The 112343-nt window shown below is 72.1% G+C and carries 102 protein-coding genes, 3 tRNA genes, 3 pseudogenes and 1 riboswitch (2 of these 109 only partly in view); of the genes and pseudogenes, 60 read left to right on the top strand and 48 right to left on the bottom strand.

Annotation, left to right across the window (positions count from 1 at the left end; genetic code table 11):
- The 4 genes from ACIBCA_RS16460 to ACIBCA_RS16445 form a co-directional block, all read left to right on the top strand.
- On the top strand, window positions 1-40 hold the end of the coding sequence (locus ACIBCA_RS16460) for an alpha-ketoacid dehydrogenase subunit beta (protein WP_396283555.1). Its footprint begins 935 nt before the window's first position; the window shows 40 of its 975 coding nt (coding positions 936-975); the start codon falls outside the window, past its left edge; its stop codon occupies window positions 38-40.
- Between the two features lie 15 nt (window positions 41-55).
- Complete coding sequence (locus tag ACIBCA_RS16455) at window positions 56-1489, top strand: dihydrolipoamide acetyltransferase family protein (protein WP_396283553.1); 1434 nt, start codon at window positions 56-58, stop codon at window positions 1487-1489.
- Between the two features lie 223 nt (window positions 1490-1712).
- A complete protein-coding gene (locus ACIBCA_RS16450; protein WP_396283552.1) occupies window positions 1713-2945 on the top strand; it encodes a M64 family metallopeptidase in 1233 nt (410 codons plus the stop codon).
- A 97-nt stretch (window positions 2946-3042) separates the two neighbouring features.
- Window positions 3043-4347, top strand: a complete 1305-nt coding sequence (locus tag ACIBCA_RS16445) for a nitrate/nitrite transporter (protein ID WP_396283551.1) — start codon at window positions 3043-3045, stop codon at window positions 4345-4347.
- A 93-nt stretch (window positions 4348-4440) separates the two neighbouring features.
- Here ACIBCA_RS16445 and ACIBCA_RS16440 read toward each other — a convergent pair whose 3' ends face one another.
- Window positions 4441-5268 carry a Bro-N domain-containing protein gene (locus ACIBCA_RS16440; protein WP_396283550.1) on the bottom strand — a complete coding sequence of 276 codons (828 nt, stop codon included), beginning with the start codon at window positions 5266-5268 and terminating at the stop codon, window positions 4441-4443.
- Window positions 5269-5426: 158 nt separating this feature from the next.
- A complete protein-coding gene (locus tag ACIBCA_RS16435) occupies window positions 5427-6248 on the bottom strand; it encodes a maleylpyruvate isomerase family mycothiol-dependent enzyme (protein WP_396283549.1) in 822 nt (273 codons plus the stop codon).
- A 176-nt stretch (window positions 6249-6424) separates the two neighbouring features.
- On the opposite strand from ACIBCA_RS16435, the gene ACIBCA_RS16430 reads away from it, so the two are divergent.
- The 3 genes from ACIBCA_RS16430 to ACIBCA_RS16420 all read left to right on the top strand — a co-directional run bounded on the left by ACIBCA_RS16430 (window position 6425) and on the right by ACIBCA_RS16420 (window position 9134).
- Window positions 6425-7222 (top strand): carbon-nitrogen family hydrolase, encoded by a 798-nt coding sequence (locus tag ACIBCA_RS16430; protein WP_396283548.1) that lies wholly within the window; start codon window positions 6425-6427, stop codon window positions 7220-7222.
- 163 nt (window positions 7223-7385) lie between these two features.
- Window positions 7386-8330, top strand: a complete 945-nt coding sequence (locus ACIBCA_RS16425) for a GntR family transcriptional regulator (protein WP_396283547.1) — start codon at window positions 7386-7388, stop codon at window positions 8328-8330.
- Between the two features lie 156 nt (window positions 8331-8486).
- The gene (locus tag ACIBCA_RS16420) at window positions 8487-9134 is read left to right on the top strand and encodes a hypothetical protein (protein WP_396283546.1); all 648 of its coding nucleotides are present in this window, start codon (window positions 8487-8489) and stop codon (window positions 9132-9134) included.
- A 48-nt stretch (window positions 9135-9182) separates the two neighbouring features.
- On the opposite strand, the gene ACIBCA_RS16415 is transcribed toward ACIBCA_RS16420, so the two are convergent.
- Window positions 9183-9971, bottom strand: a complete 789-nt coding sequence (locus ACIBCA_RS16415; RefSeq protein WP_396283545.1) for an SLATT domain-containing protein — start codon at window positions 9969-9971, stop codon at window positions 9183-9185.
- 364 nt (window positions 9972-10335) lie between these two features.
- On the opposite strand from ACIBCA_RS16415, the gene purD reads away from it, so the two are divergent.
- From purD to ACIBCA_RS16395, 4 genes are all read left to right on the top strand, one after another.
- Complete coding sequence (gene purD, locus ACIBCA_RS16410) at window positions 10336-11583, top strand: phosphoribosylamine--glycine ligase (RefSeq protein ID WP_396283544.1); 1248 nt, start codon at window positions 10336-10338, stop codon at window positions 11581-11583.
- 541 nt (window positions 11584-12124) lie between these two features.
- Window positions 12125-13681, top strand: a complete 1557-nt coding sequence (locus ACIBCA_RS16405) for a hypothetical protein (protein WP_396283543.1) — start codon at window positions 12125-12127, stop codon at window positions 13679-13681.
- A 259-nt stretch (window positions 13682-13940) separates the two neighbouring features.
- On the top strand, window positions 13941-15515 hold the full coding sequence (locus ACIBCA_RS16400; RefSeq protein WP_396283542.1) for a N,N-dimethylformamidase beta subunit family domain-containing protein: 1575 nt from the start codon (window positions 13941-13943) through the stop codon (window positions 15513-15515).
- Window positions 15516-15569: 54 nt separating this feature from the next.
- Window positions 15570-16469 carry a phosphoribosylaminoimidazolesuccinocarboxamide synthase gene (locus ACIBCA_RS16395; RefSeq protein WP_396283541.1) on the top strand — a complete coding sequence of 300 codons (900 nt, stop codon included), beginning with the start codon at window positions 15570-15572 and terminating at the stop codon, window positions 16467-16469.
- A gap of 25 nt (window positions 16470-16494) precedes the next feature.
- Here the strand turns inward: ACIBCA_RS16395 and ACIBCA_RS16390 are convergent, their stop codons facing one another.
- From ACIBCA_RS16390 to ACIBCA_RS16360, 7 genes are all read right to left on the bottom strand, one after another.
- Entirely contained in the window at window positions 16495-17112 is a 618-nt protein-coding gene (locus tag ACIBCA_RS16390; RefSeq protein ID WP_396283540.1) for a response regulator, read from the bottom strand.
- Window positions 17109-18353: a sensor histidine kinase gene (locus ACIBCA_RS16385; protein WP_396283539.1), complete on the bottom strand. Its 1245-nt coding sequence runs from the start codon at window positions 18351-18353 to the stop codon at window positions 17109-17111. Before ACIBCA_RS16385 ends, ACIBCA_RS16390 begins: the two co-directional genes overlap by 4 nt.
- A gap of 94 nt (window positions 18354-18447) precedes the next feature.
- Complete coding sequence (locus ACIBCA_RS16380) at window positions 18448-19284, bottom strand: ABC transporter permease (protein ID WP_396283538.1); 837 nt, start codon at window positions 19282-19284, stop codon at window positions 18448-18450.
- Window positions 19281-20297, bottom strand: coding sequence for an ABC transporter ATP-binding protein (locus tag ACIBCA_RS16375; RefSeq protein WP_396283537.1), 1017 nt, complete (start codon window positions 20295-20297; stop codon window positions 19281-19283). Before ACIBCA_RS16375 ends, ACIBCA_RS16380 begins: the two co-directional genes overlap by 4 nt.
- Before the next feature lie 161 nt (window positions 20298-20458).
- Window positions 20459-20534, bottom strand: a tRNA-Gly gene (locus ACIBCA_RS16370).
- Window positions 20535-20574: 40 nt separating this feature from the next.
- A tRNA-Gly gene (locus ACIBCA_RS16365) sits at window positions 20575-20647 on the bottom strand.
- Window positions 20648-20792: 145 nt separating this feature from the next.
- A complete protein-coding gene (locus ACIBCA_RS16360) occupies window positions 20793-21110 on the bottom strand; it encodes an Lsr2 family protein (RefSeq protein WP_031067644.1) in 318 nt (105 codons plus the stop codon).
- Between the two features lie 461 nt (window positions 21111-21571).
- On the opposite strand from ACIBCA_RS16360, the gene purS reads away from it, so the two are divergent.
- The 4 genes from purS to ACIBCA_RS16340 all read left to right on the top strand — a co-directional run bounded on the left by purS (window position 21572) and on the right by ACIBCA_RS16340 (window position 25642).
- Window positions 21572-21832, top strand: a complete 261-nt coding sequence (gene purS, locus ACIBCA_RS16355) for a phosphoribosylformylglycinamidine synthase subunit PurS (protein WP_078910955.1) — start codon at window positions 21572-21574, stop codon at window positions 21830-21832.
- Window positions 21829-22509: a phosphoribosylformylglycinamidine synthase subunit PurQ gene (gene purQ, locus ACIBCA_RS16350; RefSeq protein WP_031067640.1), complete on the top strand. Its 681-nt coding sequence runs from the start codon at window positions 21829-21831 to the stop codon at window positions 22507-22509. Before purS ends, purQ begins: the two co-directional genes overlap by 4 nt.
- Window positions 22509-24764, top strand: coding sequence for a phosphoribosylformylglycinamidine synthase subunit PurL (gene purL / locus ACIBCA_RS16345; RefSeq protein ID WP_396283536.1), 2256 nt, complete (start codon window positions 22509-22511; stop codon window positions 24762-24764). Before purQ ends, purL begins: the two co-directional genes overlap by 1 nt.
- Before the next feature lie 65 nt (window positions 24765-24829).
- Window positions 24830-25642, top strand: a complete 813-nt coding sequence (locus ACIBCA_RS16340; protein ID WP_396283535.1) for a sterol carrier family protein — start codon at window positions 24830-24832, stop codon at window positions 25640-25642.
- Between the two features lie 13 nt (window positions 25643-25655).
- On the opposite strand, the gene ACIBCA_RS16335 is transcribed toward ACIBCA_RS16340, so the two are convergent.
- Complete coding sequence (locus tag ACIBCA_RS16335) at window positions 25656-26360, bottom strand: hypothetical protein (RefSeq protein WP_396283534.1); 705 nt, start codon at window positions 26358-26360, stop codon at window positions 25656-25658.
- Between the two features lie 73 nt (window positions 26361-26433).
- Complete coding sequence (locus ACIBCA_RS16330; RefSeq protein ID WP_396283533.1) at window positions 26434-27207, bottom strand: DUF3152 domain-containing protein; 774 nt, start codon at window positions 27205-27207, stop codon at window positions 26434-26436.
- 229 nt (window positions 27208-27436) lie between these two features.
- Here ACIBCA_RS16330 and ACIBCA_RS16325 point away from each other — a divergent pair, with 229 nt between their 5' ends.
- Window positions 27437-27856 (top strand): DUF3151 domain-containing protein, encoded by a 420-nt coding sequence (locus tag ACIBCA_RS16325; protein WP_031067631.1) that lies wholly within the window; start codon window positions 27437-27439, stop codon window positions 27854-27856.
- Window positions 27857-27947: 91 nt separating this feature from the next.
- On the opposite strand, the gene fbaA is transcribed toward ACIBCA_RS16325, so the two are convergent.
- A complete protein-coding gene (gene fbaA, locus ACIBCA_RS16320) occupies window positions 27948-28970 on the bottom strand; it encodes a class II fructose-bisphosphate aldolase (RefSeq protein ID WP_396283532.1) in 1023 nt (340 codons plus the stop codon).
- Window positions 28971-29313: 343 nt separating this feature from the next.
- Here fbaA and ACIBCA_RS16315 point away from each other — a divergent pair, with 343 nt between their 5' ends.
- The gene (locus ACIBCA_RS16315) at window positions 29314-30033 is read left to right on the top strand and encodes a DedA family protein (protein WP_396283531.1); all 720 of its coding nucleotides are present in this window, start codon (window positions 29314-29316) and stop codon (window positions 30031-30033) included.
- 77 nt (window positions 30034-30110) lie between these two features.
- On the opposite strand, the gene pyrE is transcribed toward ACIBCA_RS16315, so the two are convergent.
- The 5 genes and pseudogenes from pyrE to ACIBCA_RS16290 all read right to left on the bottom strand — a co-directional run.
- A complete protein-coding gene (gene pyrE / locus ACIBCA_RS16310) occupies window positions 30111-30647 on the bottom strand; it encodes an orotate phosphoribosyltransferase (RefSeq protein WP_396283530.1) in 537 nt (178 codons plus the stop codon).
- Window positions 30648-30671: 24 nt separating this feature from the next.
- Window positions 30672-31685, bottom strand: a complete 1014-nt coding sequence (locus ACIBCA_RS16305) for a hypothetical protein (RefSeq protein ID WP_396283529.1) — start codon at window positions 31683-31685, stop codon at window positions 30672-30674.
- A gap of 105 nt (window positions 31686-31790) precedes the next feature.
- Complete coding sequence (locus ACIBCA_RS16300) at window positions 31791-33428, bottom strand: polyamine aminopropyltransferase (protein WP_396283528.1); 1638 nt, start codon at window positions 33426-33428, stop codon at window positions 31791-31793.
- 154 nt (window positions 33429-33582) lie between these two features.
- Window positions 33583-34113, bottom strand: coding sequence for a DUF2617 family protein (locus tag ACIBCA_RS16295; RefSeq protein WP_396283527.1), 531 nt, complete (start codon window positions 34111-34113; stop codon window positions 33583-33585).
- 821 nt (window positions 34114-34934) lie between these two features.
- A pseudogene (locus tag ACIBCA_RS16290) lies at window positions 34935-35366 on the bottom strand (aminotransferase class I/II-fold pyridoxal phosphate-dependent enzyme); the annotation flags it as partial.
- A 23-nt stretch (window positions 35367-35389) separates the two neighbouring features.
- Between ACIBCA_RS16290 and ACIBCA_RS16285 the strand changes: the two are divergent.
- The 7 genes from ACIBCA_RS16285 to ACIBCA_RS16255 all read left to right on the top strand — a co-directional run bounded on the left by ACIBCA_RS16285 (window position 35390) and on the right by ACIBCA_RS16255 (window position 44014).
- The gene (locus ACIBCA_RS16285; RefSeq protein ID WP_396283526.1) at window positions 35390-36829 is read left to right on the top strand and encodes a recombinase family protein; all 1440 of its coding nucleotides are present in this window, start codon (window positions 35390-35392) and stop codon (window positions 36827-36829) included.
- Between the two features lie 756 nt (window positions 36830-37585).
- Window positions 37586-37837 carry a hypothetical protein gene (locus ACIBCA_RS16280; protein ID WP_396283525.1) on the top strand — a complete coding sequence of 84 codons (252 nt, stop codon included), beginning with the start codon at window positions 37586-37588 and terminating at the stop codon, window positions 37835-37837.
- Between the two features lie 169 nt (window positions 37838-38006).
- Window positions 38007-39557, top strand: a complete 1551-nt coding sequence (locus tag ACIBCA_RS16275) for a DnaB-like helicase N-terminal domain-containing protein (RefSeq protein WP_396283524.1) — start codon at window positions 38007-38009, stop codon at window positions 39555-39557.
- 254 nt (window positions 39558-39811) lie between these two features.
- Window positions 39812-40624 carry a DUF2637 domain-containing protein gene (locus tag ACIBCA_RS16270; protein ID WP_396283523.1) on the top strand — a complete coding sequence of 271 codons (813 nt, stop codon included), beginning with the start codon at window positions 39812-39814 and terminating at the stop codon, window positions 40622-40624.
- A gap of 391 nt (window positions 40625-41015) precedes the next feature.
- Window positions 41016-41696, top strand: a complete 681-nt coding sequence (mobC, locus tag ACIBCA_RS16265) for a plasmid mobilization relaxosome protein MobC (protein WP_396283522.1) — start codon at window positions 41016-41018, stop codon at window positions 41694-41696.
- Entirely contained in the window at window positions 41693-43444 is a 1752-nt protein-coding gene (locus ACIBCA_RS16260) for a relaxase/mobilization nuclease domain-containing protein (RefSeq protein WP_396283521.1), read from the top strand. Before mobC ends, ACIBCA_RS16260 begins: the two co-directional genes overlap by 4 nt.
- Before the next feature lie 231 nt (window positions 43445-43675).
- A complete protein-coding gene (locus ACIBCA_RS16255) occupies window positions 43676-44014 on the top strand; it encodes a hypothetical protein (protein ID WP_396283520.1) in 339 nt (112 codons plus the stop codon).
- A gap of 59 nt (window positions 44015-44073) precedes the next feature.
- Here ACIBCA_RS16255 and ACIBCA_RS16250 read toward each other — a convergent pair whose 3' ends face one another.
- Window positions 44074-44565: a TrmO family methyltransferase gene (locus ACIBCA_RS16250; protein ID WP_396283519.1), complete on the bottom strand. Its 492-nt coding sequence runs from the start codon at window positions 44563-44565 to the stop codon at window positions 44074-44076.
- 13 nt (window positions 44566-44578) lie between these two features.
- Window positions 44579-45961, bottom strand: a complete 1383-nt coding sequence (locus ACIBCA_RS16245) for a Tat pathway signal protein (RefSeq protein WP_396283518.1) — start codon at window positions 45959-45961, stop codon at window positions 44579-44581.
- A gap of 223 nt (window positions 45962-46184) precedes the next feature.
- On the opposite strand from ACIBCA_RS16245, the gene ACIBCA_RS16240 reads away from it, so the two are divergent.
- From ACIBCA_RS16240 to ACIBCA_RS16225, 4 genes are read left to right on the top strand one after another with little or no spacing between them, the layout of a single operon-like run.
- Window positions 46185-46421, top strand: coding sequence for a hypothetical protein (locus ACIBCA_RS16240; protein ID WP_396283517.1), 237 nt, complete (start codon window positions 46185-46187; stop codon window positions 46419-46421).
- Entirely contained in the window at window positions 46418-46564 is a 147-nt protein-coding gene (locus ACIBCA_RS16235) for a hypothetical protein (RefSeq protein ID WP_396283516.1), read from the top strand. The genes ACIBCA_RS16240 and ACIBCA_RS16235 overlap by 4 nt, the downstream gene beginning before the upstream one ends.
- Window positions 46561-46764, top strand: a complete 204-nt coding sequence (locus ACIBCA_RS16230; protein ID WP_396283515.1) for a hypothetical protein — start codon at window positions 46561-46563, stop codon at window positions 46762-46764. Before ACIBCA_RS16235 ends, ACIBCA_RS16230 begins: the two co-directional genes overlap by 4 nt.
- A gap of 25 nt (window positions 46765-46789) precedes the next feature.
- On the top strand, window positions 46790-47827 hold the full coding sequence (locus ACIBCA_RS16225; RefSeq protein ID WP_396283514.1) for an NAD-dependent epimerase/dehydratase family protein: 1038 nt from the start codon (window positions 46790-46792) through the stop codon (window positions 47825-47827).
- On the opposite strand, the gene ACIBCA_RS16220 is transcribed toward ACIBCA_RS16225, so the two are convergent.
- Window positions 47824-48654, bottom strand: a complete 831-nt coding sequence (locus ACIBCA_RS16220; RefSeq protein ID WP_396283592.1) for a glycosyltransferase family 2 protein — start codon at window positions 48652-48654, stop codon at window positions 47824-47826. The two genes, ACIBCA_RS16225 and ACIBCA_RS16220, sit on opposite strands and share 4 nt — an antisense overlap.
- A 226-nt stretch (window positions 48655-48880) precedes the next feature.
- Between ACIBCA_RS16220 and ACIBCA_RS16215 the strand changes: the two genes are divergently transcribed.
- The 3 genes from ACIBCA_RS16215 to ACIBCA_RS16205 all read left to right on the top strand — a co-directional run bounded on the left by ACIBCA_RS16215 (window position 48881) and on the right by ACIBCA_RS16205 (window position 52146).
- Complete coding sequence (locus ACIBCA_RS16215) at window positions 48881-49477, top strand: hypothetical protein (protein ID WP_396283513.1); 597 nt, start codon at window positions 48881-48883, stop codon at window positions 49475-49477.
- Between the two features lie 10 nt (window positions 49478-49487).
- On the top strand, window positions 49488-50825 hold the full coding sequence (locus tag ACIBCA_RS16210) for a hypothetical protein (RefSeq protein ID WP_396283512.1): 1338 nt from the start codon (window positions 49488-49490) through the stop codon (window positions 50823-50825).
- 352 nt (window positions 50826-51177) lie between these two features.
- Entirely contained in the window at window positions 51178-52146 is a 969-nt protein-coding gene (locus ACIBCA_RS16205) for a hypothetical protein (RefSeq protein ID WP_396283511.1), read from the top strand.
- A gap of 43 nt (window positions 52147-52189) precedes the next feature.
- On the opposite strand, the gene ACIBCA_RS16200 is transcribed toward ACIBCA_RS16205, so the two are convergent.
- From ACIBCA_RS16200 to ACIBCA_RS16175, 6 genes and pseudogenes are all read right to left on the bottom strand, one after another.
- Window positions 52190-53350, bottom strand: a complete 1161-nt coding sequence (locus tag ACIBCA_RS16200) for a pyridoxal phosphate-dependent aminotransferase (protein WP_396283510.1) — start codon at window positions 53348-53350, stop codon at window positions 52190-52192.
- A 134-nt stretch (window positions 53351-53484) separates the two neighbouring features.
- Window positions 53485-54243: pseudogene (locus tag ACIBCA_RS16195) on the bottom strand (aminotransferase class I/II-fold pyridoxal phosphate-dependent enzyme); the annotation flags it as partial.
- A gap of 89 nt (window positions 54244-54332) precedes the next feature.
- Window positions 54333-54863 carry a hypothetical protein gene (locus ACIBCA_RS16190; RefSeq protein ID WP_396283509.1) on the bottom strand — a complete coding sequence of 177 codons (531 nt, stop codon included), beginning with the start codon at window positions 54861-54863 and terminating at the stop codon, window positions 54333-54335.
- A gap of 32 nt (window positions 54864-54895) precedes the next feature.
- Window positions 54896-56650: an alpha/beta hydrolase gene (locus tag ACIBCA_RS16185; protein WP_396283508.1), complete on the bottom strand. Its 1755-nt coding sequence runs from the start codon at window positions 56648-56650 to the stop codon at window positions 54896-54898.
- Window positions 56651-56653: 3 nt separating this feature from the next.
- Window positions 56654-57055: a hypothetical protein gene (locus ACIBCA_RS16180; protein WP_396283507.1), complete on the bottom strand. Its 402-nt coding sequence runs from the start codon at window positions 57053-57055 to the stop codon at window positions 56654-56656.
- A gap of 259 nt (window positions 57056-57314) precedes the next feature.
- Window positions 57315-57881, bottom strand: a complete 567-nt coding sequence (locus ACIBCA_RS16175) for a YbjN domain-containing protein (RefSeq protein ID WP_396283506.1) — start codon at window positions 57879-57881, stop codon at window positions 57315-57317.
- A gap of 413 nt (window positions 57882-58294) precedes the next feature.
- Between ACIBCA_RS16175 and ACIBCA_RS16170 the strand changes: the two genes are divergently transcribed.
- The gene (locus ACIBCA_RS16170; RefSeq protein ID WP_396283505.1) at window positions 58295-58579 is read left to right on the top strand and encodes a helix-turn-helix domain-containing protein; all 285 of its coding nucleotides are present in this window, start codon (window positions 58295-58297) and stop codon (window positions 58577-58579) included.
- 100 nt (window positions 58580-58679) lie between these two features.
- Here the strand turns inward: ACIBCA_RS16170 and clpB are convergent, their stop codons facing one another.
- Both clpB and ACIBCA_RS16160 read right to left on the bottom strand, forming a co-directional pair.
- Window positions 58680-61301, bottom strand: coding sequence for an ATP-dependent chaperone ClpB (gene clpB / locus ACIBCA_RS16165; RefSeq protein WP_396283504.1), 2622 nt, complete (start codon window positions 61299-61301; stop codon window positions 58680-58682).
- Window positions 61302-61373: 72 nt separating this feature from the next.
- Window positions 61374-62303 (bottom strand): LysR family transcriptional regulator, encoded by a 930-nt coding sequence (locus tag ACIBCA_RS16160; protein ID WP_396283503.1) that lies wholly within the window; start codon window positions 62301-62303, stop codon window positions 61374-61376.
- A gap of 70 nt (window positions 62304-62373) precedes the next feature.
- Here ACIBCA_RS16160 and ACIBCA_RS16155 point away from each other — a divergent pair, with 70 nt between their 5' ends.
- The 9 genes from ACIBCA_RS16155 (at window position 62374) to ACIBCA_RS16115 (ending at window position 71870) form a co-directional block, all read left to right on the top strand.
- The gene (locus tag ACIBCA_RS16155) at window positions 62374-63501 is read left to right on the top strand and encodes a TDT family transporter (protein ID WP_396283502.1); all 1128 of its coding nucleotides are present in this window, start codon (window positions 62374-62376) and stop codon (window positions 63499-63501) included.
- Window positions 63502-64178: 677 nt separating this feature from the next.
- Window positions 64179-65198, top strand: coding sequence for a LuxR C-terminal-related transcriptional regulator (locus ACIBCA_RS16150; protein ID WP_396283501.1), 1020 nt, complete (start codon window positions 64179-64181; stop codon window positions 65196-65198).
- On the top strand, window positions 65195-66139 hold the full coding sequence (locus ACIBCA_RS16145) for a LuxR C-terminal-related transcriptional regulator (RefSeq protein WP_396283500.1): 945 nt from the start codon (window positions 65195-65197) through the stop codon (window positions 66137-66139). The genes ACIBCA_RS16150 and ACIBCA_RS16145 overlap by 4 nt, the downstream gene beginning before the upstream one ends.
- Entirely contained in the window at window positions 66132-67103 is a 972-nt protein-coding gene (locus tag ACIBCA_RS16140; protein ID WP_396283499.1) for a LuxR C-terminal-related transcriptional regulator, read from the top strand. Before ACIBCA_RS16145 ends, ACIBCA_RS16140 begins: the two co-directional genes overlap by 8 nt.
- Window positions 67100-68059: a LuxR C-terminal-related transcriptional regulator gene (locus ACIBCA_RS16135; protein WP_396283498.1), complete on the top strand. Its 960-nt coding sequence runs from the start codon at window positions 67100-67102 to the stop codon at window positions 68057-68059. Before ACIBCA_RS16140 ends, ACIBCA_RS16135 begins: the two co-directional genes overlap by 4 nt.
- Window positions 68052-69011 carry a LuxR C-terminal-related transcriptional regulator gene (locus ACIBCA_RS16130; RefSeq protein ID WP_396283497.1) on the top strand — a complete coding sequence of 320 codons (960 nt, stop codon included), beginning with the start codon at window positions 68052-68054 and terminating at the stop codon, window positions 69009-69011. The genes ACIBCA_RS16135 and ACIBCA_RS16130 overlap by 8 nt, the downstream gene beginning before the upstream one ends.
- A complete protein-coding gene (locus tag ACIBCA_RS16125; RefSeq protein ID WP_396283496.1) occupies window positions 69004-69963 on the top strand; it encodes a LuxR C-terminal-related transcriptional regulator in 960 nt (319 codons plus the stop codon). The genes ACIBCA_RS16130 and ACIBCA_RS16125 overlap by 8 nt, the downstream gene beginning before the upstream one ends.
- A complete protein-coding gene (locus ACIBCA_RS16120; RefSeq protein ID WP_396283495.1) occupies window positions 69956-70918 on the top strand; it encodes a LuxR family transcriptional regulator in 963 nt (320 codons plus the stop codon). The genes ACIBCA_RS16125 and ACIBCA_RS16120 overlap by 8 nt, the downstream gene beginning before the upstream one ends.
- The gene (locus tag ACIBCA_RS16115) at window positions 70902-71870 is read left to right on the top strand and encodes a winged helix-turn-helix transcriptional regulator (RefSeq protein ID WP_396283494.1); all 969 of its coding nucleotides are present in this window, start codon (window positions 70902-70904) and stop codon (window positions 71868-71870) included. Before ACIBCA_RS16120 ends, ACIBCA_RS16115 begins: the two co-directional genes overlap by 17 nt.
- Window positions 71871-71876: 6 nt before the next feature.
- Here the strand turns inward: ACIBCA_RS16115 and ACIBCA_RS16110 are convergent, their stop codons facing one another.
- Complete coding sequence (locus ACIBCA_RS16110) at window positions 71877-72485, bottom strand: hypothetical protein (RefSeq protein WP_396283493.1); 609 nt, start codon at window positions 72483-72485, stop codon at window positions 71877-71879.
- 336 nt (window positions 72486-72821) lie between these two features.
- Here ACIBCA_RS16110 and ACIBCA_RS16105 point away from each other — a divergent pair, with 336 nt between their 5' ends.
- Window positions 72822-72980 carry a hypothetical protein gene (locus ACIBCA_RS16105; RefSeq protein WP_396283492.1) on the top strand — a complete coding sequence of 53 codons (159 nt, stop codon included), beginning with the start codon at window positions 72822-72824 and terminating at the stop codon, window positions 72978-72980.
- A 24-nt stretch (window positions 72981-73004) separates the two neighbouring features.
- Here the strand turns inward: ACIBCA_RS16105 and ACIBCA_RS16100 are convergent, their stop codons facing one another.
- The 5 genes from ACIBCA_RS16100 to dnaK all read right to left on the bottom strand — a co-directional run bounded on the left by ACIBCA_RS16100 (window position 73005) and on the right by dnaK (window position 78475).
- Window positions 73005-73994 (bottom strand): helix-turn-helix domain-containing protein, encoded by a 990-nt coding sequence (locus tag ACIBCA_RS16100; RefSeq protein ID WP_396283491.1) that lies wholly within the window; start codon window positions 73992-73994, stop codon window positions 73005-73007.
- Between the two features lie 181 nt (window positions 73995-74175).
- Window positions 74176-74700: a heat shock protein transcriptional repressor HspR gene (locus ACIBCA_RS16095; RefSeq protein WP_396283490.1), complete on the bottom strand. Its 525-nt coding sequence runs from the start codon at window positions 74698-74700 to the stop codon at window positions 74176-74178.
- A 7-nt stretch (window positions 74701-74707) separates the two neighbouring features.
- Window positions 74708-75865 carry a molecular chaperone DnaJ gene (gene dnaJ, locus ACIBCA_RS16090; RefSeq protein ID WP_396283489.1) on the bottom strand — a complete coding sequence of 386 codons (1158 nt, stop codon included), beginning with the start codon at window positions 75863-75865 and terminating at the stop codon, window positions 74708-74710.
- 142 nt (window positions 75866-76007) lie between these two features.
- The gene (gene grpE / locus ACIBCA_RS16085; RefSeq protein WP_396283488.1) at window positions 76008-76634 is read right to left on the bottom strand and encodes a nucleotide exchange factor GrpE; all 627 of its coding nucleotides are present in this window, start codon (window positions 76632-76634) and stop codon (window positions 76008-76010) included.
- Window positions 76631-78475 carry a molecular chaperone DnaK gene (gene dnaK, locus ACIBCA_RS16080; protein WP_396283487.1) on the bottom strand — a complete coding sequence of 615 codons (1845 nt, stop codon included), beginning with the start codon at window positions 78473-78475 and terminating at the stop codon, window positions 76631-76633. Before dnaK ends, grpE begins: the two co-directional genes overlap by 4 nt.
- A 342-nt stretch (window positions 78476-78817) precedes the next feature.
- On the opposite strand from dnaK, the gene ACIBCA_RS16075 reads away from it, so the two are divergent.
- From ACIBCA_RS16075 to ACIBCA_RS16060, 4 genes and pseudogenes are all read left to right on the top strand, one after another.
- Entirely contained in the window at window positions 78818-81040 is a 2223-nt protein-coding gene (locus tag ACIBCA_RS16075; protein WP_396283486.1) for a (Fe-S)-binding protein, read from the top strand.
- 301 nt (window positions 81041-81341) lie between these two features.
- A pseudogene (locus ACIBCA_RS16070) lies at window positions 81342-82415 on the top strand (sugar phosphate nucleotidyltransferase); the annotation flags it as partial.
- Between the two features lie 194 nt (window positions 82416-82609).
- Window positions 82610-83653, top strand: coding sequence for a Yip1 family protein (locus ACIBCA_RS16065; RefSeq protein WP_396283485.1), 1044 nt, complete (start codon window positions 82610-82612; stop codon window positions 83651-83653).
- Between the two features lie 86 nt (window positions 83654-83739).
- Window positions 83740-84630: a metal-dependent hydrolase gene (locus ACIBCA_RS16060; RefSeq protein WP_396283484.1), complete on the top strand. Its 891-nt coding sequence runs from the start codon at window positions 83740-83742 to the stop codon at window positions 84628-84630.
- A 66-nt stretch (window positions 84631-84696) separates the two neighbouring features.
- Here ACIBCA_RS16060 and dcd read toward each other — a convergent pair whose 3' ends face one another.
- The gene (gene dcd / locus ACIBCA_RS16055; RefSeq protein WP_396283483.1) at window positions 84697-85272 is read right to left on the bottom strand and encodes a dCTP deaminase; all 576 of its coding nucleotides are present in this window, start codon (window positions 85270-85272) and stop codon (window positions 84697-84699) included.
- A 71-nt stretch (window positions 85273-85343) separates the two neighbouring features.
- On the bottom strand, window positions 85344-85580 hold the full coding sequence (locus ACIBCA_RS16050; protein WP_396283482.1) for a hypothetical protein: 237 nt from the start codon (window positions 85578-85580) through the stop codon (window positions 85344-85346).
- A 261-nt stretch (window positions 85581-85841) separates the two neighbouring features.
- Between ACIBCA_RS16050 and ACIBCA_RS16045 the strand changes: the two genes are divergently transcribed.
- Window positions 85842-85915: transfer RNA gene (locus ACIBCA_RS16045), tRNA-Gly, on the top strand.
- 91 nt (window positions 85916-86006) lie between these two features.
- Here ACIBCA_RS16045 and ACIBCA_RS16040 read toward each other — a convergent pair.
- Window positions 86007-87254, bottom strand: coding sequence for an MFS transporter (locus ACIBCA_RS16040; protein ID WP_396283481.1), 1248 nt, complete (start codon window positions 87252-87254; stop codon window positions 86007-86009).
- A 104-nt stretch (window positions 87255-87358) separates the two neighbouring features.
- Between ACIBCA_RS16040 and ACIBCA_RS16035 the strand changes: the two genes are divergently transcribed.
- Window positions 87359-88351: an ArsR family transcriptional regulator gene (locus ACIBCA_RS16035; RefSeq protein ID WP_396283480.1), complete on the top strand. Its 993-nt coding sequence runs from the start codon at window positions 87359-87361 to the stop codon at window positions 88349-88351.
- Between the two features lie 127 nt (window positions 88352-88478).
- Here ACIBCA_RS16035 and ACIBCA_RS16030 read toward each other — a convergent pair whose 3' ends face one another.
- Complete coding sequence (locus tag ACIBCA_RS16030; RefSeq protein WP_396283479.1) at window positions 88479-89597, bottom strand: glycosyltransferase; 1119 nt, start codon at window positions 89595-89597, stop codon at window positions 88479-88481.
- Between the two features lie 291 nt (window positions 89598-89888).
- Between ACIBCA_RS16030 and ACIBCA_RS16025 the strand changes: the two genes are divergently transcribed.
- Complete coding sequence (locus ACIBCA_RS16025) at window positions 89889-90434, top strand: hypothetical protein (RefSeq protein ID WP_396283478.1); 546 nt, start codon at window positions 89889-89891, stop codon at window positions 90432-90434.
- A 492-nt stretch (window positions 90435-90926) separates the two neighbouring features.
- Here ACIBCA_RS16025 and ACIBCA_RS16020 read toward each other — a convergent pair whose 3' ends face one another.
- Window positions 90927-91565, bottom strand: a complete 639-nt coding sequence (locus ACIBCA_RS16020; RefSeq protein WP_396283477.1) for a response regulator — start codon at window positions 91563-91565, stop codon at window positions 90927-90929.
- Window positions 91562-92890, bottom strand: coding sequence for a sensor histidine kinase (locus ACIBCA_RS16015; protein WP_396283476.1), 1329 nt, complete (start codon window positions 92888-92890; stop codon window positions 91562-91564). Before ACIBCA_RS16015 ends, ACIBCA_RS16020 begins: the two co-directional genes overlap by 4 nt.
- Before the next feature lie 268 nt (window positions 92891-93158).
- Between ACIBCA_RS16015 and ACIBCA_RS16010 the strand changes: the two genes are divergently transcribed.
- From ACIBCA_RS16010 to ACIBCA_RS15980, 7 genes are all read left to right on the top strand, one after another.
- Complete coding sequence (locus ACIBCA_RS16010; RefSeq protein WP_396283591.1) at window positions 93159-93719, top strand: heme-binding protein; 561 nt, start codon at window positions 93159-93161, stop codon at window positions 93717-93719.
- Window positions 93720-93889: 170 nt separating this feature from the next.
- Window positions 93890-94318, top strand: a complete 429-nt coding sequence (locus ACIBCA_RS16005) for a hypothetical protein (RefSeq protein WP_396283475.1) — start codon at window positions 93890-93892, stop codon at window positions 94316-94318.
- Between the two features lie 83 nt (window positions 94319-94401).
- The gene (locus ACIBCA_RS16000) at window positions 94402-95286 is read left to right on the top strand and encodes an NAD(P)-dependent oxidoreductase (RefSeq protein WP_396283474.1); all 885 of its coding nucleotides are present in this window, start codon (window positions 94402-94404) and stop codon (window positions 95284-95286) included.
- A 171-nt stretch (window positions 95287-95457) separates the two neighbouring features.
- On the top strand, window positions 95458-96042 hold the full coding sequence (locus tag ACIBCA_RS15995; RefSeq protein ID WP_396283473.1) for a flavodoxin family protein: 585 nt from the start codon (window positions 95458-95460) through the stop codon (window positions 96040-96042).
- A gap of 362 nt (window positions 96043-96404) precedes the next feature.
- Window positions 96405-97487, top strand: a complete 1083-nt coding sequence (locus ACIBCA_RS15990; RefSeq protein WP_396283472.1) for an LAETG motif-containing sortase-dependent surface protein — start codon at window positions 96405-96407, stop codon at window positions 97485-97487.
- 123 nt (window positions 97488-97610) lie between these two features.
- Window positions 97611-98831, top strand: a complete 1221-nt coding sequence (locus ACIBCA_RS15985; RefSeq protein ID WP_396283471.1) for a hypothetical protein — start codon at window positions 97611-97613, stop codon at window positions 98829-98831.
- 78 nt (window positions 98832-98909) lie between these two features.
- Complete coding sequence (locus tag ACIBCA_RS15980) at window positions 98910-99683, top strand: MerR family transcriptional regulator (RefSeq protein ID WP_396283470.1); 774 nt, start codon at window positions 98910-98912, stop codon at window positions 99681-99683.
- A gap of 32 nt (window positions 99684-99715) precedes the next feature.
- Here the strand turns inward: ACIBCA_RS15980 and ACIBCA_RS15975 are convergent, their stop codons facing one another.
- Window positions 99716-100768 carry a helix-turn-helix domain-containing protein gene (locus tag ACIBCA_RS15975; protein WP_396283469.1) on the bottom strand — a complete coding sequence of 351 codons (1053 nt, stop codon included), beginning with the start codon at window positions 100766-100768 and terminating at the stop codon, window positions 99716-99718.
- 239 nt (window positions 100769-101007) lie between these two features.
- Between ACIBCA_RS15975 and ACIBCA_RS15970 the strand changes: the two genes are divergently transcribed.
- Together ACIBCA_RS15970 and ACIBCA_RS15965 are read left to right on the top strand one after the other, a co-directional pair.
- Window positions 101008-101685 (top strand): RNA polymerase sigma factor, encoded by a 678-nt coding sequence (locus tag ACIBCA_RS15970; protein ID WP_396283468.1) that lies wholly within the window; start codon window positions 101008-101010, stop codon window positions 101683-101685.
- Window positions 101682-103037, top strand: a complete 1356-nt coding sequence (locus ACIBCA_RS15965) for a hypothetical protein (RefSeq protein WP_396283467.1) — start codon at window positions 101682-101684, stop codon at window positions 103035-103037. Before ACIBCA_RS15970 ends, ACIBCA_RS15965 begins: the two co-directional genes overlap by 4 nt.
- A 55-nt stretch (window positions 103038-103092) precedes the next feature.
- Here ACIBCA_RS15965 and ACIBCA_RS15960 read toward each other — a convergent pair whose 3' ends face one another.
- Both ACIBCA_RS15960 and ACIBCA_RS15955 read right to left on the bottom strand, forming a co-directional pair.
- On the bottom strand, window positions 103093-104592 hold the full coding sequence (locus ACIBCA_RS15960; protein WP_396283590.1) for an aminopeptidase P family protein: 1500 nt from the start codon (window positions 104590-104592) through the stop codon (window positions 103093-103095).
- 125 nt (window positions 104593-104717) lie between these two features.
- Entirely contained in the window at window positions 104718-106160 is a 1443-nt protein-coding gene (locus ACIBCA_RS15955) for a PP2C family protein-serine/threonine phosphatase (RefSeq protein WP_396283466.1), read from the bottom strand.
- Window positions 106161-106767: 607 nt separating this feature from the next.
- Here ACIBCA_RS15955 and ACIBCA_RS15950 point away from each other — a divergent pair.
- A complete protein-coding gene (locus tag ACIBCA_RS15950; RefSeq protein WP_396283465.1) occupies window positions 106768-107403 on the top strand; it encodes a bifunctional DNA primase/polymerase in 636 nt (211 codons plus the stop codon).
- Window positions 107404-107600: 197 nt separating this feature from the next.
- On the opposite strand, the gene ACIBCA_RS15945 is transcribed toward ACIBCA_RS15950, so the two are convergent.
- The 4 genes from ACIBCA_RS15945 to ACIBCA_RS15930 all read right to left on the bottom strand — a co-directional run bounded on the left by ACIBCA_RS15945 (window position 107601) and on the right by ACIBCA_RS15930 (window position 111944).
- The gene (locus ACIBCA_RS15945) at window positions 107601-108584 is read right to left on the bottom strand and encodes a DUF5926 family protein (RefSeq protein WP_396283464.1); all 984 of its coding nucleotides are present in this window, start codon (window positions 108582-108584) and stop codon (window positions 107601-107603) included.
- A gap of 138 nt (window positions 108585-108722) precedes the next feature.
- The gene (locus ACIBCA_RS15940; RefSeq protein ID WP_396283589.1) at window positions 108723-109304 is read right to left on the bottom strand and encodes an ATP-binding protein; all 582 of its coding nucleotides are present in this window, start codon (window positions 109302-109304) and stop codon (window positions 108723-108725) included.
- Between the two features lie 302 nt (window positions 109305-109606).
- Complete coding sequence (locus ACIBCA_RS15935) at window positions 109607-110431, bottom strand: glycerophosphodiester phosphodiesterase family protein (RefSeq protein ID WP_396283463.1); 825 nt, start codon at window positions 110429-110431, stop codon at window positions 109607-109609.
- 103 nt (window positions 110432-110534) lie between these two features.
- Window positions 110535-111944, bottom strand: a complete 1410-nt coding sequence (locus ACIBCA_RS15930) for a purine-cytosine permease family protein (RefSeq protein ID WP_396283462.1) — start codon at window positions 111942-111944, stop codon at window positions 110535-110537.
- Window positions 111937-112084: riboswitch (TPP riboswitch) on the bottom strand. It overlaps the preceding gene by 8 nt.
- Before the next feature lie 234 nt (window positions 112085-112318).
- On the opposite strand from ACIBCA_RS15930, the gene ACIBCA_RS15925 reads away from it, so the two are divergent.
- On the top strand, window positions 112319-112343 hold the beginning of the coding sequence (locus ACIBCA_RS15925) for a S1C family serine protease (RefSeq protein ID WP_396283461.1). Its footprint extends 1877 nt past the window's final position; the window shows 25 of its 1902 coding nt (coding positions 1-25); the start codon lies at window positions 112319-112321; its stop codon lies off the right edge, out of view.

Below are 112343 nucleotides of genomic sequence, written 5' to 3'. Positions count from 1 at the left end.
CCGCGTGCTCGACGCCGTCGACCGCGCGCTCGCGTACTGATACCGGGGAGCGAAGATGACCACCGAAGTTCGCGCGCTCCGCGAGTTCAAGATGCCCGACGTGGGCGAGGGACTCACCGAGGCCGAGATCCTCAGCTGGTACGTCAAGCCCGGTGACGTCGTCACCGACGGGCAGGTCGTGTGCGAGGTGGAGACCGCCAAGGCGGCCGTGGAGCTGCCGATCCCGTACAACGGGGTCGTCGAGCAGCTGCACTTCCCCGAGGGGGCGACTGTCGACGTCGGCACCGTGATCATCTCGATCGCGGTCGCCGGGGAAGCGGGGGCCGTTCCGGCCGCCGCGCCCGCACCCGCTGCCGCCGCACCGGCTGCGGCTCCGGAGGCCGAGGCGGAGCCCGAGCGCCGGGAGGTGCTGGTCGGCTACGGCCCGCGCACCGGCACCGCGCAGCGCCGGGCCCGTCGTACCACGGCCACCGCCGTGGCCGCTCCGGCGAAGCCCGCGCCCGTCGCGGCTCCGGCTCCCGTGGCCCCGGCAGCCCCCGTGGCTCCGGCGGTTCCGGTGGCCGAGGCCCCGGCCGGGGAGCGTCCGCTGGCGAAGCCGCCGGTGCGCAAGCTGGCCAAGGACCTCGGCGTCGACCTGCGGGCCGTCACCCCGACCGGTACGGGCGGCGTGATCACCCGCGAGGACCTGCACGCCTTCGCGGCGGCCCAGGCCGCGCCGGTGGCCGAGCCCGTCGTGGCGCAGGCGCCCGAGGCCGTCCAGGCCCCGGCGCCGGTCGTGCCGGCGGCGGGCGACGTCCGGGTGCCGATCAAGGGCGTGCGCAAGGCGACCGCGCAGGCGATGGTGGCCTCGGCCTTCACCGCCCCGCACGTCACCGAGTTCGTCCAGGTCGACGTGACCCGCACGATGAAGTTCGTCCGCAAGCTCAAGGAGACCGGCGAGCTGGGCCGCGACGTCCGCGTCAGCCCGCTGCTGCTGGTCGCCAAGGCGCTGCTCACGGCGATCAAGCGGCACCCCGAGATCAACGCCCAGTGGGACGAGGCGTCCCAGGAGATCGTGATCAAGGGCCAGGTGAACCTCGGCATCGCCGCGGCCACCCCGCGCGGCCTGATCGTCCCGAACATCAAGGACGCCGGGTCCAAGACCCTCGCGGGCCTCGCGACCTCGCTCGGCGAGCTGGTCGAGACCGCCCGCCAGGGCAAGACCTCGCCGGCCGACATGCAGGGCGGCACGGTCACCATCACCAACGTCGGCGTCTTCGGCGTCGACACCGGCACCCCGATCCTCAACCCGGGTGAGGCCGCGATCCTCGCCTTCGGCGCGGTCCGGGAGCTGCCGTGGGTGCACAAGGGCAAGGTCGTCCCGCGCCAGGTGACCACGCTGGCGCTCTCCTTCGACCACCGCCTGGTCGACGGTGAGCTGGGCTCCAGGGTGCTGGCCGACGTGGCCGGTCTGCTGGAGCAGCCCAAGCGCCTGATCACCTGGGGCTGATCGGCCGAGGACCCGTGAAGGGGCCCCGTTCCGCACGACGGTGCGGAGCGGGGCCCCTTCCGCTGTGCTCCAAGGATTGATTGGTATGGCTGGGACGATGCGGATCGTTCGGCCAGGTCGGTGACATTTGCGTGCGCCGGTAGGGGCGACACGCCGCGTCGGGTACGTCTCCGCTCCACCACCCGGGCGACGCGGGTGACCGGAGCACCGAGGACGCACCCGTATGCCGCCTGGCAACCCTGGCCGTCTCGTCCGGAGTCTGGCCGCGCTCGTGCTGGTGTCCACCGCCGTACTGCCGGCCGCGCTGGAGCTGGCGGGCCCCTCGCCCTTCGGCGTGATCGGGCCGGGCGCGCCACCGGCCGACCGGGCGGCGCCCCCGCACCACGCCGTACGGGCCGACCAGCGGGCCCCGGCCGCCGCCCCGACCTTCGACATACGCCGCACCGGGGACCCGGCCAACCGGATCACCCTCGTGCTCCTCGGGGACGGCTACACCGCCGACCAGCAGGAGCTGTTCCGGCAGCAGGCCGACAAGGCGTGGCACGCGCTGATGGACATCGAGCCCTTCCGCACCTACCAGGGGTTCTTCAACATACGGCGCGTCGAGGTCGTCTCCCCGGTCGCCGGGATAGCCGAGAGCGAGAGCCGGGGCCGCAACCCCGGCACCCCGCTCGGCATGCACTTCTGGTGCGAGGGCACCGCCCGGCTGCTGTGCGCCGACGAGTCCGCCACCGCCCGGTACGCGGGGGACGGCGCCGGGCCGCAGTACCTGATCGCGCTGGCCAACTCCGCCGAGTACGGCGGCGCCGGCGGCACCGGGGTGACCACCCTGGCCGGGGGCAGCCCGGACGCCGGGCGGATCATCCAGCACGAGATCGGCCACACCGTGGGGGACCTCGGGGACGAGTACGACAGCGCCCCGGAGGACGCGGACTACCCGAACCTCTCCACCCTCGGCGCCGACGACATGCGCCGGAAGCAGACGAAGTGGTGGCGCTGGCTGGGCGCCGAGTCCCCGGACGGCGCCGGGACCGTCGGGGCGTACCGCAGCGCCAACGGCCTCTACCGGCCGACCCAGGACTCGGTGATGCGCACCCTGGGCAGTGCCTACAACCTGCCCTCGCGCGAGGCGATCATCGAGGAGCTCTACCGCAAGGTCCGCCCCACCGACGCCCCCTCGCCGCCCCCGGGCGAGGTGACCGGGCGCCCCCGGCTGGACGTGCGGCCGCTGCCGCTGACCGGCGCCCGGCAGCTCGCGGTGGAGTGGAAGGTGGACGGCGTCCCGGTGAAGCCGCAGCCCTCGGACGGGCGGCTGGACACCGCGCGGCTGGACCTGGAGCCGGGCCGTACGGCCACCGTGACCGCGACGGTGCGCGACACCACCGACTGGGTGCGGGACGAGGGCTTCCGGGACAAGTACATGACCCGCTCGGTGTCCTGGACGGTGACGGGCTGAGCATGGCGGTTTGAAGGTGACGGGCCCGGTCCGGTTCGACCGGTTCTGCACCCCGGCTCCGGGCATCCAATCATGGGATGACTAATCTGGTCGCACTATGACCGTGGAGCCCGCCCGTTCAGCCGCGTCCCGATCCACCGCAGCGCCTTCGCCGTGGGCTCCTCCCGGTGGGCGTGCGGCCTGGCTGGCCTGGTCCATCGGCGTCAGCGTCTACGTCCTGGCCGTCATCCACCGCACCAGCCTCGGCGTGGCCGGCCTGGACGCCGCCGACCGCTTCGGCATCGGCGCCTCGGCGCTCTCCACCTTCTCGATCCTCCAGGTGCTGGTCTACGCGGCCATGCAGATACCCGTCGGCCTGCTCGTCGACCGCTTCGGCCCGCGCCGGGTCCTGCTGACGGGCGTGGTGCTGCTGAGCGTCGGGCAGCTGGCCTTCGCGTTCAGCTCCGCCTTCGGCCCCGCGCTGGTCTCCCGGGCGGTGCTCGGCTGCGGCGACGCCATGACCTTCATCAGCGTGCTGCGCATAGCCGCCCGCTGGTTCCCGGCGGCCCGCAACCCCTTCGTCGCCCAGCTGACGGGCCTGGTCGGGATGGGCGGCAACCTGATCACCACCGTGGTGCTCGCCCAGGTGCTGCACCAGGAGGGCTGGACGCCGACCTTCACGGCGATCGCGCTGCTCGGCGTCGCGGTGTTCGCCCTCGTCGCGCTCTTCCTGCGGGAGGCCCCGGCCGGGGTGGCCGAGGCGCAGCCCCAGGGCGGGGAGCGCCCGCCGATCGGGCGTCAGGTGCGCGACTGCTGGCGCGAGCCCGGCACCCGGCTCGGGCTCTGGGTGCACTTCACCACGCAGTTCCCCGGCAACGTCTTCGGCCTGCTCTGGGGCCTGCCCTACCTGGTGGAGGCCCAGGGGATGTCCCGGGCCGGGGCGGGCGGGATGCTGACCCTGCTGGTGCTCTCCAACATGACCGCGGGCTTCGTCTTCGGCCGGGTGCTCTCCCGCACCGCGCGGGCCCGGATGCCCATCGTGCTCACCGTCATCGGGGTCACGGCGTTCGGCTGGGCACTCGCCCTGGCCTGGCCCGGCGGACACCCGCCGATGTGGCTGCTGGTCGGCCTCGTCGTGGTGATGGGCAGCAACGGCCCCGCCTCACTCGTCGGCATGGACTACGCCCGCGCCCACAACCCCTCGGAGCGCCTCGGCACGGCCTCCGGCATCGTCAACATGGGCGGCTTCATCGGCACGATGATCAGCCTGCTCGGCATCGGCGTCCTGCTGGACGCGCTCACGCCGGAAGGCACCGACGGGTATCCGGTCGATGCCTTCCGCTGGGCGTTCTGCTGGCTGTACGTCCCGCTGGCCGTGGGGACCCTGATGATCCTCCGGCTGCGCCGGAAGGTCATTGCGTAGGGTTTCCGACCTGCGGAAACGCCCTATGCCTGACTTTAAGTTAGGCATTCGGCGTCATTGACCCTTGTTCGGAACAAGGGTTGCCAGGCCGATTCAGCGCATGGGCCCGCGCATCAGCTCGGCGATCTGTGAGGTTGTGCCGTACACGCGGCTGATCTGGCCCTGGTCGACGTCCGCATACATGAAGTCAGGGTCATGCGACGTGGACGCGGGGGCTGGCTGGGCCTCACGTAGACGGACCAGGTCCACCAGCTTCAGCTTCGGGCAGCCGGGGACGATCCGGCTGCCCCTGATGCCGACCCGGTCCTCGCCCTGGCAGGCGAAGTACGCGCCGAAGGGCGGACCGCTGTCCTCCTCCGGCGTCGGCTGATGGAGGGTCATCACCCCGTGCCGACAGTGCACCGTCCCGTCCGAGTGGAAGGTCAGGTCGGGCCAGTCCTCGTGATCGATCTCCGCAACGATCTGCACCTGCTGGCCGATCGCCTCGGTCAGGGTCTCCGCCATCCGCTGTTGCTGAGCGGAGACGTCGGTGTCCCCTCGCCGGATGGAGGGGAGCAACTCTTCGGTGACCCATGCCCGGAACGGCAGGGCGGACTTCTTGTCCGACCTCATGAGAAGGCTGTAAAGCCCTGCCTCGCTCACCACACCGAGCAGTGAATTTCCTCGGTAGGGTTTCTGACCTGCGGATTCGTGGTCACCCTCCATCCGATGGAGGGTGACCATCCGCAGGTCGATGGTTCGGTGCTGGTGGGGTTCCAGGCCGTATACGGCGGTGGTCGGGTTCCGTCGACCGATGACGCGGCACACATCCGCCGTGACGAACCACGGTTCCCCGTCGATCATCACCACGCGGATCGGCTGCCCCGTGACCGGGAAGCTCGACCGCACCAGCACCATCTGTTCCTGCTGTTCGTCGTCCATGGTGGACGCCCCTCCTTCTTCCGAGTGTCGGATGGACTGCCCGGAACAACGAGGCCGAACGGGTGAGGTGGCTGGTGTCGGGTTGACGTATGGGTGCACGAGTGGTGCCGACCCGGCGCGCATTGGTGCGTATGCGCCGGGTGGTGTGCGCCGGTGGGTCAGGGGGTGACGGAGAAGTTGGCGAGGACGCGGTCGGCGAGTTCCTTGTCGCCGTCGATGGTCACCGGGCCGGGGCGGCCGCGGCCGCAGGCGAGGCGGACGTAGGTCTCCCAGTCCATGGTGAGCTGGACGTCGGGGGCCAGGCTGATGGACTCGTCCACCGAGCCGCGGCCCGCGGCGTCGACGCGGACGGTGCGCAGGAACTCCACCGGGCCGGTGACGTCCAGGACGATGGTCGTCCCGGCGGGGGCGCCGGCGGCGTGGGCGACGGCCTTGGGCAGGCCGGACAGCAGGAGGTCACGGGCGATCAGGGCGGCGGGGGAGTCGAGGTTCCCGGGGGCGTCGAGGGTACGGCGGAGGTCCTGCTCGTGGGCCCAGACGTCGAGGACCCGGGTCTGCAGGAGGTAGTGGTACGGGACCTTGGGCGCGTCCTGACCGAGCGGCAGGGGCACCAGCTCGTCCGGGGTCTGCTTGGCGTTGCGCAGCGCCCGGGAGCGGCGGATGATCGTGTACTCCAGCTCGCCGACCATCTCCGGCGCGGTGTGGCAGCGGCGCTTGTCGACCGGCAGTTCGATGTAGCGGGCGAACTCGCTGGTGACGTGGCGCAGATCGCGGGGCAGGGAGTGGATCGGGCGGGGGTCGCCGAGCAGTTCGGACTCGACGGCGATGACGTGCGAGACGATGTCCCGGACGGACCAGCCGGGGCACTCGGTGGCCCGGTTCCAGGAGTTCTCGGGGAGGGGGGCGACCAGCTCCACTATGGACTCGATGCTCTGCGTCCACGCCTCGGTGCAAGCCTGCACGGTCTGATTGTCCGTCACGGGAATCTCCGGCCCTCCGTCAGCTCTCTCGCCGCCTGCGCCCCCGGCCCTCGGGGTTCGGCCGGGATGGTCCGGCTTCCGGGCACACACGCTAACCGCACGTTACGCTGCCCGGTGACAGCAGGGCAGCGCTTTCGGGTGACGATCGTAGGTCTCTTGTCGTGGACGGTGGTACTGTGCGCGCTTCATTGATCCAACTCGCGGTCTCCGATGCCGAGCCGCCGGCCGAACGGCGGGCCCGCGCGGTCGCGCTGGTGCGGGCGCAACAGGGCGCGGACCTGGTGGTCCTGCCCGAACTGTGGCCGCTCGGGGGCTTCGCCTACGACCTCTGGCCGGAGGGCGCGGAGACGCTCGACGGGCCCACCTCCGACGCGATGGCGTCGGCGGCCCGGGCGGCCGGGGTGTGGTTGCACGCCGGATCGATCGTCGAACGCGATCCGGACGGGCCGATCTACAACACCTCGCTGGTGTTCGCCCCGGACGGCGAGCTGGTGCACACCTACCGCAAGATCCACCGCTTCGGCTTCGACAGCGGTGAGGCGGTGGTGATGGGCGCCGGGCAGGAGATCGTCACCGCGCCCACCGACTTCGGCACGCTGGGCCTGGCCACCTGCTACGACCTGCGTTTTCCGGAGCTGTTCCGGGCGCTGCTGGACGCGGGCGCGCAGCTGATGGTGGTCCCGGCGGCCTGGCCGGCCCGGCGGCGCGAGCACTGGACGCTGCTGGCGCGGGCGCGGGCGGTGGAGGAGCAGGCGTTCGTGCTGGCCTGCAACACCGCGGGGACGCACGGCGGGGTCGAGCAGGCCGGGCACAGCCTGGTGGTGGACCCGTGGGGCCGGGTGCTGGCCGAGGCGGGGGCGGGGGAGCAGGTCCTGACGGTGGACTTCGACCCGGCCGAGGTGGGCAAGGCGCGGGAGGAGTTCCCGGTGCTGCGGGACCGCCTGCTGGGGATTCCGGCGCCGGTGCAGCGGTAGCGCCGGGGGGATCAGGGGGAGATCCGGGATGATTTAGGGGGGTTGGTTCGTACCAGCCTCCGGCGGGTTTGAGAAGATGAGCACTCGTCGTGTTCTCCGCCGTTCCCGGCCGGTCCGTCGCGGGCCGGTACGGGGGCGGCCCGCCCGCGAGGAGGTCGCGCGCATGTCGGTCAACGGCGCAGGCGACATCCGCCCCGTCATCCAGCGCAACAGCCTGCGCGAACAGATCGCCGGGGCGCTGCGCGAGGAGATGATGGCCGGCCGTCTCGCGGCCGGCCGCAACTTCACCGTCAAGGAGATCGCCGAGCTGTACGGCGTCTCCGCGACCCCGGCCCGGGAGGCGCTGGTCGACCTCGGCGCGCAGGGGCTGCTGCGGGCCGAGCACCACCGGGGCTACACCGTGCCCGAGCTGAGCTGGTCGGACTTCCTGGAGATCTTCGAGTCCCGGGTGCTGATCACCGACAGCTTCCACCGGCAGTTCGCCACCGGCCGGGCGATGCCCGACGTCTCCCGGCTCTCCTCGCTGCGCCGCCGGGCCGACGCGGCGCAGCGGGCCGCCCGCAGCGGCAACCTGGACGTGATGGTGGGCTGCGACCGCCGGTTCTGGCAGGAAGTGGCCTCCCTGCTCGGCAACCGGCGCATCGCCGACTACCTGGACTGGCTGCGGGTGCAGTCCTGGATGTTCGCCGCCCGCTACCTGCGGGAGATGCCCGTGCTGGGCGGGGTCTGCTGGGACCGTCAGGTGGAGCTGGTCGACGCGATCGGGGCCGGGGACCTGCCCGGCGCGCACCGGATCATCTGCGAGTACAACCTGTTCACCGTCCGGCTGCTGGCCGGGCTGGCGGGGGAGCCGCTGGAGTCGGTCACCGTCCTCGGGCTGCTCACCGAGTCGGCGGGCGGCGGGCAGGCCCCGGCCGCGCCGGTTCCCGCGCCCGCCCCTGCGGCTGCTCAGGCCCCCGCCGAGGAGCCCGAGGCCCGGCCGAAGAGGTCCGCCGGGGCCGACGACGACCTCGGCAAGGAGCTGGGCCGGGAGCTGGGCCTGGGCCTCGGCCTGGTGCCCCAGCCGCGGGCCGTCCCGCACGGGAAGTTCGGCCGCAGGCTGCGCTGATCCGGGAGGGGAGCCCAGGCCCGTGCCGGGCGCGGGGCCGGTAGGGTGGGCGGTCGTCGACCGGGCGCCGCGTGCGGCGGTCGTCCGCGTACCGACCCCGTCCCCTCGTCGCCCCGTCCGCGGGCGATCCCGTCGCCCGGAGAGGAACTGCCGGCCATGGCCTGCGACCTCTGGCTCGTCCCGCTGGTGGACGTGCTGAGCCACAGCCCCGACAACCCCTTCCGGGACGACCTCGCGCTCTACAACGCGGCGTTGTCCTCGTTCGGGCTGCCGGAGGTGCCGGTCTACCAGTACACGCCGGGGATCAGCGGGGCGGTCGAGCCCATAGCCGCCTTCGACTACGACTCGCTGCACTTCCTGCGCCGCGCCTACCTGTTGGGCCTGACGGGCCTGGACATCACCCCGGTCGACGCGCTCGGCGGTGACTACGAGCAGCTGCTGGAGATGTTCGAGAGCACCGCCGAACAGTCCCACCTGGTCTGGCACTTCGACCACGCCGGCGCGTACGTGCCGATCGAGTTCAACGCCCCGCTGGTGGACGACGCGCTGCTCGCCTCCGGTGGGCCGCTCGGCTCCAGCTTCGGGCTGCTGCGTGAACTCCAGGCCGTGGCCCCGGCGCTGGGCATCGACCCGCTCAACCCGCCGGACCCGACCCGGCCGCTCGGCCCGACCGGCCTGGAGCAGCCGTTCGGGCCGCCGATCGACGACGTGCACCCCTTCGCCAAGGAGCGGCACGCCTGGTCGGGCCTGTACGCGGCGGCCGCCCGCAGCGTCACCCAGGGTTCGATGATCGTCTTCGCCTGACGCCGCGCGGGGCCCACTGCGGGGCCTACTGCGGCAGGCCCTCGGCGCCTACCGCAGCGGGCCCTCCGGCGGCCGCTGGCGCGGCATGGTGGGCCTGGTGCCCGGCGGGGGGAGCACCCGCACCTGCGCGCCGCCCCCGGTCTCGCTGCGCCCGCCCCAGGTCCCCGGGGCCTGGGTGGGCAGCTGGGTCATGGAGGCCCGGAACTCCAGCATCCACTCCGAGGTCTCGGTGCGGACCATGTCCGAGACGTCCTCGCAGAAGCGCCGCAGCACGCCCAGGCAGCGCTCGGCGGCCTCGCCCGCGGTGCCCTCGGTCGGGCCGAGCACCTCGCGCACGCACTCCGAGGCCCAGTCGAACTGGAACGCCTCCAGGCGGCGTTGCAGCGCCTGTGCGGTGGAGACGTCCCGCATCCAGCCCGAGGTCAGGCCGAAGACCCGGTCGGTGCCGTAGCAGGCGGCGGCGAGCGCGAGGCCGACGTAGCCCCAGCCGGCGCCGTGGCCGATCGCGCCGGCCAGGTCGACCAGCGGGGCGGTGACCCCGCCCACCGCGAAGGAGGCCGTGCCGAAGCGCAGCAGCCGGGCCCAGCGGCGCTTCCAGACGCGGTCCCGGCGGTACCAGTCGATCGCCTCGACGGCCCGCTCCTCGGACCAGCGGTACAGCTCCTCCAGCCGTTCGGCGGGCTCGCCCCAGTCCCCGAGCGGGAACTGGCGGGCGCTCAGATCGGTGTGTCGGCGGGTGGAGGCCCGGCGGGCGACGGTGGCGGGGGCGGACTGGTCCTCCTCGCCGATCTCCTTGCCCCAGGCACTCTCCTCGGGCTGCATTTCCGGCTGGCTCACCTGTGGGGCTCCCTGTGCGGGCGGCTGGGTCTGGCGGCGCATCGGCTGACGTGGCGTCTGCCGGTGGTTGTCCAACAGCACTTCTTACCGCCAAATGGCTGACCGTGGGGACGCTTCCCGGATGATCGTTACCGGATTCGGCCACCGGAACCCGAGGTGAGCGGGTTGCGCGCCGCGGCGGGATTTCACCCGTCCGAGGGAGGCCCCGGTGACCCGCCGTCCTGACCCGGACACCCGCTGCTGATCACCCCGGGCCCGGCCTGGAGGTTCCTCCGGGCTCGTCGGCGTACTGACCTCTTCCGGCTGGACGATCGCACGGGCCCGGAAGGAGGCCGGAACCGGCCACCCACTACCCTTGGCCAGCGTGAAGGTCCTCGTCATCGGCGGCGGCGCCCGCGAACACGCCCTGTGCCGCTCCCTGTCCCAAGATCCCTCCGTGACCGAGTTGCACTGCGCCCCGGGCAACGCCGGGATCGCCCGGGTGGCGGCGCTCCACCCGGTCGACCAGCTGGACGGCGCCCAGGTCCTCGACCTGGCCGTGCGGCTCGGCGCCGACCTGGTCGTCGTCGGCCCGGAGGCCCCGCTCGTCGCGGGCGTCGCCGACCCGCTGCGCGCGGCCGGCATCCCGGTGTTCGGCCCGTCCGCCCCGGCCGCCCAGCTGGAGGGCTCCAAGGCGTTCTCCAAGGACGTGATGGCCGCCGCCGGCGTGCCCACCGCCCGCTCCTACGTCTGCACCACGCCCGAGGAGGCCGCCGAGGCCCTGGACGCCTTCGGCGCCCCGTACGTGGTCAAGGACGACGGCCTGGCGGCCGGCAAGGGCGTCGTGGTCACCTCCGACCGCGAGGCCGCGCTGGCCCACGCCGCCTCCTGCGAGCGCGTGGTCATCGAGGAGTACCTGGACGGCCCCGAGGTGTCGCTGTTCGCGATCACCGACGGCACCACCGTCGTGCCGCTGCAGCCCGCGCAGGACTTCAAGCGCGCGCTGGACGGCGACGAGGGCCCCAACACCGGCGGCATGGGCGCTTACTCCCCGCTGCCCTGGGCCCCGGCCGGGCTGGTCGAGGAGGTCCTGGAGAGCGTCCTGCAGCCGACCGTGGACGAGCTGCGCCGCCGTGGCACCCCGTTCTCCGGCCTGCTGTACGCGGGCCTGGCGCTGACCTCGCGCGGCACCCGCGTGATCGAGTTCAACGCCCGCTTCGGCGACCCGGAGACCCAGGTCGTGCTGGCCCGGCTGCGCACCCCGCTGGCCGGCGTCCTGCTGGCGGCCGGCAACGGCACCCTGGACCAGCTGGAGCCGCTGCGCTGGAGCGAGGACGCGGCCGTGACCGTCGTCGTCGCCTCCGAGGGCTACCCGGCGGCTCCGCGCACCGGGGACCCGATCGAGGGCCTGGACGAGGCCGAGGCGGACGGCACGGCGTACGTGCTGCACGCCGGCACCGCCTCCGACGAGGACGGCCGGGTGCTGAGCACCGGCGGCCGGGTGCTGTCCGTCACCGCGACCGGCACCGACCTCGCCCAGGCGCGCGAGCGCGCGTACGCCGGGGTCGGCCGGATCTCGCTCAAGGGCGGCCAGCACCGCACCGACATCGCGCTGAAGGCGGCCACCGCGTAGCCGGTTCCGGCTCTCCGTCCGAGGGCGCTGCGGACCGTGGGGGTTTCCACCCCATGGACGCAGCGCCCTCGGCGTTTCCCGCACGAGGGTGACGAAGGGCGCGGCGCACCGTTCGGCGGCCCGATTCCAGCCCATCGGGTGACAGCGTCCGCATCCGGCTGACGTAACCGGGTGCCCGGCCTTATGGTGCGCTGGATCGCAGTGCGCCGGGTCTGTGCGCCGGGGTCGCCGCCGGGTAGCGGGGTTTCCGCGGGGTGATGCTGGACGGCGTCCGGCCGGGCGGTCACGCGGGTGCTTCGCACCGGACCGGTCGTCGCCCCGAGGGTGACGGCGTCGGTGTTCGGGCGGTGTCACCGGGACGAGTGGAAACCGGGACGATCCGGAACGCCCACCCGGGACGCCGCGTCGAAAATGTTCAGTAGCACCATGCAGCTTGCACTGCCGGGATCGGGCGACTCCGCTTCCCGGTCGGAACTGATCGTTTCGAGTCGGCTCAGGGGCCCGTCACCGGGCGCACCAGAGCTCCGAAGGGGGTGCCGGTATGGCCGCAGTCGACACCGCGCGCGCTCACGCCCAGGCCGTCCTGCGGGTCCGGGGCCTCGCCCTGGCCGCCGCCGTTCTGCCCGCCGCCGTGGCGGTGGTCCTGCTCGCCGGGCGGTTCACGGGCCGCATCGGCGCGCCGGGATCCTCCGACGCCGTCGGCTGGGACGTGGCCCGCTGGGCGGTGTGCGCCGTCGCCGTCCTCACCCTCGCGGTGGCCGCCCTCACCGCCCGGGCGTACCGACGGGCCGTCCCACCGCGCACCCCGGCCGTCCCGCTGGCGCGCGCCGAGGCGCCCGAGCTGTACCGGCTCATCGACGAGCTGGCCGAGCGGCTGGAGGTGCCCGCGCCCTCGGCCGTCGCGCTGACGCCCGACTGCGACAGCTGGCTGGAGGACCTCCCGCCCGCCGGCCGCCACCGGGTGCCGCCCGCGCCCGTGCTGGTGATCGGCTCGCCGTTCCTGTGGTGGATGCGGGCCGGGGAGCTGCGCGCGCTGCTGGCCCCCGTGGTCGCCGGGACGGCCGCCTCCGCCGACCACGAGATCGCCGCCGCCCGCCGCTTCCTGCGCAGCCTGGACGCCAGCCTCGACTCCGGCGGCGCCTGGGCCCCCGGCTTCGGTGTGGCGACCCCGCCCGCCCCGCCCCGGCGCGGGCCCGCCGCGCTCGCCCACCGCCTCACCGGGGCGATCACCCGCCGGCTGCTCGGCGCCTGCCGCGGCCACGCCGCCGAGCTGGAGCGGTCGGTGGCCGGCTGGGCCTCCGAGCAGGCCCGCAGCGTGGACTACGGCCTGCGCATAGCCGCCCAGGAGCAGGTCGGCCTCGCCTACGCCGGCTGGGACCGCCTGCTTACCAGGGTCGCCCTGCCCGCCTGGCGGCTCGGCCGCCACCCCTCCCGCCTCAACGCCGGCGTCGCCTCCGCGCTCACCGAGCTGTCCCGCCGCGACCGGCTGGCCGAGGGCTACGGAACCCGGCTCGGCGACCGCCCCGCCTGTGACCTGCTGGAGGAGCCCGGCGCCGTCGACCGGGCCGTCTCCCTCCTCGCCGCCGAGCTCTTCTTCGGCCGCCCCCCGGCCGGGGTCTGGCACGAGCTGGAGTGGACCGACTACCCGGCCGAGGTCGTGGACGCCGGCTGGCGTTCCCGCGCCGCCGCCCTGCAGGGCGCCCTGGACCGGCTCGCCCCCCAGGCCCGCCCCGGCGCCCCCACCCTCACCCGGCTCCTCGGCCGGCTCGCCGAGGGCGACGGCGAACGCCTCGCCGCCCTGCTCGCCGCCGGCCCGGCCCGCACCGCCGCCCCCGCCCCGCTGCTCGAACCCGCCCGCTCCGGCCGCGACCTGCTCGTGGACCACGTCACCGCGATGGTCTGCTGCGCCGCCGTGGACACCGCGGGCGGCACCCCGGGCCTGGACTGGCTGGACGGCCCGGTGCTGCTGGTGCGCGGGGTCCGCCGCACCGACCTGGCGGGCCCGGTGGCCCAGGCCGTCGAGCAGGGCCAGGACGGGCCGCTGCGCGCCTGGCTGGACGCGGCGGACGTCCGGCTGGAGAAGCCCGTGCGCCTCTGACCCGCCGCGGGCCCGCCTCTGACCCGGCTCTGGCCCGGCTCGGGGGCGGCGCTCGGAGCATCCGTACGCGCCCCCGGGCGGCCGGGGCGCCGGCCGTCCTCGCAGGCCGGAGGCCCTGACTCCCCCGGCCGCAAAGTTTCCGTACACCAATTGCTACCGTGGGGTGACGCAGCGTCCGCGCGGTGTGGTGTATTAGACCGCACGCACATCCGGGGGGCACGTGCCATCCCCGGACGAAGGTGCCAGCTGGGAGGGTCGCGTGGGGACCGAACTCAATCGCCGCTGGGAGTCCGGAACGCACGCCTACAGCGTCTCCGACCCCTTCGGACAAGGCCCGCTGCCCTGGCTGCGCAGCCCCGACGAGTACCTCGACAACGGCGGCAGCGTGCCCTGGTACGTCTCGGTGGACGCCCCCGGCCAGCGCCCCCTCGCCGCCGGGGGCCGCCCCAGCCCGCCGGTCGGCACCCCGCGCAGCTCCAACGACGTGGACCAGCAGATCAAGGGCTTCGCCTCGGCCGGGTTCATCCGCCCCGGCGGCTCGGTGGACTTCCGGGTGACCGTCAACCCGCCCCGGGAGTTCTCCGTCGACGTCTACCGGATCGGCCACTACGGCGGCGACGGCGCCCGCCACATGACCACCAGTCCGCTGATCCCCGGACTCGTCCAGCCCGCCCCGCTGGTCGTCGAGCGCACCGTCTCCTGCCACCACTGGTGGCACTCCTGGCGGCTGCAGATCCCCACCCACTGGCAGCCCGGTGCGTACGTCGCCGTGCTGACCACCCGTGACATGCTGCACCGAAGCCACATCCCGTTCACCGTACGGGACTTCGACCATCAGGCGGCTGCCGCCGCCGAGCTGCTCCTGGTGCTCCCCGACGTCACCTGGCAGGCGTACAACCTGTTCCCCGAGGACGGCCGCAGCGGCGCCAGCCTCTACCACGCCTGGGACGACGCCGGCGGGCTGCTCGGCGAGGCCGAGGCCGCCGTCACCGTCTCCTTCGACCGCCCGCACGCCACCGCCGGACTGCCCCTGCACGTCGGCCACGCCTACGACTTCATCCGCTGGGCCGAGCGCTACGGCTACGACCTCTCCTACGCCACCGCCACCGACCTGCACGCGGGCCTGGTCGACCCGGCGCGGCACCGGGCGCTGGTCTTCCCCGGCCACGACGAGTACTGGTCCGAGCCGATGCGCCGGGCCGCCGAGAAGGCCCGCGACGGCGGCACCTCCCTGGTGTTCCTCTCCGCCAACACCATGTACTGGCGCGTCGAGCTGACCCCGGCCGCCTCCGGCGAGCCCAACCGGCTGCTCAACTGCCGCAAGCGGCAGAAGGCCGGGCCGGGGAGCCCCGCCGCCGGGGCGCCCGGCGCCTCCAGCGCGCTGTGGCGCGACGCGGGGGAGCCCGAGCAGCACCTGCTCGGCGTGCAGTACTCGGGCAGTGTCGCCGCGCCCGTCCCGCTGCTCGCCCGGCACACCGCGCACTGGCTCTGGGACGGCACCGGGCTGATGGAGGGCGAGGAGCTGCCCGGCCTCGTCGCGGGGGAGGCCGACCGGTACTACCCCAAGGTGGCGCTGCCCGAGCACACCGAGCGGGTGCTGCTGGCCCACTCGCCGTACCAGGACCTCGCCGGGCGCACCCGCTTCCAGGAGACCTCCCTGTACCGGGCGCCCAGCGGCGCGTACGTCTTCGCCGCCGGGACCTTCGCCTGGTCACCCGCCCTGGACCGGCCCGGCATGACCGACGAGCGCGTCCAGCGGGCCACCGCCAATCTGCTGGACCGGCTCTGCAAGAACGAGCCCACAGGCGTTCGTGAAAGACTGCGGGGGCAGTGACCTCCCCTTTCGCGGTGCCCCACGCCCGTGAACGACCCCTGAGGACTGAACACCTTGAGCGGATTTGTCACCAAGCCCGAGCCGGTCCAGGTGCCCGGCCTGGTCCACCTGCACACCGGCAAGGTGCGCGACCTCTACCGCACCGAGTCGGGCGAACTGGTGATGGTGGCCAGCGACCGGATGTCCGCCCACGACTGGGTGCTGCCGAACGAGATCCCGGACAAGGGCCGCGTCCTCACCCAGCTGTCCCTGTGGTGGTTCGAGCGGATCGCCGACATCGTGCCCAACCACGTGATCTCCACCGAGGTCCCGGCCGGCGCCCCCGCCGACTGGAAGGGCCGCACGCTGATCTGCAAGAGCCTGGACATGATCCCCGTCGAGGCCGTCGCCCGCGGCTACCTGGCCGGCTCCGGCCTCACCGAGTACCGGGAGACCCGTACCGTCTGCGGCATCGCGCTGCCCGAGGGCCTGGTCGACAGCTCCGAGCTGCCCGCCCCGATCTACACCCCGGCCCTCAAGGCCGAGGTCGGCGAGCACGACGAGAACGTCCCCTACGAGGAGACGGCCCGCCGCATCGGCGCCGAACGCGCCAACCAGGTCCGCCGCACCACCCTGGACGTCTACGCCCGCGCCCGGGACATCGCCCGCGAGCGCGGCATCATCCTGGCCGACACCAAGTTCGAGTTCGGCCTGCTGGACGGCGAGCTGATCATCGGCGACGAGGTGCTCACGCCGGACTCCTCGCGCTACTGGCCCGCCGACGAGTACGAGCCGGGCCGCTCGCAGTCCTCCTTCGACAAGCAGCTGATCCGCGACTGGCTGGTCTCCCCGGCCTCCGGCTGGGACCGCTACAGCGAGCAGCCCCCGCCGGAGCTGCCCGCCGAGCTGGTCGAGCGGACCAGGGCCAAGTACATCGAGGTGTACGAGCGGCTGACGGGCCTCAGCTGGGCCTGAAGGCCGTAGGGGCGCCCGCGAGCACTCAGATCCAGCCGTGCTCGCGGGCGATCCGCACCGCCGCGTGGCGGTTCTCGGCGCCGAGCTTGGTGGCCGCCGAGGAGAGGTAGTTGCGCACGGTGCCCTGGGAGAGCGAGGCGCGCCGTGCGATCTCGGCGATGGTGGTGCCGTCCGCGGCCAGCTCCAGGACGTCCGTCTCGCGCGGGGTCAGCGGGGTCTCCCCGGCGCTGATCGCGTCCGCCGCCAGCTCCGGGTCCACGTACCGGCCGCCGGAGCGCACGGTGCGGATGATGCCGGCCAGGTCGGCGGCCGAGACGGTCTTCGGCAGGAAGCCCCGTACGCCGACCTCCAGCGCCCGCTTGAGGTACCCGGGGCGGCCGTGGCCGGTGACGATCATGCAGCGGCACTCGGGCAGCACCCGGCGCAGCTCGGTGGCCACCTCGATGCCGTCGTGCCCCGGCATCTGGAGGTCCAGGACGGCGATGTCCGGCCGGTGCGCCTGGGCCGTCGCCAGCGCCTCGGGGCCGGAGCCGGCCTGGGCGACCACCTCGATGTCCTCCTCCAGCGAGAGCAGCGCGGCCAGCGCGCCCCGGATGAGGTGCTCGTCGTCGGCGAGCAGGACGCGGATGGGGGGCTCGGTCATCGGGCGGGCCTTCCTGGGTGCGGCAGCGGAACGGTGGCGAGCATCCGGAAGACGCCCTCCCCGGCGGTCGGGACGGTCAGCTCCCCGTCGTGTGCGGCGAGGCGCTCGCGCAGTCCGCGCAGTCCGGTGCCGCCGCCCTGGGAGGGGATCGGGACGGCGGGCACCCCGTCGTTCTCCAGCTCCAGCACCGCCCGTCCGTCCTCCAGCCGCAGCCGGATCAGGCAGTGCGCCGCCTCGCTGTGCCGCAGCACGTTGGTGGTGGCCTCGCGGATCACCCAGCCGAGCACGGACTGCACCGCGGGCGGCAGCAGCGCGGCGTCCTCGCCGAGGTCGATCTCGCAGGAGACGTCCGCCGAGCGCAGCACCGCGCGGGCGCCGTACGCCTCGGCGTGCAGGTCTGCGGTGCGGTAGCCGCGGATCACGTCCCGGACCTCGCGCTGCGACTCCTGGGCGATCCTCTGCACCTCGGCCATCTGCTCGGCGGCCTCGGGGCGCCCGCGGTGGGCGAGCTGGACGGCGAGCTCGCTCTTGAGCGCGATGGTGGTGAGGTTGCGGCCCATCACGTCGTGCAGGTCGCGGGAGAAGCGCAGCCGCTCCTCGGCGACGGCCAGCCGGGACTGCGCCTCGCGGGCGGTGTCCAGCTCCCAGACGATGGCGCAGAGCCAGGCGAAGCTGCGCTCGCTGACGCCGACGAACGGCAGGCCGAACAGGGCGCCGACCAGCATCGCGACGGTGTTCACCACGCCGGCGTCGGCGAGCAACATCGCGGGGGCCAGCAGCAGGGTGCCGCAGACGGCCGCGAGGACGACGTGGGGGACGGGCAGTCCGATGGAGGGCGGGCCGAAGGCGACGCAGAGCAGCAGGACGGCGATGGTGTCGGTGTACGAGACCCCGGTGGCGTGCTGCTCGGTGAGAGAGGGGCCGGTCAGCATGACGGCCCAGGCGCCGGCCACCGCGAAGGCGCCGTTGGCGGCCATCCAGCGCAGGTGGTCGACGGGCCGGCCGAGGTAGTGGTCGAGCGCGGCGCGGGAGGCCCGGATGCCGAGCAGGGCGGAGGCCAGGGCGACGAGCAGGGAGATCCGGGCGTTGGTGGGAGAGTGCCACCGGTTGGCGGCGGACCCGACGATGATCAGGGTGGTCGGCAGCAGGATCAGCGGGAGCAGGTAGATCGACCAGCGGATGTAGACCTCGGAGCGCTTGGCCTTGCCGAAGCCCCGCCAGGTCCGCAGCGGTGAGCGCATCCCCATGTCTTCCGCCCCCAGGTCGGTCACGATCGTGCTGTCCGCCTTCCTATCAGAGGTGGGACCGGGAGCGCTCCTTCGGGATCCGGCCTGGTCAGCGGCGGGGTTCCCAGCGGAAGTACCGGTGCGCGCCCCAGATCGCCAGGTACAGCCAGATGCCCCCGGTGATCAGGTGCGGGCCCGCGGCGCCCCAGCTGCCCGCGAAGCCGGTGGCGGCGGCCGAGCCGTCGGTGCCGAACCAGCCGATGCGGATCAGCTGGAAGGCCGGGGTGGTGGGCAGCAGGCGGCAGACGTCCGCGACGGTCTTGTTCATGACCTCCAGCGGGACGAACAGGCCCGAGCCGAACTGCATGACCAGCATCATCGGCAGGGTGGTGATGCCGGCGCTCTCCACCGTCCTGGTGAAGGCGCTGGACACGGCGGCCAGGGCGATCATGGTGGCCAGGATCATCGCGATTCCGGCCAGCATCAGCAGCGGGTTGACCGGCACGGTCAGGTGCAGGCCCAGGCTGCCGCCGACGCCGATCAGGGCGGCCATGAGCAGGCCGATGGTGAGCGAGGGGACGGCCGTGCCGAGCAGGATCTCCAGGTCCCGGGCCTCGCCGGTGCGCAGTCGCTTGAGGACCAGCTCGCCGCGGCGGGCGACGTACGCGCCGGTCAGGTTGTAGTAGACGACGAAGGACAGCATCATCCCGATCGAGCCGTAGACCAGCATCGAGTCGACGTCCAGCCCGGGGGTGGAGTCCGCCTGCTTCTTGAGGATGCCGCGCAGCGAGACGATCAGCACCAGCGGCATCAGCAGGGCGGTGAACAGCGCCGTGCGGTTGCGCACCAGCAGGGTGGCCTCGGCGCGGCCGAGGGCGAGCAGCCGGCGGACGGTGGTGCTCTGCGGGCCGGCGGCGGGCGCGGTGGCGGTGGCGGTGGTGGTCATCGGGCGGTTCCGATCAGGCGGCGGCGGGCGGGACGGGCGGCGGGGGCCTGTGGAGGGGCCGCGGGAGGGGCCTGGTGCGCGGCCTCGGAGGCGATGGCGAGGAAGGCTTCCTCCAGCGAGGCGCTGCGGGCGTCGAGGGCGCCGAGCGCGATCCCGTGGTGGCGGGCCCAGCCGAGCAGGTCGGTGAGGGTGTCCTGGAGGGCGGTGGTCCGGACGGTGACCTTGCGGCCGTCGAGCGTCACCTCGGCGCCGTCCAGGAGAGGCAGGGCCGTGCCGGTGAACTCGGGCAGGTCGAAGGCGATCCTGGAGGGCCGCCCGGCGATCACCTCGGCGACGGTGCCGGAGACGACGATCCGGCCGCCGTGCATGATGGCCAGCCGGTCGGCGAGCTCCTCGGCCTCCTCCAGGTAGTGCGTGGTGAGCAGCACGGTGGTGCCCTGGGCGCGCAGTTCGCGCACCAGGCGCCAGACGGCGGCACGGGCCTCCGGGTCCAGGCCCGTGCTGGGCTCGTCCAGGAACAGCACCTCGGGGCGGCCGAGCAGGGCCATCGCCAGGTCGAGCCGGCGCTTCTCGCCGCCGAACAGCTGCTTGACCCGGACACCGGCGCGGTGGCCGAGGCCCACCAGGTCGAGCACCTCGGAGACGGGGCGGGCGCCGCTGGTCATCCCGGCCCAGGCGCGGCCGGTCTCGGCGGCGGTGAGGTCGCCGGGGAAGCCGCCCTCCTGGAGCATGATGCCGATCCGGGGGCGGACGACGGCGCGTTCGGCGAAGGGGTCGTGGCCGAGCACCCGGACGCTGCCGCCGCCGGGGGCGGTCAGCCCTTCGATGACCTCCATGGTGGAGGTCTTGCCCGCCCCGTTGGTGCCGAGCAGGGCGAACAGTTCGCCGCGGCCGACCGTCAGGTCCACGCCGCGGACGGCGTGGTAGCCGGTGGTGCCGCTGCCGTAGTGGCGGTGCAGGCCCGTGACCTCGATCACGTGGTCCCCGGGGCGGGAGGGCTGGCTCTTTTCCATGCCTCAAGCCTTCCGCTGCCCCGGGCCCGCGGGCAGTGCGCGCCGTCATCGGACGGCGGTGGCGATCCACGGGTCGGCGATGACAAATGTCATCGGCCCGGTACAGGGATAAGAGAGAGGAAATGCTGAAGGGCCCCCTCGATCGAGGGAGCCCTTCACGCTGGAGCGGACGACGAGATTCGAACTCGCGACCCTCACCTTGGCAAGGTGATGCTCTACCAACTGAGCCACGTCCGCAGGATGGAACTATTGAGTTGTGCTGTGCTCGCGCACTGCGAGCGGACGACGAGATTCGAACTCGCGACCCTCACCTTGGCAAGGTGATGCTCTACCAACTGAGCCACGTCCGCATGGTGCCTGGCGGGGCACCCACCGCCTCTTCGGATCTCTCCGTTGCGGCGACGAGGAATACTCTACAGCATCGTTCGGGGTGGTCGCCCCACCCTTTCGGCCCAGGGCCGGGCGGGGCGACCGGGCCCGGACGGCCCGGACGGGTCAGTTCGCCTCGGCGAACTGCTCGTACACGTGCTTGGGAATCCGGCCGCGGGCCGGGAGCTCCATGCCGCGCGAGAGGGCCCAGGCGCGGACGGTGGCCGGGTCCGGGGTCAGTGCGGTGCGGCGGAAGGACTTTCCGGTGCGGCTCTGGCGACGGCCGGCCGCGACGAACGGAGCGAGGGCCTCCCGCAGCTTTTCGGCGTTGTCCACGGACAGGTCGATCTCGTACGACTTCCCGTCGACGCCGAAGTGGACGGTTTCCGCGGCGGCGCCGCCGTCCAGGTCGTCGGAGAGCGTGACAACTACACGCTGAGCCATGGGTGTCAATCCTCTCGGCAATTCGGCCCCGGTTCCCGGGGATGTGTCCGGGGGGCCTGATGTGCACCTCTCGCGCAAGCGGGTACGGTCCGGCCGGAGGTCGGCCGGATACGCGGCACTCGCCACGACAGGTGGGCCCTATTCTGCACCCGAAGGGGGTCGAAATCGAAGAGTCCGGCATTCTTTTCCGGATATTCACGAGTCTTCGCCGGAGTGCTGGATACCGGTGTGCGGGGACGGGAGGATCTGTCCCCAAGTGCCGTATTCGGGTGTTCTTCGGGCGTTCTCGCGAGGGGTCGGGAATCACCGGAAACCGGGGGGTGGCGGCGGGGGCCCCGGGGCCCGGAAGCCTTGGGACGTAAGGGTCCTGGGTCTACGCGCGTCACCCTCCCCGGCCAGCAATCCTGGTCCGAACGGCTTGTAGTCTGGAGTTCCCCCGCCTCACCGAAACACCACCGGGAGTGCCAGTGGCACGCGTCGTAGTCGACGTCATGCTCAAGCCGGAGATCCTCGACCCCCAGGGCCAGGCTGTGCAGCGCGCACTGCCCCGTCTCGGATTCACCGGGATCGCCGACGTCCGCCAGGGCAAGCGCTTCGAGCTGGAAGTGGAGGGCCCGGTCGACGAGGCCGCGCTCGCCCGTATCCGCGAAGCCGCAGAGACGTTCCTCGCCAACACCGTGATCGAGGACTTCACCGTCCGAGTCGAGGAGGCGGCGAAGTGACCACCCGCGTCGGCGTCGTCACTTTCCCCGGCTCCCTCGACGACCGTGACGCGCAGCGCGCGGTCCGCCTGGCCGGTGCCGAGCCGGTCGCGCTCTGGCACCGTGACAAGGATCTCCACCAGGTCGACGCCGTCGTCCTGCCCGGCGGATTCAGTTACGGCGACTATCTGCGTGCGGGCGCCATCTCCCGCTTCTCGCCGGTGATGGAGAGCATCATCGAGCAGGCGAAGCTCGGAATGCCCGTCCTCGGTATCTGCAACGGCTTCCAGGTGCTCACCGAGTCCCACCTGCTGCCCGGCGCGATGCTGCGCAACAACCACCTGCACTTCATCTGCCGCGAGCAGAAGCTGCGGGTGGAGAATGCCTCCACCGCCTGGACCCGTGATTACACGGCCGGGCAGGAGATTCAGATCCCGCTGAAGAACATGGACGGCCGCTACACCGCGGACGCTCGCACGATCGACGAGCTGGAGGCGGAGGGCCGGGTGGTTTTCCGCTACCTGGACGTCAACCCCAACGGGTCGATCAATGACATCGCCGGCATCACCAACGCCGCCGGCAACGTCGTCGGTCTGATGCCGCACCCGGAGCACGCGGTCGAGCCGCTGGTGGGTACCGGCGGCACGGACGGTCTGGGTTTCTTCACGTCCGTCCTCAAGCAGCTGGTGAACGCCTGATGAGCCTCGACACCGTCAAGAACGCCGAGCAGACTCCGGACGCGGCCCAGCCGTGGGCCGAACTCGGCCTCAAGGAGGACGAGTACGCGCGCATCCGGGAGATTCTCGGCCGCCGCCCCACCGGCGCGGAACTCGCGATGTACTCCGTCATGTGGTCGGAGCACTGTTCGTACAAGAGCAGCAAGGTCCACCTGAAGCAGTTCGGCGAGAAGAAGCCGGATTCGGACGCGATGCTCGTCGGCATCGGCGAGAACGCCGGCGTCGTGGACGTGGGCCAGGGTTACGCGGTGACCTTCAAGGTCGAGTCGCACAACCACCCCTCGTACATCGAGCCCTACCAGGGCGCGGCCACCGGCATCGGCGGCATCGTGCGCGACATCCTCGCGATGGGCGCCCGCCCGGTCGCGGTGATGGACCCGCTGCGCTTCGGCGCGGCCGACCACCCGGACACCCGGCGCGTGCTGCCCGGGATCGTCTCGGGCATCGGCGGCTACGGCAACTGCCTGGGCCTGCCGAACATCGGCGGCGAGGTCGTCTTCGACTCCTGCTACCAGGGCAACCCGCTGGTCAACGCGCTGTGCGTGGGCGTCATGAAGCACGAGGACATCCACCTCGCGCAGGCGTCCGGCGCCGGCAACAAGGTCATCCTGTACGGAGCCCGCACCGGCGGCGACGGCATCGGCGGCGTTTCGGTGCTGGCCTCCGAGACCTTCGACGACACCAAGCCGGCCAAGCGCCCGGCCGTCCAGGTCGGCGACCCGTTCCAGGAGAAGCTCCTCATCGAGTGCACCCTGGAGATCTTCGGCGAGAAGCTCGTCAAGGGCATCCAGGACCTCGGCGGCGCCGGTCTGTCCTGCGCCACCAGCGAGCTGGCCTCGGCCGGCTCCGGCGGCATGCGGGTCGACCTCGACACCGTGCACCTGCGCGACCACACGCTCTCGCCCGAGGAGATCCTCATGAGCGAGTCGCAGGAGCGCATGTGCGCCATCGTCGAGCCCGACAAGGTCGCCCGCTTCCTCGAGATCTGCGAGAAGTGGGACGTCATCGCCACCGTCATCGGTGAGGTGACCGACGGCGAGCGCCTGGAGATCTACTGGCACGGCGAGCTCGTCGTGGACGTGCCCCCGCGCACCGTCGCCCACGACGGCCCGGTCTACCAGCGCCCCTACGCCCGCCCGAGCTGGCAGGACGCGCTGCAGGCCGACGCCCCCACCGCCGAGCGGCTGGCCCGCCCGACCACCGGTGAGGGCCTCAAGGCCGACCTGCTGAAGGTCGCCTCGCACCCGAACCAGGCCTCCAAGTCCTGGATCACCGACCAGTACGACCGCTTCGTGCTCGGCAACACCGTGCTCTCGGTCGGCGAGGACTCGGGCATGATCCGGATCGACGAGGAGACCAACCTCGGCGTCTCGGTCGCCACCGACGGCAACGGCCGCTACGCCAAGCTGGACCCGTACACCGGCGCCCAGCTGGCCCTCGCCGAGTCGTACCGCAACGTCGCGGCCGGCGGTGCCAAGCCGCTCGCCGTCTCCGACTGCCTCAACTTCGGCTCCCCCGAGGACCCGGACGTGATGTGGCAGTTCGCCGAGGCCACCCGCGGCCTGGCCGACGCCTGCCTCGTGCTCGGCACCCCGGTCACCGGCGGCAACGTCTCGCTGTACAACCAGACCGGCGAGGTCGCCATTCACCCGACCCCCGTGGTCGCGGTGCTCGGCGTCATCGACGACGTCAACCGCCGCACCCCGGTCGCCTTCGCCGAGGAAGGGCAGCTGCTCTACCTGCTCGGCGACACGGCGGACGAGCTCGGCGGCTCGGCCTGGACCCAGGTCGTCCACGACCACCTCGGTGGCCTGCCGCCCAAGCTGGACCTGGAGCGCGAGCGGCTGCTCGGCGAGATCCTGATCGCCGCCTCGCGCGACGGCATGATCGACGCCGCGCACGACCTCTCCGACGGCGGCCTCGGCCAGGCGCTCGTGGAGAGCTGCCTCAAGGGCGGCAACGGCGCGCGGATCATCGTGCCCGAGGGCATGGACCCGTTCGTGTTCCTGTTCTCCGAGTCGGCCGGCCGCGCCGTCGTGGCGGTGCCGCGCAGCGAGGAGCTCCGCTTCAACGACATGTGCACCGCGCGCGGCCTCCCGGCCACCCGCATCGGTGTCGTGGACGGCGACTCCCTGGACGTCCAGGGGCAGTTCACCGTCTCGCTGGCCGAGCTGAAGGACGCCCACACCGGCGTCATCGAGGCCCTGCTGGGCTGAGTTCTACGCCGAGGGGCGGACGGGTTCGATCGAACCCGTCCGCCCCTCGGCGTATGTTGGGCCCCATGCCTCCCAAGTCCCGTACGTACCAGCCGCAGAAGGTCCGCGCCGCGCTGGCCGCCCAGATCGGGGCGCTGCGCGCCGTCGTGGGGGGTCTCGACGACGGGCGGCTGGACCTGCCGACCCGGCTGGGGGACTGGCGGGTGCGGGAGTTGCTCGCGCACCTGGCCGTCCAGCTCGACTTCCTGCCGGCGCACCTGGACGATCCGCTGGAGGGCCGGGCGGCGCTGGACCTGACGGGGTGGGTGGCGGCGGTCGGTGCGGTCGCGCCGGCGCTGGACGCCCAGACCCGGGAGCGGGCGGCCGCCGGGTTCGGCGGTGACGCGGCCTCCGTGGCGGAAGCCTTCGGACGGTCCGCGGACGCCCTGGAGCGGATGCTGGAGCGGCCCGAACTCGCGGACCCCGAGCGGCGGTTGGAGATCCGGCTGGGGTCGATGCTGCTCGCCGATCTGCTGGTGACCAGGCTGGTCGAGACGGTGGTGCACGCCGACGACCTGGCCGAGGCGCTGGGCCTGGACGCCTTCCCGCACGACCGCCAGGCCCTCGCCGCCGTCACCCGGCTGCTGGCGGACGCCTTCGCCGACCAGGCGCCCGGCGGGGCCGTCGAGCTGCGGATCCCGCCCTTCGCGGTGGTGCAGGCCGTCGAGGGGCCGAAGCACACCCGGGGCACCCCGCCGAACGTGGTCGAGACCGACGCCCTCACCTGGATCCGGCTGGCCACCGGGCGCCTGGCCTGGGCGGAGGCGGAGGAGAGCGCCTCCCTCTCCGCCTCCGGCGAGCGCAGCGACCTGCGGGCGTACCTGCCGGTGATGCGGTAGGCCCTGTCCGGGCCTAGCCGATCTGCCGGGCCAATGTCTCGGTGGCCTTGCGCAGGGGCTCGCCGGCCAGGGCGGGGTTCCGGTCGGCGTCGCTGGAACCCTGGGAGACGAGCATCACCAGGTCCCCCGCGCCGTTCAGCGCGATCCGGGCGACGGCGGCGGAGCCGGGGCCCGGGGTGAGCCTGGTCTCGCCGATGCCGGGCCGCCCGTTGTAGGCGGTGGTCAGGTCGTCCACGCTGAGCTGTCCGGCCTGCCTGAGCCTGGGCAGCATCAGATTGAACGCGACGTCGTTCTTCGAGACGGCCAGCAGCTGGACCTCGACGGTGGACGAGCCGACGGTGTAGGCGCAGGTGATCTCGGCGGAGGGCGGGACGGCCGGCTGCTCGGGCAGGGACGGCGGGTGGGTGACGCCGGAGGGCCAGGGCTGGGGCGCGACCCCGTCGCCGGCGTCGCCCGAGACGGCGTGGCCGCCGTGGGTGTCGGGGGCCACGGCGCCGGTGATTCCCGCGGTGCTCGCGGCCTTGGCGAAGTCGAGGCCGAGCGGGCAGGTGTCCGTGCCGTTCTTGATCGTGTCCAGGGCGACGGTCCGGACACGGTCGTAGCTGAGGGCCCGGCCGCCGGGGGCGAAGTCGTCGGCCGAGGAGCAGGCGGCGGCGCCGAGCGTGATCCCGGTGGCGACGAACGCGGTGGTGAGCCTTCGGCGTTGGGCAGTGGTCATGATCGCAGGGTAGGCCCGCGATCGTCCCGTGTCGTCGTCGAACGGGTCTCGATCGCGTTCCGTCGAGGCCGTGTCAGGGGACGGCGGGGCCGCTCAGGTACGTCCCGTCCGCCGAGTACGGCCAGGCGTTGGGCGGGCAGCCCTTGAGGCCGTAGATCTGCTGCATCATCGCGGGCGCGGGCTTGCCGGGGCCGGGGCAGGTCTCGTGGCCGTGGCCTATCCGGTGGCCGACCTCGTGATTGACGATCAGCGCCCGGTACTCCTCTATCGGGCCGCTGAACTGGGGTGAACCGGTGTTCCAGCGCTTGGAGTTGACGAGCACCTGGTTGCCGACGTTGCAGTTCACCTCGCCGTGGGTGTCCAGGCCGGAGGCGCCGCAGATCTTGTCGACCGTCGCCGGGGAGGCGATCTTCACCGCGAAGTCGTACGCACCGGAGGCGACCAGCTGGAAGCCGTTCTTGTGGTCGTTGGTCCAGCCGCGCTTGTCGCCGAGGATGGCGTGTATCTGCGCGGCGGCTGAGGGGGCGTCGATGTTGATGCCGTCCTCGACCTCCACCCGGTAGCGGCGGATGGTGCCGCGTCCGACGGCCTGGGCGTTGGCGGGGGCGACGCTGAAGGTGCCCGCGCCCTTGGTGGGGCCGGGGTCGGGCGCGGTGGGGGTGGGCTGCGTGGTCGGCGTCGGCGCGGCCGGGGGAGGGGTCGTCGGCGCGGGGGCGGCCGGGGTCTCCTCGGGCGGTGCGATCCGGGCCTGGGCGCTGGGGCCGGCGGCCGGGGCCTCGTCGGTTCCGTTCAGGGCGAACGCGGCGACGCCCAGGACCAGGACGGCGGCGACGAGTGCCGTGAGCATGCCAGGTCCGACCCGGCGCTGCCGTCGACTGCGTCGGCGGCCACCCTGGGCGCGACGGCGCGGGGCGGAACGGGCTGCGGGCACGGTCGACACCCTTCCATGGCAAACGGGTGAATGTCCACATACGCGGTATGCAGATATGCGCGGGCGGCGGATCGGCCGGCCGACAATCCCGGGGGACGGCCGACGGGCGGTTGACCCCTGGGCACCGGGTGGCAGACTGCACTGCATGGCGATTCACAGGAATCTTCTCGACGGCCCCGAACCGACCCTCCTGCCGGAGGACGAGCACCCCTACCGGATGCTCGCGGAGGAGTCGGCCTCACCGACGCAGGTGGCGGCCGAGTACCCGACCTTCTGCCTGGCCTGGGCGATGCTCGCCGACGACGCCAATGCGGCCGGCCGGTACGTCGAGTCGTACGCCTACGCCCGCACCGGCTACCACCGGGGCCTCGACGCGCTGCGCCGCAACGGCTGGAAGGGCCACGGCCCGGTGCCGTGGGAGCACCGCGGCAACCGCGGCTTCCTGCGCTGCCTCGCGGCGCTCGCCCGGGCGGCTGGCGCGATCAAGGAGACCGAGGAGGAGGCCCGCTGCTGGCAGTTCCTGAAGGACAGCAGCGCGGAGGCGTACGCGGAGCTCAAGCAGTAGTCATCGTTCGGACCAGCAAGAACAGCAAGAACAGCAGGAACAGCACGGTGCCCCCGGCGGATCCCTCCGCCGGGGGCACCGCCGCATCCGCTTACTTCAGGCGCTTGCCGGCCGAGCGCAGCTGCTCGGCGGCCTCGACCACGCGGGCCGCCATGCCGGCCTCGGCCAGCTTGCCCCAGGTGCGCGGGTCGTAGGTATTCTTCTTGCCGACCTCGCCGTCGACCTTCAGCACGCCGTCGTAGTTGGCGAACATGTGGCCGGCCACCGGGCGGGTGAAGGCGTACTGGGTGTCGGTGTCCAGGTTCATCTTCACGACGCCGTTCTCCAGCGCGGTGGCGATCTCCTCGGCCGAGGAGCCCGAGCCGCCGTGGAAGACGAAGTCGAACGGGTCGGTCTTGCCGTACTGCTTGCCGATCGCGTCCTGCAGCTCGCGCAGCAGCTCCGGCTTGAGGACCACGTTGCCCGGCTTGTACACGCCGTGCACGTTGCCGAAGGAGGCGGCCAGCAGGTAGCGGCCCTTCTCGCCCAGGCCCAGGGCCTCGGCGGTGCGCACGGCGTCGTTGACGGTGGTGTACAGCTCGTCGTTGATCTCGTGGGTGACGCCGTCCTCCTCGCCGCCGGTCGGGGTGATCTCGACCTCGAGGATGATCTTCGCGGCGGCGGCCTGGACCAGCAGCTCCTGGGCGATGGCCAGGTTGTCGGCCAGGGTCTCGGCCGAGCCGTCCCACATGTGCGACTGGAACAGCGGGTCCTGCCCCTTGGCCACGCGCTCGGCGGAGACCGCCAGCAGCGGGCGGACGTAGCCGTCCAGCTTGTCCTTCGGGCAGTGGTCGGTGTGCAGCGCGACGGTGACGTCGTACTTGGCGGCGACGATGTGCGCGAACTCGGCCAGGGCCACGGCGCCGGTCACCATGTCCTTGTTGTGCTGGCCGCCCAGGAACTCCGCGCCACCGGTCGAGATCTGGATGATGCCGTCGCTCTCGGCCTCGGCGAAACCGCGCAGGGCGGCGTGCAGGGTCTGCGAGGAGGTGACGTTGATGGCCGGGTAGGCGAACTTGCCCGCCTTGGCCCGGTCGAGCATCTCGTTGTAGACCTCGGGAGTTGCGATGGGCATGCGATCCGCTCCTGTCGGGTTGCGGCGTACGGACGGGTGCTGTCCGACGCTGGGTACGCCTTCGTGACGACTCCGTGCCGGCCCGCCGACGCGCGGCGCTGCGGTGTGGCTCTCCGGCACCAAGGTTCGAGGCGGCCACCGCGGTACGGCCATGAGGGTGGGGCCACCGCGGACCGGACGCCTCGGCCATCTTCCCAGACTCGTGCCCGCAGGTCAGCAGGAGCCCGCCTGTCGGGACGTCCGGCCGCGTGCCCGGTCCCGTGCCCGGCAGGGAGCCCGGTCACGTGCCCGGCGGGGAGCCGGCCGGGCGCCGTTCGTAAGGTGGGCCCGCTATCCTGCGCCCGTGGACTACAACCAGCTGGCCGTCAATCTTCTCGACGCCAAATCCCTGATCTCCTCGCTCGGCGCCATCGGGCTGATCGCGATCATCTTCGCGGAGACCGGCCTGCTGGTCGGCTTCTTCTTCCCGGGCGACTCACTGCTGATCCTCGCGGGCGTCGCCGCCTCCGACGCCGCCTCCTCGGTGCTCGGGGACGGGGCCAAGCTGCCGATCGCCGTCCTGCTGGTCGGCTGCCCGATCGCGGCGATCGCCGGGGCCCAGCTGGGGCACCTGATCGGGGTCAAGGTCGGGCCGAGGATGTTCGACAAGCCCGATTCGAAGATCTTCCGCCGCGAGTACGTGGTGAAGGCGGAGGAGTACTTCAACAAGTTCGGCTCGGGCAAGGCCGTGGTCCTGGCCCGCTTCATGCCGATCATCCGGACCTTCCTCAACCCGGTGGCCGGCACCCTGGAGATGCCCGCGCGGACCTTCTTCGTGTGGAACGTCATCGGCGGTGTGCTCTGGACCGAGTCCATGCTGCTGATCGGCTACTTCTTCGGTGACGCGCTCGCCCCGGTGATCGACAAGTACCTGATCCCGGCGGTGCTGCTGATCGTCCTGCTGTCGATCTCGCCGATCCTGGTCGAGGTCGTCCGGGAGCGCCGGAAGAAGAAGGCCGGCATCGTCGACGACGTCGACCAGGAGTCCGCGCACACCGCGGGCGGCCGGCACCGGCGCGGCTGAGGGTCCCGCTCACGACGGAGGGGCTGGTCGTTGTTCCACGTGGAACAACGACCAGCCCCTCCGCGCGTTCGTGCGTCCTACAGGCCGAGGTCGGCCGCGGTGTAGGCGGTGACGTACGGGAGGCCCTGCGCCTCGACGGCGTCCTGGCCGCCGCGCTCGACGATCACCGCGACGCCCACGACCTCGGCGCCCGCCTCACGCAGCGCCTCGACGGCCGTCAGCACCGAGCCGCCGGTGGTGGAGGTGTCCTCGACGGCCAGCACCCGGCGGCCCTTGACGTCCGGGCCCTCGATGCGGCGCTGGAGGCCGTGCGCCTTGCCCGCCTTGCGGACCACGAAGGCGTCCAGCTGCCGCCCGCGCGCGGCGGCGGCGTGCAGCATGGAGGCGGCCACCGGGTCGGCGCCCAGGGTCAGGCCGCCGACGGCGTCGTACTCGAGGTGGGAGGTCGCGTCCAGCATCACCCGGCCGACCAGCGGGGCGGCCACGCCGTCCAGCGTGATCCGGCGAAGGTCGACGTAGTAGTCCGCCTCCTTGCCGGAGGAGAGGGTGACCTTGCCGTGCACGACGGCCTTGTCCTTGATCTGTGCCAGCAGGGCGTCGCGGTCGTTGCTCATGAGCGTTCAGTCTAGTGCCGCTCCTCAGCGGCGGCGCAGCGCCCTGACCAGCACCACGGCCCCGCCCAGCAGGGCCACCGATCCGCCGATCACCCACGGCAGCGTGCTGCGGCCGTCCGAACCGGGAACCACGATGCCGCCCGCCTCGCCGCCCCAGCGGGACGCGGCCCGGGCCCGGGCGCTGCGGGCCGGCGGGGCCGGGGCGTAGCGGCCGCGCGGCGGAGCGTGGTCCACCTCCTCGGCGGAGCGGCCGACGATGCTGCGGCGCACCGGGGACTCCTCCTCGTAGGCGAACAGGGGTTCGGAGGTGAGTTCCTCGGCGACGGCGTCCTCGGTGTGCTCGGCGCCGCTCGCGTGACCGTCCTGGTCCTCGGCCTGGTCCACGTCGTCCACGTCGTCGTCCTCGGCGGAGCCGGTCGGGAGGCCGAAGCCCTCGGCATCGGCGTCGGAGAAGGCGATCAGGTCGGAGAGGTCGTCGTCGAGGTCCTCGCCGGGCTGGTCGAGGTAGACCACGCCGGCTTCCGTCCCGTCGTCTTCCGCGGTGCCGTCCTCCGCGGTGCCGTCCCCGGACTCGTCGGGTTCCTCGGCGGCCTCCCCGGGGCCGGTCAGGGCGGCGGAGAAACGGTCCAGCAGGCGGCGGCCGGCGGCGTCCAGGGTCTCGGCGTCGAACTCGGCCAGGCGGCCGGTGGCGCTGAGGTCCCCGGTGAAGCGGATCACCGCGGTGCCGGCCTCGGGGCCGTCGCCGACGCTGACCCGGACGGTCGCCGTCGCCTCACCGCCGCCCCGGGCCTCCAGGCCCTCGGCGAACACGGTCAGCACGCCTTCCCGGCCCTCGATCAGCGACAGCACGCCCTTGTACGTGATCGTGGAGCCGCCGATCCGCAGCTTGAGCCGCCCACCGATCTCCTCGGCGGGGCCGCTGCCCACCGCCGCCGGTTCGGTGCTCAGCCCCGGCACACTCCGCGCCAGCCGTGCGGGCTCCTGCATCGCCTGCCGCACCAACCCGGCCGGCATCGGGACGACAACCTCATGCTCCATGCCACGGAGCCTACCGACCCGTCCCCGCCCGGTCCCCACCCAGCACCGCCCGACTTCTTCACGCCGTCCACCACGCCGGTGGAACGGGCTCCGCGGCGGCCCGCCTCAGCGGGGGCTGAGGAGGGTCAGGGGCGGCGGGGTGCGGGGCGGGCGACGGCCTGCGAGGAGGGCGGTGGAGGCGCGGAGGGTGTCGGGGGTGAGGGTGCGCGGCGGCGGGGCGTCGGGGGCGAGGGCGAGCGGGGGCGGGTCTGCGGCGGCGAGGAGGAAGTCCTGCGTGGCGGCCGCGTCGCCCGGCCCGGGCCGGCAGGCGGCGGTGGCGCTGCCCGGGACGGCGTACGGGGTGGTGCGCAGGCCCGCGGCCCGCAGGCCGGACTCGATCCGCCAGAGCCCGTCCTCCTCCCCGCCGCCGCGGACGGCCAGGCGCCCGCCGGGGGCGAGGAGCCGGGCGGCGAGGCCGTAGAACTCCTGGGAGTGGAACTTGACCGGCCCGCCGTCCGCGGGGGCCGGCAGATCGGCGAGCACCACGTCGTACGGGCCGTCGGTGGTGCCGCGCAGCCAGGCCATCGGGTCGGCGGCGGTGGTCCGCACCCGGGGGTCGTCCATCGAGTGCCCGCCGAGGGCCGCGAGGCCCGGGTCGGTGCGGGCGAGGCGGGGCAGGGCCGGGTCGGCGTCGACGAGCTCGACGGAGCGGACGCCGCGGTGCCGCAGCACCTCCCGCAGGGTGAGGCCGTCGCCGCCGCCGAGGAGCAGCACCCGGGCGTCCGGCCCGGCGGCCATCGCGGGGTGGACCAGGGCCTCGCCGCCCCGGTACTCGTCGGGCCCGCAGACCGCGAGCCGCCCGTCCAGGTAGAGCCGCAGGGGGCCTTCGGCGGGGCCGGTGAGCACGATCTCCTGGAGGCGGCTGCGGGTGGCGTAGCGCACCTGGTCGCCGTAGAGCGCGTGCCGGGCGGCGCGTTCGATGCCGTCGGAGCCCGCGGCGGCGGCCGCGAGCAGCCCGAGGACGAGGGCGCAGCCGGCCCAGAGCAGCCGTCGTATCCGGGGGGCGGGTTCCTCGCGGAAGAGCCAGAGCACGACGGCGGCCCCGGCGACGGCGTTGACGGCGCCGGTCAGGAGCGCGCCGTCGCCGGGGCCGAGGGTGGGCAGGATCAGGAAGGGGAAGGCGAGGCCGCCGATGAGCGCGCCCACGTAGTCGGCGGCGAAGAGGTCGGCGACGGCGCGGCCGGCGTCCTCGCGCCGGATGCGCTGTATGAGGGTCATCAGCAGGGGGATCTCGGCGCCGATGAGGATCCCGATGAGGCAGGTCAGGCCGACCATCGCGGCCTGGTAGCGGCCGATCCAGGCCCAGCAGGAGTAGAGGGCGAGGACGGAGAGGCCGCCGGTGAGGGCGAGCGCGCACTCGACGAGGGCGAAGGCGGTGGCGGGCCGCCGGGTGAAGCGCTTGGCGAGGAGCGAGCCGAGGCCCATCGCGAACACCATGACGGAGAGCACCACGGAGGTCTGGGTGACGGTGTCCCCGAGCAGGTAGTCACCGAGTGCGACCAGTTCGAGCTCGTACACCAGCCCGCAGGCCGCGCAGACGAACGCGGCCAGCAGGACGGTCAGCCGGGCGAGCCGGGGGTGTGAGCGCAGCCGGGACCGACGGCGGGCGGGCAGGGGGACGAGCCCGCGCCCGGGCCGGGGAGGGGTGCCGTCGTCGAGGTCCACGCCCGCGTGGGCGGGGGGACCGGCCGGATGGTTGATCACGAACAAACGCTAGGGGACGTTCGGGACGGATAGCTGCGCCCATTCGACGGACAGTGCGGACCGCTCGGTTGACGAACCGTTCCTGCGTGCGAACCGGGGGCGATTGATGCGTGGGTTATGACCGGATCCGGGGTGCCGTTGCGGCTCTCGCGGGTCATGCCCCCGACACCACGAGCGAGGAGCGGGTGCAGACCAGCTGCCCCTCCTGGGGGTAGGCGTGCCAGGTGCGCCAGAGCAGCCGGTCGGTGCCGCCCTGGGTGACCAGTGCGGTGAAGGCGCTCGGGTCCCCCGGGAAGACCCCGGCGAGGCCCCGCGGGTGGCCCTCGACCAGGGCCAGGATCTCCTGGGCGCGGGCCGCGAAGTCGTGCGGCGGCATGACCTCGATCCTGGCCGCGAACTCGTACTCCCAGCCGCCGACCTGCTTGGCGACCCGGGCGGGCAGCGGGGTGCGGCGGCCGGGCAGGCAGGCGACGGTCTCCAGGCAGCTGCCGGGGCCGGCCTCGATCACCACCTGGTGCGAGGCGCCGAGCAGCCGCAGCTGCAGGGTGCCGGAGGCGCCGGGGCGCCCCTGGCCGTCGAGTCTCAGGTCGCGGACGGCGAGCGCGGGCAACGGGTCGCCGCCGAGGCACCAGGCCAGGTCACCGGCCCGGGTGTCCGTATAGGAGGTCTGCAGTGTGGTGAGCATGCTCGGCTCCGCGTTTCAGCTCCGTGCGCGCCCGCCGAGCAGCAGCGACTTGGCCTAGGCGATGGCGAGGCTGTTCGTGGCTGTGCGGCCCTGGGCGCGGCCGACCGTGGAAGGAAGGATTCCGGCTGGAGAGTCAGCAGCAGGGAAGCACGAATACACCGGGCCCGTCGGCGATTTACCCAACTTTGTCAAGCATTCACCGTTTCGAGCACATCCGGTTCCCCGCTCTGATCGACCCGGTGTGCGACTCTGCACCGCGCGCGCCCTTGCGACCGGTTCACGCGCCGTGCGCTCGGTGCGCGCGCCTCCCCCGCGCTCCACGCGCCACCCACCCCCACCGCCCGGCCACGAGCCCCCGGCGCCCGCGCCCCGGAGATCACCCCACCCGCCCCCGCAGCACCAAACCCGCAGGCGTCCCACGGTAGTTGAGCGGTCATCAGAACGGATGCCGGGCCAGAATTGCTCCCATTCGAGGGAGCGCGAAACCACCGGCGCACGCCGGTCACACACAACGCGCTACCAGACCAACCGTCCGCCTTGCAGCGACCCGGGCCCGGGTCTCCTGACCGCCGAGCGCCCCCGAATCGCCGTTCACCGATGCGGCGGGGGGGGGGGGGGGGGGGAGACACAGGTTCACACCACCCCGCCCCAGAAAGCACAAACCCCCCCCCCAGAAGCCCGGCGGGGGGTGGCCCCCCCCGCGGCGGGGGCCCCCCCCCCCGCCCCGCCCCCCCCACCCGCTTACCCCGCCGGGGGGGGGGTGTTTGCCCAAACCCCCCCCCTAAACCCCCCCCCGCCGCATCTCCCAACTAGCCGACGCCTCAGAGGCGCTGGAGGCGGGTCACCGCCTCGGTCAGGACCTCGTCCTTCTTGCAGAAGGTGAAGCGGACCAGGCTGCGGCCGGCGTCGGTGTCGTCGTAGAAGACGGCGTTGGGGATGGCGACGACGCCGCAGCGGTCGGGGAGGGAGCGGCAGAACTCGATGCCGTCCTTCTCGCCGAGGGGGGTGATGTCGGTGGTGATGAAGTAGGTGCCTTCGGGGGTGAAGGCGTGGAAGCCGGCGGTGGTGAGGCCGTCGAGGAGCAGGTCGCGCTTGCGCAGGAGGTCGGTGCGGAGCTGCTGGAAGTAGCTGTCGGGCAGCCTGAGGGCTTCGGCGACGGCGTACTGGAAGGGGCCGGCGCTGACGTAGGTGAGGTACTGCTTGGCGGTGCGGACGGCACCGACCAGGGCGGGGGCCGCCGTCACCCAGGCCACTCCATTTTCGTACACTCATTCGCGTGCGACGAACAAGCCCTGACCAGCGAACCTCTGCCGCCGGAGAGCCGGCGGCGATCTACTGCCGAATATCGCAGGCGGACGACGATGATCAGACCGGCGTGGACCGCCAGGAGCGGATCTGCCGGGAGATCGCCGAGCGGCGTGGCTTCATCATCAAACCCGAACATGTGTACGTGGACAACAGCCGCTCGGCTTGGAGCCGGAAGCGCAAGCGGCCGGGCTGGGACCAGCTGCTGGAGGAGGCCCGGGGCCGGAGCTTCCAGCACATCATCGCCTACCATCCCGACCGGCTGATGCGGCAGCCGCGAGACCTGGAGGAACTGCTCCAGGTCTCGGACGACCACGCGATCACTCTCCATGGCGAGGCGAACCGGCGTGACCTCTCCGACCCGGATGACCGGTTCATCCTGCGCATCGAGGTGGCCCACGCCTGCCGCTCGTCCGACGACACCTCCCGCCGATTGAAGTCGGCCATGAAGGACCGAGCCCAGGAAGGGAAGCCGCAGGGCGGTGTCCGCAGGTACGGCTACGAGCCGGGAGGCATGACGATCGTCGAGGCGGAAGCCGAGATCGTCCGCGAGGTGTTCGACCGCTACCTCAAGGGCGAGGGGCCGTCTCCGATCGCGCGAGACCTCCACCGGCGCGGGATCGAGACGGCCAACGGCAAGGCGTGGAACGCCGGGACCGTGCGCGCGCTGCTGGACTCCCGTCACGTCGCCGGCATCCGCATGCACCAAGGGGAGGAGATCGGCCGGGGCACCTGGCCCGCCATCATCAACCCCGGCACCTGGGAGGAGGCTCGGGCTCGGCGCGAGTACCGCGCGGCGGCACACCAAGAGAGCCGGAGCAAGCCCCCGCAGCGGTTCTACCTTCTGCGTGGCCTCGTGATGTGCTCGCGGTGCGGCACCTTGATGTCCGGCACGGTCATGCAGAACGGCCCCGCGTATCGGTGCAACCGGCGGAACCGGAACGGCGACCAGAAGTGCGTCCGCTCGATCAGGGCGGAGTCGTTGGAGGACTTCGTTCGGGACGCCGCGATCGACCTGCTCGGGAAGCTGCGGGTGGACGGCCGACTTGCTACCAGCAACTTGTCGGACGAAACCGCCGAGGCGCTCGAGGCGGACCAGCAGCAGCTCGCCGAGCTGAACGAGATGTGGACGGCCAAGGAGATCAGCACGGCGGAGTTCCGCAAGATGCGGAAGGAGATCCAGGCGCGCATCGCGAAGGCCCAACGCAAGGTCGTGGTACGGCCGATGGTCCTGCTGGATGGATTGACCGGCCCCGGAGCTCGTAAGGCGTGGTTCGCCGAGGAGATGACGGACGAGCGTCGGAACGCGGTGCTGCGGTTCCTCTTCTCCGGTGTGGTGATTGACGAGCCCAAGAAGTTGGGCAGGTACATGGACTGGGAGCGGATCGGCATCGAGCAGAACCCGCTCTGAGGATGGGGTCGACGCGCTACCACAAGATCGGCCGAACGTATCCGGCCGTAGGTGGGTGATCGTGGTCTCGGGGGCCCGGTGCGGGTCCGTCGTCCGAGGAGGTCGCCGTCGCCTTACCACAAGATCGGCTCGCTACAGCGAGCCGCGCGTGGGCGATTGTGGTCTCGCGGACCCGACACGGGGCCGAGTAGCGCCAGGAGAAGGAAAGGCGGGATTCGCATTTCGATGACGCGAGCCAACGCCCCGACCAGGGGCCTTCTGGAAGGGCGTCGTCGCAGGTCAGATGGACTGCGGAAAATCCGGTAACGATTTCACTGAAGTCCTTGCCCGGTGGATTTCGCCGAAGTCCTTGCACGGGAGATATGGCGGCTGCTTGAGTTATTGGCATCCCCGGTCATTCCGCCTGCGATCTCCCCTGCCCGTACGACCTCTCCCCGGCGCGGCCTGGCGCCCTCTATCACCGGTTTCCGGCCGCACCAAACCGGCACCTTCGTGGTCACCTGTGTGCGGCGACGGCCTTCGTGCCGCCGCCGGATGCCCCAGCCTGCCCGAAACGAGGAGCTTCTGACATGAGATAGCCGCCGAGGAGCGTGCCGAGCGCCTGCCAGCGTCCGGCCCGCCGCCCGGCCCGTGCCCGGTGTTGGAGCACCAGGTGTGTGGCCTCCGACTTCCTGACGACCGCCCACAACCCGCGCAACCCGGTGCAACCCAGGGGCCTGCCAGCCCCGCACCGGCCGCGAGGAGGCTCAGCTGACCATGCCCGCACACCCCCACCTCGCGCACTCTCCCGGCGTAGACGGGACGGTGATCGCCCTGCGCCGCCCCGGCACCGGTGCGACCGCCCCGACCGGGGGGCGTTCACTCTCGGGACAGCCGGCCGACGAGCGCGCACGAGCGCTGGAGAGGGTCTGCTCCGGTTTCCGGACGACGATCAGCCCGCGCAGCGCGGCCCGCCTGGCCGACCTGATGGGCACCGCCACGGCCGGTGCCGTGGCTCTCGCGGCCTGACCGCGCCCACCCCGGGGCCCGCGAACAGCGCGGATTTTCCGGGAAAAGGGGTCGGCCCCTGGTGTTGGAGCACCAAGGGCCGAGACGACTCCCTGACGACCGCCCACAAATAACGATCAGCATCGGTGCCTTCGGCCTGCCAGCCGCACGGCACCGCGCAAGGAGTTCCGTGTCCCAGCGTACGTTTCCCAGCTCCCGGACCGCATCCCCCTTCCCGGATGACGATCCCGTCTCGCCGGCCCTGGGTGGGCTGGGCGGGCTGCCGGTGCCGCCGCACGACCTTGACGCCGAGGCGATGGTGCTGGGCACCGGCATGTTCCAGGCGGAGGCCATCGACGTGATCCGCCCGATCCTTCAGCCGGGCGACTTCTACCGGCCCGCGCACGGCGACATCTGGCGCGCGCTGCTCGCGCTGCGCGACGAGGGCGCCCCGACCGACCCGACCGCCGTGGGCGCCCAGCTCGCCAAGGGCGGCAACCTCAACCGCGTCGGCGGCACGTCCTACCTGCACCGCCTGTTCACCGCCTCCGTCCCGGTGTCCGGCGCGGACTACCACGCGCAGATCGTGCGGGAGAAGGCCGAGCTTCGGCGCTGGCAGGCCACCGCCGTCCGCCTGCTCCAGCAGACCGACGCCGAGGGCGCCGACCCTGAGCGGATCCGGGCCGCACTCGATGCCGAGCTGACCTCGGCGGCCGACCGGGGCTTCGGAGTGCGCGGGCAGCGGCTGACCAGGTTCGCGGTGGACGGCTGGTCCTTCGTCCAGGACCTCGGCGACCAGGTCGCCCCGATCTGGGGCAGCCGCGAGCAGACCGCCTGGGCGGACGGCGAGTCCCTGATGCTGGTCGGCCCGCCCGGGGTGGGCAAGACCACGATCGCCCACCAGATCGTCCTGGCCCGCCTCGGCCTGCTCTCCGCCGTGCTGGACATGCCGGTCGCCGAGGGCGAACGCGTCCTCTACCTGGCGATGGACCGCCCGCCACAGATCGCCCGCGCCTTCGCCCGCCGCGTCACGCCCGCCGACCGCCGCCACCTCGCCGAGCGGCTGGTCTTCTGGACCGGCCCGCTCCCCGCGTCGCTGGACCGGGAGCCCAACCTGCTGGCCGAGATGGCCGAGGCCCACCGGGCGGACACCGTGGTCATCGACAGCCTCAAGGACGTCGTCGGCAAACTCACCGACGACGAGGCGGGCCTGGCCTACAACAACGCCCGCCAGCGGCTCCTGCGCTCGGGCACCCAGCTGCTGGAGCTGCACCACCAGCGCAAGTCGAGCGGCGACGCCAAGCGCGGCGAGCGACCGGTGCTGGACCGGGTGTACGGGTCGGCGTGGTTCACCGCCGGAGCCGGCAGCGTCCTGTTCCTCGCCGGTGCAGCCGGGGATCCGATCGTCAAGCTGCACCAGCTCAAGACCGTCACCGGCGACGTCGGCCCGCTCTCGGTGGTCCATGACCACACCCGGGGCACCTCCACCGTCGAGGCGGCCCTCGACCCGGCCGCCATCCTCGCCGCCGCCCCGCAGGGCATGACCGCCCGTGAGCTGGCCTGCCGCCTGGCCGGCGAGGCCGACCCCGACCGCTCCGACATCGAGAAGGCCCGCAGGCGCCTGGAAACCCTGGTCAAGGCCGGCAGGGCCACCCGCCAGGACGGCACCACCGGCGGGACCGGAGGCGGCCAGCAGACCCGCTACCGCTCCACCGTCCGCCACATCGCCGCCGTCTCCTGACCGGCCCACCGGCCACCTGTCGGCGCGGTCCACGCGACCGATCACGCCCCGCCAGCCCCACCGGTCACCACGCACCGCCCACACCGCGCACGCCGACCGCCGAAACCAGCGGTCCCACAGCGCACGTACCCCTGCATGCCGTTCACGCCGCCTCCGCTGCACGCGCGTTCCCCTCCTTAAGAGGGGAAACGCGTGCGCGCCCAGCAGGACCGGCACCCAACACCTCGACCACCAAAGGGAAGAACACCACCCCCATGCCCGCCACCCTGGACCGCACCGCCCCGACATCGAGCCGCGTGACCGGCTGGGACTTCACCGCGGTCGCCCTGCTCGCCATCGCCGGCTTCGCCCTCTCCTACGACGCCCTGCGCCAGACCGCCATCGCGATACACGTCCGAGGCCCGCTCACCTACGTCTTCCCGCTGATCATCGATGGCTTCATCGCCTACAGCGTCCGCGCGCTGCTGATCCTGCGCACCGCGCCGCTGACGGCCCGCGCCTACGTGTGGCTGCTGTTCGGGGCCTCCACCACCGCCAGCATCTGGGCGAACGTCCTGCACGCCGTCCGCCTCAACCAGCAGACCCTCGCGGTCAACGGCCAGCTGCACCTGAGCGACATGTCGGTCGGCCTCCTGTCCGCCGTCGCCCCGCTCGCCCTCGCCGGGTCCGTCCACCTCGGCATCATCACCGCCCGCCACACCCACCCCACCGCCGCACGGACCGGCAACGTGTCCCCGGCCGAGGACCTCTTGTGGACCGTTCCGGGCAGCCCGGAGCACGCCCGGACCGACGACACCGTCCCCGGCGAACCCGCAGGCCAGAGGCCGAGCGGAAATACGGCTCAGCCCCCAACCCCCAAGCCCGCAGGCCGTCCCCCGGGCGCTTCGCTCGACGAACTGGCCGCCATCGGCCAGCAGGCGTGGACCGACGCCCGGAAGCTCAGCCGATCCGTGGTCCGCGACGCCATCCGGGAACAGGGCCTCACGATCTCCGACCAGCGGCTCACCGAGGTCATGAAGATGCTCCGCCCCGACGACGAACCCCACCAGCAAGCCGCCGTCGACTGATCCGTGCACTTCCGGGCACCTCGCCGAGCCGAGACCAGCGAGGTGTCCGCCCCTGCCCCGCCCGGCCCAGCACCACGCCCACTCCCCGGCCGTGTGAAGCCCGGACCGCCGCCTTCTACGCCGCATCTCCGGCACCACCAACCGGCATCCGCCCGGACCATCACCCGCGACACCCCACCACCCATCGGCCTGTCCCGACAGAGAATCCGGAGACCCCGTGCCCGCCCCGCAGCACCCCCGCGATACCTCCCCCGCCGTTGCCGAGAAGGGCGCCAAGACCGGTAGGCTGATCGACCGTCTACTGCGCGCGTTCGGTAACTCTGCTCCTGGCGGAGCCAGTTGTACCCAGTCTCCGACACTTCGCGCCGGGCTGGGGTCCTCCGCCCCAGGGGTGGCTGAGGAGGCCCGGCGCGAGGGCGCGCCAGGCCAGGAGGCCCAGGCCGAGGGCGGCCCGGACCCGGAGAAGCTCGACGCGCTGCAGCGCGACATCCTCGCCCGCGTCCGCGCCGACCAGCCGAGCGCCAAGACGCCCGCCGTCGTCGACGACGAGAGCGTTCGCGCCGTTCGCGCCGCGTTCCTGCACGAGAACACCGCCGTCCTCGACGTCCCGAAACTGAACACTCCCGAAGGCGCCCAGCCGATGCCCAAGGGCAAGCACCGCAAGCACACCGGAACCCGCCGTACAGAGCGGGTCGGCCCGGTCGGCTTCACCGAAGCGGAACTCGTCGAGCTGAAGGACGCCGCCGAGCGCCACGGCTACAAGGACACGATCTCCGGATACCTCGGCGACATCGCGCTCGCGTTCATCCGGGGCGAGTTCACCGTCGACCTGCCCCTGCACACCGACCGACTCGCCCTGCAGGAGTTCCGCGCGGAAGTCCTCCGGGAGATCAACGCCATCGGCAACAACATCAACCAGATGGTCCACGTGCTCCACCGGGACGACCGCATCGAACCCGACACCGGTGAGCGCCTGGACCAGCTGTGGCACCTGCTCACCGCCGTCGCCGAGGCCCTGCTCATCCCCACCAGCCCGGCCCCGATCAGCCCCGAAGGAGGCGCAAGCGCATGATCCCCTCCATCAAGGCCCCCGGCGGCAACAGCCGCGGCCTGCTGGCCTACCTCTACGGGCCCGGCCGCCACGACGAGCACCTCGACCCGCACATCGTCGCCTCGTTCAGCCCGCTCGGCCTGCGCGACCCCGGCCGCGACCAGACCGCCACTCTCACCCAGCTCGCCCGGATCCTCGACGAGCCGGTGAACGTGTACAACAGCGGCTTCGGGCGGAAGGTCACCGACCACGTCTGGCACTGCCCCGTGCGCGCCGCCCCCGGCGACCGGTACCTCTCCGACGCCGAATGGGGCGAGATCGCGCGCCGCATCGTGCATGCCGCCGGCATCGCCCCCGACCGTGACCCGCACGGCTGCCGCTGGATCGCCGTCCGGCACGCCGACGACCACATTCACATCCTCGCCACCACCGTCCGCGAGGACGGCCGCCGCCCCAAGCTCCACAACAGCGGCAAGCGCGCTCAGGCCGAAGCCCGCAAGATCGAGAAGGAACTCGGGCTCCACCGGGTGAAGCCGGGTGACCGCACCGGCGAGCGCCGACCCACCCAGGCCGAGATGCACAAGGCCGACCGCCTCGGCTGGCAGCAGACCAGCCGCGCCTGGCTGCAGGACCGCCTCCGCGACGCCATCCCCCACGCCACCAGCGTCGAGGAACTCCTCGCCTACCTCCAGGCAGACGGCGTCGAGGTCAAGCTCCGCCGCATGCCTTCCGGCGACCTCCAGGGCTACGCGGTCGGCCGCCCCGGCGACACCAACGCCAAGGGCGAGCAGATCTACATCCCCGGCAGCAAGCTCGCCCCCGATCTGTCCCTGCCCAAGCTCCAGGCCCGCCTCACCGCCACCGCCCCGGAGGAGCACCCCACCGCCCGGCGCAACCGGCCCACCACCAGCTGGCACCGCGCCACCGACACTCTCGACCACGTCCACCGGCACCTCACCGAGGACACCACCGGCGGAACGGGCGGCGAGGACGGCGGCGCGCTCGCGCAGGCCCAGATCACCGCGCTGGGCGACATCATCAACGCCACCGCCCAGCAGGCTCCCGCAGAGCTGCGGGCCGAACTGCGAGCCGCCACACGGGCGTTCGCCCGCGCCCAGCGCTCCCAGGTCCGCGCCGACCACCAGGGCGCCGCCGACCTGCGCCGCGCCGCCCGCGACATCATCCACGCCGGCGACGGGCCGGACGGCAACGCCCTCACCGTCATGATCGCGGCCCTCGTCTGGGCAGCGATCCTCGCGGGCCGCTGGCACCAGGCCCGAGGCCACGCCCAGCAGGCCCAAGCCGCCCAGCAGGCCGTCCAGCACCTCCAGACCGCCTACGACCAGGCCGCCACCGACCACCTCGTCGCCCTCACCCACCGCCAGCCCAAGCCGGAGGTCACCAACACCCTCGCCGGCGACGTCCGCTCCGCCGTCCCCGACCACGCCACCCAGATCCTCGCCGACCCCAACTGGCCCGCCCTGGCCACCGTCCTCGCCGACGCCACCGCCCTCGGCCACCAGCCCCGACAGCTCCTCCAGGAGGCCGCCGCCCGGCGCGAACTCACCACCGCCCGCCTTCCCGCCAAGGTCCTCCTCGGCCGCATCCAGCACACCAGCCGCAACCCCAGCCACAACTCCGCCGCCGAAGCCGCCCGCGTACGCGCCGCCACCGCCCGCAGCGCCACACACGCCACCCCGACCGACCCGGTCAACCGGGCCACCCCGCCCAGCGCACCGGCCACCACCCCTCAGCGCCGAACCCGCTGAACCCACACCGACAAGAGTGCGCACGCGCCCGGCCGGCCCCGACGCCGGGGCACCGAACCGGTGCCCCGGCACCCCACCCAGTACGGAGCCCAATTCTGAAGATCCACCCGCTCGCAGCCAACTGCCCTGCTGAGATGTCGGTTTGATGTCGTCTGCGGCGGCCGGGAACCATCCCCGCCGCCGTGCGTCTTGTGTGCTTGCAACCGTCACCGACACGGAAGAGGGCACCACTTGACCGACTACGAACCCGCCTTCCACAACCCCCACCACGAGCCCCACCGGAGCGTCATCCGCGCCGTCCCCCACCCCGGTGAACTCGACGCCCGCGGAATCCCCATCACCTGCCCCGACTGCCGCGCCCGCCGCGACTGGCTCCTCCTCAACGTCCGCCACCAGGTCTTCGTCCGCTGCCGCTGCGCGGCCGAGTGGCACGAGCCCGACCTCACCCGCGCTTACTTCGACTTGCACTTCACCGCCCCCGAGCATGAGTGGGACGAGTGGGACAACTTCGAAGCCGCCATGCGGGCACTCGCGTTCGACGGCCTGCTCGCCGGAGCGACCTGGGATTGACCGGCCCAGCACTGCGGGCCGCCACTGCACAGTGGTGGCCCGCAGTGCTTTCACGCCCGTCAGTCGCTGACCGCCGGCGCGAAGTAGTCGCGGAGCATGATGGTGGTCCAGTCAGCCTGGCGCTGCTCTCCGCGCGGCCCCATCTCGGCGAACCACGGCTTCACGTCCAGGACCGGGGTGCCGTCCACAGCGTCGAGGTCTTCGACGTGGAGGTCCAGGCCGTCGACCTTGATCAGGCGGCAGCGGGATACCCCGAGCCAGTTCAGGCGCCGCATGTTGCGGTGCCCGAAGATCCCGACCTCCGGCCACGCCGGGTTGTCCCGGGGCCGGCGGGCACCGAGGTTCAGGTCGGTCGGGTCAGTGAGGTGGAACCGGAAGGCGACCTCCAGGTGTGAGAAGTCCTCAAGGCCCTTGGTTGCGTCGGGCGTGAAGAGGGATCCGTCCAGCCGGATGATCGCCCGGGTGCCGCCCCAGAAGTCGTCCGTGGGTTCGATCCGGCCGCCGACCACATGGCCGAGGGCCTCGACCTCGAACGTCTCACGGTCTGCCATCAGTGACTCCTCATCAGGCTGTTTCGGACAGGTAGGCGGCGGCACGTGCGTCGATCTCACTGACCGACGAAGTGCCGCGCCGCCGGTAGGGGGACAGCAGGGTGCGCATGTCGGCAGCGGCCTGGCGGGTGCGGCCGGACCGTACGCCGTCCATGGCGTCGAGGGCCTGCGCCCAGGTGGCGCAGGCTCGGTCGATGTTGTTCATCTGCGCGTACACGGAGCCGAGGTATCCCAGTGTCACCGCGTGGGTGCGGGTGAACTTCGTCGTCTTGCGGGTGCGGACGCTGTGGTGGAACTCGCGGACAGAGCCGTCGAGGTCTCCTATGTCGCGCAGGGCGCACGCGGTCTCGTGAGCCAGGCTGGCCTCGCCGAAGAAGAACACCCGGTCCGGCTCCGCGATGTCGTCGCTGGTGCCGGACAGGTCGTTCTCGGCTCGCAGCAGCGCCTTGGCTGCGGCGTTCTTGCGCCCGGCGGCGGCCAGGCTTCGGGCGTGGACAACGCCCAGGAGGGCCCGCTCACGTGGGGAGGCGAGTGCGTACCGGTCACCGTCGACGGACGCGGCGGCCAGATCCAGCGCTTGTTGGTGGTGACCGAGGTCGATCGCCTGGTGCGCCATCGCCCGCAGCACGTGGGCGGCCATCGGCGGGTCGCCGGCCTCTGCCGCGAGCTTCACAGCCTCGGTGAAGTACCGCTGCGCGGTCGCGTGCCGACCACTATCGAACGCCATCCAGCCTGCCAGGTAGGCGAGTTCGCTGGCTGAGGAGAAGAGATCTCGGCGAACACGCTCGTCCGTGAACTTCCCGCGCAGGTAAGCGGTGACGTCGGTCGTCAGGTACTGCACCACGGACGTCCAGGCGTGGGCACCGCCTCGCCGTTGGTCTACTTGGGAGAACAGGGTGGTCATGTCCCGGACGGCTGCGAGGTCTCCGGGGCCGGCCCGCCGCGTTGCGGCCGAGCTGCGCGCGCTGCCCCGTTCGGACATGCGACTCCACCAGTCCTCGCCGGGTAGCGAGAGGGCAGCCACCGAGTAGACCGCTATCCCCAGCGCCCGCCTGCGTTCCACGTCCACTTCGGTTCTCCCGAGTTCGGCCAGCGTGCTCAGCGTATCGGCGTCCCAGTCGGGAATTTGGGGCGAGGGGGCGGTCAGACCGATGTCCTCCAGCGTCACGACCCGGCCGCCCAACGCACGGCCTAACGCCTCGGCCAGGAACAGCCCGACGTTCCCGGACGGCTGGCCACCGTTCTTCCAGTGCGTGATGCTCGACTTGTTGGTCTCCGGAAACTCATCGTGCTCGGCCGCCACCCGCTTGACCAGGCGCGCGATGGCATCACCAGAGAGCTTCGTCTCGTCGACGACCGCCCGCAGCTTCTCATTCGGTTCCCTCGCCGACGCCAACGTCCACCTACCTGACTGGCCGTTAAACCGCTTAAACCGCATTGCGTGTCCAACACCGTACTCCTGGTAGCGATTGGGCGGTTCACTAACTGACATGCCGCTCCGCAGGGTGGAGCCGATACCGGCCCTGGGAGCCTGCGGAGCGGACGTCTTCAGCGGCTTCGCCGACGCGTCCCCAACGCCGACAGGACAGCCGCGCCAATTCGCGAACCCGGAGAGGCTGATGACGACTGCCGATCGCACACCGCACCCGTGGAGCCTCAACGGCGCCGCCACCCTGGTGGACCTCGACCCGTCGGCTCCGCGCCGGTCCGCGAGTTCGACGAAGGAGAGCATCGCGGCAACCAACAACCGCATGCTGCTCGACGAGCACCGCAGCGAGTACGGGCTGTGCGTACGGTGCGAGAGCCCGTGGCCCTGCCACGTGACCAGGAGCGTCAGGAACGGGGGCACGGCGTGAACGCCCTCGACCTCCATGTCCAGGCCGGCGCTCAGCCGGTCATCTTCGTCCCCAACCGGGACCGCGCCCGCAGACGAGCCCTGATCCTGCGCCAACTGGCCGCCGGTCGTCGTCGCCGCAAGCAGTACCGAGAGGCGGCGTGACGATCGTGACCTCCCCCGACTTCAAGCTGCCCGCAGAACGGCGCCAGGGCCTGTACATCCGGACCTTCACGGTCGCGGCCGACGGCACCCGCTACGACGACTCCGGAGTCATCACCGTCGACTCGGAGCCTGACGCGTTGGCCTACCACCCGTCCGCGACCTGGCCCATCTGCCAGTGCCCGCAGCATCGCAACGACTGATCAACCACCCAGCAGAGGAGCACCCTTGTCCCTCGAACAGCTTTCAGGCAAGACCGTGCTGGTCACCGGAGCAGGCGGCCTCATCGGCAGCCGCATCACCTCCCAGCTCCGCCAGCTCGGCGCCCGCCCCATCTCGGTGTGCAGGCTCGACGCCTACCCGCCCGGGGTCTACCGCGACCGGTTCGGCATCAACACCACCGCACCGGACTTCATCGTCGGCGACATCGCCGACCCGCAGCTGATGAGTGAGGCGATCTCCGGCTGCGACTACGTGATCCACGCCGCTGCCCTGGCCGACGTCGCCGCCTGCACCCGCCGCCCGCTGGACGCCATCGACACCAACATCATCGGCACCCAGCGCGTGCTCGACGCCGTGGCCGCCTCGAAGCAGGTGCAGAGGATGGTCTTCGTCTCCTCCGCCAGCGTCTACGGCAACGGTCCCTCGCCGGAACCTGTGCACGACCACGTGCCCGCGCAGTTCACCGAAGGCGCGGCCGTCTCCCCCGTCTCGGTGTACGGGAACAGCAAGGTCTGGGGCGAGTACCAGACCGCCGCCATGCTCGGCGGCGCCGACACCTCGTTCGCCATCGTGCGGTACTTCTCGGTCTACGGCGAGCCGCAGGTCGTCAAGGAGAACAGCCACTCGTGGGTGGTCGCGTGGTTCGCAATGCGGGCCGCGCTCGGCCTGCCGCTACACCTCAACGGCGGCGGCCACCAGATCCGCGACCTGGTCCACGTGGACGACATCGCCACCGGCACGCTGTACGCGCTGGTCGCGCCCCGCGCGCACAACGAGACCGTCAACATCGGCACCGGAACCGGCACCTCGATCCGCCAGGTTGCCGCGCTGGTCCGCGGCCACTACCCGGACATCCGGCTCGTTGAGACGCCCATGCCGCCCGGCGACCCCGAGGGCGGATACGCCTCCGTCCAGCGGATGAAGGACGTGCTCGGCTGGAGCCCGAGCATCACCGTCGAGGAGGGCGTCGCACGGTACGTGGCCTGGCTCAGGGCCACTCCCGACGCCATCCCGGAGTGGATGCACCAGGCGGCGGCAGCCTAGATAACCGGCGGTCGACCGAGGCGGGTCATGGTCCACACCGTGCGCCAGCGCATCGGCTTGCGACGGCCGCACGGTGTGCGCCAGCCCTCCGCGAAACCGGCGAACCACGCCTTCAGCCCGGCCATGTCCCGGGTCCGGGCGACGGTGAGCGCCACCCATACGCCGAGGTAGACCGGCACCAGCGGCGCCGGTAGGTGCCGACGAGCCAGGTAGACCCGGTTGCGGGCGTTCACCCGGTAGAAGAAGGAGTGCCGGGTCGGGCTGGTGCGCGGGTGCTGGAGCAACAGCTCCGGGACGTAAAGCACCCGCCAGCCGGCGTCCAGCGCCCGCCACGCCATGTCGGTCTCCTCGTGCGCGAAGAAGAAGGAGTCCGGCCAGTCGCCAACCTGCTCCAGCATCTTCGAGGACAGTGCGTGGCCGCCGCCGAGGAAGCTGGTCACCTCACCGCCGTGCATCGGGTCACCGGCCCGTAGCCGGGGGACGTGGCGCCGCTGGGTTAGGCCGGTCTCGTCTGCGATCCGGAAGCTCACGATGCCCAGGCGGGGCTCCGCCTCGTACAGGGCGGTGATCCGGGCCAGGACGTCGTCCGCAACAAGCAGGCCGTCGTCGTCCAGGTCGATCACGACGTCCACGTCCCGCAGGTGCTCCAAGGCGACGTTCCGGCCGCCAGTCACCCCGCGATTGTCTGCCAGCTCGACGCTCTCCACCCACGCCGGCAACTCCGGCAGCGCGCACCCGTTGCCGACGACCACCACCTTGGCGGCCTTGACGGTCTGCATCTCCACCGAAGCCAGAAGCGCAGCCAGTTCCTTCGGCCGCGTGCCCATGGTCAGCACCGCCACGCCCAACTTGACGCCCACCGCGCCACTTCCCTTCGAGGAACCAGAGATGACCTCACGAACGCCGAAGCCGAACGCCGCGTCGCTCAGAGAACTCGCCGAGAACCGGAGCCTCCCGGCCCATCAGCTCATGGACCAGGACACACTCGCCTGGATCGCCAGGAACCGACCCGAAGTCTCAGCCGCGGCGCCCACCCTGTCACATCCGGCCCTCATGCTGGTACCGGACGTCACCTGGTTCGCTGAACCGCAGCTCGTCGACTCCATCCACGGCATCCGGCACAACGCCCGCGTCTCGCTGCTGGCCTCGCTGCTCGCCCAGGAGTACGGACTCGACCGCGATCACACCGCGGCCCTGTGCGCCGCAGCAGCAGTCCACGACTGCCGGCGGCGCGACGACCGCGACGACCCCGGACACGGCCAGCGGGCAGCGGCCTGGTTCACCCGCAACCAGGCCGCCGTAGGCAGCATGCTCGGCCGGGAGCTGCCGCGGGACGTCTCGGCGCAGGCCGCCAGCGCCATCAGCCTCCACGACGTCCCGTACGCGGCCTTCACCACCGAGCAGAACCGCGACTACCAACAGGCACCGCACCTGACCGACCTGCTCAAGGCGGCCGACTGCCTGGACCGCTACCGCCTTCCTCTCATGCGCTGGTGGCCAGACCCGTCCCAGCTCCGTCTCCTCGTCCCCGCGTGGCTCCACCCTGTCGCCTTCGACCTCGTCGTCCGCAGCGAGCAGGCCCGGCTCGACGGCGCCACCAGCCACGGAGCGCTCATCCACGCTCGCCAGATCCTCATCCCAGGGAAGTAGGAGGTCGTACATGCACAGCGAGTGGGACAACGCCCACACCGACCACACCGACAGCGCCGCCCGGCCCGGCCCGTCCGGGCTCGCCGAGACCGAAGCCGACTGGCGCCGCCAGCTCGAGCACGAGACACCCAACGGCTGGCTACTGAGCGGCAACGCGATGACGGAGACCCTGGTCGCCGGACGTCGCATCCACCTGATGCACACCACCGTCGCCCTCGACGCGATCCGCTCCAGCGGCCACCTGTACGCATCCACCGGCTGCTTGGTCGCGGCCCTCTACTGTGCGCCCCTCACCCCCGAGCCCGCCGGACTGCGACCCCACAACCTCGGCACCTACCTGCTGGAGACCAAGAAGCACACCCGCACTCTGGTCTTCGAGATGACACCTGACGCCCCCGTGCCCCCCAAGGGCATCGACTACCTCCGCCTGGGCGCCATCCACCTGCGGACCTACCTCACCCACCGCAGCTTCCTCACCGACCGCGAGGACACCCAACTCCGTCGGGCAGTGCTGGACCGGCTGCAGGCGGCGGCCCCATTCCTCGGCACTCTCCTCGCCAACGCCGCCGGAACACCGACACCGGAGGCCGAGTTCATCGACCGACTCGCCGCCACCGTGCCGGCGTTTCCGTTCCTGGGCTACCTCTACTTCGAGGTACTGTCCGAGTACCTGATGCTCCACTCCACCGCCCCCGAGACCAAGGCATACGCAGAGCTCGGAGAGATGAACAACCACCTCTACAAGCGCCTGGCGTTCAGCGCCGTGCAGGGGATGGATAAGCTCTTCGACCTGTCCCGTTTCAACCCGGGACACGATCGCCTTCTCCAGCTCGTCGAGCGGATCGAGGCTGGCCTGGGTTCGGGTGTGGCCCGCTACACCAGGCGCCGCCTGTCACACCTGTTCGCCTGCGTGGCACTCGACCCCCGTCAGGATGCGGCGTCCTTCACCTTCCGAGGCGCGGATTTCGACATGCTCACCGCAACGGCGCCGCACCTGCTGGGGCAGCTCGTCTTCCGAGAGATGCGAATCATCGTCCGCTACCCGCAGCTCTACCTCGCCTTCGAACAGGCCAAGGCGCTCGAGGCGTGGAACTACTGGAACGCCGAAGGCATTCCGACACCGTTCAACGGCACGATCCCGAAGGGTGAGATCGGTATCAACCCGGCCTACCCGCGATCCCCCTGCACCGTTTGGACTGCAGAGACCTGTGAGCGCGGCTTGCTTCACCCGGTGGAACAGCTCGACCTCGCCTTCCTCCCCCGCCTCGCCGAGCTGGGCATGACCGCCATGCGGCGAGACGACACAGGAAAGGCTGCAGGACACCTCCGGCGGACCGCGTTGTCCTGACCTTGCGCTGGCCTCGGGCGCCGGCCAAGCACCACGGTAGATCTGGCACCACCTCTGCCTGCTCAGATGACCTCAGCGACCCCGTTGCCCTCAACTCTGCCTCATGGGGCAGCAGGGGAACGTGCCAGCTTCGAGGCGAGGCAGCCCGGCTACCCAGGGACCCTGCGGAACCTCCGCCGACCAGCGCACATGGCGTTGCCAGCGACAGAGGCTGAATGTGATCAAGGCCGCTGGCATCAACGCACCTTGTGTACCTGGTCGTTGTGGTACGTTCCGTGATCCAACCGAAAATAGGCGACCCCGGCGATGCGGCAAACATCCCGGGGTCCGGCAACAGGAGTGCGACCTCCCGATGCGTGTCCATCGTAGCGCCCACGCGCGCAACTTCACCGTGCTGCCCAACTGCATGCTGCAGTACCGGCAGCTGTCCTACACCGCCCGCGGACTGCTCGCGGACCTCCTCTCCCGCCCAGACGGCTGGCGCGAGGACGGCCGGCACATGGCCGACTCCAGCCCCCAGGGTCGCGGCGCGATCCGCAAGGCCCTGAAGGAGCTGACCGACGCCGGCTTCTACCGTGTCGAGAAGATCCGCATGCCGGACGGCACCATCATTACCGAGACCCACGTCTACGACACCCCGCAGCTCGCGCCGCTGCCGGGTGCCACCCGTCCGGTCTCCGGTGAAGCGACCACCGGCAGTGCTGACGCCCTTGTAAAGGACCGGTACCAAGAAACCTCCCTCCCCGCCGAGCAGCCCGACGAGCTCGAGGCCGCGCCTGCCGCCGAGCCGCAGGCGAAGGCGGGAGGGCGGGAGGAGAACCGCCAGCAGGACGCCGAGGAGCCTCCGGCGGTGCCGGACGAGCAGGTCCGCGAGGCGGTGGCCACGCTGTTCCGGGTGATCCGCCCCGAGCCGCGCCTGCGCCTCGGCGAGGCCGAAGCGACGGAGCTCGCGCCGCTGGTCGCCCAGTGGCTGGAGCGCGGCAGCACCCCCGCCGACCTCGCCCAGGCCCTACTGCCGGGCCTGCCCACCCCGGTGCACTCCTCGGCCGCGGTGCTCCGCCACCGCTTGGAGCGCAAGATGCCTCCCGCCCAGGCCCCTGTACGACCCGCAGCGGCCCGGTACACCGAGTGCGCCAAGTGCCACGACCCGGTGCCCCAGCCGGGCATCTGCAGGGCGTGTGCGGGCCTCGGCCCGCGCGAGGTCGCGGTCGGAGGCGGTGCCGAAGTGGCCATCGCCGGTGCCACCCGTGCCCGCACCGCACTCCGGGCTGCCAGGACCGGGCTGGGTATCGGTCGGCAGGCGGCTCCGGCGGCAGGGTAGGCGCGCTGGTGAGACCGCCCTTGGGCGGCCTCACCAGCACCCGTCAGAGCTGCTGGAGCCGGGCCACAGCTTCGGTGATCACATCATCGCGCTTGCAGAAAGTGAAGCGGACGAGGGATCGACCGGCCTCGGTGTTGTCGTAGAAGACGACGTTGGGGATGGCGACGACGCCGCAGCGCTCGGGGAGGGAACGGCAGAACTCCAGGCCGTCCTTCTCGCCGAGCGGGGTGATGTCGGTGGTGATGAAGTACGTGCCCTCCGGGTGGAAGACCTGGAAACCGGCTGACGCAAGGCCGCCTGCGAGCAGATCGCGCTTGCGGAGCAGGTCGGCGCGGAACGAGTCGAAGTAGCTGTCGGGGAGCCGGAGGGCCTCGGCGACGGCGTACTGGAACGGGCCCGCGCTGACGTAGGTGAGGTACTGCTTGGCCGTGCGGACCGCCGAAATCAGGGCTGAGCTGGCCGTTACCCATCCAACCTTCCAACCGGTGAACGAGAAGGTCTTACCAGCCGATGAGATGGAGACGGTGCGCTCGCGCATGCCCGGCAGGGCGGCGATCGGGTGGTGGCCGGTGGCGAACACGAGGTGCTCGTACACCTCATCGGTGACGACCAGCAGGTCGTGCTCGATGGCGAGCTCGGCGATGGTGGTGAGCTCACCGGGGGTGAGGACGAGGCCGGTGGGGTTGTGCGGCGAGTTGATCAGCAGCAGCCGGGTGCGCGGGGTGATCAGCGCCCGGAGCTCGTCCAGGTCGGGGCGGAAGGAGGGCGCGCGGAGGGTGAGCGGGACACGGGTGGCGCCGGCCATGGCGATGCAGGCGGCGTAGGAGTCATAGAACGGCTCGAACGCGATCACCTCGTCGCCGGGCTCCAGCAGGGCCAACAGGGCGGCGGCGATGGCCTCGGTGGCGCCGGCGGTGACCAGAACCTCGGTGTCCGGGTCGTAGCTCAGGCCATGGAAGCGCTGCTGGTGCTCGGCGATGGCCTGCCGCAGCTCGGGGATGCCAGGGCCGGGCGGGTACTGGTTGCCCTTACCGGTCAGCACGGCGTCGGCGGCGGCTTGGGCGATCTCGCGCGGCCCATCGGTGTCGGGGAACCCTTGGCCGAGGTTGATCGAGCCGGTGGCCGTCGCCAGGGCGGACATCTCGGCGAAGATCGTTGTGCCCAGCCCGGACAACCTGCGGTTCAACAGCGGCCTCGCGCCCATGCCAGCTCCTCGGAGATTGTGTCCGCTCATCTTCTGGCGCGGCAGGAACCGGAGACAAGTCCGCCACCCGGTAAGGGCGGTAGGGCCGGACGGGCTACGGCCGATGTTCGCCCTCAGCTCACCAACAAATAGGTAGGCGAACAGGGCTTGACCCAGCCGACCTTCCAGCCGGTGAAGGAGAAGGTCTTGCCGGCCGAGGAGATGGTGACGGTGCGTTTGCGCATACCCGGCAGGGCGGCGATGGGGTGGTGCGCGGCGGCGCCGAAGACCAAGTGCTCGTAGACCTCGTCGGTGACCACCAGGAGGTCGTGCTCGACGGCGAGTTCGGCGATGGCGGCGAGCTCGTCGGCGGTGAGGACGGTGCCGGTGGGGTTGTGCGGGGTGTTGATCAGCAGGAGGCGGGTGCGCGGGGTGATCAGGGCGCGCAGCTCGTCCAGGTCGGGCCGGAAGGCCGGGGCCCGGAGCGTGAGCGGGACGCGGGTGGCGCCGGCCATGGCGATGCAGGCGGCGTAGGAGTCGTAGAAGGGCTCGAAGGCGATCACCTCGTCGCCGGGCTCGAGTAGGGCGAGCAGGGTGGCGGCGATGGCCTCGGTGGCGCCGGCGGTGACCAGCACCTCGGTGTCGGGGTCGTAGGTCAGGCCGTGGAAGCGCTGCTGGTGCTCGGCGATGGCCTGCCGCAGCTCGGGGATGCCGGGGCCGGGCGGGTACTGATTGCCATGGCCCTCGCGCAGGGCCCGTACGGCCGCCTCGCGGACCTCCTCGGGCCCATCTGTGTCGGGGAAGCCCTGCCCGAGGTTGATCGAACCGGTCGCCGTGGCCAGCGCCGACATCTCGGCGAAGATCGTCGTGCCCATCCCGGCCAGTCGGCGGTTCAGCAGCGGCCTCGCGCTCATCACAGGCTCCTCACAGCTCGTCATGGGGGCTATCTTCTGGCGGGCGGCGGACAAGCATGCGCGCCCGCCGGCCCGGCCCGACTCGTGCGTCAGCTCGACCAGTATGGGTCGTCGAGCGTCGCGCATTGGGCGGCGTAGTTCAGCGGTCCATGGATGAACCCGCCGTTGCCGTTGGTATCGGTGGTGTCGGTGACATCGGTCAGGGTGGCTCGGATCTCGGCGCAACCGTTCATACCTACGGCGAACCAGAGGGTGAACCCCGAGCCCCTCACTTCCACCGCGCCCTTGTTGCGCTCGACCGAGTAGCCCTTTCCCGTCCAGAGCGCCTGGACGAGGTCGAGCGGCTCCTGACGGTGCTCGGGGGCGATCCGGACCCGGGCCGCCTGTTTGGCGATCATCTCCGTGCGACCCGTCTTCCTGCACCCGGACGTTCCGCAGAACCCGGTCAGGTCGGGGTTGCTCTCGAACTTCGTCTCGACCCACTGGAGCCCCGGGTGGAAGACCCCACCGACATCGGCGAGTTCGCCCTCGATCCGATGCTGTGCCTGCTCGACCGGCACGGTGGGTTCCTTCTCGGGCTCCGGCCAGACGAACCAGCCGACCAGGAGGGCCAGCAGCACCCCTGGCACGGTCATGCGCCGTACCGCGACCCTCACCGCGGGTCCTGCCGGGTGATCGTGTTCCCGTGGCCGCTCACGATCTTCCCGACGTTGGGGAGCGAGTCGCCGCCCGCGCCGTGCTTCCCGAAGTAGTTGTCGTGGGAGTCGGTGGTGGTCCCGTCCGCCACCGAGAAGCGCTGCCCGCCGAAGTCCCCGCTGGCCGGGTCCGTGCCGAACCAGCCCTGCTTGCCCGGGTGATTGATCTGCTCATAGATCAATTCGCCCAAGCCGCCGAGCATCCCGGGACTCGGCGCGTTGGCCACGGGGTCGTTCTTGGCGGCACCGACGTACACGTGATCAGCGCCGACCCCGAGTTGCGACGCCTTGTCCACCCCGGTACCAGGGCTGCCGACCAGGACGATGTCGTCAGCGGCCAACCCACCTGGGTGCTGCGTCGCCTGTCCGACCACCAAGGATCCGTAACTGTGCCCCTGAGCGGTCACATGCGCCGGCTCCCCCTCATGGGTGGTTCGGAGCCCGGCGAGGAACTTGTTGTAGTCAGCCCCACCCGCGACCGCCCGGTCCTCGGTGAGCACCGAGGGGCCGTCCAACTGCGGGGCGTCGTACCCCAGCCAGAACACGGACGCGACGCTCGGTGCGTCACCGTTCGTCGTCGCGCTGCTCACCGCGGAATCGTAGATGCGCTTCGCCGTCATGGCGTCGCCGCCTCCGACGCCCGCCATGGTGCTGTTCAGCCCGGGCACCAGGGACGAGACGTTGCGCGCCTTGTCCGGGTCACCCCAGGACACGATCGCACGGCCCTGCCCCTGATCACCGATCCCCAGCAACAGCAGCGGCGGGTCGGAGTTCGGCCCGCCCAGACCACCGTCCTTCTTCCCGTCGAGCCGGTCCTGAATGGACTGGAAGCCGTCGATCTTCTCCTGCAGGGCGTCGCGCTTCGCTTTCCACTTCTCGTGCTCGGGATTCGTGGCGGGCTCGCCCTTGATGGACCCCAGGTACAGATCCGGCTCGGGGCCGAGGTCGGCGATCTGGCGCTTACGGTCCTGGATCAGGTTCTTCAGGTTGGTCCGGTTGGCCTGGTCGCGGGCGGCGGCGGGGATGCCGTCGAGATTGCCGAGCTGGTCCGGGTGGTTGAGGATCAACCGCTGCTGCTGAGCATCGGTCAGGCTGTTCCACCAGTCCTTGACGTTCTTCGGGTCGGTGCCGGCGGCGGGGATCTGCTGGAGGGCGTTCGCGGCATCCGTGTCGGCCTTCGCGGTGGCGGAGTCCAGGGCGGTGCCGTCGCTCGCGTTGGTGGCCAGGTGGCCGAGCCGCGCGCTGATGGCCTTGTCCGCGTGGTCGGCCTCGTTGAGTGCGGCGGTGATCCGGGCCTGGATCAGCTTGGCCTGGTTCTCGGCGTCCGCGCCGGCGAAGTTCGCGGAGTTCGGGTCCTTGTCCCAGGTGATCCCGCCGTCTGCGGCCACGGTCAGTTTGTGGGTCTTGGCGTCGTCGAGGGCGCTGATCAGGTGTGACTGGGCGGCGGCGAAGCCGTCGTAGGCGTCCTGCAGGGCCTTGCTGACCAGTCCGATCTCCTGCTGGGCGGCCTGGAGCTCGTTCTCCAGGAGCTGGATCCGGGTCTGGGCGTGGCCGGCGGCGGTGCCCGTCCACTGGGAGCGGTTCAGCCTGTTGATGACCTCGCTCTGCCAGTTGTCCTTGTGCTGAACGAAAGCGGTGGCCAGGGTGTCGAAGGCGGTCTTCGCGGTGGTGATGCCGATGATGTCGGCGTCGTGAAGGGTCTTGATGTCCATCGGTTACTCGGCCGCCTTCGCGCTGGAGGGCTTCACGGGGCCCAGGACGACGGTCGTTCCGAAGGGGTCCGGCTCGTCCGGGATTGGGGCAGCCGGGTTCTTCATGCTCGTGTGGATGTCCTTCTCGACCCGGCGGTAGTAGGTGGCCGATGCGGCGAGCTTGGTACCGACGTCGCCCATGTCGCCGCCTAGTTTGTCCAGCAGCGTCTTCCAGTTCGTCCCGCAGTTCCGTATGGCGGTGGCGGTGAGCCAGCCCTTCAGACCGCCGGCGGCTTGGTTGCACGGCTCGGTGATCTTCGAGGTCTCGCCCGGTATGAGGCCACCGATGTGCTGGGCGCTCTGCCCGCAGCCGTCCAACTCGGCTGGTTTGACCTTGAGCTCCAACGACAGATCAGGATCCGGCATGTGTTCCCCCCCGCGGTCGGGGCGTCGCCCGTAGCCGCCGCCCCCCGGAAATGATTACTGTCGGATAGTAATCAGTTGCTCCTTGCTGCGATCGGTGGATCGGGCGCTGGCAACGACTTACAGGTAGGCGAGCAGGGCTTGACTCAGCCGACCTTCCAGGGGTGTTCGTAGACCTCGTCGGTGAGTGCATCGCCGACGGCGAACGGCCCGCCGCCGCGTCGATCGCGGTGGCGGGCCGTTGCGCGCGGGGGCGGGAGGCTCAGGACTCCTCGGTGCCCTCGGAGGAGCCGTCCTCGCCGTTCTCGCCCTCGATGTCCTTCTGCAGGCCGAGGCGCTCGACGATCCACTGCTCGAAGCCGACCGCGGCCTGGGTCCAGTTGGCGGTGGTGGTGACGAAGTAGTCGAGGTTGACGCCGGTGCCGACGATCATCTGGGCCTCACCGATCAGACGGACGACGCCGTCCTCGTGGGTGTGGGTGTAGATCTTCGGCCAGAGGGTCTCGCGGTTCCACTCGTCGATCAGGTCGAGGATCTCGCCCTTCTGCTCCAGCGGGTACGAGCGGTCGTAGAAGGAGCGGACCGCGAAGAGCTCCTTCTGGTCGCCGCGGAACATGTAGTAGACCCGGAAGCCGTCCCAGGGGGCGGTGAGGTCGCCCTCCTCGTCCACGACGTGCTTGAGCTGCATCTGGTCGAGGAGCTGGGTCACCAGGTTCTGGTCCGGGACGATGATCGGCGGCGGGCCGGCCGGCCCCCCACCCTGGCCACCGGGCTGGCCGCCGCCCTGGGGCAGGCCGAAGGACGGGATGGACGACGGGTCGATGCTCATGGGGGTCCTCTTCCTCAGTGCACGTGGTGGCCGGCAATGAGAGGCCGCCCTTTCCACCTCCCATCCTGCCTCATTCGGGGCCCTCCTCACAGGGGCCACCGGGCTCGCGTCGATCTTCGCGCGCGGGCCGGCGCGGGGGGTCTTCGGGGCGCCGTCGGGGTGCGATCAGGATGCGATCGGGGCGTGATCGGGGGCGCGTGGGCGGGGGCGTTCCGGGTGTTCGGGGCGGAATCGGTCACGCTGGGTGCCCATCGGGGTGCGCACCCCGGTGGGGGTGAGCCACGTCACGCTTCGGACCCGACGGTTCGCCTGCCGAGCGATTCGGATGCGGTTAGCGTGCGACGGAACTCGCTGTCGGTAACACCCGTTTCGCAAGGGCGAGTTGAGAAGCACCTACACAAGGGGGAAGTGACGTGGACAGGCCGGTGGTCGATGAGGGGGTATCGCTGGGGGCGCTGCTGCGGGGCATACGGCTGGACCGGGGCATGACGCAGGAACAGCTGGGGGAGGCTTCGGGGTTGAGCGTCCGCTCGATCCGCGACCTGGAGCGGGGGGTGTCCTGTCCCAGGGTCTCCACGCTGCGGCTGCTCACCCAGACCTGGAACCTGCCGGACTCCCAGGGCGCCGAGCTGCACCGCCTGGCCCGCAGCTGGCGGGACCGCACCCGCAGGCGCGAGCCCAGCGTGATGGCGGACTAGAGAAGGTCGCAGCGCGGCGCCGAGGCGGTGACAGCCGTACGGGCCGCCGCCCCTGCGTGGAGCAGGGGGCGACGGCCCGTACCGAGGGGTGCGACCCCGGCTACTTCTCGAGCGGCCCGCGGCTGCGGACGGTGAGGCGGTCGCCCGCCTCGTCCCGCTCGACCAGGACGGTGTCCCCGTCGTGCACCCGGCCGGAGAGGATCTCCCGGGCCAGCTGGTCGCCGATCGCGGACTGCACCAGCCGGCGCAGCGGCCGGGCCCCGTACGCCGGGTCGTACCCGGTGAGGGCCAGCCAGTCGCGGGCGGCCGCGGAGACGTCCAGGGTGAGGCGCCGCTCGCGCAGCCGCTCGCCGAGGCGGGCGATCTGGAGGTCGACGATGCGGCTCAGCTCGGCGGTGCCCAGCGGGTCGAAGACGACGATGTCGTCGAGCCGGTTGAGGAACTCCGGCTTGAACGCGGCCCGGACGGAGTCCATGACCAGGGCCTTCTTCTTCTCCTCCGGGTTGGCCGAGTCGACCAGGCTCGGTTCATTGAAAGCATGCGAACCCAGGTTGGAGGTGAGGATCAGGATCGTGTTGCGGAAGTCCACCGTCCGGCCCTGGCCGTCGGTGAGCCGGCCGTCGTCGAGCACCTGGAGCAGCACGTCGAAGACCTCGGGGTGGGCCTTCTCCACCTCGTCGAGCAGCACCACGCTGTACGGGCGGCGGCGGACGGCCTCGGTGAGCTGGCCGCCCTCCTCGTAGCCGATGTACCCGGGCGGGGCGCCGACGAGCCGGGAGACGGAGTGCTTCTCGCCGTACTCGCTCATGTCGATGCGGATCATCGCCCGCTCGTCGTCGAAGAGGAAGTCGGCGAGGGCCTTGGCGAGTTCGGTCTTGCCGACGCCGGTGGGGCCGAGGAACAGGAAGGAGCCGGTCGGGCGGTCGGGGTCGGCGATGCCGGACCGGGTGCGGCGCACCGCGTCCGAGACGGCCTGGACTGCCTCGCTCTGGCCGATCAGGCGCTGGCCCAACTCCTCCTCCATGCGCAGGAGTTTGGCGCTTTCGCCCTCCAGGAGACGGCCGGCCGGGATGCCCGTCCAGGAGGAGACCACGTCGGCCACGTCGTCCGGGCCGACCTCCTCCTTGACCATCGAGGCCGTCGCATCCTGGTCCGCGGCGCGCTCCTGGGCCTCGGTGAGCTCCTGCTCGGCGGCCGGGATCTCGGCGTACATCAGCTTGGACGCCCGCTCGAAGTCCCCGTCGCGCTGGGCGCGTTCGAGGGCGCCGTGCAGGTCGTCGAGGCGCTCCTTGAGCTCGCCGACGTGGTTGAGGCTCTTCTTCTCCTGCTCCCAGCGCGCCGTCAGCACGCTCAACTGCTCGTTCCGGTCGGCGAGATCGCGCCGCAGCCGGGCCAAGCGGTCGACGGAGGCCGGGTCGGACTCCTTCTCCAGGGCGAGCTCCTCCATGCGCAACCGGTCGACGGAGCGCTGGAGTTCGTCGATCTCGACGGGGGAGGAGTCGATCTCCATCCGCAGCCGGGAGGCCGCCTCGTCGACCAGGTCGATCGCCTTGTCGGGCAGGAAGCGGGAGGTGATGTAGCGGTTGGACAGGGTGGCGGCGGCGACCAGGGCGGCGTCCGCGATCTGCACCTTGTGGTGCGCCTCGTACCGGCCCTTGAGGCCGCGCAGGATGGCGATCGAGTCCTCGACGCTGGGCTCGCCGACCAGCACCTGCTGGAAGCGGCGCTCCAGGGCCGGGTCCTTCTCGATGCGCTCGCGGTACTCGTCGAGCGTGGTGGCGCCGACCATCCGCAGCTCGCCGCGGGCCAGCATCGGCTTGAGCATGTTGCCGGCGTCCATCGCGGAGTCCCCGCCGGCGCCCGCGCCGACCATGGTGTGCAGCTCGTCGATGAAGGTGACGACCTGGCCGTCGGAGGCCTTGATGTCGTTCAGGACGGCCTTGAGCCGCTCCTCGAACTCGCCGCGGTACTTGGCGCCCGCGACCATCGCGCCGAGGTCCAGCGCGACCAGCCGCTTGCCGCGCAGCGACTCCGGGACGTCCCCGGCGACGATGCGCTGGGCCAGGCCCTCGACGACGGCCGTCTTGCCGACGCCGGGCTCGCCGATCAGCACCGGGTTGTTCTTGGTGCGGCGGGAGAGCACCTGGATCACGCGGCGGATCTCGTGGTCGCGGCCGATCACGGGGTCGAGCTTGCCGTCCCGGGCGGCCTGGGTGAGGTCGGTGCCGAACTTCTCCAGGGCCTTGTAGGTGCCCTCGGGGTCGGGCGAGGTGACCTTGCCGCTGCCGCGCACGTCCTTGAAGGCGGCGAGCAGCGCCTTGGGCGTGGCGCCCTGCTGCACCAGCAGCTCGGCGGCCGCGCCGCCCTCGGCCGCCAGGCCGACCATCAGGTGCTCGGTGGAGACGTACTGGTCGTCCAGGTCGTCGGCGCGCTTTCCGGCCTCGGTGAGCACCGCGAGGGTGTCCCGGGCGAGCTGGGGCGCGGCGACGGTGGAGCCCATCGCGCTGGGCAGGGCCGTCAGCCGGCGGCGCGCCTCGGCGTCGATCCGGGAGACGTCCGCGCCGACCGCCTCCAGGAGGGGCCGGGCGATGCCCTCGGGCTGTTCCAGCAGGGCGATCAGGATGTGCACCGGCTTGACGTCCGGATTGCCGGCCGAGCCGGCCTGCCGGATCGCGGCGGACAGGGCGTCCTGCGTCTTGGTGGTGAACTTGCTGGCGTCCACTGCTGGGGGGCCTCCTCGTCGTCCTTCACTCACTTGCCACGTACAGCATGCACTACCTTGAGTCTATTCCGCTCAACTTTGGGCCGACGGGCTCCGCCGGCTGCCGCGGGTCAGCGACAGCAGCTCCCGGGCCGGCCCGCCCGGCCGCTGCCCCAGCGGCCACACCGCGCGCAGCGGGCGCCGCAGGTCCAGCCCGTCCGTCAGCGGCACGGCGACCAGCCGGCGGGTGGCCAGCTCCTCCGTCACCACCAGCTCGCTCAGGCAGACCGGCCCGGCGCCCGTCATCGCCGCCGCCTTGAGCGCCGTGGACGAGGCCAGCTCCATCCGGGGCGGCGCCGCGCCCCCGTACGGCGCCAGCGCCGCCTCCAGCACCTCCCGGGTGCCCGAGCCCGGCTCGCGCAGCACCAGCGGGGTGGCGGCCAGCTCCGGCCCGGTGAGCGGGGTGCGCCGCCGCGCCCACGGGTGGCCGGGGGCGACCACGACCACCAGGGAGTCGGCCGCCACCGCCGTCCCGGCCAGGCCCGCCGGGATGGCCGGGCTCTCGATGAAGCCGAGGTCGGCGTTCCCGGCCAGCACGTGCTCGGCGACCCTCGCCGAGTTGGCCGTCCGCAGCGTCACCGCCGTCCCCGGGCTGACCTCGGCCAGGGCGAGCAGCCAGCCGGGCATCAGGTACTCGGCGACGGTCAGGCTGGCGACGACCCGCAGCTTGGCGTCCCGCCGCTCCCGCAGCGCGTCGATCCCGGCGTCCAGCGCCTGCGCGGCCTCCACCACCTGCCGGGCCCACTCGACCACCAGCCGGCCCGCCTCCGTCGGCGTGGAGCCACGCGGGGAGCGGTCCAGCAGGGGGACGCCGATCTGGCGCTCCATGCCCTTGATCCGGGCGCTGGCGGTCGGCTGGCTCACCCCGAGCTCGGTGGCCGCCCGGCCGACGCTGCCCAGGCGGGCGACGGCGAGCAGGAGTTCCAGGGCGCCGAGTTCGGGGACGTGCGGGGAGAGGGACATAGAGCCAGGCTATGTCGTCATAGAGCCCCGGGCGCTACCGGCGCCGGGGCCCGGCGGCGAGGGTGGAGGCATGTCCACTTCGGCCGCGCACCCGCTCCGCCTGCCCCTCCGCCTCGCCGGCCGCGTCGGCCTGCGCGGTCGCTTCGACCTCGCCCAGCTCGGCCCCAACTGGTACGCCGCCGTCATGGGCACCGCGATCGTGGCCAACGGCGCCGCCGCCCTGCCCGTACGGGTGCCCGGGCTGATCGGCTTCGGCGAGGCGATGTGGGCGCTCGCCCTGGCGGCCCTGCTGGTGCTGGTCGCGGCCCGGACCGTCCACCTCACCCGGCACCGGGGGGAGGCCGCCGCCCAGCTGCTGGACCGCCCGGCCGTCGCCGTCTTCTACGGCTGCCCGCCGATGGCCCTGCTCTCGGTGGGCCTGGGCACGATGCTGGTCGGCTCCCGGGTCATCGGCACCGGCCCGGCGCTCGCCCTCGACGCGGTGCTCTGGAGCCTCGGCACCCTGTACGCGCTGGCGGTGGCCGCCGGCATCCCGTACCTGATGATCACCCGGCACCCGGTCTCCGCCCTGGAGGCCAACCCGACCTGGCTGCTGCCCGTGGTCGCCCCGCTGGTCGCCTCGGCCTGCGGCCCGGTGCTCGTCCCGAACCTGCCGGCCGGGTGGGCGCAGGAGGCCATGCTGTACGGCTGCTGGGGGCTGTTCGGGATCGGGCTGCTGGCCACGCTGGTGATGCTGCCGGTGGTGTTCACCGGGCTGTTCCACAGCAAACTGCCCGCCCTGGTGCTCACCCCCTCGCTGTTCCTGGTGCTCGGGCCGCTCGGCCAGTCCGTCACCGCCGTCCACCAGCTCTCCGACGCCGCCCGCCCGGTGCTGCCCGCGCTGGCGCCCGCCATGGCGGCCCTCGCCGAGCTGTACGGCGTCGCGGTGATCGCCGTCGCGATGCTCTGGCTGGCCGTCGCGGCCACCGCCAACCTACGCGCCCGCCGCGCCGGGATGCCCTTCGCGATGACCTGGTGGGCCTACACCTTCCCCGTCGGCACCTGCGTCACCGGCGCCTCCGCGCTCGCCCGGCACACCGGATTCGGCGGCTTCACCGCGCTCGCCACCGGGCTGTACGTGCTGCTCCTCGCCGCCTGGGTGGCGGCGGCCTCCGGTACGGTCTCCGGCCTCGCCCGCGGCCGGCTGCTGGCCCGCTGAGGGGTATGCCCCCGGGGCCTGTCGGGCGAGTCCGATTGCAGGAACCCGAAGCTGCATGAATGACCGTGAACGGCCAATCGGCTGCGCCGATGCGGAGCGTCAACATCCCTTCACCGGGCCCCTCTTCGCCCGAATCCAACCGGCCGACCGGACGGTTCCGGGCGCCTCCGCGTGCAGATAACTGCAATTGCGCGAACATGCACTCGAGGGGCACTTGTTCACCGGCCGTCACACTGTGAAAGTGGAGTCACGCCAAGCCGACCGGGCAACCGCAGCCCGACGGTGGCCGCTTGCTCTTCGGAACTGACCACCGGTGCATCGTCCCGTGCCGGTGGAACGGGGGGGAAGAGCGCCGGCCCGGGTCCATGTGTGGTGATGGACCCGGAGCCCGGAGCCATCGAGGTGTTGCTGCTCCACCTCGAAGGAAGCGCCTTGGCCTGGCGTGGTGATGGCGGCCCCCGGGGGTCCCGGTGTGCGACGGCACCCGGGCCCGGGGGTCCGCCCTCAGCCCGGTACCGTGATCACACCCGGCGGGCCGGGCCGCAGACGCACCTCGGTCTCGGACGCTCCCGCCGGCGGAAGACCATCGTCGACGGGCACCTCCCGTCGACGGCACCGCCGACCGAAACGAACGGGGGCGGCACCAGGGGAGAGGCGTCCGGCAGGGAGTGTGCGACGTGACGGCGGAACCGGCGGTCGCGCCGCACCACCAGGGGCCCGAGGGGGACGAGCCCGACGAGGCCGCCCGGCAGCTCTACTACGACGTGCTCGCCGAAGGCGGCCGCATCAGCGCCACCGCGGCCCAGGACGCCGACCAGACCGCGCTGCGCCAGCTCCTCGACCTCGGCCTGCTCAGCCCCAACGCCCTCGACGACGGCTACACCGCGGTCAGCCCACGCTCCGTCAGCGACCGGCTCGGCGCCGAACTGCGCAGCGAGGCCACCCGGTTGCTCGTCCGCGCCGAGAGCCTCCCGCACGCGCTCGACGGCCTCACCCGCGCCTACGACGAGATGGCCGAGCGGCCCGGCCGCCCCGGCGAGGCCGTCTACGTCGAGGGGCACGTCCACATCCGGCAGCGGATCGCCCAACTCGTCTCGGACTGCCGCACCGAGGTCCTCACCGCCCAGCCCGGCCGGCGGCCCAGCGAATCCCTGCGCGTGGCCCGCCTCCAGGACGTCCGGCTGCTCCAGCGCGGCTGCGAACTGCGCACCATCTACCAGCCCGTCGCGCTCACCGAACCCGCCGCCCTCGCCTACGCCGAGGAGGTCACCCGGCACGGCTCGCAGCTGCGCGTCCTGGACGAGCCCTTCCCCCGGCTGATCATCCTCGACCGCGCCGTCGCCGTCGTCCCGGTCGAGGACGACGACAACGTGGCCGCCTTCATCAGCGACCAGGCCGCCGTCTCCTTCTTCGTCGGCGCCTTCGAACGGGACTGGGTCCGCGCCGACCCCGCCGAAGCCGCCGCCGCCCTCGGCCACGGGCCCTCCCCGGCCGTCCCCGACCGGGTCGGCCGCCTCCTCGTCCGGGGCCTCACCCAGAAGGCCGTCGCCACCCGGCTGGGCCTGAGCGAGCGCACCGTCGCCGCGCACATCTCCCGGCTGCGCGACCGGTACGGCGCCCAGACCCTCTTCCAGCTCGGCTGGCTGATGAGAGGCTCGCGCGACTCCACGGACCCCGAGCGGGGAGGCCCGCGATGACCGACGGACCCGGCCCGGCCGAGAGCGCCCTCTACCTCGCCGCCGTCCGTCGCGGCGGACGCCTGCGCCCCGAGGACCTCGCCCCCGAGGACCGCCCCACCCTGGCCGCCCTCGTCGCCCGCGGCCTGCTCGCACCCACCACCAGCGGCTGGACCGCCGCCAGCCCGCGCGCCCTCGGCGACCGCCTCGGCGGCGAACTGCGCACCCGCGCCACCCGGCTCCTCCAGCGCGCCGAACACCTCCCCGACGGCCTCGCCCCGCTCGCCCTGGCCTACGACAGCGCCCAGCCCCCGGGCCCGGGGAACGCCGCCCCCGCCGTCCGCTCCGTCCACCTCGACGGCGACGACGCCGTCCGCGGCCGCATCGCGGGCCTCATCGCCGACTGCCGCGAGGAGTTCCTCTCCGCCCAGCCCGGACCGCGCCCCGTCGAGGCCATGCGCTCGCACCTGCCCCGGGACCTCGCCCTGCTGCGGCGGGGCTGCACCATGCGCACGCTGTACCAGCCCGTCGCCGCCACCGAACGCCCGGTGCTGGAGCAGATCTCCCTGCGCACGGGAGCGGGTGCCCAGATCCGCGTCCTCGCCGAACCGTACGCGCGGATGATGCTCTTCGACCGGTCGACCGCCGTCATCCCCGCCGGCGAGGGCAGCAACAGCGCCGTCGTCCTCACCGACCCCGCCACCATCTCCTTCCTGATCACCCGCTTCGAACGGGACTGGACCCGCGCCACCCCCGCCGAAGGCCACCTCGGCCCGCCGCACCCCACCACCGTCCGCGTCGGCCGCCTGCTCGCCCGGGGCCTCACCCAGCGCGTGGTCGCCGTCCGGCTGGGCCTGAGCGAACGCACCGTCGCCGCCCACATCTCCCGGCTGCGCGAGCGCTACGGCGCCCAGACCCTCTTCCACCTCGGCTGGCAGATGCGCGGGGCCGGCGATGCCTGAGTCCCCCTCGCTCGCCGCCGTCCTCCCGGACACCGCCGCGCGGGCGCTCTACCTGGCCGTCCTGCGTGAGGGCGGGCTGGTGCGCGCCGCCGAGGTCTCCGCCGCCGACGAGCCGGCCCTCCAACGGCTCGTCGAACTCGGCCTGCTCGTTCCCAGGTTGCAGGACGCCTCCTACAGTGCCGTCGACCCCCGGGCCACCACCGAGCGGATCGGCGCCGATCTGCGCGGCGAGGGCGTCCGGCTCCTCACAGAGGCCGACCGGCTCCCCGAACTGATGGGCGAACTCACCCGTGCCTACGACGCCACCCCCAAGCGGCGCCCCGGAACGGCCGGCGTGCGCTACATCACCGGTGTGGAGGAGATCCGGCACGAGATCTCGCAGCTGAGCGAGGAGTACCCCAAGGGCGGCCTCACCGCCCAGCCCGGCGGCCCCCGTCCCGCCGAACTCCTCCCCGACTCCCTCGACCGCGCCCGTCGCATCCACCAACGCGGCGGCACCCTACGCACGTTGTACGAACCCTCCGCCAGACTGGACCCGGCCACCGTCCGCTTCGCCGCCGAGGTCGCCGGCCTCGGCTGCACCACCCGCGTCCTGGCCGCGCCCTTTCAGCGCTTCCTGGTCTTCGACCTCACGGTGGCCGTCATCCCCGCCGCCCCCGACTACCGGAGCGCCGCCGTCGTGGACGACCCCTCGATGGTCGCCTTCGTGGTCTCCACCTTCGAGACCCACTGGCAGCAGGCCGAAGGCGTCAACTGGTCTGCCCTTGCCGCGGGTTCCGCGGACCCCACCGTCCACGACCAGACCGGCCGCCTCCTCGCCCAGGGCCTCACCCAGCGCGCCATCGCCACCCGCCTCGGCCTCAGCGAACGCACCGTCGCCGGCCACATCGCCCGCCTGCGGGAACAGCACGACGCCGAGACCCTGTTCCAACTCGGCTGGCAGATGCGAGGGGACCAGTCATGACCGACCGAGGCTTCACCCTGCCCGACGCCCCCGCCCGGGCCCTCTACCGGCGGATCCTGCACACCGGCGGCCGCATCCGGATCGCCGACATCCCGCCCGAGGACGCCGCGACCGTCCAGTCCCTGCTGGACCTCGGCCTGCTGAAGCCGTACGTCTCCGACGGCTCGCTCAGCGCCGTCAACCCGCGCTCCGTCACCGCCCGCATCGGCGCCGACCTACGCGCCGCCGGCACCCGGCTGCTGCGGCAGGCCGAGGAACTGCCCGACCTCCTCGGCGACCTCACCGCCGCCTACGACTCCGCGCCCCGCGACCACGCCTGCACCGGCTCCACCCACATCGTCGAGGGCTCCGAGAACATCCGCCACCGGATCTCCCAGCTCTCCGAGGAACTCCTCCACGAGGCCCTCTCCGTCCAACCCGGCGGCGCCCGCCCGCCCGGCGCGGCCGACGACATCCTCGACCACTCCCGCCGCTTCCTCGGCCTCGGCGGCTCCATCCGCACCCTCTACGAGTCCGGCGCCCGCCTCGACCCCGGCACCGTCCAGCTCGCCGCCCGCCTCACCGAACTCGGCTGCCACATCCGCGTCGCGCCGTTCGCCCTCCCCAAGATGATGGTCTTCGACCGCACCGTGGCCGTCATCCCCGCCGGAGCCGACGCCGCCGCCTTCGTCGAGGACCCGGCCACCGTCGCCTTCCTCACCGAGGTCTTCGAGAACTACTGGCGCCTCGCCGAAGGCGTCAACTGGTCCGCCCTCGCCGACACCCCCACCGACCCCGCCACCCCCGAACAGGTCGGCCCCCTCCTCGCCCAGGGCCTCACCCAACGCGCCATCGCCACCCGCCTCGGCCTGAGCGAACGCACCGTCGCCGCCCACATCGCCCGCCTCCGCGAGCTCTACGACGCCGAGACCCTCTTCCAGCTCGGCTGGCAGATGAAGGGGGCACGAGGTGCCTGACACCCTCCTCGACGACGCGGCCCGCGAGCTCTACCGCACTGTCCTCCGGGACGGCGGCCGCCTCCGCCTGACCGACATCCACCCGGTGGACGAGCCGGCGGTCGAACAGCTCGTGGAGCTTGGCCTGCTCGTCCCCCGGGCACTGGACGCCGCCTACACGGCGGTCAACCCCCGGGCGGTGAGTGAGCGGATCAGCGGCGAACTCCTGGAGGAGGGGGCCAGATTGGTCGCCCAGGCCGCGTTCGTCCCCACGTTGCTGGACGATCTGGTCAAAGCCTATGACGCCGCCCCACGGAGTCCCGTGAACGCCTCCTCGGGAGTGGAGTACGTGGCCGGGAAGTTCGAGATCCGGCACCGCATCGAGCAGATCGTGAACGACCACCCCAGCGAAAGTCTCCTGATGCAGCCCGGCGGCCCGCGCCCGCCCGATCAGCTGGCGCACGCCTCTGAGGCCAACCGGCGGTTCCTGGACCGCGGCGGCTCGCTGCGCACGATCTACGAGGCGTCCGCCCGGCTCGATCCGGCAACGGTCGCTTTCGTCGCCGACTGCACCGAACTCGGCGCGTCCTTCAGGGTGCTGCCCTTGACGTTCACCCGGCTGATGATCTTCGGTCGAGCGATTGCCGTCGTCCCCGCCGCCTGGGACCACAGCGTTGCGGCGTTCGTGGAGGAAGCGGCTGTGGTCGACTTCCTGGTCCGCGATTTCGAGCTGCACTGGCAGCGGGCCGAGGGGGTCAACTGGGCGGCACTGGCCGCCGGACCGACCGATTCGCTGATCCAGGACCAGGTTGGCGACCTCCTGGCCCAGGGCCTCGCCCAGAAGGGGATCGCCACCCGCCTGGGCGTGAGCGAGCGTACGGTCGCAGGCCATATCGCCCGATTGCGTGAACTGTACGACGCGGAGACGTTGTTCCAGCTCGGCTGGCAGATGAAGGGGGCCCGAGGTGCCTGACACCCTCCTCGACGACGCGGCTCGCGAGCTCTACCGCACGATCCTGGGCGAGGGCGGGCGCATTCACCTCGGCGAGATCGGCCCCGCCGAGGAACCGGTGGTCAAGCAGCTCGCCGACTTCGGCCTGCTGGTGTTCAGCGCCGCCGACGGTGCGTACAGCGCGGTGAACCCCCGGACGGTCAGCGAGCGCCTCGGCAACGAACTCCGCGAACGCGGTGCCGAGATGATCACCCGGGCGGCGCAGGTGCCCAGGATGCTGGACGGTCTCACTCAGGCGTACGACGAGGCCCCGCGCAGCCGTCCGAAGCCGTCCTCCGGAGTGGAGTACGTCACCGGGCTGCCGCAGATCCGGCACCGGATCGCCCAGATCTTCAACGACCATCCGGACGAGGCCCTGACGATGCAGCCCGGCGGCGCCCGTCCGCCCGAGTCCTTCGAGGACGCACTCGAGTTCAACCGGCGGCACCTCGAACACGGTGGCGCCATGCGGACGATCTACGAGGCGTCCGCCCGCCTGGACCAGGCGACGGTCTCCTTCGCGGCCCGCTGCACGGAACTCGGCGCCGTGTTCCGGGTGCTGCCCATCCCGTTCACCCGGCTGATGATCTTCGGGCGCGCCGTCGCCGTCATCCCCGCCGATCCGGACAACAGCAGCGCGGCCTTCGTGGAGGACCCAGCCGTGGTGGACTTCCTGGCCAGTGACTTCGAGCTGCACTGGCGCCAGGCGGAAGGCGTCAACTGGGCGGCCCTCGCGGCAGGTTCGACCGACTCGGCGACCCAGGACCAGGTCGGCCGCCTGCTGGCCCAGGGCCTCACCCAGAAGGTGGTCGCCACCCGGTTGGGCCTGAGCGAGCGCACGGTCGCGGGCTACATCGCCCGGCTGCGGGAGACGTACGACGCGGAGACTCTCTTCCAACTGGGCTGGCAGATGCGGAGCGTTCGCGATGCCTGAGCCGCTGATCGACGCCGTCGCCGCCGAGTTCTACCAGCGGCTCCTGCACGGGGGCGGTCGTCTCCGTGTGGACGAGATTCGCCTGGAGCAGGAGGGGGCGGTTGCTCGGCTCGTGGAGATCGGACTTCTCGTTCTGCGCACTGCGGACGGCACATACTCGGCCGTCAACCCGCGCATGGTCGGTGAGCGGATCGGTACGGAACTCCGGGAGGAGGGAGCACGGTTGATCAACCGGGCCGGCCGTGTGCCCAGGCTGCTGGACGACCTCACCCAGGCGTACGACGCGGCCCCGCGCCGTCATCCCAAACCCTTCTCCGGGGTGGAGTATGTCGCCGGGATGCCCCAGATCCAGCACCGGATCGAGCAGCTCCTGATCGACCACCCACACGAGGCTTTTTCGATGCAACCCGGATACCGCCCTCCCGCAAACATGGACGACGGCTTCTCCGCGAACCGGCGGTACCGCGAACGCGGAGGCACCATACGGACGATCTATGACGAATCGGCGCTACGCGATTCGGAGACGATTCTCTTCGCCTCCCGCTGCACCGAGTTGGGTGCCGTCTACCGGGTCCTGCCAGGACCTTTCACCCGGATGATGGTCTTCGGCCGCAAGGTCGCCGTCGTTCCCGCTTCCTCGGACAACACCACCGCAGCCTTCATCGACGATCCTGCGGTGGTCGCCTTCCTGTCCCGTGCCTTCGACCTGCACTGGCAGCAGGCCGAAGGCGTCAACTGGGCTGCACTCGCCGCCGGTTCGGTCGAGCCCGCGCATGAGCAGGTGTCCACGCTCCTCGCCCGGGGCCTCACCCACAAGGCGGTCGCCACCCGCCTCGGCCTCAGCGAACGCACCGTCGCCGGCCACATCGCCCGGCTGCGCGAACTGTACGACGCGGAGACACTGTTCCAGCTCGGCTGGCAGATGCAGAGGACCGAACGTGACGCAGCTTCCTGACGCCGCCGCCCGCGAGCTCTACCGGGCGATCCTCCATCAGGGCGGACGTGCCCGGCTCGGCGAGATCCGCCCGGAGGACGAACCGGCGGTCAAGCAGCTCTCGGACCTCGGCCTGCTGGTGCTGCGGATCGCGGACGGCTCGTACAGCGCGGTGAACCCCAGGGCGGTCGGTGAGCGGATCGGGTCGGAGCTGCGCGAGGAGAGCGCCCGGCTGCTCGCCCGGGCGGCGCTCGTCCCGGACCTCCTCGACGACCTGGCCCAGGCGTACGACACGGCCCCGCGCCGCACGGAATCGGCGGGGGGAATACAGCGGGTGTCGGGCAAGGGGGAGATCCGTCACCTGCTGTCGCAGATCGCCAAGGACTACCCGCACGAGTCGATGGCCGCCCAGCCGGGCGGGCCCCGGCCGCCCCACCACACCGCGGACACCCTGGTGTGGAGTCGCAGCTACATCGAGGCGGGCGGCGTGGAGAGAACCATCTTCGAACCGTCCGTCTGCGGGGACCCGCACACCGTCGAGCTCGCCCGGGAATCGACTCGGATGGGGTCCCCGATCAGGATTCTGGAGGGGCCGTTCACCAGGACGCTGATCTTCGACCGGGCGATCGCCCTGGTTTCGGCGGCTGCCGACAACTCGGTGGCCGCCGTGGTGGAGGATCCGGCGCTGGTCGGGTACCTGGTCGGCGTGTTCGAGCAGCAGTGGCAGCGGGCGCAGATCGTGGACTGGGAGGCGCTCGCCGCCGGCCCGACCACGCCGGCCGTGCACGAGCAGGTGGGCCGCCTCCTGGGGCAGGGGCTCACGCAGCGGGCGATCGCCACTCGACTGGGGCTGAGCGAACGGACGGTGGCCGCTCACATCGCCCGGCTGCGTGAGCTCTACGACGCGGAGACGCTGTTCCAGCTCGGTTGGCGGATGCGGGGAGCCCGGACGACGGGGGAGTCCGGGAGGTGACTCCGCTCAGCCGGTCGCGGCGCCGGTCGGCCAGTAGCCCTGCTGCTGCCGGGGGACGGCGAACTGCTCGCCGGGCGCGGTCCAGAAGCCCTCGCGGAGCGAGAGCGCCATCCCGGCCCAGTCCAGGGCGGTCTCGACGGTGTGGTTGAGCGCCTCCTGCGACCAGGTGTCGTCGAAGACGAGCGGCAGGACGGGGGCGACCTGCTCGATGGTGGCGATCAGCGGGTTGTGGGTGATGGCCTCGTCGACGAGGAGGACGATCGGCTTCCGCAGCGCCGACGCCCATCCCAGCTCCAGGCTCACCCCGGCCGACAGCGGTGCGCCGACGTACGCGAACACGAGGTCCGCGGACTGCAGCGCCCGGAAGTCGGACGGGACCCGGGGCTCCGGCGCACGGCCGGCGACGGTCCAGGCGTCACTGTGGTGCGCGCTGTACACGGCGGCACCGCTGCGAAGGAGAGTGGTGCGCAGCGTCGTCAGCCGCGTCCGGCTGGCGAGCGTGACCACACTGTCGGCGGGCCCGGTCAGCCGCATCAGCGGCGCGGCCAGGAACACACGTGCACGACGGCCCTCAGGGGCCTGGCTGTCGTGGTGACGCAGGTAGGGCTCGGTCATGTCGACTCCGGGGGACTGCCGACCGGGGGAGCGAGCGTCGGCGGGACGGGGATTCGGACTGCTCGGTTGTGTTCCCGTTGGTTGAACCGTCTAGCTAATTTGACGGTACATTGGCAGAGTGTGGCGCTCTGCTTTCACCATTGGGAGCGAACTGATCGTCCATCGGGGCGCCGTGCCCCGTCCAGCGTTGGCCCCTGTCATCCGGATGACTGGCAGAGAGATGACGCACTCCCCGTAGGCAGGAGTAGGTGGAACCCTCCCCCTCGCGTAACACCATGTGAGCCGTTATCCTGCTTGACGCTTCTAGCTGGTGATTCCCGAGGGAGAGAGTGGGGCGTGACTGACATGCGCCGATTTGCCCGCATATTCATACTGTCGCTGGCCGTCACCGCTGCGGTGCTTGGCGTCAACTCCCTTGCGAATGCTGCCAACCCGCATGGCACGACTGTCGTGCAGGCTGCTGTGAGCATTGCGGACGACACCTCCTGGCAGTGAAGCACGGCCATGTGGGCGTGTGACTCACTCGGCAGGCTCCTGCACTTTTCGCCCTATGACGTACCCGAGCTGGAAGAGCGAGTCGACCTTGTAGTCGTCTCGCATCTCGGCAATATGTCTTGCTAGCGTCCGTTCGCTGATGCCCAGGCGTCGCGCGATAACCCGGTGATTGGTGCCCTCGAGCATCTGCTCAATGATTGTTTGACGCAAGCGAGACACTACCTGCTGCGGAACTGTGCGATCTCCCTCAAATTCCAGTGCTCTGCTCCAGCATCGATCGAAAACCTCCTCCGCAAGATAGTCGACAACGGCCGGGTCATAGATGAAGGCCGCGAGGCTCATGTCTTCGACGATCGGAATTACGGCTACACGCCGGTCCATGACGATGAGACGCGTGTAAGGTTCGTCAAGCGTTCGATACTGTCCGCCTGCCCGGGCAAGTGTGGCCACGTAATCCCTGGTGGGTTGGTGGTATCGGGTGCTGGCGTGGTAGATCGTCCGAATCTTTGTGCCGCTGTGGAGCGTCTCTAGATCTTGCTCGATCATTCCGGCGAGGGTTTCTGGCTCGCGGGGTCCACCGGGTTGGAGTGCCAGGATCTCCTCCAGTCTGGAGCTCCTGAACTGCTGCACTCGCTGCCGAATGAGGGCCTTCCCTTGTACGTGCTCGATCGCGCCTCCGAGTTGCTTCGGAGTGTGGAATTCCCGGGCGATCTCCTCCATTTCAGCGGGAAGAGAAACGGCGCGTGACAGAAGCTCAAGCGCCTGACGTTGCCAGGAATGGCTGAGGCTTGTCGAGAGCTGAGCGGGATCGGTGGCAATGAATGTACTCGGATCATCGCTGTCGGCTACGAGAAGCCCAATACGCACCAGCTCATTCCGTGCTGAAGCGTTCCGGTCGACAAGGGAACCGAGAGGAAGCTTGCCGTCACCTCGGACGACGGCGAGATAAAGCTCCCGTGCTTCTGCTGAGAGGACGGTCGTGCCAGCGGCAAGGGGCTGCTCTCGTTCACTCATCCGCGACTCCTTGCCGTTGCTGCGATCCCTGTGCCTCATCAGCGCTCATGCTGAATCGAGTTTCAGCATGCCAGATCTGGTGAGCCCACCGGAGAGGAAATGCAACCGCACTCTCTCACCAAGACACCAGCCGCCGGCACCCCCCGAACAGGAGGGAACCGGCGGCTAGGGGGGCGCTCGGTCAGCGCTTGGGGCGCCAGACGACGAGGGCGCTGGATTGCGGGCTGGGCGGCTGGTAGGGGACCAGGTCGCGGCGGTAGGAGGCGTGGACGGCGGCCTCGCGTTGCTGGAGGGCGGTGGCCGCGCCTTCGAGGGAGTCGACGAGTTCGGTGACCCGGGCCTGGAGGGCGGTGACCTGGTTCTCCAGCTCGATGATCCGCTTGATGCCGGCCAGGTTGATGCCCTCGTCCTGGGAGAGGCGCTGGACCTCGCGCAGCTGCTCGATGTCGCGGGCGGAGTAGCGGCGGCCGCGTCCGGCGGTGCGGTCGGGGCTGACGAGGCCGAGGCGGTCGTACTGGCGCAGGGTCTGCGGGTGCAGGCCGGACAGTTCGGCGGCGACGGAGATGACGTACACCGGAGTCTCCTCCGTGAGCACGTACTGCGGCGCGGCCGGGGCGCGGCGGCGGCGCGTGCCGTCGCCGGGGAGGCCCTCGCCGAGGCCGGGGCCGATGGGGCCGCTGTCGGGGGTCATCGGATTCGGGGACATCTGGTCGTCACGCTCCCTTCGCCGCCCGGAAGAGGGCGGCTCGCGGGTCGTCGGAGGCGGTGGCCTCGCGGTACTGCTCCAGTGCGTTCAGGGCGTCTCCGGTGACGCTCTGCGGCACCACGACCTCGATGGTGACGAGGAGGTCGCCGCGGGTGCCGTCCTTGCGGGTGGCGCCCTTGCCGCGGGCGCGCATGGTGAGGCCGTTGGCGCTGCCCGGCGGGAGCTTGAGCTTGACGGCGGGGCCGCCGAGCGTGGGCACCTCGATGGTGGCGCCGAGGGTGGCCTCGGGGAAGGTGACCGGGACGGTGACGGTCAGGTTGTCGCCCTTGCGGCCGAAGACGGCGTGCGGGTCGACGTGCACGGTGACGTAGAGGTCGCCGGGCTGTCCGCCGCGTTCGCCCTGGGCGCCCTTGCCCTTGAGTCGGATGCGCTGGTCGGCCTGGACGCCGGCGGGGATGCGCACCTGCATGGTGCGGGCGGAGCTGGCGCGGCCGCTGCCGTGGCAGTCGGTGCAGGGGTCGTCGACGATCATGCCCCGGCCGCGGCAGTCCTTGCAGGGCTCGGAGAGCGCGAAGGCGCCCTGGCCGCGGCTGACGGTGCCGGCGCCGACGCAGGTGGGGCAGACCCGCGGGGTGGTGCCGGCCTTGGCGCCGGTGCCGTTGCAGGTCCGGCAGGGGGACTGGCTGGTCATCCGCAGGGGGACGGTCGCGCCGTCGACGGCCTCCTCGAAGGAGAGCGTCACCTCGGTCTCGACGTCCGCGCCCCGCCGGGGCTGGGCCTGCCGGGTGCCGGTGCGGTTGAACAGGCCGCCGAAGACGTCGCCGATCCCGCCGCTGCCGCCGCCGCCCTGGGTGCCGCTGAACAGGTCGCCGAAGTCGAAGCTGTAGTTGCCGGTGCCCGGGCCGCCGCCGGCCCGGAAGCCGCCGTTGGCGAAGAGGCTGCGGGCCTCGTCGTACTCCTTGCGGCGCTTCTCGTCGGAGAGGACGTCGTACGCCTCGGAGATGTCCTTGAACCGCTCCTCGGCCTTGGCGTCACCCTTGTTGGCGTCGGGGTGGAACTCGCGGGCCAGCTTGCGGTAGGTCTTCTTGATCTCGGTGGCGGTGGCGTCCTTGGGCACGCCGAGGACCTTGTAGTAGTCCTTCTCCACGTAGTCCTTACCGCTCACGGCTTGAGCCACCTCCCGAGTCCATCGTCACAGTGCTGTCAACAGCCGTGTGGAAAAGGGCTGTTGACAGCGCGCTGCGGAGCCGGCCGGGCTTACCGGCGTACGACTCCGCAGCGCACAGGTTGTCAGCTGTCACCGTTGGTCAGCTGTCCGAGTCACCGTCGGCCTTGTCCGCGTCGGCGGACTTCGCCTCGGCGTCCGGGGCGGAGGCCGTCTGGGTGCCCGGCTGGGGCTCCGCGACGGCGACCATGGCGGGGCGGATGATCCGCTCGCCGATGCGGTAACCGGGCTGGAGGATCTGCACGCAGGTGTCCTCGGTGACGTCCGAGGAGTAGCTGTGCATGAGCGCCTCGTGCATGGTCGGGTCGAAGGGCTCGCCCTCCTTGCCGAACTGCTGGAGGCCCAGCTTGGCGACGACCGTCTCCAGGGACTCGGCGACGGACTTGAAGCCGCCCGTCACCTCGCCGTGCTCGCGGGCACGGCCGATGTCGTCCAGGACCGGGATCAGCGACTCCAGGATGTTGGAGATCGCGATCTCGCGGACGGTCAGCCGGTCGCGCTCGACCCGCTTGCGGTAGTTCTGGTACTCGGCCTGGAGGCGCTGGAGGTCGGCGGTGCGCTCTCCGGCCTCGCGCTTGGCGGCAGCCAGCTCGTCGGTGCCGCCCTCCGAGCCGGCACCGGCCGCGGCGGCCTCCTCGGCGGCCTTGATGACGGCCTCTTCGGCGGCGGAGTCGTCGCCGGGCTTGCCGCCCTGCGGCTTGTCCGTCATGCCGACGCACCGCCCTTGGGCTTCTCGTCGTCCACGATCTCGGCGTCGACGACGTCGTCTTCCTTGGCCTGGGCCGAGTCGCCGGCCGCGGCCGCACCGGCGGGGGCGTCGGCGTTGGCGTAGAGCGCCTGGCCGAGCTTCTGCGCGGTGGTGGAGACCTTCTCCGAGGCTTCGCGGATCTTCGCGATGTCCTCGCCCTTGAGGGCTTCCTTGAGCTCGCCGATGGCGGTCTCGACCTCGGTCTTGACGTCGGCCGGGAGCTTCTCGGTGTTGTCGGCGATGAACTTCTCGGTCGAGTAGACGAGCTGCTCGGCGGAGTTGCGCGTCTCGACGGCCTCGCGGCGCTTGTGGTCGTCCTCGGCGTACTGCTCGGCCTCGCGGCGCATGCGGTCGACCTCGTCCTTCGGCAGCGAGGAGCCGCCGGTGACGGTCATCTTCTGCTCCTTGCCGGTGCCGAGGTCCTTGGCACCGACGTGCATGATGCCGTTGGCGTCGATGTCGAAGGTGACCTCGATCTGCGGCAGGCCGCGCGGCGCCGGCGGCAGGCCGGTGAGCTCGAACATCCCGAGCTTCTTGTTGTACGCGGCGATGTCGCGCTCGCCCTGGTAGACCTGGATCTGCACGGACGGCTGGTTGTCCTCGGCCGTGGTGAAGATCTCGGAGCGCTTGGTCGGGATCGTGGTGTTGCGCTCGATCAGCTTGGTCATGATGCCGCCCTTGGTCTCGATGCCGAGGGACAGCGGGGTGACGTCGAGCAGCAGGACGTCCTTGACCTCGCCCTTGAGGACACCGGCCTGGAGCGAGGCGCCGATGGCGACGACCTCGTCCGGGTTGACGCCCTTGTTGGCGTCCTTGCCGCCGGTCAGCTCCTTGACGAGCTCGGCGACGGCCGGCATGCGGGTCGAGCCGCCGACGAGGACGACGTGGTCGATCTCGGACAGCGCGATGCCGGCGTCCTTGATGACGTTGTTGAACGGCACCTTGCAGCGCTCGAGCAGGTCCGTGGTCAGCTGCTGGAACTGGGCGCGGGTCAGCTTCTCGTCCAGGTGCAGCGGACCCTCGGCGGAGGCCGTGATGTACGGCAGGTTGATCGAGGTCTCCATGGAGGAGGACAGCTCGATCTTGGCCTTCTCGGCGGCCTCGCGCAGACGCTGCAGGGCCATCTTGTCCTTGGACAGGTCGACGCCGTGGCCGGACTGGAAGACCTTGACCAGGTGGTCGACGACGCGCTGGTCCCAGTCGTCGCCACCGAGGTGGTTGTCACCGTTGGTGGCCTTCACCTCGACGACCCCGTCGCCGATCTCCAGGAGGGAGACGTCGAAGGTGCCGCCGCCGAGGTCGAAGACCAGGATGGTCTGGTCGTCCTTGTCGAGGCCGTACGCGAGGGCGGCCGCGGTCGGCTCGTTGACGATGCGCAGGACGTTCAGGCCCGCGATCTCGCCGGCCTCCTTGGTGGCCTGGCGCTCCGAGTCGTTGAAGTACGCCGGGACGGTGATGACGGCGTCGGTGACCGTCTCGCCCAGGTACGCCTCGGCGTCGCGCTTCAGCTTCTGCAGCACGAAGGCCGAGATCTGCTGCGGCGTGAAGTCCTTGCCGTCGAGGTTGATCTTCCAGTCGGTGCCCATGTGGCGCTTGACCGACCGGATGGTCCGGTCGACGTTGGTGACCGCCTGGCGCTTGGCCACCTCGCCGACCAGGACTTCGCCGTTCTTGGCGAAGGCGACGACGGACGGCGTGGTCCGCGCGCCCTCGGCGTTCGTGATGACGGTGGGCTCGCCACCCTCCAGAACGCTGACGACCGAGTTCGTCGTGCCGAGGTCGATGCCGACCGCGCGTGCCATCGTGGGTACCTCCAGGAAAGAGTTGAGCTTTACAGGCTCAAGGATGCACGACTCGACGAGCGGCGTCAACAGGTATGAGTGCCGGTCGCTCAACTTTACTGAGCCCTTATCTCCAGCCCCGGCCGTCGTCGTGGCGCGGGTGCACTCGCGTGACTGCCGCCATAGCTTGGGAATCTTCTGGAGAACTGTTGCCTACCGGTAATGTCCGGGCCGTCGGCCCGGCAAGTTACCGACCAGTACACTCAGTTCGGAAAGTTCGGGAACCGAGTTCGGACACCGAATACCCCGAGGGACCGTTGGCCCGGCCAACGGCCCCCCAAGCCGCAGGAGGACGGAGAGCCGATGCAGCTAGCAGCGATCGTCATCTCGCTGGTCACCTTCGTGATCGGCACCGCGCTCGCCCTTCGTGCGGCGTGGCACATCTTCAAGGTGGTGACGACCGGCGCCGCGGACTCCACCCGCTTCGGCAAGCCCGCCCAGCGCGTGAAGACCGTCGCCATCGAGTTCGTCGGCCACACCAGGATGAACCGCTGGGGGATCGTCGGCATCGCCCACTGGTTCGTCGCCGTCGGCTTCTTCAGCCTGGTGCTCACCATCGTCAACGCGATGGGCCAGCTGTTCGACGCCGAGTGGGCCCTGCCGATCATCGGCCACTGGATGATCTGGCAGCTCTTCGTCGAGCTGGTCGGCACCCTGACCACGCTGGGCATCCTGACCCTGATCGTGATCCGGCTGATGAGCCTGCCGTCCCGGTCGGGCCGCAAGTCCCGCTTCGCCGGCTCGATCGCCTGGCAGGCCTTCTACGTCGAGTACACGATCCTCGGCATCGGCCTCTGCATCATGATGCTGCGCGCCCTGGAGGGCGCCCTGGCCGGCGTCGACTCGTACGGCCCGGAGCACCTGGTCTCGTACCCGGTCGTCTCCGCGCTGAGCGGCCTGTCGCACGGCACGCTGGAGAACCTGGTCTACCTCTTCGCGATGCTGAAGATCTGCATCTCCTTCGCGTGGGCGATCACCATCGGCCTCAACCCCTCGATGGGCGTGGCCTGGCACCGCTTCCTGGGCTTCTTCAACATCTACTTCAAGCGCGACGAGAACGGCGGCACCGCCCTCGGCGAGCTGCGGCCGATGACCAGCAACGGTCAGCCGATCGACTTCGAGGACCCGGCCGACGACGCCGTCTTCGGCGTCTCCCAGGTCGAGCACTTCTCCTGGAAGGGCATCCTCGACTTCTCCACCTGCACCGAGTGCGGCCGCTGCCAGTCGCAGTGCCCCGCCTGGAACACCGGCAAGCCCCTCTCGCCGAAGCTGCTGATCATGAGCCTGCGCGAGCACGCGTACGGCAAGGCCCCGTACCTGCTCGCCGGTGGCGGCAAGGACATGGAGGGCAACGAGCAGGCCACCGCCGAGCAGCTCGCCGGCGTGCCGGCGGCCGCCCTGGCCGAGGCCGAGCGCCCGCTGATCGGCACCGCGGAAGAGAACGGCGTCATCGACCCGGACGTCCTGTGGTCCTGCACCACCTGCGGCGCCTGCGTCGAGCAGTGCCCGGTGGACATCGAGCACATCGACCACATCGTCGACATGCGCCGCTACCAGGTGATGATCGAGTCGTCGTTCCCGACCGAGGCCGGGACGATGCTCAAGAACCTGGAGAACAAGGGCAACCCGTGGGGCATGGCCACCAAGGCCCGCCTGGACTGGGTCAAGGAGCTCAAGAAGGAGACCGGCATCGAGGTGCCGGTCATCGGCCAGGACATCGAGCCGGCCGAGGTCGAGTACCTCTACTGGGTCGGCTGCGCCGGCGCCCTGGAGGACCGGGCCAAGAAGACCACCAAGGCGTTCGCCGAGCTGCTGCACACCGCGGGCGTGAAGTTCGCGATCCTCGGCAAGGAGGAGTCCTGCACCGGTGACTCCGCCCGCCGCCTGGGCAACGAGTTCCTCTTCCAGATGCTCGGCGCCCAGAACGTCGAGACGCTGAACGCCGCGCTCGAGGACGCTCCGGTCAAGCGGATCGTGGCCACCTGCCCGCACTGCTTCAACACCATCGCCAACGAGTACCCCCAGCTGGGCGGCCACTTCGAGGTGATCCACCACACCCAGCTGCTCCAGCACCTCATCGACGAGGGCAAGCTGATCCCGGTCAACCCCGTCGAGGGCCTGATCACGTACCACGACCCGTGCTACCTGGGCCGCCACAACAAGGTGTACAGCCCGCCGCGCGAGATCATGGGCAAGGTCCCGGGCCTGCGCCAGCAGGAGATGCACCGCCACAAGGAGCGCGGCTTCTGCTGCGGCGCCGGCGGCGCCCGGATGTGGATGGAGGAGCGCATCGGCAAGCGGATCAACACCGAGCGCGTGGACGAGGCGCTGTCCCTCAACCCGGACATCGTCTCCACCGCCTGCCCGTTCTGCCTGGTGATGCTCTCCGACTCCGTCAACGGCAAGAAGAACGAGGGCGCGGCCAAGGAGCACCTCAAGGTGGTCGACGTCGCCCAGCTGCTGCTCGACTCGGTGAAGGCGACCCCGCCCGCCGAGGCCGAGGAGCCTGTGACGGCGGACGCGTAGCCGCCCCTGTTCGACGGTTCTGCAACAACTGCCCGGCCCGGAGGACGCCGCCAACGCGCCCTCCGGGCCGGGCATTTCGGCGCCCCGGGGGGCCTGCGGCCGTACGGCGGGGGTACGGGGAGTGACGCTGATCGCACAACCGCCGGACGGGCATTCGGTTCGAAGGAAATACAGTAGGCGCCGGACCGGCCACAGGCCGGCCGACGCGTGCCGGGCCGAGTCCGGCCGGGAGCACACCACGACGGAGGTATCGGCCCACCCAGGGCCGGGCCGCGGAGAACCAAGGGGAACAGCGCAGACCATGACCGAGGCGATCATGCTGGTCGGTGGTAAGGGCACGCGACTGCGTCCGCTGACCACCCACACCCCCAAGCCCATGCTGCCGGTGGCCGGCGTCCCGTTCATCGCGCACCAGCTGGCCCGCGCGGCGGCCGCCGGCGTCACCAGGGTCGTGCTGGCCACCTCGTACCTGGCCGAGGTGTTCGAGGACCACTTCCAGGACGGCACCCCGTACGGCATCGAGCTGGTCTACCTGACCGAGCGCGAGCCGCTCGGCACCGGCGGCGCGATCCGCAACGCCGCCTCCGGCCTGACCTGCGGCCCGGACGAGCCGGTGCTGGTCTTCAACGGCGACATCCTCTCCGGCGTCGACATCGCCGCCCTGCGCGACGGCCACGTGGCCGCCGGGGCCGACGTCACCCTGCACCTCACCCGGGTCGAGGACCCGCGCGCCTTCGGCCTCGTCCCCACCGACGGGGACGGGCGGGTGCTGGAGTTCCTGGAGAAGCCGGAGACGCCGGAGCAGATCGTCACCGACCAGATCAACGCCGGCTGCTACGTCTTCACGCGTTCCGTGATCGACCGCATCCCCACCGGCCGCGAGGTCTCCGTCGAGCGCGAGACCTTCCCCGAGCTGCTCGCCACCGGCGCGCTGCTGCGCGGCGTCGTCGACACCTCGTACTGGCTGGACCTCGGCACCCCCGGCGCCTTCGTGCGCGGCTCGGCCGACCTCGTCCTCGGCAAGGTCGATTCCCCGGCCGTCCCCGGCTCCACCGGCGACGCCCTGCTGCTGCCCGGCGCCACCGTCCACCCGGGCGCGGTGCTCAGCGGCGGGACCGTGATCTCCGAGGACGCGGTGGTCGAGGCCGGCGCGATCGTCGAGGGCAGCGTCATCCTGCCGGGCGCCGTGATCGGCCCGGACACCCTGGTCAAGGACTCCATCGTCGGCGCCTACGCCACCGTCGGGGACCGCTCGGCACTGGACGGCGCGGTGATCGGCGACGGCGCGATCGTCGAGTCCGACAACGAGCTGCCCGCCGGCATCCGCATCGCCTGCGGCACCCTGCTCCCGGTCGGCGCCGTGCGCACCTCCGCCGGCCCCGGCGGCTGCCCGGCCGGCACCGCGGCCGCCGCGGCCGTACACGGACCGTCCGTGTCCGCCCAGCGGTAACAGCAGGTAACAGCGGTAACGGGGCAAATCCGGCCGCGTTCGTCTCAGGCTCGCTGCAAACCGGCCCCGGCTCCGTCCGGGGCCGGACGCGCGTCGGCCCCGGCGGGTACCTTCGGACCGTGGCTGGTAATCGATACGACAGCGGACAGGGCGCCGACCCGCGCGGCGGGTGGACGCCCCCTCCGCCGCCGCCGGCGCCCGGGGGGAACGTTCACGGGCGGGCGGACGGGCCGGAGTACTTCACGGCCCCGCACCCGAGCACCGGCCCGGCAGCCCACGGGGGGCCGGGGGGAACGGGCGGCGACGGGTACGGGCAGGGCGGGTACGGCCAGAACGGGTACGGGCAGGGCGGGTACGGAGCGCACGGCGGTTACGACGGGGGCGGCCACGAGGCCCACGACCCGTACGCGGCCGACCAGCCCGGCAGCACCCGCGCCTTCCCGGCCGGGGACCCGTACGGGCAGGAGCAGCCCTACTACGCCGAGGGCGGCTACGGGCAGGATCAGGAGCAGGAGCAGCCGTACGGCCCCGGACCCGGCCCCGGCGCCGGTCCCGGTCCCGGCCAGGACAACGTCGCCGTCTACCGCGCCGGCGGCCAGTCCTCCCCGCGCGCCACCGGCCCCCGCCCGCAGTGGCGCGAGCTGCTGTTCGGCGTCGTCCGCACCCCGACCGCGATCTTCGACCGCACCCGCGACCACCAGGTCTGGCTGCCCGCCCTCGTCGTCTCCCTCCTGTACGGCGCCCTCGCCGTGCTCGCCATCGGGCTCACCCGCGACGACATCGTGGACTCCACCTTCGGCGTGGCCCTCACCGGCATCGCCGTCGGCGCGGTCAGCTTCACGGTCGTCGGCGCGGTCTTCGGCGGCGTCACCTACGCCCTGGCCCGCCAGCTCGGCGGCGACGGCCCGTGGCGTTCGACGATCGGCCTCGCCGCGCTCATCGGCTGGCTGACCGACGCCCCCCGGCTGCTGCTCGACCTGGTGCTGCCCTCCGGCAGCGCCGTCGTCCAGGCCGTCGGCTGGGCCACCTGGGCGCTCTGCGCCTACCTGCTGACCCTCATGGTCCGCCGGGTGCACGACCTGCCCTGGGGCAAGGCGGCGGGCGCCGCGGGCGTGCAGCTGCTCGCCCTGCTGGTGCTGATCAAGCTGCCGACCCTGGGCTGAGCGGCTGCGGGCAGAATGGGGGCGGGCCCCGGTCACCGGCCGGGCCGCCCGCACCCTCCCGCAGCCCACACCCACCGGAGCCAGGCATGACCCTCCCCACCACCCACGTCAGCTTCCCTGCCGGGGCGGTGGGCGGTGAGTCCCCGGTGCTGGCGGTGCACCCGCTGGCGGACGGCCGGTACGCCGTCGTCACCGAGGCCACCCCGTTCCACCCGCTCGACCACACCTGGCCCGACCAGCCGGCCGACCACGGCACCCTCGCCGTCGACGGCACCGAGTGGGCCGTCGTCGACTGCCTCACCGGCGCGGTCGGCCCCGATGGCGGTGACCTCCTCGTCGGCGCCGACATCCCCGTCCGCCGCGGCGACGAGGAGTGGTCCTGGCTGGTCCTGCACGTCCTGGACGCCGACCCGGGCGCCGTCACCGGCCGCACCGCCGTCCTGGCCGTCGACGCCCAGCGCCGCGCCGCCCTCAGCGCCTCGCACAGCGGCTGCCACCTGCTCGCCCTCGCCCTCAACGCCGCCCTCGCCCCGCGCTGGCGCAAGGACCCGGGCCGCTCCGACGCCTTCGGCCACCCGGACTTCGACAGCCTCGCCATGGCGAGCTCGGTGATGGACACCGCGGCCAGCACCGACACCTACCGCCTCGGCAAGTCCCTCAAGAAGAAGGGCTTCACCGCCGACGCCACCGAGGAGCTCCCCGCCCTCGCCGACGCCCTGCCCGCCCTCACCGAGGCCGTCAACGAGCGCCTGGCCGCCTGGGTCGCCGCCGACGCCCCCGTCCGCATCGACGTCCCCGGCCCCGAGCTCACCGCCCGCCGCCAGTGGCACTGCGAGCTGCCCGAGGGCGCCGCGCAGATCTTCTGCGGCGGTACCCACCTGCACCACCTCGGCGAGCTCGCCGAGCTGCGCACCGAACTGCGGCTCTCCGAGGACGGCACCGAACTGATCGCCGTCACCAGCCCCAAGCGCGCCTGACCGCACACACGCCGAGGGCGGCCATCCCGATCGGGTGGCCGCCCTCCGTGCGTGCTCCGGCTGTCGTCAGACGTTCGAGCGGTGGAAGTTCAGGTACGAGCGGGACGGCGTCGGACCGCGCTGGCCCTGGTAGCGCGAGCCGTACCGCGCCGAGCCGTACGGGTGCTCCGAGGGCGAGGACAGCCGGAACAGGCACAGCTGCCCGATCTTCATCCCCGGGTACAGCTTGATCGGCAGCGTCGCCACGTTCGACAGCTCCAGCGTCACGTGCCCGCTGAACCCGGGGTCGATGAAGCCCGCCGTGGAGTGCGTGAGCAGGCCCAGCCGGCCCAGGCTCGACTTGCCCTCCAGCCGCGAGGCCACGTCCTCGGGCAGCGAGATGACCTCGTACGTCGAGGCCAGCACGAACTCGCCCGGGTGCAGGATGAACGCCTCGTCCCCGTCCGGCTCGACCAGCCGGGTCAGGTCCGGCTGCTCCTCGGAGGGGTCGATGTGCGGGTACTTGTGGTTCTCGAACACGCGGAAGAAGCGGTCGAGGCGCACGTCGATGCTCGACGGCTGGATCATCGTCGGGTCGAAGGGATCGATGACCACCCGACCCAGGTCGATTTCGGTCCGGATGTCCTTGTCAGAGAGCAGCACGCTTCGAGGTTACGTGCACGACGGGGCCCCGGACGAATCCGCCCGGGGCCCCGTCGCACTTCGTGTTCGTGTCAGGCCAGGAACTCGGCGGCCTCCAACCGCATCGCCCTCGCCAGCTGCGCCTTCGACAGCTCCCGCACGTCGGCCAGCACCGAACTCCGCATCCGTCCGCACTGCGGACACCTGATCAACCGCCCCGGCCCGAGCCGCCCGGGCCCGAGGTTCTGCATCGGAAACGTGGTGGTGCTGAACAGGTGCCCCTCGGCACAACGAACGACGGCGCGCTGATCCATCGATCCCCTTCCCATCCCTAACCCAGTACTCACCCGTACTCACGCGCCCCGGCGGACCAGGCCCCGGGACAGCGTCACATTAGGGGATGTTCCGGACATTCCACACCATGGCTCGCCGCCCCGCCCCCACCCGCCGGAGCACCTTCACGCGGCCCAAACAGTACGCCCCGACCCGCCCCCCACCCCGCTCTGCCACGACCCCCGGCCACCTGTGCAACCACAGTCTCGGATGGGGTACAGTGACACTGGAATGAGCGGTCCCTGACGGCTCATCAGGCGGGCGTAGTTTAATGGTAGAACATGAGCTTCCCAAGCTTAGAGCGCGAGTTCGATTCTCGTCGCCCGCTCCATACCGAAAGCCGCAGGTCATCTGACCTGCGGCTTCTGTGTTTTCAGGGGCGGGTGGGGCCGGCGCGGCCGGTCGGGGCGGGGCCGAGGTGGTCAGCCCGTGTGGACGCGGGTGCGGAAGTGGGGGCCCAGGGTGGTGGCGACGAGGGCGCCGGTGAGGCCCAGGGTGAGGGCGGTGCACCAGAGGGTGGTGGGGCCGAGGAGGGCGTAGGCGGTGGAGCCGAGGAGGAGGGCGCCGAAGCGGGCGAGGCCTCGGGCCCAGCCGGCGGCGCCCTGGTAGCGGCCGGTGGCGTTCTCGGGGGCGAGGTCGGCGATCATGGAGGAGTAGAGGCCGCTGACGACGATCTCGCCGAGGCTCCACACCGCCACGGTGAGGACGAAGCCCCAGGTGCCGGAGGCCAGGCCGGTCAGGGCGACTCCGGTGGTGACCAGGGCGCTTCCGGCGGCCCAGAGGCGGCTGCGGTCGAAGCGGGTCAGGTAGACGGCGGCGATCGGCTGCAGGGTGACGACCAGGACGGCGTTGACGACGGCGGCGAGGCCGAAGACGGTCGGGGGCAGGCCGTGGTCGCGGATCGCCAGGGGCAGGGTGAACTCGGTGAGGGCGTAGACGGCTTCGCCGATGACCACGGGCACCAGCATGGCCAGCAGCAGGCGGTCGCGCAGGACGACGCCGTAACCGCCCTTGTGCTGCGAGGACTTCGGCGAGGACTGCCGAGCGGACTCGGGCCGGGCGGCGCCGGTCGTACGGGGGAGGCGCAGGGCCACCAGGGTGCCGTAGCCGAGGCAGGTGGCCATGTCGAGGGCGAACAGCAGGCCGTAGCCGTGCTCGGCGAGGAAGCCGCCGAGCGCTCCGGCCAGGGCCGTGCCGACGTTGACCGACCAGTGGAGCAGCCCGAAGGCGACCCGGCGCCGCTTGCCCTGGGCCGCGCCGGCCATCACCGCGGCGGCGCCGGGGACGTGCAGGGAGCCGCCGGCGCCGAGGGCGAGGACGGCCAGGGTCAGGGTGGCCAGGTTGGGGGCGATGTAGAGGAGGCCCTGGCTGGCGGCGGTGGCGATCATGCCGGCGACCATGGAGAGCCGGGCGCCGCAGCGGTCGGTGAGCAGTCCGCCCAGGACGGGGCCGATCAGCCCGCCCACGCCGAGGGCGCCGAGGACGAGCGGGATCCGGTCGGTGGTGACGTTCCGGGAGGCCAGGTAGAAGACCAGGAACGGCAGGACCATGTTGCCGAGCCGGTTCAGCATGGTGCCGCCGATCACCACCCAGAACGGGCCGCCGAAGCCGGTGAACCGCGTCCGTAGGGAGTGGGGGGCGAGGGCCGGAGCGCAGGTGGTGGAGGTCATGGTGGGAATCGTCGGGCCGCCGGTAGCGTTGCTCCATTCATTCAGGCTCAGCCGAATCCATCGGCATTCATCGGCATCCATCGGCCGCCGCCACGGGGGGAACCGTGCTGGAACTCGCCTTCTCGACCCGGGACGTGGCCAAGACCAGGCTCGCCTACTCCCCGCTGTGGGAGGTGGTGACGAGCCACCGGCTGCTGAACCGGGGCACCGTCGGCCCGCTGTACCGCCGTTGGGCCGAGCGGACCAAGCCCGAGCTGGCAGCCGCCGGGCTCGGTACGGGCCTGCTCGCCGACCTGATCACGCCGCGCGGTTACCTTCCCGACTTCCTCAACCCGGCGCCCGGGCCCGTCCCGCCGAGCGCGAGTGCCGAGGCGGCCCTGGAGGGCGAACTCGCGGTGCTGGCCCGGACGGAGCCGGAGCGGATCCGGGCCGATCTGGAGCGGCTGGTGCGCTGGACGCCCGGGGTGGCCGCGTTCCACCGGGATCCGGAGGCGGTGCTGCCGCAGCTGCTGGACGAGCTGCGCGGCTACTGGGCGGCGGCGCTCGCCCCGCACTGGTCCCGGCTGCGGGCGGTGCTGGAGAGCGATGTGCTGCACCGGTCACGGGAGTTCGCCGCCGGAGGCTCGGCGGGCGTGCTGCGCGGGCTGCACCCGAGCGTGGAGTGGAGCTCCGACCGGCTGACGCTGCCGCTGGCGCTCTGCGGCACCTCGGGCCGCCTCGCCGGGCGGGGCCTGCTGCTGGTGCCGTCCGCCTTCGTCGACCCCGGGGGCACCATGATGGTGAACCAGCCCGGCAGGGTGGTGCAGCTCTGCTACCCGAGCCGGGGCATCGGCGTCCTCTGGGAGCAGGTGCCCGCGCAGGTGCCGGAGGCGGTGGCGGCCGTGCTGGGCCGTTCCCGCGCCCTGCTCCTGGCGGAGTTGGCGGCCCCGGCCTCCACCACCGAGCTCTCCCACCGTACGGGCATGTCGGCCGGCGGTGTCTCCCAGCACCTGACGGCCCTGCGGGCGGCGGGCATCGTCGCCTCCCACCGCTCGGGGCGCTCCGTCCTGTACCAGCGCACCGACCTCGCCGACTCCCTGCTGGCGGCGGCGAGTTGACCTGAGAGTGGGTTGACCTGAGAGCGGGTTGACCTGGAGCGGGTTGAGCTGAGAGCGGGGTGACCCGAGAGCGGGTGAACCCGAGCACGAGGGGGCCGCGGGCGTTCCGCGGCCCCCTCGGTGCGGGTCAGGCCCGGCCGGCGAGGGCCTCGAAGGTCGGGACGAACGAGGCCGGGGTGGGGAGGGCGAGGTTGTCGGCCTGGACGGACTTCGCGGTGGCCCGGAGCTCGGGGTCGGTGAGGAGCCGCTCGAGGGTGGCGACGTCGACGGTGTCGGAGGTGGAGCGCAGGGCGATGCCGACCTCGGTGAGGGCGTCGGCGACGATGAAGTTGTCGGCGCCCTGGGGGAGGACGAGCTGGGGCAGGCCCTCGTTGAGGGTGGTCAGGGTGGTGCCGGCGCCTCCGTGGTGGACGACGGCGTCGGTGTGCCGGACGAGCTCGACCAGCGGGATCCACGGCATCGGGCGGACGTTGGCGGGAAGCGTGCCGAGCGGCGAGATGTCGGCGTCGCCGACGGCGAGCAGGAACTCGGCGTCCACCTCGGCGGCGGCCTCGATCAGCCGGGTGACCCCGCCGACGCCCTCGACCTTGGCGACCACCGAGCCCAGGGTGACCAGGACGCGCCGCCGCTCGGACGGGCGCAGCACGTCGATGGGCACCACGCCGGTGCCGTTGTACGGGAGGTAGCGGGCCCGCAGCCCGTCCGGGTCGCCGCCGAACGGGCCGACGTTGATCGCCGTGGATTCGGCGGGGCCGGCCACGCCGTACTGCTCGTAGAGGTCGGCCTGGTGGCGGGTGAAGCGCTCGACCATCCCGCGGCCGGACGGGATGCCGTAGTTCTGCATCACCAGCGGGATCTTGAGCTTGGCGGCCACCAGCGGGGCGGCGGTCTGGAAGGTGGCGTGCACCAGCAGGTCGGCGCCCCAGCCGGAGGCGGTGGCGAGCAGGTCGTCCACGGTGGTGCGGCCGGCGTACACGAAGCCTCCGGCGGCCAGGTCCATCAGCTCCTCGGGGGAGAGGCTGGCGTCGCCGTAGGTCATCGGGCCCTGGCGCCACGCGATGAACAGCTCCTCCAGGGTGCGGCCGTCGCCGATCTCGACGACGGGGAAGCCGGAGGTGTTAATCGGGTCCAGCGGGCGCTGCCCGGCGAACAGGACCTCGTGCCCGGCGGCGCGCAGTGCCTGGGCGAAGGGCACCATCGGGAAGACGTGGCCGGCGGAGGCCGGGCCGGTGAAGAGTATGCGCATGGTCGTCTCCTCCCGCGCCGGGTCGGGGCGCGGCGTCTGGGGTGTCTGTATCTGATGCGTGCATCGAATGGGTAACAAGGCAGTCTCACCCTGCTAAATGACGTTCCGTCAATTCGTAATCGATCACGAGGGTCGTTAATCGGCCGTTCTGCGGCGGGACTTGTCATTCGGGCGCGGGTGTGCTCAAAAGGGGTGGGTGGTGGCGGTGGAACTGCCCGTCCGTGGCCGCCGTCCAAGCAGTGACGGAAATCCCTGCCCGGCTCGAGCGCCGGGAGGAGTGCGGAGGGACCAGTGCAGTCAGGCGGTGCCGAGCTCAACCTCGGCTTCCAGGGCGGTCGTTGTGGAGGTACGTCCTACGGGGGAGCGCCGGGCCGCCCCGGCCGGCCCCCGATCGGGAGGCTCGGCGCCGCGGAGCGCTGCGAGGCGCTGCTCCAGGAGACGCTGGACGCCGTCGAGCCGCCGCTCGCCTGGCGGGCGGGGGCGCCCACGGCGGGGGTGCGGCTGCCGCGGCCGGGGCGGGAGTCGGAGCCCTGCTGGTACGTGGGCCGGGGGCGGGACGTGCTGACGGTGGTGTCGCTGCCGCGGCGGGCGGAGTTGGCGGGGGCGGTGGAGCGGCACTGGCGCCGGCGCGGCTGGACGATCACCGGGCTGGGCGACGGGCCCGCCCGTCCGGGGGTCGCCGCGGCGACCGGGGACGGGTACCGACTGGCGCTCCGCTTCGGCGAGTTGGGCGAGGTGCGGCTGCTGGCCGGATCCTCGGACGCGGCCTGTTCCGGGCACGGGCCCGTGGCGCTGCCCGAGGTGTGCTGCCCGTACTGGAGCGCGCCGGGATGGTGACCCCCGGGCACTGAGGCCGGGGGACCTGCGGACCGGGGGAGGCGCGGGACGAGTCCCCCCGGACCCGTCCCGCGCCGCCACGTCGCGCGGCTTCGGCGCTGCCGCTCCCCCCGACTCCCCGGCAGCTCCCGCCGGCCCCCCTGACCGCGCCCTCCGGCGAGAGCGACCGCAGGCCCCGGCGAGCCCCTACCCCCCGAGGCGTCGTTGGACTCACGGTAACAAACCGCTTGGTTGGTTTGTCAATAGGGATATCCACGAAACTTCCACAATCGCCCGGGTGGCACCGGGGGCCTCAAAGGGCTCTGGACCAGCCGACAAACCCGCGGCACGGCCGTACGGCGCCGGTCGGGCCGGATCGACCGGCCGAGTGCGGCGCGTACGGAATCCGACACTCCGAGCATCATGTCAGCACGCACCGACACCGCGCGAGCACGGATGGGAGCTAAGGGAACAAGGGGAGGGGAGGAGAGGGGAGCGGAGGGGCGGAGGGCGTCAGCGCAGCAGCCGGCGTTCCTTGGCCACCGCCACGGCCCCCGCCCGGGTGTCCACGCCCAACTTGTCGTAGATCCGGCCCAGATGCGTCTTCACCGTCGCCTCGCTGATGAACAGCGCCCGCGCGATCTCCCGGTTGCCGAGCCCCTGCGCGAGCTGTTCGAGGATGTCCTGCTCCCGCTCGGTGAGCTGCGGAGCGGGCGCCCGCATCTGCGCCATCACCCGGGAGGCGACCGGTGGCGAGAGGACCGTACGGCCCTGCGCGGCGGCGTGGACGGCGGCGAACAGCTCCTCCGGCCGCTCCGCCTTGAGCAGGTAGCCGGTGGCGCCGGCGGCGATCGCCCGGCTGATGTCGGCGTCGGTGTCGTACGTGGTGAGCACCAGCACGTGCGGCCCGCCCGGGGTGGCGGTGATCCGCCGGGTGGCCTCGACGCCGTCGATGCCCTCGCCGAGCTGGAGGTCCATCAGCACCACCTGCGGCTTCAGCTTGGTGGCCAGCGCGACGGCCTCCTCCCCTGTGCTGGCCTCGCCGACCACCGTGATGTCGCCCGCGCTGGCGAGCAGGGCGAGTAGCCCGGCGCGGACCACCGCGTGGTCGTCGCAGACCAACAGCCGTACGGGGGAAGGGACGCCGTTCATCGGTGCTCCGATCGTTGCTCGGTGCGCTGCTCGGTGCGCTGCTCAGTGCGTTGCTCGGTGCGCTGCCCCAGCGGGACAACGGCGGAGACGACGGTGCCTTCGCCGGGGGTGCTCTCCACCGTCAGCGTGCCACCGAGCTGCCGCAGCCGGGCGCGCATCGCCGGGAGCCCGTACCCGCGGACGCCGCGGACGCCGCCGGCGCCGCCGGAGCCACCCGCCGCCGCATCGAAGCCCCGCCCGTCGTCGGCGACGTCCAGCACGGCCTGGTCGCCGAGGAAGGACAGCGTGATCGCGGCGGCCGAGGCCCCGGCGTGCTCCCGGACGTTGGCCAGCGCGCCCTGGGCGATCCGCAGCAGCGCCGCCTGCGCGGCCGTCGGCAGCGGGACGGGCGCGCCGTCCAGGTGGAACCGGACGGGCAGGCCGCTCTCGGCCGACTCCCGCCCGGCCAGCGCCCGCAGTGCCTCCTCCAGCCCCCGGCCCTGCGCCAGTTCGGCCGGGGCGAGGTCGTGGACGAAGCGGCGCGCCTCGGCGAGGTTGCGGGCGGCCACCTCGGCGGCGGTGCGGACATGGGTACGGGCGGTCGCCGGATCGGTGTCCCAGGTGCGCTCGGCGGCCTGCAGCAGCATCTGCTGGCTGGAGAGGCCCTGCGCCAGGGTGTCGTGGATCTCCATCGCCAGGCGCCCGCGCTCGGCCAGGGTGCCCTCCCGCCGCTCGGTGGCGGCGAGTTCGCGCCGGGTGCGGACCAGGTCGGCGATCAGCGCCCGCTGCCGCGCGGCCTGCCGGGCCATGAACAGGAAGACGCCGGTGGCGAGCGCGGCCACGGCGGGCGGCAGCAGGACGAGCGTGGCGTCCGCGCCGCCGGGCAGCCGGATCTGGGCGACCACCACCAGCACCGTCAGGGCGGCGACCAGCGGGATCGCCGCCTTCCCGGGGAGAGCGCGCAACGCGCTGTAGATCAGCGGGACGGCGCACCACGCGAAGCTCGGCGCGAGCAGGACCAGCACCACCCAGAGCGCCACCACCACCGCCAGCGGCCAGAGGCGGCGGTGGCCCGGCGCGGGCGGGTGGCGGTGGGCGAGCCAGGAGCCGGTGGGCTGGACGACGGCCAGGGCGGCGCTCAGCCCGATCACCCAGGGGATGAGGGGGCTGTCGGCGTGGTGGGTGAGGTAGCGGTTGAGCGCGGCGGCGAGCAGGAGGAGGAAGGCGGAGTCCAGCAGCACCGCCAGCCGCCCGGCGTCCGGGTCCCCGAGCGCGCGGGGCCCGGTGGCGTCTCCTCCGGCAGCGTTTCCTTCGGAGGTGCGCTCGGCGGGCTCGGGCTGCGGCACGGGTGGCTCCAGGCGTACGGCGGCGCACTGACCAGCGCCGATCCCTCGATGGTGGCCCGAACGGCCCGGGCGCGCATCAGCCGATCGGTTGACGGGTCCGTCGACCGTCCCGCCCGGACGGTCGCGCCGGACCGTCGATGCCCGGGGCCCGTACCCGGCCGGAGGATCGAAGCAGAGCCGGGCGGTCCCCCCGCCGCCCGGCCACAGCCCGCCACCCGTCGACCGTCGGCCGCGCAGATCCGCTGAGGAGCACCCCGTGAAGAACACCCTGAAGAACACCTCCGTCCGCACCCGTGTGCTGACCGGCACCGTCGTCGCCGCCGCGCTCGCCGCCGCCACCGTGGGCGCCGTCTCGGCCAGCGCCGAGACCTCGGAGACCCCGGCCGCGCCGGCCGCCGTCAAGGTCGACGTCCAGAACAAGAACCTGGCCCAGTCCACCGGCCTGAACATCGACGCCGCCACCCGCGCCGCCCAGGCGAGCCTGGACGCCGCGACCAAGGCCGGCCAGCACGTGTCCGTGGCCGTCGTCGACCGGGACGGCGTCGTCCGCGTCCTGCTGAAGGGCGACGGCGCGGGCCCGCAGGCCACCGAGTCGGCCCAGCGCAAGGCGTTCACCGCCGTCTCCTGGAACGCCCCGACCTCGGAGCTGGCCAAGCGCCTGGCCCAGGCCCCGAACCTGAAGGACATCCCGGGCACCCTGTTCCTGGCCGGCGGCGCCCCGGTGCAGTCGAAGGGCGCCCCGGTCGCGGGCATCGGCGTCGCGGGCGCCCCGAGCGGCGACCTGGACGAGCAGTTCGCCCAGGCCGGTGTCGCGGCGCTCGGCAAGTAGGCGCTCCAAGCACGTGCTCCACCCCCCGAGGCCCGTTCCACACAGCGGAACGGGCCTCCGCACCGCCCCTCCACTCGTTCGGGTGAACGCCGGGAGGGTCGCCGCAGAACAGCGGGTGACCCTTCGAAAAGCCGGTGTCGTTGTCAGTGCCGCGTGGCAGGCTTCCCGGTATGACGGCGTGGACCCTCAACGACATCGAACGCGCGATCCGCTCCTCCTGGGACGTCGACACCTGTGCGCCCGAGGATCTGGCCCACTGGCGTCCCGACAACCCCGCCCGCGGCCAGTGCGGGGTGACGGCGATGGTGCTGCACGACCTGCTCGGCGGCGAGCTGATGATGGGCGAGGTGCACGTCGGCGGGGTCCGCACCGACCTCCACTGGTGGAACCGCTTCGCGACCGGCGTCGAGATCGACCTCACCCGCGAGCAGTTCGGGCCGGACGAGCACGTCAGCCCGGGCCGCCCGGTCGCCCGCCCGGCCCGCCCCGGCCGGCTCCAGGCCCAGTACGAGCTGCTGCGCCACCGCGTCGTCACCCAGCTGGAGCACGGCGCCGCCGCCTCGGACCGCACCTGGTCGCCCGCCCGCGCCGTCGCCTGACACCCGGCCCGCCCCGGTAGGCCCCGGCCCGCCCGTCTGACGTACAGTCGGCCGCGGACCATCCGTGGGCGAAGGGGTGTGCGATGACCAGGCAGCTGATCGGCTTCGTGGGGCTGGGCGCGATGGGCCGGGGCATGGCCGGCAGTCTGTTGCGGGCCGGTCACGCCGTACGGGTGTGGAACCGCTCGCCCGAACCGGTGGCCGCGCTGGTGGCCGAGGGCGCCGAGGCGGCCTCCACGCTCGCCGAGGTGTTCGCCGCCGACACCGTCGTCTCGATGCTCGCCGACGACCCGGCCTTCGAACGCCTGCTGCTCGACCCCGGGCTGCTGGCCGGCGCCGGGGCCACCCTGCACGTCAACATGGCCACCGTCTCGCTGGCCCTCGCCGAGCGCGCCGAGGCCCTGCACGCCGAGCACGGCGTCGGCTACGTCGCCGCGCCCGTCCTCGGACGGCCCCCGGTCGCCGCCGCCGGGCAGCTCAACATCCTGGCCGCCGGCGAACCCGCCCTGCTGGAGCGCGCCGAGCCGCTGTTCGCCGCGATGGGGCAGCGCACCTGGCACTTCGGGGACCGGCCGAGCCAGGCCAACACCACCAAGATCAGCGTCAACTTCCTGCTGGCCTGCGCGATCGAGTCCATGGCCGAGGCGTGCGCCCTCGCCGAGGCCAACGGGGTGCGGCCCGCCGACCTGGTCGAGCTGCTCACCGGCACCCTCTTCCCCGGGCCGGTCTACGGCGGCTACGGCGCGATGGTCGCCGAACGCCGCTACGAGCCGGCCGGGTTCCGGCTGCCGCTCGGGCTCAAGGACGTGGGCCTCGCCCTCGACGCCGGCGCCGCCTCGACCGTCCCGCTCCCCTTCGGCAGCGTCCTGCGCGACGCCTTCCTGGACGCCCTCGCGCACGGCGACGGGGACAAGGACTGGGCGGCCGTCGCCGAGGTCGCCCGCCGCCGCGCGGGGCTGCCCGCCTGACACGGGCCGACACACGCAGGAAACAGCCGGAAACAGCCGGAATAAGCGGCGCGCGGCGGCTGCTCGCACCTCCGACCGTCCGATGAGCACCGTTCCACGAGAACGTCCCGTGACGGCCGTCCGACGAGAACCGTCCCATCACGACGGTTCCACGAGACCGGGGGAGTACCGATGACCGACCAGCCGTCCGCCGACGCCGCCCGTCCGCCGCGCCGCTTCCTGTTCCTCGACGCGAGCACCCGCGAGGAGGGCAACACCGTGCGCCTGGCCCGGCACGCCGCCGAGGCGAGCCTGCCCGCCGGGGCCGAGCAGCGCTGGCTGCGACTGGACGAGCACCCGCTGCCGCCCTTCGAGGACCGGCGGCACGACGGGGACGGCGTCTACGCCGAGCCCACCGGCCACGCCCGGACGCTGCTGGACGCCACGCTGGCCGCCACCGACCTGGTCTTCGTCGCGCCCGTCTACTGGTACGCGCTGCCCACCAGCGCCAAGCTCTACCTCGACCACTGGTCGGGCTGGATGCGGGTGCCCGGGGTGGACTTCAAGCCGCGGATGGGCGGGCGCACCCTGTGGGGCGTCACCGTCCTGGCCGGTACGCCGGACAAGGCCGAGCCGCTGGTCGGCACGCTCCGGCTGTCGGCCGAGTACATGGGCATGCGTTTCGGCGGCGTGCTGATCGGCAACGGCAGCCGGCCGGGGGACGTGCTGGGCGACGAGCGGGCGCTGGTCGAGGCCAAATCCTTCTTCGCCCGCTGACCCGGCCGACCGACCACCAGGAGCGCGGCCGGAACCGATCGGCGCACCACCGGTCGGCGCGCCACCGGTCAGCGCACCACCGATCGTTTTCGGCCATCCGGCCGCCTGCGATACCGTCCTGCGGACGTGTACCCGTCACTTCGTGGCCATCTCAAGGGCAGGGCAAAAGCCCTGTCGCCGGACGGAGTTGGACGTATCGGGCGCCCTTGCCCAGTCCACGGGCCGTGAAACGCAACCCGCCTTCCTCAGTGGCCGGATCGTTCGGTACTCTCCTCGAACTTCAAGCTTCGCGGGGGGCGTAGCGCCAGTCGGGCCACCCTTCCGCGCCCGGGCCTCGCCCGGACACTTCCGTGAGGTCTTCCTTGTCCATACGTCGCAGTCTCGCCCTCGTCGGCGCCGCCGCGCTCACCTCCTCGCTCGTCCTGGCCGGCGCTCAGGGCGCCATGGCCGTGGGTGTCTCCCCCAGCCCGTCCGCCTCGGCTCCGCAGGCCGACAAGGCCGCCGACGCGAAGCTGGACGTCTCGCTGGACGGCGTCCCCGGCTCGTTCGTCGCCGGTGGCAAGAGCCGCATGTTCACCTACGTGGTGGAGAACAAGACCAAGCACGACTTCGTGCTCTTCCCGCTGCTCAAGTTCAAGAGCCGCGCGGGCGAGCTCCAGCCGACCGACCTCAAGGTCGAGTACCAGCTGCCCGGCGAGGACTGGCGGACGGCCGTGGTCGCCCCCGACTCGAGCGGCGCCAAGAAGGACTCCGTCCTCTTCCTGCTCGGCGGGCTCGACGGCGACGGCAACCCGCAGGCCGACGCCCTGCTGGGCCTGAACCGCGGCAAGACCCTGAAGATCGACATCCGGACGTCCTTCACCGAGGACGCCCCGCTCGGCAAGGCCGGCGTCGTCGCCGCCGACTTCTCGGCGCAGCTCGACGACGAGAGCCACCTGCCCGTCGGCAACGGCAAGATGAGCCTCGACAGCGGCGCCCGGTTCGTGATCAAGGCCCAGGGCGACGGCGACGGCGGCGGCGGCAAGCCGTCCCCGACCCCGACCCGCACCGGCAAGCCCACGCCGACCCCGTCGCACACCGGGACGCCGACCCCCTCCGGGACGACCACCCCGTCGCAGACGGCGACCCCGACGCCGTCCCAGAGCGCCACCCAGACGCCCTCCGCCCCGGCGACCACCCCGGCCCCGGCGGCGAGCACCACCGGCGACGCCGGCGGCCCGATCGACTTCCCGGTCGAGCCCCCGGTCATCACCCCGCCGAAGCTGCCCGCCGACGCGGTCACCAAGGCCAAGTCCAAGGCCGACGCCAGCGACAAGGCCCTGGCCCAGACCGGTGGCGGCGACAACACCACCGCGATCGCCGCGACCGGTGCCGCCGTCCTGGCCGCCGGTGCCGGCACCCTCGTGTTCCTGCGCCGCCGCAAGGCTTCCGGCCAGCAGGGCTGATCCAGCCGTTCCCGTCCGGGAGCACAGCTCTCCTGAAGCTGGGCTCCCGGACGGCACGGACCGTTCTCCGCGGTCACATAGGATGTCCGGCCGGAGGGGGCGGATCGGCGGGGAGAGGTATCGGTGCGGGGAGCACGCACAGCACGGACCACCACCGACTACGAGGCGGCGACCGGGCGGATCGCGGGGTTGCCGCTGCGCAGACACCACGTCCTGCTGGTCGCCTGGACGGTCCTGTGGTTCTTCCTGGTCGAGCCCAGCGGCGGCTTCTCCTGGCACTACCTGCGCCAGGGCGAGCAGCTCCTCTTCTCGGGCCAGCCCGACGGCGGACTCTCGCTCTACGCCCACCACCCCGAGCTGCAGATCGGCCCGGTCAGCCTGGCCGCCGCCCGGCTCACCGCCCCGTTCTCCCCGCACACCGGCGAACTGCTCGCCGAGGCGGTCAGCGCCGGGCTCGGCCTGGTGATGCTGGTCCTGATCGGCCGCACCGCCGCCTTCCACTACCTCGGCACCGGCACCAACCACCGCCGGCTCCAGCAGCGCCTGCTGATCGCCGGGCTGGCGTTCATCCCGATGTGGGTCGAGGTCTCCGTCCGCTTCGCGCACCTGGACGACGTCCTCGCGCTCTTCTTCACCACCCTCGCCGCGCACGCGCTCGCCCGCGGCAAGCCCGTCCAGGTCGCGCTGTTCCTCGCCCTGGCGGTGGACTCCAAGCCCTGGGCGATCGCCTTCGCCCCGCTGATCCTCGCCCTGCCCCGGCGCACCTGGCTGCGCGCCGCGCTCTGGTTCTGCGCCCTGGTGGCCGTCGCCTGGCTGCCGTTCTACCTGGGCAACCTGGACACCCTGGCGGCCGCCAAGTTCACCATCCCCAACCAGCCCGCCTCCGCGCTGCGCTGGTTCGGGGTGACGGACCCCTCGACCCCCTGGTGGGACCGCCCGGCCCAGTTCGCGCTCGGCATCGGCCTCGGCTGCTTCGCCGTGTGGCGCGGCCGCTGGCCGGCCGTGGTGCTGCTCGGCGCCGACGCCCGCATCCTGCTCGACCCGAGCGTCTACACGTACTACACGGCCTCCATCCTGCTCGGCACCCTGCTCTGGGACGCGATCGGGCAGAAGCGGCTCGTCCCCTGGTGGAGCTGGATCGCGCTGGCCGCGCTGTACGGGGGCACACTGCTCCTGCCGACGGACTCGGCCCGGGGCCTCGTCCGGCTCGCCTTCGTGGTGGTCTCGGCGCTGTACGTGCTGTTCTGGCCCACCCAGCGCACCCGCCGCCCGCGCCCGCCGGCGGAGGGCGCGGGGACGCGCCGGGGCGCCCGGCGGCGCGAGCGCGTGCTCGTCGACGCCTGAGCCCCCTGCGGAAAGGCGGCTTGACCCTCACGCGACGTGAGGCGCGAGGGTGGAGCCAGCGACGAAGGGAGGAACCCCGTGAGCGACGAGGGCCACTCGGTCGGCGCCGTGGCGAAGATCGCCAAGGTGACCGTCCGCACCCTGCACCACTACGACGAGATCGGACTGCTGTCCCCCGCGGGCCGCACCCACGCCGGCTACCGCCGGTACGTGGACACCGACCTCGACCGGCTGCAGCAGATCCTCTTCTACCGCGAACTCGGGTTCCCCCTGGAGGAGATCGCGGCGATCCTGGACGACGGCTCGGTCAGCCCGACCGAGCACCTCCGGCGCCAGCACCAGCTGCTGACCGACCGGATCAGTCACCTCCAGGAGCTCGCCACAGCCGTCGAACACGCCATGGAGGCACGCAGAATGGGCATTCAGTTGACCCCGGAGGAGAAGTTCGAGATCTTCGGCGAGGGCTACCAGGAGAGCTGGGAGCAGGAAGCCGAACAGCGCTGGGGGAACACCGAGGCGTGGGCCGAGTCCCAGCGCCGCACCGGCGGCTACGGCAAGGCCGACTGGCAGCGGATCCAGGCCGAGATGACGGAGCTCAACACCCGTCTGGCCGCCGCCGTCACCGCGGGCGAGCCGGCCGACGGCACGCTCGCCGTCGACCTCGCCGAGGAGCACCGGCAGCACATCAGCCGTAACTTCTACGACTGCACGTTCACCATCCACCGCGGACTGGCGAGCCTGTACGTGTCGGACCCCCGGTGGACGAAGACGTACGAGGACCTCGCCCCGGGCCTGGCGCAGTGGCTGCACGACGCCGTCCTCGCCAACGCGGACCGGCGCGAGCAGGCGTGAACCCGCGCGAGCAGGCGTGAACCGGGGGCCTCTCAGGCCACCCCGCGCCCGAAGGAGCGCCGGTAGGCGGTCGGGGAGGTGCGCATCACCCGGCCGAAGTGGTGGCGGAACGTCGCGGCGCTCTCGAAGCCGACCGCCGCGGAGACCTCCTCCACCGTCCCCTCCGGGGCCTCCAGCAGCGGCAGGCTGGCCGCGATGCGCTGGGTGACGACCCAGCGCATCGGGCTGGTGCCGTTGCGGGCGGTGAAGTGCCGCAGGTACGAACGGTCCGACATACGGGCGGCCGAGGCCAGCTGCGAGATGGTCAGCGGGGACGCCAGGTGGTCCAGAGCCCACTGCATGCTGCGGACGATCCCGTCGTCCTCCGGCTCCACGGCGGGCACGGCCGCCTCGATGAACTGGGCCTGCCCGCCGTCCCGGTGCGGCGGCACCACGAACCGCCGGGCCACGCTGTTGGCCACCTTGGCGCCGTGGTCCCGCCGCACCAGGTGCAGGCACAGGTCGATCCCGGCGGCGCTGCCCGCGCTGGTCAGCACGTCGCCGCCGTCCACGTACAGCACGTCCGGGTTGACCCGCACGGACGGGTGGCGCTGCTGCAGCAGCTCGGCGTACCGCCAGTGGGTGGTCGCCTCCTTGCCGTCCAGCAGGCCGGCGGCGGCCAGCGCGAAGGCGCCCGAACAGATCGACACGATCCGGGCGCCGCGCTCGTGCGCCGTGCGCAGCGCCTCCACCAGCTCGGGTGACACCTCCCCGCTGAACGCGTTGCGCACCCCCGGCACCACCACCGTGTCGGCCGCCGCCAGTTCGTCCAGCCCGTGCCGGGCCGTCAGGGCGAAGCCGCCCACCGCGTCCAGGGCCGTGCCGGGCCGGTCGGCGCACACCTTCAGGCCGTACCAGGGCGCCGCCAGCAGCCCGCCCAGCTCGGGCCGCGCCAGGCCGAACACCTCCACCACCACGCCCAGTTCGAACGGCGCCATGCCCTCGAAGGCGTACACCGCGACGTCGTGCACCGGCTCGGGACGCCGCCCGATGGTGACGGCCACCGGACGGGGACGGGTCCTGCTCTGCTCGGCCGTCTCGACCATGCGGAAACCCCCTGCTCACGGGTGGCGGAATCCCGGTGAGTGTAGCCCTCGCGGCCACCCCGGAAATCTTCTTCGAACCCGCCCGCAACCTCGACGGCCGCCACACGTCCATCCATTGGGGGCGAAGGAAACCGGGCCGGAAGCGGCTGCGAGGATCTCGCCGATCACGTTCGCGATCAAGGGGTCCGACGGTCCGGCGCACGACGCCGTCACCGTCCCGGGGGAAAGCAGAACCGAAGATGTCCATGGCCATGGGGCCGATCTCCGCGCCGGGGTGGGCGCGCGGCTTCTCCGTGCGCGGGATGGTCGCCGCGCTGTTCGGCGCACAGGAGGCCGGCGAACCGGTCGCCCTCGCGACCACCGACCAGCAGGCGGCGCAGCGCCGCTCCGGGTTCCGGCTGCTGCGCGGCGGCCGCAAGCCCACCGAGGAGCGGCCCACCCTGACCGACCTCTACCACGCCCACCGCCTGGGCCTGGTCCGGATGGCCGTCCTCCTCGTCGACCACCAGGACCTCGCCGAGGACGTGGTGCAGGAGGCGTTCACCCAGCTCTACCAGCGCCACGGCGAGCAGCTCGACGATCTCGACAACGCCCTCGGCTACCTGCGCACCTCGGTGGTCAACGGCGCCCGCTCGATGCTGCGCCGTCGAAAGACCGCCCGGGAGTACGTGCCCCCGCACGAGGCCGACGCCCCCTCCGCCGAGGACCACGCCGTCCTCAACGACGAGCACCGCCGCGTCCTCGTCGCCCTGCAGGAACTGACCTCCCGCCAGCGCGAGGTGCTGGTGCTGCGCTACTGGTCCGACATGTCGGAGGCGCAGATCGCCGAGACCCTGGGACTCTCCCGGGGCACAGTGAAGTCCACCGCCAGCCGGGCGCTGGACGCCTTGGAAAAGCACCTGGAGAACGTTCGATGACCGACAAATCCGTTCCCCCGAACGGCGATGACGGCGGTTCGGCCGAGACTCCGACCGAACGGCTGCTCCGCGAGGCGATGAACGCCCGGACGTCCCTGATCACCGCCCACGACCTGCGCCCCGCCACGCCCCCCAGCACCCGCATCCGGCGGCTGCGCCCGGTGTACCTGGTCACCGTGCCCCTGCTCGGCCTCGCCGCCGCCGCCGCGATCGGCGTGGTCACCCTCAAGGGCAGCCCCGTCGCCGACCACCGGACCCCACCCCCGGCCGCCACCACATCGGCCTCACCGACCCCGGTCCCGAGTCCGACGATGACCCCCACCCCGACGCCGACCCAGACGGCCACGGAGACCCCGGCCGGCAGCCCCGAGACGGACGCCCCGGAGACCACCGACCCCACCCCGACGGGCACGCCGTACACCCACCGCGGCGTGAAGCTGACCATCCCGGCCGGCTGGCGGGCGGTTTCCGTGAACCCGGAGGCATACGACCTGTGCCTGCTGAGCCCGGGGGCGCCGAAGGGCGCCACGGCGCGGGACTGCCAGCCGTACGGGGTGATTCTGTCGGTCTTCGACGAGGATTCGTACATCTGGCCGACGACCGGGGACCTCGACGTGGTCGGCGGCTGGGGTCATCAGCCGTACTGCCCCGTCTGGGGGAATCCGCACGTGCCGGTCGAGGGTGAGGTGGACTTCGGCTCCGCGCCGGTGAAGAGCACGCCCACCGTCTCCGGCCGTGCCGCGCGCAAGTCCCAGTGGCAGGCGAGTTGTGGTGGCGTGACCTTCAAGTCGCAGGTGTGGGCACTGCCCAAGGACCAGGTGTTCGTCTCGGCGGTCGGCCTCAAGGCCGACTACCAGGAGGACCTGCAAGCGATCGTCGACAGCCTCGACGTCAGCGGTCACTCGGCTGTGTACTCGGACGCCGTCAGTGTGGCGTTGACCGGCCTCAAGCCGGGTCAGAAGGTGGTGAACGACGGGACTCCGGTGGAGTTCGCGGCCACCTTCAAGAACACCGGCACCAAGAAGGTCACCGGTGCCAAGGCCGTGGTCTTCAGCAACGGCTACCCGGGGGTGCCGACCGGGACCCCGATGCCGGGCACCCTGGAGCGGAAGGACGGCGCGGACTGGAAGTCCCTCGACCTCAAGGGACTCCAGGCGTACACGTCCCTGGACACCGGCGTTCCGGTCGATCTGGACCCGGGCCAGAGCATCACGGTGAACTACCGGCTCAAGCTGACCCCGCAGAACGGTCCGGGGACCTTCCCGTTGACCGCGCGCCTGGCCATTCCCTTCCAGGGCAGCTTCACCGTTCCCGGTGACACCGTGGTCAGCTTCCAGGTGGTCGCCAAGTAGCGCCCGCCTGAAGGGCCCGGCCCCGTCCGTACGGGGCCGGGTCCTCCTGTGCAGGTCAGGCCAGGGAGGCCATCCAGGACTCGACGTCCTCGACGCGGCGGGGCAGGCCCGCGGAGAGGTTCTCGTTGCCGTCCTCGGTGACCAGGATGTCGTCCTCGATGCGGACGCCGATGCCGCGGTACTCCTCGGGCACGGTCAGGTCGTCCTGCTGGAAGTACAGGCCGGGCTCGACGGTGAGCACCATGCCGGGCACCAGCAGCGCGTCGACGTGCTCCTCGCGGCGGGAGTGGGCGCAGTCGTGGACGTCCAGGCCGAGCATGTGGCCGGTGCCGTGGAGGGTCCAGCGGCGCTGGAGGCCCAGCTCCAGGACCTTCTCGACGTCGTACACCGAGGCGTCCAGCAGGCCCCAGGCGAGCAGGCGCTCGGCGAGGACGCGCTGCGAAGCCTCGTGGAAGTCGCGGAAGCGGGCGCCCGGCTTCACGGCCGCGATGCCGGCCTCCTGGGCGTCGTACACGGCCTCGTAGATCTTGCGCTGCAGGCCGTCGAAGCGGCCGTTGATCGGCAGGGTGCGGGTGACGTCGGCGGTGTAGAGGGTGTGGGTCTCCACGCCGGCGTCGAGCAGCAGCAGTTCGCCGGGGCGCACGTCGCCGTCGTTGCGGACCCAGTGCAGGGTGGTGGCGTGCGGGCCGGCGGCGGCGATGGTGCCGTAGCCGACGTCGTTGCCGTCGACGCGGGCGCGGCGCCAGAAGGTGCCCTCGATCCAGCGCTCGGAGGTGGCGACGGCCTGGCCCAGCTCGCGGACGACGTCGGTGAAGCCCTTGACGGTGGCGTCGCAGGCGGCGCGCAGCTCGCCGATCTCCCACGCGTCCTTGACCAGGCGCAGGCCGCTCAGGAACTCCTTGAGCTCGGCGTCCTTCTCCTCGTCGGTCGCGTCGGCGAGCGCGGCCTCCAGGCCGGCGTCGTAGCCGCGCACGATGCGGGTGGGCACGGCGGTGTCGGCGGCGAGGGCGGTCAGCTCCTCGGACGCCTTGCGGACGTCGCGGGCGGGCAGGCCGAGCAGCTGCTCCTGCTCGTCGAGGCTGTGCCGGCGGCCGACCCAGAGCTCGCCGTGGCCGTCGAGCCAGAACTCGCCGTTCTCGCGGTTGGAGCGGGGCAGCAGGTAGAGGGCGAACTCGTGGCCGCTGTCACCGGTGGGCTCGGCGACGAGCACCGCGTCCTCGGTCTGGTCGCCGGTGAGGTGCACGTACTCGCTGGCGGCGCGGAAGGCGAAGTCGCAGTCGTTGGAGCGGACCCGAAGGTTGCCGGCCGGGACGACCAGGCGCTCGCCGGGGAACGCGGCGGAGAGCTTGGCGCGGCGCTCGGCGGCGTACGGGGCCTGGGCGACCGGGGCGAGGCCGTGCAGCTCGGTGTCGGCCCAGCCGGACTGCATCGAGGCGGACAGCTCGTCGGAGATCTCGCCGTAGAGCCCGTTCTTGCGGCCCTTGAACGTCTTCGGCTCCTCGCCGCCCTCGGCCTCGGGGTTCTCGGCCAGCGCAGGGGTGCGGTCCTCGGTCACGTACAACGCCTCCTTGGGGGTGGTACCGCCGCCCTCGGGGGAGGTGTCGGGTCGCGACACGCGCGGGCGGCCGTGCGTTCCATGGTACGGACGCACGACCGCCCTTTCGTTCCGGGATCGAACCTTCAGTCGAAGCGGGCCGCCAGCAGCATCAGGTCGTCGGTGGCGGGCTCGGTGTCCGGGGCGGGGCAGACGGCCAGCAGGTGGGCGCAGAGCCGGGCCGGGTCGATCCGGACGTCGCGCGGGGCGTCGGCGGCGGCCCGGCGCAGGTTGGCCTGTCCGGCGTGCAGGGTCGGGCCGCAGCGGCGGGCCAGGCCCTCGGTGTAGAGCAGCAGGGTGTCGCCGCGCTCGGCGGTGAACTCGACGCCGGGCGCCTCCCAGCAGGCCAGCATGCCGAGCGGGGCGGAGAGCGAGGTCTCGACGAACTCGGCGCCCGCCCGGCCGACCAGGATCGGCGGGCAGTGTCCGGCCCCGGCGAGGGTGACCCGCCGCTCGGCGGGCTCGATCCAGGCGTAGACGGCGGTGGCGGTGCGGGTGGGCTCGGTGGTCTTGAGCAGCAGCTCCAGGTCCCCGAGGACGGAGACCGGGTCCTCGCCCTCCAGCACCGCGTACGCCCGCAGCGCCGCCCGGACGCGGCCCATCGCGGCGGCGGCGCCGGGCGCGGAGCAGGGGCCCGCGCCGGGGCCGTCGCCGGAGACGGAGCCGACGGTGAGGCCGACCGTGCCGTCCGGCAGCGGGATGGCGTCGTACCAGTCGCTGCCGCTGGAGCGCTCCAGGCCGGCGGGGACGAGCCTGGCGGCCAGGCGCAGCCCGGGAGCCTGCGGGAGGTGGTCGGGCAGCAGGCCCCGGCGCAGCGCTTCGGTGGTGCGCAGGGTGCGGTCGGCCTCCAGTTGCTTGGCCAGCAGCGGGGCGGCGAACTCGCAGTAGAGCCGGGCCATCTCGCGCCGGCACTCGCTCGGGTCGGCGGGGCCGTCCCAGAACCAGACGGCGGCGGCGAGCGGGCCCTCCTCCTCGGTGGCGAGCGGCAGGCCGTAGCAGCCGCCGAGGCCGAGGTGGACGGCGAGTTCGCGCAGCCGGTCGCCGGTGGTCGGGTCCTCGGTGAGGTCGGGGGAGTACAGCCGGTCGGGCCGGTCGCGTTCGCGCAGCAGCCGGGCGAGGAGGCTCTGTTCGGTCGGGACGGTCTCCAGCGCGCCGAGGCTGGCGCGGTCGAGGCCGAGGCCGACGGGCTGGCCGGGGCCGCCGCCGGACATGCGGGTGACGAGGACGCCGCGGCGGGCGCCGAGCAGCGCGGCGACGGAGGCGAGGACGGCGTCGAGCGTGGCGGTGAGGCCGCGGGCGCGGGCGAGCCGTTCGGCGTGCTCGTGCAGGCTGGTGATATCGGACAGGCGTCCGGCCAAACGGTCCTGCACGGCCGTGGACCGGTCCGTGCGGTCGTCCGCCGCGCCTTCCGGGTCCTCCGGGGTGTCGGCGGGGCCGGGGAAGCCCGGCGGCGGGTCGAGGACGGTGAGCCCGCCCGCGCCGGCGGGCTCGACCGGCTCGGGGGGTGTCGACGGGTGGGACTCGGTCATGCCGCCACTCCTGACGCGGTGCTACGTGCCATGCGAAACCCCCAGATAAGGCCAATGTGGAGCGAGCACGGCCTTAGGGCGCGTTTCGCCTCGATTCGCTACTACTCGTCATTGATCGACAGCAATGCCACCACTTCTACACAGGCCATTCGGGGCATGTCCAGATCCAGGACGAGGCGGATGGCCGGTTCCACGGGTTCGCGACCCGGACGGGGGGCGCGCACGGTTCGTGTGCGCGCCGGGCGGGCCGTGAGGCATGGAGCGGGCCGGTGACGGGCAGAACCGCAGGGACGGTCCGGGCGGCCGTCCGGATCGTATGTCCGTGCCGCCCGACCGCCGGGCTGGCCGGAAGTCTCTCACTCGTACGGTGGAACCAAGCGCGCCCGGGCGGCGTCCATCCGGGCGCATACGGGATTCTCGTTCCAAGGGCTGTTCCAGTGCGCGGCCCCTCTCAAGTCGTGCTCCGCCCCTGCCCCACGTCGTAGCCGCGCCGCCCGCCGTGCCGACCCTCCCCGCCGTACCGATTCCGGGGCTGCCACGGGCCGAGCGACGAGTTCCGAGGGGTACCGGCGGGGCGAACCGAGCGGTCAGGGAAAGGACGAGCGCCATGCGTGAGAACCCGGAGGACCGGTCCGAGGAGAGTTCCGCCCGGCTGGCCGCGGCCCTGACGGCGGCAGTCGACCACCGTTGGCCCGTGGTCCCGGGCACGGTCCTGCGCGGGCGGCGATGTTCCTGCGGCGACGCGGACTGCGTCGTCCCCGGCGCGCACCCGCACGACCCGTCGCTGCTGGCGGCCACCACGGACGCCCGGATGGTGCGCTGGTGGTGGCGGGAGCAGAGCCCGGACGCGCCGGTGCTGGCCGCCACCGGCTCCGCGGTCTCGGCGGTCAGCCTGCCGGCGGTGGCCGGCGCGCGGGCGCTGGTCTTCCTGGGCGCGCTGCGGCTGCCGCTCGGCCCGGTGCTGGCGATGCCCGGCCGCTACGCGCTGCTCGTGGCGCCGTACTCGCTGGACGCGCTCGGCGAGATGCTCGCCCAACTGCCGTGGGTGCCTTCGTCGTTGCGCTACCACGGGACGGGCGGCTTCCTGCCGCTGCCGCCCGGGGGGGCCGCCGGCGGGGTGCGCTGGGTGCTCGCGCCGAGGCCCGCGCCGGGGGGCGGGGTGTGGCTTCCGCAGGTGGGGCCGCTGCTGGGGGAGTTGGTGGAGGCGACGGCCAGGATGGACAGCGGGCGCTCGGCGTACTGAACACGCGGCGGCACCGGTCGGGCCGTTCCGGAAAAACAAAAGATCCGGCCGCTGGCGACGGGGGATGCACCAGCGGCCGGACTCTTTAGACAGTAACAAGGATCGGCGCCCGCGCCAATTTCCAAGACGCCCTCCACGCCCGGAAATTGCGCTTCCCACGCGACAATGTGACGCGTATCACCCCGATCCCGCGCGCTTTAGTTCAGGGTGACCTGACGGTTCACCAGGTTCGCCCGGGCGCGCCGCTCCTCGGCGCTCAGCGGGGCCGGGGCGGCGAGCGCGGCGGCGAGGCGCTCGGCGAACTCGGCGGCCGGCTTCTCGCAGTCGGCGGCGGTCATCTCCAGCGGGAGGTCCCACACCGGGACGGTCAGGCCGTGCGCGCGGAACGAGCCGACGAGGCGGGTGTCCGCGCCGAGCGAGGCGTCGCCGGCGGCGTTCAGCCGGGCCAGCGCGTCGAGCAGCTGCTCCTCGGGGACGGTCATCACCCAGCGCAGGTGGTTCTTGTCCGGGGTGCCGCACCAGTAGGCGGAGTCGACGCTGCCCAGCTTCTCGGTCGGGATGGCCGAGGCGTTGGCGCGCTCCAGGGAGGCGGCGACCTCGCCGGTGGCGGTCTCGGCGTCCTCCAGCCAGAACTCGAAGCCGGTGTGGACGACGGGCGCGAAGGCGGCGGAGGCGTCCAGCAGGTCCTGCAGGCGGCGGCCGCCCGGGACGGTCCGGCGGGCGGGGACGGGGGAGCCGGGCTCGGTGGCCAGGGCCAGCTCCAGGGCGTCCGCCAGGTCGCGGCTGAGGTCGCCGGAGGAGGACTGGGTCTGCAGGCCGAGCAGGATCGAGCCGTCCTGGCGGCGCAGGGCGGGCCAGGCCAGCGGCAGGACGGTCGCCAGGGTCACCGACGGGACGTCACCGGTGGCGCCCTCGGCCACGCCCGCGGCCAGGGTCAGCGGCACCGTGGCGGCGGGCACCAGCTCGCGCAGCGCGACCCAGTCGGCCTCGCCCGGCAGGCCCTCGAACGGACGGTGCACCAGCTCCTGGACGGCGTGCGAGGCCTCCCGGCCGTGGCACGCCTTGTACCGGCGGCCCGAGCCGCAGGGGCAGGCTTCGCGGGCCCCCACCACGGGGACCTCGCCCGTGACGGCGGTGGTGGACTGACGCTGCGGCGCCTTCTTGGCGGCCTTCTTGCCCATGGTGCGGCTCTCCCGGGGACGGTGGTTCTGATCCCGGAGAGCCTACTGACGTATTCCGTGCGCACGGGAACGCGCCCGCGCGGGCCCGGTACGCAAGGGGGCGCGCGCCCGGCGGCACGCGCCCTTTCCACCCTCGGCTCACGCGCTGCGCGCGTCGCCCTCGGGGGTGCGCCGGGCGTGCCGGGCACGGGCGGGCAGCGCCGCCCAGACCGTCACCTCGCCCGGCGCGTCACGCACGCCCCAGTCGCTGGCCAGCTGGTCGACGATGCTCAGGCCGCGGCCGCCGCGCGAGGTCAGCGAGGGGTTGGCCGGAAGCGGCCGGGTGGCCGCGCCGCCGTCGGTGACCTCCAGGGTGAGCACGCCGTCGGCGTGCATCTGCCAGCGCACCAGCACGCCGCCGTCCGGCTCGTCCCGGTGCTCGGCCGCGCTCTCCGCCTCGTCCCGCCCGGGCCGCGTCCTCGTGGGGACGCCGACGAGCACCTGGTCGACCACCTCGGCCCGGGCGCCCCGGCCCAGGGCCGGGAGCGGGCCGAGCGGACGGGCGTACCGACACGCATTGCTCAACAGTTCGGAAAGGATCAGAACGGCATCATCGATGACCGGTTCAGGTATCTGCCGGTCGCCCAGATCTCGACGCAGCCGGCGCCGTGCGACCCCGACACTCGCTGGGCCGTGCGGCACCGCCATGGTCGATGAAGTCGGCACTTCGCGCGCCACCATCAACGCCACCCCCGGACCTCCTTCAGCGTTTGCCGAGGGAGAGATGCCCCTTGGTAATGCGTCGGAAACAGCCCCTCGGCGATCCCGCGAGTCCATTTCGAGTACTGCGACGAACGGTGAACCGGAGGTCATTCACCGCTCACCCTCCGTCGCCCGCGCGCAAGAATTCCGGCAATAACGGGCCCGGAAGGTTTGATTGCCGAACAGAACGCTCAGGAACCACGGGACGCTCGGGAACCGGTGGGGCCGGTGGAGCCGGTGAGGCGGCGGAACCGGTGGGGCCGGTGGGGCCGGCGCGGGTGTCAGCGGCCGAGGTGGGCCAGAACCTCCGCCGGGCGGTTGGTGATGATCGCCGACACGCCCAGTTCCAGGCACAGGTCGACGTCGGCGAGCTCGTCCACCGTCCAGACGTGCACCTCGTGCCCCAGCTCGCGCAGCCGCGGCACCAGGTCCGGCTTGGCCTTGATCAGGTCGATGCCCGGGCCGGCGATCCGCGCCCCGCCCGGCAGCGGCTGACCTTCGCGCAGCCGGCCGATCAGCGGCAGCATCCGCTCGATCAGGAAGACCCGGCGGTAGTCCGGCGCGGCGGCGGCCACCCGGTTCAGCGCGATCGAGGAGAAGCTCATGATCCGGGCGGACGGGCGGTCGTTCTCCTGGACGGCGCCGATCTTGAACCGCTCCAGCATCCGCAGCAGCTCGGCCTCGACGCGGCCGCGGAAGCGCACCGGGTGCTTGGTCTCGATCGCCAGGTCCACCGGGCGGCCGCTGTCCACGACCAGCTCCAGCAGGCGCTCCAGGCGCAGCACGCCGCGCACCTCGGGGTCGATGCTGGGGCGGCCGGTCTTCCAGGCGCCGAAGTCGTACGCCTCCAGCTCGGCGAGGGTCATCGCGGAGACGGTGCCGCGGCCGTTGGAGACGCGGCTGATCCGGCGGTCGTGCACGCACACCAGTTCGCCGTCGGCGGTGACCCGGACGTCGCACTCGACCGCGTCGGCGCCTTCGTCGAGCGCGCGCCGGTAGGCCGCGAGGGTGTGCTCGGGCAGGGCGTGGGAGGAACCGCGGTGGGCGATCACCTGGACGGGCTGCGCGGAGCGCGCGGCCGCCGAGGGCAGGTCTTGGCTGGTCACGGCCATAACGATAGGCGGCCGAAGTGACGCGGAGGCGAAGACGGTCCCAATCCGGGGGGCCGTCTTCGCCTCCGCGTCGCTCCCGTACGGCTCGGCGGGCGGATCAGCGCGCGGTGCGGCGGGTGAGCGGGGTGAGCGCCCAGGTGACCAGGGCCGGCACCAGGAAGGCGGCCAGCGAGGCGGAGGTCCACTCCTGCGGGGTGAAGTGCAGGGTCTCCCGGGCCGAGGTCCAGAAGTCCGTCCACCAGTCGGCGACCTGGGTCGGCGCGATGAACTGGTAGACGGCGAAGCCCAGCAGCCACGGCAGCAGCATCAGCCAGCGCGAGGGCGCGTCGGCGGAGAGGTTCCAGCCGTGGCGGCCGGCGCCGAGGAAGTAGTCCACGGCCAGGACCGCCAGCAGCGGCACGAACACCGAGCCGATCAGGCCCAGGAAGTTGCTGTAGGTGTCGGTGAAGCGGTCGATCCGCAGCGCCAGCACGGTGATCAGCACGCCGATGCCGCCGCTGAGCACCCGGCGGTCCACCTTCGGCAGCAGGTTCTGCACCGACATCGCCGTCGAGTACACGTTGGCGAAGGACTGGTCGGTCTCGCGCAGCACCAGCACCAGCAGGAACAGCCAGCCCGCCCAGACGCCGAGGAAGGAGTCGAAGATGCGGTTCGGGTCGCCGTCCGACTGCAGCAGCGCCATCAGGCCGAGCACGTAGCACCAGACCTGGGCGATCGTGTAGCCGGAGAAGCTGCCCCAGAACGCCGAGCGCGGGGTGCGCGAGTGCCGGGTGTAGTCGGCGGCCAGCGGGACGAAGGAGATCGACACCGCGATCATCGCGTCCGTGGCGCCGAGGAAGCCGTGCCAGTTGCCGGCGCCCGGGTCCGGCACGCCCTGACGGCCCAGCTGGACGGTCAGGTACACCATCGCCACCGCCACGGCCCCGGCCACGAAGCGGCGCAGCACCGCGATCGAGCCCAGCGGCCAGATCGTCAGCGCGGTGGTCAGCGCGCCCGCGAGCAGGACGAACAGCCAGCGGTAGCCGTCGGTGTGCGCGACGGTCTGCGCGCCCGCCGCGATGGTCAGCAGCTCGAACACGCCCCAGCCGAGGCACTGGACGATGTTCAGCACCGTCGGCAGGTACGACAGCCGGGTGCCGAACAGGCCGCGCAGGCCCGCCATCGCGGGCGCGCCGGTGCGGGCGCCGATCAGCGCGGCCACGCCGAGCATCGCGGTGCCGACGGCCGTACCGACGAGGATCGCGGTCACCGCGGCGGCCAGGGACAGCTCGCTGCCCTTGGCGCCGAGCACGGTGGCGGCGGTGGAGAAGCCGATCAGGCTGACGCCCAGGTTCATCCAGAGCGCGAAGTGGTCCCGGAAACGCAGCGTGCGCGGCGGCTCGGTGTCCAGGACGAGCGGGGCCTCGACGTGCTCGGGGCGTTCCAGGACCGCCGTCGCGGCGGGGGATTCGGGGAGATCCCCGGACGAGGGCGCGTCGGGGGAAGAGGATGACGAAGCAGGCGGCATGGCCGATACTCCCTACGCCGGCATTACCCGGACAGGTTCCGGCGGTCAGCGCCCCCTCGACGGTTCGCCGACGGTGCTGTGGCGTACGGTCGACATGCGCACTCTCAGCCTGGTGGGTCCAAGCTCCCGCGTGTCAGTTCGTGGAGCGACAGGCTAACCGGCAGAGGGGTGAACGCCAAGGCCAGGGGGTGCGCGGTCCGCATCACGGACGGTTCCGGCGGGGGTGGGGGGAACCTCCGGCCGCCGGTCCTCCGTCCCTGCAGGTCGGTGGCGGTTAAGGATTCTTATGCGTTCTTCAGCGGGGTCCTTACGGCGATCGAATCGCCGGTGCGAAAAACTATGGTCCTTGGTTCTGTCAGCTATGGAGGTCGTCCGTGAGCACCGAGCGCGAGGTTGGGC

This window comes from Kitasatospora sp. NPDC051170 (assembly GCF_044455705.1).
GTDB lineage: Bacteria > Actinomycetota > Actinomycetes > Streptomycetales > Streptomycetaceae > Kitasatospora.
This window is presented reverse-complemented; position numbering and strand designations above follow the sequence as displayed.

What these genes read in the sequence shown, in the direction of transcription:
- ACIBCA_RS16110 (WP_396283493.1), bottom strand. Translation starts at nt 72,485, where the DNA reads ATGACCGAGCCCTACCTGCGTCACCACGACAGCCAGGCCCCTGAGGGC.
- ACIBCA_RS16420 (WP_396283546.1), top strand. Translation starts at nt 8,487, where the DNA reads ATGGCCTGCGACCTCTGGCTCGTCCCGCTGGTGGACGTGCTGAGCCAC.
- ACIBCA_RS16250 (WP_396283519.1), bottom strand. Translation starts at nt 44,565, where the DNA reads ATGGCAGACCGTGAGACGTTCGAGGTCGAGGCCCTCGGCCATGTGGTC.
- ACIBCA_RS16030 (WP_396283479.1), bottom strand. Translation starts at nt 89,597, where the DNA reads ATGCGCATACTCTTCACCGGCCCGGCCTCCGCCGGCCACGTCTTCCCG.
- ACIBCA_RS16135 (WP_396283498.1), top strand. Translation starts at nt 67,100, where the DNA reads ATGACCGACCGAGGCTTCACCCTGCCCGACGCCCCCGCCCGGGCCCTC.
- ACIBCA_RS16360 (WP_031067644.1), bottom strand. Translation starts at nt 21,110, where the DNA reads ATGGCTCAGCGTGTAGTTGTCACGCTCTCCGACGACCTGGACGGCGGC.
- ACIBCA_RS16120 (WP_396283495.1), top strand. Translation starts at nt 69,956, where the DNA reads ATGCCTGAGCCGCTGATCGACGCCGTCGCCGCCGAGTTCTACCAGCGG.
- ACIBCA_RS16005 (WP_396283475.1), top strand. Translation starts at nt 93,890, where the DNA reads ATGACGGCGTGGACCCTCAACGACATCGAACGCGCGATCCGCTCCTCC.
- ACIBCA_RS16445 (WP_396283551.1), top strand. Translation starts at nt 3,043, where the DNA reads ATGACCGTGGAGCCCGCCCGTTCAGCCGCGTCCCGATCCACCGCAGCG.
- grpE (WP_396283488.1), bottom strand. Translation starts at nt 76,634, where the DNA reads ATGACGGACAAGCCGCAGGGCGGCAAGCCCGGCGACGACTCCGCCGCC.
- ACIBCA_RS16215 (WP_396283513.1), top strand. Translation starts at nt 48,881, where the DNA reads ATGCTGGTACCGGACGTCACCTGGTTCGCTGAACCGCAGCTCGTCGAC.
- ACIBCA_RS16455 (WP_396283553.1), top strand. Translation starts at nt 56, where the DNA reads ATGACCACCGAAGTTCGCGCGCTCCGCGAGTTCAAGATGCCCGACGTG.
- ACIBCA_RS16200 (WP_396283510.1), bottom strand. Translation starts at nt 53,350, where the DNA reads ATGGGCGCGAGGCCGCTGTTGAACCGCAGGTTGTCCGGGCTGGGCACA.
- ACIBCA_RS16050 (WP_396283482.1), bottom strand. Translation starts at nt 85,580, where the DNA reads ATGGGAAGGGGATCGATGGATCAGCGCGCCGTCGTTCGTTGTGCCGAG.
- purL (WP_396283536.1), top strand. Translation starts at nt 22,509, where the DNA reads ATGAGCCTCGACACCGTCAAGAACGCCGAGCAGACTCCGGACGCGGCC.
- dnaK (WP_396283487.1), bottom strand. Translation starts at nt 78,475, where the DNA reads ATGGCACGCGCGGTCGGCATCGACCTCGGCACGACGAACTCGGTCGTC.
- ACIBCA_RS15965 (WP_396283467.1), top strand. Translation starts at nt 101,682, where the DNA reads ATGACCGACAAATCCGTTCCCCCGAACGGCGATGACGGCGGTTCGGCC.
- ACIBCA_RS16155 (WP_396283502.1), top strand. Translation starts at nt 62,374, where the DNA reads ATGTCCACTTCGGCCGCGCACCCGCTCCGCCTGCCCCTCCGCCTCGCC.
- ACIBCA_RS16145 (WP_396283500.1), top strand. Translation starts at nt 65,195, where the DNA reads ATGACCGACGGACCCGGCCCGGCCGAGAGCGCCCTCTACCTCGCCGCC.
- ACIBCA_RS16340 (WP_396283535.1), top strand. Translation starts at nt 24,830, where the DNA reads ATGCCTCCCAAGTCCCGTACGTACCAGCCGCAGAAGGTCCGCGCCGCG.
- ACIBCA_RS16180 (WP_396283507.1), bottom strand. Translation starts at nt 57,055, where the DNA reads ATGCCGGATCCTGATCTGTCGTTGGAGCTCAAGGTCAAACCAGCCGAG.
- ACIBCA_RS16385 (WP_396283539.1), bottom strand. Translation starts at nt 18,353, where the DNA reads ATGCGCTCACCGCTGCGGACCTGGCGGGGCTTCGGCAAGGCCAAGCGC.
- ACIBCA_RS16260 (WP_396283521.1), top strand. Translation starts at nt 41,693, where the DNA reads ATGATCCCCTCCATCAAGGCCCCCGGCGGCAACAGCCGCGGCCTGCTG.
- ACIBCA_RS16060 (WP_396283484.1), top strand. Translation starts at nt 83,740, where the DNA reads ATGACCCTCCCCACCACCCACGTCAGCTTCCCTGCCGGGGCGGTGGGC.
- ACIBCA_RS15975 (WP_396283469.1), bottom strand. Translation starts at nt 100,768, where the DNA reads ATGGTCGAGACGGCCGAGCAGAGCAGGACCCGTCCCCGTCCGGTGGCC.
- ACIBCA_RS16095 (WP_396283490.1), bottom strand. Translation starts at nt 74,700, where the DNA reads ATGTCCCCGAATCCGATGACCCCCGACAGCGGCCCCATCGGCCCCGGC.
- ACIBCA_RS16330 (WP_396283533.1), bottom strand. Translation starts at nt 27,207, where the DNA reads ATGCTCACGGCACTCGTCGCCGCCGTCCTGGTCCTGGGCGTCGCCGCG.
- ACIBCA_RS15955 (WP_396283466.1), bottom strand. Translation starts at nt 106,160, where the DNA reads ATGACCGAGTCCCACCCGTCGACACCCCCCGAGCCGGTCGAGCCCGCC.
- ACIBCA_RS15945 (WP_396283464.1), bottom strand. Translation starts at nt 108,584, where the DNA reads ATGGGCAAGAAGGCCGCCAAGAAGGCGCCGCAGCGTCAGTCCACCACC.
- ACIBCA_RS16240 (WP_396283517.1), top strand. Translation starts at nt 46,185, where the DNA reads ATGACGACTGCCGATCGCACACCGCACCCGTGGAGCCTCAACGGCGCC.
- ACIBCA_RS16425 (WP_396283547.1), top strand. Translation starts at nt 7,386, where the DNA reads ATGTCGGTCAACGGCGCAGGCGACATCCGCCCCGTCATCCAGCGCAAC.
- ACIBCA_RS16040 (WP_396283481.1), bottom strand. Translation starts at nt 87,254, where the DNA reads ATGACCTCCACCACCTGCGCTCCGGCCCTCGCCCCCCACTCCCTACGG.
- ACIBCA_RS16075 (WP_396283486.1), top strand. Translation starts at nt 78,818, where the DNA reads ATGCAGCTAGCAGCGATCGTCATCTCGCTGGTCACCTTCGTGATCGGC.
- ACIBCA_RS16205 (WP_396283511.1), top strand. Translation starts at nt 51,178, where the DNA reads ATGCGTGTCCATCGTAGCGCCCACGCGCGCAACTTCACCGTGCTGCCC.
- ACIBCA_RS16175 (WP_396283506.1), bottom strand. Translation starts at nt 57,881, where the DNA reads ATGAGCATCGACCCGTCGTCCATCCCGTCCTTCGGCCTGCCCCAGGGC.
- ACIBCA_RS16100 (WP_396283491.1), bottom strand. Translation starts at nt 73,994, where the DNA reads ATGAGTGAACGAGAGCAGCCCCTTGCCGCTGGCACGACCGTCCTCTCA.
- ACIBCA_RS16390 (WP_396283540.1), bottom strand. Translation starts at nt 17,112, where the DNA reads ATGACCGAGCCCCCCATCCGCGTCCTGCTCGCCGACGACGAGCACCTC.
- ACIBCA_RS16405 (WP_396283543.1), top strand. Translation starts at nt 12,125, where the DNA reads ATGGCCGCAGTCGACACCGCGCGCGCTCACGCCCAGGCCGTCCTGCGG.
- ACIBCA_RS15995 (WP_396283473.1), top strand. Translation starts at nt 95,458, where the DNA reads ATGACCGACCAGCCGTCCGCCGACGCCGCCCGTCCGCCGCGCCGCTTC.
- pyrE (WP_396283530.1), bottom strand. Translation starts at nt 30,647, where the DNA reads ATGAGCAACGACCGCGACGCCCTGCTGGCACAGATCAAGGACAAGGCC.
- ACIBCA_RS15970 (WP_396283468.1), top strand. Translation starts at nt 101,008, where the DNA reads ATGTCCATGGCCATGGGGCCGATCTCCGCGCCGGGGTGGGCGCGCGGC.
- ACIBCA_RS15950 (WP_396283465.1), top strand. Translation starts at nt 106,768, where the DNA reads ATGCGTGAGAACCCGGAGGACCGGTCCGAGGAGAGTTCCGCCCGGCTG.
- ACIBCA_RS16450 (WP_396283552.1), top strand. Translation starts at nt 1,713, where the DNA reads ATGCCGCCTGGCAACCCTGGCCGTCTCGTCCGGAGTCTGGCCGCGCTC.
- ACIBCA_RS16440 (WP_396283550.1), bottom strand. Translation starts at nt 5,268, where the DNA reads ATGGACGACGAACAGCAGGAACAGATGGTGCTGGTGCGGTCGAGCTTC.
- ACIBCA_RS15930 (WP_396283462.1), bottom strand. Translation starts at nt 111,944, where the DNA reads ATGCCGCCTGCTTCGTCATCCTCTTCCCCCGACGCGCCCTCGTCCGGG.
- ACIBCA_RS16280 (WP_396283525.1), top strand. Translation starts at nt 37,586, where the DNA reads ATGCCCGCACACCCCCACCTCGCGCACTCTCCCGGCGTAGACGGGACG.
- ACIBCA_RS16325 (WP_031067631.1), top strand. Translation starts at nt 27,437, where the DNA reads ATGGCGATTCACAGGAATCTTCTCGACGGCCCCGAACCGACCCTCCTG.
- ACIBCA_RS16210 (WP_396283512.1), top strand. Translation starts at nt 49,488, where the DNA reads ATGCACAGCGAGTGGGACAACGCCCACACCGACCACACCGACAGCGCC.
- ACIBCA_RS16270 (WP_396283523.1), top strand. Translation starts at nt 39,812, where the DNA reads ATGCCCGCCACCCTGGACCGCACCGCCCCGACATCGAGCCGCGTGACC.
- ACIBCA_RS15940 (WP_396283589.1), bottom strand. Translation starts at nt 109,304, where the DNA reads ATGGTGGCGCGCGAAGTGCCGACTTCATCGACCATGGCGGTGCCGCAC.
- ACIBCA_RS16220 (WP_396283592.1), bottom strand. Translation starts at nt 48,654, where the DNA reads ATGGGCACGCGGCCGAAGGAACTGGCTGCGCTTCTGGCTTCGGTGGAG.
- ACIBCA_RS16305 (WP_396283529.1), bottom strand. Translation starts at nt 31,685, where the DNA reads ATGGAGCATGAGGTTGTCGTCCCGATGCCGGCCGGGTTGGTGCGGCAG.
- ACIBCA_RS16020 (WP_396283477.1), bottom strand. Translation starts at nt 91,565, where the DNA reads ATGAACGGCGTCCCTTCCCCCGTACGGCTGTTGGTCTGCGACGACCAC.
- ACIBCA_RS16295 (WP_396283527.1), bottom strand. Translation starts at nt 34,113, where the DNA reads ATGCTCACCACACTGCAGACCTCCTATACGGACACCCGGGCCGGTGAC.
- ACIBCA_RS16185 (WP_396283508.1), bottom strand. Translation starts at nt 56,650, where the DNA reads ATGGACATCAAGACCCTTCACGACGCCGACATCATCGGCATCACCACC.
- ACIBCA_RS16000 (WP_396283474.1), top strand. Translation starts at nt 94,402, where the DNA reads ATGACCAGGCAGCTGATCGGCTTCGTGGGGCTGGGCGCGATGGGCCGG.
- ACIBCA_RS16375 (WP_396283537.1), bottom strand. Translation starts at nt 20,297, where the DNA reads ATGGAAAAGAGCCAGCCCTCCCGCCCCGGGGACCACGTGATCGAGGTC.
- ACIBCA_RS16140 (WP_396283499.1), top strand. Translation starts at nt 66,132, where the DNA reads ATGCCTGAGTCCCCCTCGCTCGCCGCCGTCCTCCCGGACACCGCCGCG.
- ACIBCA_RS16160 (WP_396283503.1), bottom strand. Translation starts at nt 62,303, where the DNA reads ATGTCCCTCTCCCCGCACGTCCCCGAACTCGGCGCCCTGGAACTCCTG.
- ACIBCA_RS16380 (WP_396283538.1), bottom strand. Translation starts at nt 19,284, where the DNA reads ATGACCACCACCGCCACCGCCACCGCGCCCGCCGCCGGCCCGCAGAGC.
- ACIBCA_RS16335 (WP_396283534.1), bottom strand. Translation starts at nt 26,360, where the DNA reads ATGACCACTGCCCAACGCCGAAGGCTCACCACCGCGTTCGTCGCCACC.
- fbaA (WP_396283532.1), bottom strand. Translation starts at nt 28,970, where the DNA reads ATGCCCATCGCAACTCCCGAGGTCTACAACGAGATGCTCGACCGGGCC.